The 111,486-nt window shown below is 63.3% G+C and carries 110 protein-coding genes, 2 tRNA genes and 4 pseudogenes (2 of these 116 only partly in view); 62 read left to right on the top strand and 54 right to left on the bottom strand.

The features are described 5' to 3' along the window. From G6N82_RS09705 to hisN, 5 genes are all read right to left on the bottom strand, one after another. Positions 1 to 274: the beginning of a helix-turn-helix domain-containing protein gene (locus tag G6N82_RS09705; RefSeq protein ID WP_165195976.1), read on the bottom strand. Its footprint begins 626 nt before the window's first position; 274 of the gene's 900 nt are visible here — the first part of the coding sequence; its start codon is at positions 272 to 274; the stop codon falls past the left edge of the window. Positions 275 to 370: 96 nt separating this feature from the next. After that, entirely contained in the window at positions 371 to 730 is a 360-nt protein-coding gene (gene rplT / locus G6N82_RS09700) for a 50S ribosomal protein L20 (RefSeq protein ID WP_165195974.1), read from the bottom strand. A gap of 26 nt (positions 731 to 756) precedes the next feature. Further along, positions 757 to 960, bottom strand: a complete 204-nt coding sequence (rpmI, locus tag G6N82_RS09695) for a 50S ribosomal protein L35 (protein WP_165195972.1) — start codon at positions 958 to 960, stop codon at positions 757 to 759. 160 nt (positions 961 to 1,120) lie between these two features. After that, a complete protein-coding gene (locus G6N82_RS09690) occupies positions 1,121 to 1,576 on the bottom strand; it encodes a hypothetical protein (RefSeq protein ID WP_206520160.1) in 456 nt (151 codons plus the stop codon). A gap of 188 nt (positions 1,577 to 1,764) precedes the next feature. Then, a complete protein-coding gene (gene hisN, locus G6N82_RS09685) occupies positions 1,765 to 2,535 on the bottom strand; it encodes a histidinol-phosphatase (RefSeq protein ID WP_165195967.1) in 771 nt (256 codons plus the stop codon). A 74-nt stretch (positions 2,536 to 2,609) separates the two neighbouring features. On the opposite strand from hisN, the gene G6N82_RS09680 reads away from it, so the two are divergent. Together G6N82_RS09680 and G6N82_RS09675 are read left to right on the top strand one after the other, a co-directional pair. Continuing rightward, entirely contained in the window at positions 2,610 to 3,587 is a 978-nt protein-coding gene (locus tag G6N82_RS09680) for a helix-turn-helix domain-containing protein (protein WP_241255063.1), read from the top strand. Positions 3,588 to 3,661: 74 nt separating this feature from the next. Continuing rightward, positions 3,662 to 4,624: a helix-turn-helix domain-containing protein gene (locus G6N82_RS09675; RefSeq protein ID WP_165195965.1), complete on the top strand. Its 963-nt coding sequence runs from the start codon at positions 3,662 to 3,664 to the stop codon at positions 4,622 to 4,624. Here the strand turns inward: G6N82_RS09675 and G6N82_RS09670 are convergent. Together G6N82_RS09670 and glpX are read right to left on the bottom strand one after the other, a co-directional pair. Beyond that, a complete protein-coding gene (locus G6N82_RS09670; protein ID WP_165195963.1) occupies positions 4,621 to 5,556 on the bottom strand; it encodes a ribose-phosphate pyrophosphokinase in 936 nt (311 codons plus the stop codon). The genes G6N82_RS09675 and G6N82_RS09670 overlap by 4 nt on opposite strands. A 95-nt stretch (positions 5,557 to 5,651) precedes the next feature. After that, complete coding sequence (gene glpX, locus G6N82_RS09665; protein ID WP_165195961.1) at positions 5,652 to 6,647, bottom strand: class II fructose-bisphosphatase; 996 nt, start codon at positions 6,645 to 6,647, stop codon at positions 5,652 to 5,654. A gap of 55 nt (positions 6,648 to 6,702) precedes the next feature. Between glpX and G6N82_RS09660 the strand changes: the two genes are divergently transcribed. Next, on the top strand, positions 6,703 to 7,305 hold the full coding sequence (locus tag G6N82_RS09660; protein WP_165195959.1) for a hypothetical protein: 603 nt from the start codon (positions 6,703 to 6,705) through the stop codon (positions 7,303 to 7,305). Here G6N82_RS09660 and G6N82_RS09655 read toward each other — a convergent pair. Together G6N82_RS09655 and G6N82_RS15310 are read right to left on the bottom strand one after the other, a co-directional pair. Beyond that, entirely contained in the window at positions 7,265 to 8,575 is a 1,311-nt protein-coding gene (locus G6N82_RS09655) for a homoserine dehydrogenase (RefSeq protein WP_165195957.1), read from the bottom strand. The two genes, G6N82_RS09660 and G6N82_RS09655, sit on opposite strands and share 41 nt — an antisense overlap. After that, positions 8,568 to 10,049, bottom strand: a complete 1,482-nt coding sequence (locus G6N82_RS15310; RefSeq protein WP_346773728.1) for a thioesterase family protein — start codon at positions 10,047 to 10,049, stop codon at positions 8,568 to 8,570. Before G6N82_RS15310 ends, G6N82_RS09655 begins: the two co-directional genes overlap by 8 nt. Positions 10,050 to 10,273: 224 nt before the next feature. On the opposite strand from G6N82_RS15310, the gene G6N82_RS09640 reads away from it, so the two are divergent. From G6N82_RS09640 to G6N82_RS09625, 4 genes are all read left to right on the top strand, one after another. Further along, positions 10,274 to 10,927, top strand: a complete 654-nt coding sequence (locus G6N82_RS09640) for an energy transducer TonB (RefSeq protein WP_165195953.1) — start codon at positions 10,274 to 10,276, stop codon at positions 10,925 to 10,927. 62 nt (positions 10,928 to 10,989) lie between these two features. Further along, positions 10,990 to 11,757: a MotA/TolQ/ExbB proton channel family protein gene (locus G6N82_RS09635; RefSeq protein WP_165195951.1), complete on the top strand. Its 768-nt coding sequence runs from the start codon at positions 10,990 to 10,992 to the stop codon at positions 11,755 to 11,757. Positions 11,758 to 11,837: 80 nt separating this feature from the next. Next, positions 11,838 to 12,368 carry a biopolymer transporter ExbD gene (locus tag G6N82_RS09630; RefSeq protein ID WP_206520158.1) on the top strand — a complete coding sequence of 177 codons (531 nt, stop codon included), beginning with the start codon at positions 11,838 to 11,840 and terminating at the stop codon, positions 12,366 to 12,368. Positions 12,369 to 12,400: 32 nt separating this feature from the next. Beyond that, a complete protein-coding gene (locus tag G6N82_RS09625) occupies positions 12,401 to 12,859 on the top strand; it encodes a biopolymer transporter ExbD (RefSeq protein ID WP_165195949.1) in 459 nt (152 codons plus the stop codon). A gap of 82 nt (positions 12,860 to 12,941) precedes the next feature. Here G6N82_RS09625 and G6N82_RS09620 read toward each other — a convergent pair whose 3' ends face one another. The 5 genes from G6N82_RS09620 to G6N82_RS09600 form a co-directional block, all read right to left on the bottom strand. After that, the gene (locus G6N82_RS09620) at positions 12,942 to 15,410 is read right to left on the bottom strand and encodes a ligase-associated DNA damage response DEXH box helicase (RefSeq protein ID WP_165195947.1); all 2,469 of its coding nucleotides are present in this window, start codon (positions 15,408 to 15,410) and stop codon (positions 12,942 to 12,944) included. Positions 15,411 to 15,469: 59 nt separating this feature from the next. Then, positions 15,470 to 16,294, bottom strand: coding sequence for a DUF2059 domain-containing protein (locus G6N82_RS09615; RefSeq protein ID WP_165195945.1), 825 nt, complete (start codon positions 16,292 to 16,294; stop codon positions 15,470 to 15,472). 24 nt (positions 16,295 to 16,318) lie between these two features. Then, positions 16,319 to 17,722 carry a phosphomannomutase/phosphoglucomutase gene (locus G6N82_RS09610; protein ID WP_165195943.1) on the bottom strand — a complete coding sequence of 468 codons (1,404 nt, stop codon included), beginning with the start codon at positions 17,720 to 17,722 and terminating at the stop codon, positions 16,319 to 16,321. Between the two features lie 62 nt (positions 17,723 to 17,784). Continuing rightward, positions 17,785 to 18,087, bottom strand: a complete 303-nt coding sequence (locus G6N82_RS09605) for a J domain-containing protein (RefSeq protein WP_346773727.1) — start codon at positions 18,085 to 18,087, stop codon at positions 17,785 to 17,787. A 4-nt stretch (positions 18,088 to 18,091) separates the two neighbouring features. Further along, entirely contained in the window at positions 18,092 to 18,901 is an 810-nt protein-coding gene (locus tag G6N82_RS09600) for a division plane positioning ATPase MipZ (RefSeq protein WP_165195941.1), read from the bottom strand. Between the two features lie 86 nt (positions 18,902 to 18,987). Here G6N82_RS09600 and panC point away from each other — a divergent pair, with 86 nt between their 5' ends. Together panC and G6N82_RS09590 are read left to right on the top strand one after the other, a co-directional pair. Next, the gene (panC, locus tag G6N82_RS09595; protein WP_165195939.1) at positions 18,988 to 19,842 is read left to right on the top strand and encodes a pantoate--beta-alanine ligase; all 855 of its coding nucleotides are present in this window, start codon (positions 18,988 to 18,990) and stop codon (positions 19,840 to 19,842) included. Between the two features lie 109 nt (positions 19,843 to 19,951). Next, positions 19,952 to 20,722, top strand: a complete 771-nt coding sequence (locus tag G6N82_RS09590; RefSeq protein ID WP_165195937.1) for a LuxR family transcriptional regulator — start codon at positions 19,952 to 19,954, stop codon at positions 20,720 to 20,722. 282 nt (positions 20,723 to 21,004) lie between these two features. Here G6N82_RS09590 and G6N82_RS09585 read toward each other — a convergent pair. Further along, positions 21,005 to 21,078, bottom strand: a tRNA-Gly gene (locus G6N82_RS09585). Positions 21,079 to 21,234: 156 nt separating this feature from the next. Here G6N82_RS09585 and cysD point away from each other — a divergent pair. From cysD to G6N82_RS09570, 3 genes are read left to right on the top strand one after another with little or no spacing between them, the layout of a single operon-like run. After that, on the top strand, positions 21,235 to 22,137 hold the full coding sequence (cysD, locus tag G6N82_RS09580; protein ID WP_165195935.1) for a sulfate adenylyltransferase subunit CysD: 903 nt from the start codon (positions 21,235 to 21,237) through the stop codon (positions 22,135 to 22,137). Next, on the top strand, positions 22,137 to 24,044 hold the full coding sequence (gene cysN / locus G6N82_RS09575) for a sulfate adenylyltransferase subunit CysN (RefSeq protein ID WP_165195933.1): 1,908 nt from the start codon (positions 22,137 to 22,139) through the stop codon (positions 24,042 to 24,044). The genes cysD and cysN overlap by 1 nt, the downstream gene beginning before the upstream one ends. Continuing rightward, entirely contained in the window at positions 24,041 to 24,796 is a 756-nt protein-coding gene (locus G6N82_RS09570) for a 3'(2'),5'-bisphosphate nucleotidase CysQ (protein ID WP_165195931.1), read from the top strand. Before cysN ends, G6N82_RS09570 begins: the two co-directional genes overlap by 4 nt. 12 nt (positions 24,797 to 24,808) lie before the next feature. Here the strand turns inward: G6N82_RS09570 and G6N82_RS09565 are convergent, their stop codons facing one another. The 6 genes from G6N82_RS09565 to pepN form a co-directional block, all read right to left on the bottom strand. After that, positions 24,809 to 25,345 (bottom strand): adenine phosphoribosyltransferase, encoded by a 537-nt coding sequence (locus G6N82_RS09565; protein WP_165195929.1) that lies wholly within the window; start codon positions 25,343 to 25,345, stop codon positions 24,809 to 24,811. Positions 25,346 to 25,420: 75 nt separating this feature from the next. Further along, the gene (locus G6N82_RS09560; protein ID WP_165195927.1) at positions 25,421 to 26,254 is read right to left on the bottom strand and encodes a cytochrome c1; all 834 of its coding nucleotides are present in this window, start codon (positions 26,252 to 26,254) and stop codon (positions 25,421 to 25,423) included. A gap of 34 nt (positions 26,255 to 26,288) precedes the next feature. Next, positions 26,289 to 27,599 carry a cytochrome b/b6 gene (locus G6N82_RS09555; protein ID WP_165195925.1) on the bottom strand — a complete coding sequence of 437 codons (1,311 nt, stop codon included), beginning with the start codon at positions 27,597 to 27,599 and terminating at the stop codon, positions 26,289 to 26,291. Positions 27,600 to 27,616: 17 nt separating this feature from the next. After that, positions 27,617 to 28,150, bottom strand: coding sequence for a ubiquinol-cytochrome c reductase iron-sulfur subunit (gene petA / locus G6N82_RS09550; protein WP_165198135.1), 534 nt, complete (start codon positions 28,148 to 28,150; stop codon positions 27,617 to 27,619). A gap of 275 nt (positions 28,151 to 28,425) precedes the next feature. Continuing rightward, the gene (gene pgeF / locus G6N82_RS09545; RefSeq protein WP_165195923.1) at positions 28,426 to 29,175 is read right to left on the bottom strand and encodes a peptidoglycan editing factor PgeF; all 750 of its coding nucleotides are present in this window, start codon (positions 29,173 to 29,175) and stop codon (positions 28,426 to 28,428) included. Continuing rightward, positions 29,168 to 31,798, bottom strand: a complete 2,631-nt coding sequence (gene pepN, locus G6N82_RS09540) for an aminopeptidase N (protein WP_165195921.1) — start codon at positions 31,796 to 31,798, stop codon at positions 29,168 to 29,170. Before pepN ends, pgeF begins: the two co-directional genes overlap by 8 nt. 255 nt (positions 31,799 to 32,053) lie before the next feature. On the opposite strand from pepN, the pseudogene G6N82_RS09535 reads away from it, so the two are divergent. Both G6N82_RS09535 and G6N82_RS09530 read left to right on the top strand, forming a co-directional pair. Beyond that, a pseudogene (locus tag G6N82_RS09535) lies at positions 32,054 to 33,073 on the top strand (M48 family metallopeptidase); the annotation flags it as partial. 123 nt (positions 33,074 to 33,196) lie between these two features. Continuing rightward, complete coding sequence (locus G6N82_RS09530; protein ID WP_165198133.1) at positions 33,197 to 33,991, top strand: SDR family oxidoreductase; 795 nt, start codon at positions 33,197 to 33,199, stop codon at positions 33,989 to 33,991. On the opposite strand, the gene G6N82_RS09525 is transcribed toward G6N82_RS09530, so the two are convergent. Together G6N82_RS09525 and G6N82_RS09520 are read right to left on the bottom strand one after the other, a co-directional pair. Then, the gene (locus G6N82_RS09525; protein WP_165195919.1) at positions 33,988 to 34,911 is read right to left on the bottom strand and encodes a DMT family transporter; all 924 of its coding nucleotides are present in this window, start codon (positions 34,909 to 34,911) and stop codon (positions 33,988 to 33,990) included. The genes G6N82_RS09530 and G6N82_RS09525 overlap by 4 nt on opposite strands. Then, positions 34,908 to 35,904 (bottom strand): annotated as a pseudogene (locus G6N82_RS09520) (beta-eliminating lyase-related protein). Before G6N82_RS09520 ends, G6N82_RS09525 begins: the two are co-directional and overlap by 4 nt. Before the next feature lie 143 nt (positions 35,905 to 36,047). Here G6N82_RS09520 and G6N82_RS09515 point away from each other — a divergent pair. Next, positions 36,048 to 36,839, top strand: a complete 792-nt coding sequence (locus G6N82_RS09515) for a hypothetical protein (protein WP_165195917.1) — start codon at positions 36,048 to 36,050, stop codon at positions 36,837 to 36,839. 43 nt (positions 36,840 to 36,882) lie between these two features. Here the strand turns inward: G6N82_RS09515 and G6N82_RS09510 are convergent, their stop codons facing one another. The 3 genes from G6N82_RS09510 to G6N82_RS09500 are packed head-to-tail and all read right to left on the bottom strand — an operon-like array spanning position 36,883 to position 40,176. Continuing rightward, the gene (locus tag G6N82_RS09510) at positions 36,883 to 38,406 is read right to left on the bottom strand and encodes a PH domain-containing protein (protein ID WP_165195915.1); all 1,524 of its coding nucleotides are present in this window, start codon (positions 38,404 to 38,406) and stop codon (positions 36,883 to 36,885) included. Continuing rightward, positions 38,403 to 38,960, bottom strand: coding sequence for a PH domain-containing protein (locus G6N82_RS09505; protein WP_165195913.1), 558 nt, complete (start codon positions 38,958 to 38,960; stop codon positions 38,403 to 38,405). Before G6N82_RS09505 ends, G6N82_RS09510 begins: the two co-directional genes overlap by 4 nt. 46 nt (positions 38,961 to 39,006) lie before the next feature. Beyond that, positions 39,007 to 40,176 carry an acyl-CoA dehydrogenase family protein gene (locus tag G6N82_RS09500; RefSeq protein WP_165195911.1) on the bottom strand — a complete coding sequence of 390 codons (1,170 nt, stop codon included), beginning with the start codon at positions 40,174 to 40,176 and terminating at the stop codon, positions 39,007 to 39,009. A gap of 144 nt (positions 40,177 to 40,320) precedes the next feature. Here G6N82_RS09500 and G6N82_RS09495 point away from each other — a divergent pair, with 144 nt between their 5' ends. Next, complete coding sequence (locus G6N82_RS09495; RefSeq protein ID WP_165195909.1) at positions 40,321 to 40,968, top strand: glutathione S-transferase family protein; 648 nt, start codon at positions 40,321 to 40,323, stop codon at positions 40,966 to 40,968. Then, positions 40,968 to 41,735, top strand: coding sequence for an SDR family oxidoreductase (locus G6N82_RS09490; protein ID WP_165195907.1), 768 nt, complete (start codon positions 40,968 to 40,970; stop codon positions 41,733 to 41,735). The genes G6N82_RS09495 and G6N82_RS09490 overlap by 1 nt, the downstream gene beginning before the upstream one ends. Here the strand turns inward: G6N82_RS09490 and G6N82_RS09485 are convergent. Further along, the gene (locus G6N82_RS09485; RefSeq protein ID WP_165195905.1) at positions 41,732 to 43,042 is read right to left on the bottom strand and encodes an MFS transporter; all 1,311 of its coding nucleotides are present in this window, start codon (positions 43,040 to 43,042) and stop codon (positions 41,732 to 41,734) included. The genes G6N82_RS09490 and G6N82_RS09485 overlap by 4 nt on opposite strands. Next, positions 43,014 to 43,775, bottom strand: coding sequence for an SDR family oxidoreductase (locus G6N82_RS09480; RefSeq protein WP_165195903.1), 762 nt, complete (start codon positions 43,773 to 43,775; stop codon positions 43,014 to 43,016). The genes G6N82_RS09485 and G6N82_RS09480 overlap by 29 nt, the downstream gene beginning before the upstream one ends. A 145-nt stretch (positions 43,776 to 43,920) precedes the next feature. Between G6N82_RS09480 and G6N82_RS09475 the strand changes: the two genes are divergently transcribed. The 4 genes from G6N82_RS09475 to G6N82_RS09460 all read left to right on the top strand — a co-directional run bounded on the left by G6N82_RS09475 (position 43,921) and on the right by G6N82_RS09460 (position 49,320). Further along, positions 43,921 to 45,234, top strand: coding sequence for an SRPBCC family protein (locus G6N82_RS09475; RefSeq protein ID WP_241255062.1), 1,314 nt, complete (start codon positions 43,921 to 43,923; stop codon positions 45,232 to 45,234). A 184-nt stretch (positions 45,235 to 45,418) separates the two neighbouring features. Beyond that, complete coding sequence (locus tag G6N82_RS09470; RefSeq protein WP_165195901.1) at positions 45,419 to 47,938, top strand: TonB-dependent receptor; 2,520 nt, start codon at positions 45,419 to 45,421, stop codon at positions 47,936 to 47,938. 151 nt (positions 47,939 to 48,089) lie between these two features. Then, a complete protein-coding gene (locus tag G6N82_RS09465; RefSeq protein WP_165195899.1) occupies positions 48,090 to 48,626 on the top strand; it encodes a Rieske (2Fe-2S) protein in 537 nt (178 codons plus the stop codon). Continuing rightward, positions 48,577 to 49,320: an SRPBCC family protein gene (locus tag G6N82_RS09460; RefSeq protein WP_165195897.1), complete on the top strand. Its 744-nt coding sequence runs from the start codon at positions 48,577 to 48,579 to the stop codon at positions 49,318 to 49,320. The genes G6N82_RS09465 and G6N82_RS09460 overlap by 50 nt, the downstream gene beginning before the upstream one ends. Before the next feature lie 62 nt (positions 49,321 to 49,382). On the opposite strand, the gene G6N82_RS09455 is transcribed toward G6N82_RS09460, so the two are convergent. Further along, the gene (locus G6N82_RS09455; RefSeq protein WP_165195895.1) at positions 49,383 to 50,330 is read right to left on the bottom strand and encodes an NmrA family NAD(P)-binding protein; all 948 of its coding nucleotides are present in this window, start codon (positions 50,328 to 50,330) and stop codon (positions 49,383 to 49,385) included. Between the two features lie 52 nt (positions 50,331 to 50,382). On the opposite strand from G6N82_RS09455, the gene G6N82_RS09450 reads away from it, so the two are divergent. Together G6N82_RS09450 and G6N82_RS09445 are read left to right on the top strand one after the other, a co-directional pair. Then, entirely contained in the window at positions 50,383 to 51,480 is a 1,098-nt protein-coding gene (locus G6N82_RS09450) for an NADP-dependent oxidoreductase (RefSeq protein ID WP_346773726.1), read from the top strand. Then, positions 51,477 to 52,016 carry a nuclear transport factor 2 family protein gene (locus G6N82_RS09445; RefSeq protein ID WP_165195891.1) on the top strand — a complete coding sequence of 180 codons (540 nt, stop codon included), beginning with the start codon at positions 51,477 to 51,479 and terminating at the stop codon, positions 52,014 to 52,016. The genes G6N82_RS09450 and G6N82_RS09445 overlap by 4 nt, the downstream gene beginning before the upstream one ends. Here G6N82_RS09445 and G6N82_RS09440 read toward each other — a convergent pair. Then, positions 52,013 to 52,432: a PaaI family thioesterase gene (locus G6N82_RS09440; RefSeq protein ID WP_165195889.1), complete on the bottom strand. Its 420-nt coding sequence runs from the start codon at positions 52,430 to 52,432 to the stop codon at positions 52,013 to 52,015. The two genes, G6N82_RS09445 and G6N82_RS09440, sit on opposite strands and share 4 nt — an antisense overlap. Positions 52,433 to 52,537: 105 nt before the next feature. On the opposite strand from G6N82_RS09440, the gene G6N82_RS09435 reads away from it, so the two are divergent. Genes G6N82_RS09435 through G6N82_RS09425 form a run of 3 tightly spaced genes read left to right on the top strand, consistent with a single transcriptional unit; the run spans position 52,538 to position 55,008 of the window. Continuing rightward, complete coding sequence (locus tag G6N82_RS09435; RefSeq protein ID WP_241255061.1) at positions 52,538 to 54,109, top strand: fatty acid--CoA ligase; 1,572 nt, start codon at positions 52,538 to 52,540, stop codon at positions 54,107 to 54,109. 1 nt (position 54,110) lies between these two features. Continuing rightward, on the top strand, positions 54,111 to 54,641 hold the full coding sequence (locus tag G6N82_RS09430) for a VOC family protein (protein WP_165195885.1): 531 nt from the start codon (positions 54,111 to 54,113) through the stop codon (positions 54,639 to 54,641). A gap of 10 nt (positions 54,642 to 54,651) precedes the next feature. Continuing rightward, positions 54,652 to 55,008 carry a nuclear transport factor 2 family protein gene (locus G6N82_RS09425; protein ID WP_165195883.1) on the top strand — a complete coding sequence of 119 codons (357 nt, stop codon included), beginning with the start codon at positions 54,652 to 54,654 and terminating at the stop codon, positions 55,006 to 55,008. On the opposite strand, the gene G6N82_RS09420 is transcribed toward G6N82_RS09425, so the two are convergent. Further along, positions 55,009 to 55,521 carry a nuclear transport factor 2 family protein gene (locus G6N82_RS09420; RefSeq protein WP_165195881.1) on the bottom strand — a complete coding sequence of 171 codons (513 nt, stop codon included), beginning with the start codon at positions 55,519 to 55,521 and terminating at the stop codon, positions 55,009 to 55,011. Between the two features lie 89 nt (positions 55,522 to 55,610). Between G6N82_RS09420 and G6N82_RS09415 the strand changes: the two genes are divergently transcribed. Then, on the top strand, positions 55,611 to 56,876 hold the full coding sequence (locus tag G6N82_RS09415) for a cytochrome P450 (RefSeq protein WP_165195879.1): 1,266 nt from the start codon (positions 55,611 to 55,613) through the stop codon (positions 56,874 to 56,876). On the opposite strand, the gene G6N82_RS09410 is transcribed toward G6N82_RS09415, so the two are convergent. Beyond that, positions 56,873 to 58,492 (bottom strand): FAD-dependent oxidoreductase, encoded by a 1,620-nt coding sequence (locus G6N82_RS09410; RefSeq protein WP_165198129.1) that lies wholly within the window; start codon positions 58,490 to 58,492, stop codon positions 56,873 to 56,875. The genes G6N82_RS09415 and G6N82_RS09410 overlap by 4 nt on opposite strands. Positions 58,493 to 58,597: 105 nt before the next feature. Here G6N82_RS09410 and G6N82_RS09405 point away from each other — a divergent pair, with 105 nt between their 5' ends. Then, positions 58,598 to 59,374 (top strand): SDR family NAD(P)-dependent oxidoreductase, encoded by a 777-nt coding sequence (locus tag G6N82_RS09405; protein WP_165195877.1) that lies wholly within the window; start codon positions 58,598 to 58,600, stop codon positions 59,372 to 59,374. 10 nt (positions 59,375 to 59,384) lie between these two features. On the opposite strand, the gene G6N82_RS09400 is transcribed toward G6N82_RS09405, so the two are convergent. Continuing rightward, a complete protein-coding gene (locus G6N82_RS09400; RefSeq protein ID WP_165195875.1) occupies positions 59,385 to 60,197 on the bottom strand; it encodes an SDR family oxidoreductase in 813 nt (270 codons plus the stop codon). Between the two features lie 132 nt (positions 60,198 to 60,329). Here G6N82_RS09400 and G6N82_RS09395 point away from each other — a divergent pair, with 132 nt between their 5' ends. From G6N82_RS09395 to G6N82_RS09385, 3 genes are read left to right on the top strand one after another with little or no spacing between them, the layout of a single operon-like run. Continuing rightward, positions 60,330 to 60,743, top strand: a complete 414-nt coding sequence (locus G6N82_RS09395) for a nuclear transport factor 2 family protein (RefSeq protein WP_165195873.1) — start codon at positions 60,330 to 60,332, stop codon at positions 60,741 to 60,743. Positions 60,744 to 60,745: 2 nt separating this feature from the next. Then, a complete protein-coding gene (locus G6N82_RS09390) occupies positions 60,746 to 61,087 on the top strand; it encodes a putative quinol monooxygenase (RefSeq protein WP_165195871.1) in 342 nt (113 codons plus the stop codon). Next, positions 61,084 to 61,593, top strand: coding sequence for a molybdenum cofactor guanylyltransferase (locus tag G6N82_RS09385; RefSeq protein WP_165198127.1), 510 nt, complete (start codon positions 61,084 to 61,086; stop codon positions 61,591 to 61,593). Before G6N82_RS09390 ends, G6N82_RS09385 begins: the two co-directional genes overlap by 4 nt. 121 nt (positions 61,594 to 61,714) lie before the next feature. On the opposite strand, the gene G6N82_RS09380 is transcribed toward G6N82_RS09385, so the two are convergent. Next, positions 61,715 to 62,716, bottom strand: coding sequence for an NADP-dependent oxidoreductase (locus G6N82_RS09380; protein WP_165195869.1), 1,002 nt, complete (start codon positions 62,714 to 62,716; stop codon positions 61,715 to 61,717). 140 nt (positions 62,717 to 62,856) lie between these two features. Between G6N82_RS09380 and G6N82_RS09375 the strand changes: the two genes are divergently transcribed. From G6N82_RS09375 to G6N82_RS09320, 12 genes and pseudogenes are all read left to right on the top strand, one after another. Next, positions 62,857 to 65,001, top strand: coding sequence for a molybdopterin-dependent oxidoreductase (locus G6N82_RS09375; protein ID WP_165195867.1), 2,145 nt, complete (start codon positions 62,857 to 62,859; stop codon positions 64,999 to 65,001). A 21-nt stretch (positions 65,002 to 65,022) separates the two neighbouring features. Continuing rightward, positions 65,023 to 66,033 carry an NADP-dependent oxidoreductase gene (locus G6N82_RS09370; RefSeq protein ID WP_165195865.1) on the top strand — a complete coding sequence of 337 codons (1,011 nt, stop codon included), beginning with the start codon at positions 65,023 to 65,025 and terminating at the stop codon, positions 66,031 to 66,033. Continuing rightward, positions 66,033 to 66,848, top strand: a complete 816-nt coding sequence (locus tag G6N82_RS09365) for a ThuA domain-containing protein (RefSeq protein WP_165195863.1) — start codon at positions 66,033 to 66,035, stop codon at positions 66,846 to 66,848. Before G6N82_RS09370 ends, G6N82_RS09365 begins: the two co-directional genes overlap by 1 nt. Continuing rightward, entirely contained in the window at positions 66,845 to 67,222 is a 378-nt protein-coding gene (locus tag G6N82_RS09360; protein ID WP_165195861.1) for a limonene-1,2-epoxide hydrolase family protein, read from the top strand. Before G6N82_RS09365 ends, G6N82_RS09360 begins: the two co-directional genes overlap by 4 nt. A 135-nt stretch (positions 67,223 to 67,357) precedes the next feature. Next, entirely contained in the window at positions 67,358 to 68,596 is a 1,239-nt protein-coding gene (locus G6N82_RS09355; protein WP_165195859.1) for a cytochrome P450, read from the top strand. 22 nt (positions 68,597 to 68,618) lie between these two features. Continuing rightward, positions 68,619 to 69,686, top strand: a complete 1,068-nt coding sequence (locus G6N82_RS09350; protein ID WP_165195857.1) for an acyl-CoA dehydrogenase family protein — start codon at positions 68,619 to 68,621, stop codon at positions 69,684 to 69,686. Next, positions 69,683 to 70,099, top strand: coding sequence for an OB-fold domain-containing protein (locus G6N82_RS09345; protein ID WP_165195855.1), 417 nt, complete (start codon positions 69,683 to 69,685; stop codon positions 70,097 to 70,099). The genes G6N82_RS09350 and G6N82_RS09345 overlap by 4 nt, the downstream gene beginning before the upstream one ends. Further along, positions 70,096 to 71,241 (top strand): thiolase family protein, encoded by a 1,146-nt coding sequence (locus G6N82_RS09340; protein ID WP_165195853.1) that lies wholly within the window; start codon positions 70,096 to 70,098, stop codon positions 71,239 to 71,241. Before G6N82_RS09345 ends, G6N82_RS09340 begins: the two co-directional genes overlap by 4 nt. Before the next feature lie 20 nt (positions 71,242 to 71,261). Next, on the top strand, positions 71,262 to 72,023 hold the full coding sequence (locus G6N82_RS09335; protein ID WP_165198125.1) for an SDR family oxidoreductase: 762 nt from the start codon (positions 71,262 to 71,264) through the stop codon (positions 72,021 to 72,023). A 2-nt stretch (positions 72,024 to 72,025) separates the two neighbouring features. Further along, positions 72,026 to 72,781 (top strand): ThuA domain-containing protein, encoded by a 756-nt coding sequence (locus tag G6N82_RS09330; protein WP_206520156.1) that lies wholly within the window; start codon positions 72,026 to 72,028, stop codon positions 72,779 to 72,781. Positions 72,782 to 72,786: 5 nt separating this feature from the next. Further along, positions 72,787 to 73,996: pseudogene (locus tag G6N82_RS09325) on the top strand (acyl-CoA dehydrogenase family protein). A 118-nt stretch (positions 73,997 to 74,114) separates the two neighbouring features. Beyond that, positions 74,115 to 75,026, top strand: coding sequence for an SDR family oxidoreductase (locus G6N82_RS09320; protein WP_165195851.1), 912 nt, complete (start codon positions 74,115 to 74,117; stop codon positions 75,024 to 75,026). On the opposite strand, the gene G6N82_RS09315 is transcribed toward G6N82_RS09320, so the two are convergent. Beyond that, complete coding sequence (locus G6N82_RS09315) at positions 75,023 to 76,636, bottom strand: AMP-binding protein (protein WP_165195849.1); 1,614 nt, start codon at positions 76,634 to 76,636, stop codon at positions 75,023 to 75,025. The genes G6N82_RS09320 and G6N82_RS09315 overlap by 4 nt on opposite strands. A gap of 141 nt (positions 76,637 to 76,777) precedes the next feature. On the opposite strand from G6N82_RS09315, the gene G6N82_RS09310 reads away from it, so the two are divergent. Further along, the gene (locus G6N82_RS09310) at positions 76,778 to 77,587 is read left to right on the top strand and encodes a LuxR C-terminal-related transcriptional regulator (RefSeq protein WP_165195847.1); all 810 of its coding nucleotides are present in this window, start codon (positions 76,778 to 76,780) and stop codon (positions 77,585 to 77,587) included. A gap of 231 nt (positions 77,588 to 77,818) precedes the next feature. Here the strand turns inward: G6N82_RS09310 and G6N82_RS09305 are convergent, their stop codons facing one another. Then, on the bottom strand, positions 77,819 to 78,349 hold the full coding sequence (locus tag G6N82_RS09305; RefSeq protein ID WP_165195845.1) for a VOC family protein: 531 nt from the start codon (positions 78,347 to 78,349) through the stop codon (positions 77,819 to 77,821). A gap of 105 nt (positions 78,350 to 78,454) precedes the next feature. Between G6N82_RS09305 and G6N82_RS09300 the strand changes: the two genes are divergently transcribed. After that, positions 78,455 to 79,879, top strand: coding sequence for an aromatic ring-hydroxylating dioxygenase subunit alpha (locus tag G6N82_RS09300; protein WP_165195842.1), 1,425 nt, complete (start codon positions 78,455 to 78,457; stop codon positions 79,877 to 79,879). Next, on the top strand, positions 79,876 to 80,634 hold the full coding sequence (locus G6N82_RS09295) for an SDR family NAD(P)-dependent oxidoreductase (protein WP_165195840.1): 759 nt from the start codon (positions 79,876 to 79,878) through the stop codon (positions 80,632 to 80,634). Before G6N82_RS09300 ends, G6N82_RS09295 begins: the two co-directional genes overlap by 4 nt. A 105-nt stretch (positions 80,635 to 80,739) precedes the next feature. Here G6N82_RS09295 and G6N82_RS09290 read toward each other — a convergent pair whose 3' ends face one another. The 7 genes from G6N82_RS09290 to G6N82_RS09260 form a co-directional block, all read right to left on the bottom strand. After that, a complete protein-coding gene (locus tag G6N82_RS09290) occupies positions 80,740 to 81,669 on the bottom strand; it encodes an NmrA family NAD(P)-binding protein (protein ID WP_165195838.1) in 930 nt (309 codons plus the stop codon). After that, a complete protein-coding gene (locus G6N82_RS09285) occupies positions 81,669 to 82,058 on the bottom strand; it encodes a nuclear transport factor 2 family protein (RefSeq protein ID WP_165195836.1) in 390 nt (129 codons plus the stop codon). The genes G6N82_RS09290 and G6N82_RS09285 overlap by 1 nt, the downstream gene beginning before the upstream one ends. A gap of 10 nt (positions 82,059 to 82,068) precedes the next feature. Next, complete coding sequence (locus G6N82_RS09280; protein WP_165195834.1) at positions 82,069 to 82,299, bottom strand: lipoyl domain-containing protein; 231 nt, start codon at positions 82,297 to 82,299, stop codon at positions 82,069 to 82,071. Continuing rightward, positions 82,299 to 83,285 (bottom strand): alpha-ketoacid dehydrogenase subunit beta, encoded by a 987-nt coding sequence (locus G6N82_RS09275; RefSeq protein WP_165195832.1) that lies wholly within the window; start codon positions 83,283 to 83,285, stop codon positions 82,299 to 82,301. The genes G6N82_RS09280 and G6N82_RS09275 overlap by 1 nt, the downstream gene beginning before the upstream one ends. Position 83,286: 1 nt before the next feature. Next, a complete protein-coding gene (locus tag G6N82_RS09270) occupies positions 83,287 to 84,255 on the bottom strand; it encodes a thiamine pyrophosphate-dependent dehydrogenase E1 component subunit alpha (RefSeq protein WP_165195830.1) in 969 nt (322 codons plus the stop codon). A 96-nt stretch (positions 84,256 to 84,351) separates the two neighbouring features. Continuing rightward, positions 84,352 to 85,116: an SDR family oxidoreductase gene (locus G6N82_RS09265; RefSeq protein ID WP_165195828.1), complete on the bottom strand. Its 765-nt coding sequence runs from the start codon at positions 85,114 to 85,116 to the stop codon at positions 84,352 to 84,354. A 223-nt stretch (positions 85,117 to 85,339) separates the two neighbouring features. Next, positions 85,340 to 85,414: transfer RNA gene (locus G6N82_RS09260), tRNA-Thr, on the bottom strand. Between the two features lie 88 nt (positions 85,415 to 85,502). Here G6N82_RS09260 and G6N82_RS09255 point away from each other — a divergent pair. From G6N82_RS09255 to G6N82_RS09215, 9 genes are read left to right on the top strand one after another with little or no spacing between them, the layout of a single operon-like run. Next, positions 85,503 to 85,649, top strand: a complete 147-nt coding sequence (locus G6N82_RS09255) for a hypothetical protein (RefSeq protein WP_165195826.1) — start codon at positions 85,503 to 85,505, stop codon at positions 85,647 to 85,649. Positions 85,650 to 85,682: 33 nt separating this feature from the next. Then, positions 85,683 to 86,369 carry a 2,3-diphosphoglycerate-dependent phosphoglycerate mutase gene (gene gpmA, locus G6N82_RS09250; protein ID WP_165195824.1) on the top strand — a complete coding sequence of 229 codons (687 nt, stop codon included), beginning with the start codon at positions 85,683 to 85,685 and terminating at the stop codon, positions 86,367 to 86,369. 22 nt (positions 86,370 to 86,391) lie between these two features. Next, positions 86,392 to 86,871, top strand: a complete 480-nt coding sequence (purE, locus tag G6N82_RS09245; protein WP_241255060.1) for a 5-(carboxyamino)imidazole ribonucleotide mutase — start codon at positions 86,392 to 86,394, stop codon at positions 86,869 to 86,871. Beyond that, a complete protein-coding gene (locus G6N82_RS09240) occupies positions 86,871 to 87,938 on the top strand; it encodes a 5-(carboxyamino)imidazole ribonucleotide synthase (protein WP_165195820.1) in 1,068 nt (355 codons plus the stop codon). The genes purE and G6N82_RS09240 overlap by 1 nt, the downstream gene beginning before the upstream one ends. A 2-nt stretch (positions 87,939 to 87,940) precedes the next feature. Next, on the top strand, positions 87,941 to 88,429 hold the full coding sequence (locus tag G6N82_RS09235; RefSeq protein WP_165195818.1) for a dihydrofolate reductase: 489 nt from the start codon (positions 87,941 to 87,943) through the stop codon (positions 88,427 to 88,429). After that, positions 88,426 to 89,364, top strand: a complete 939-nt coding sequence (locus G6N82_RS09230; protein WP_165195816.1) for a bifunctional riboflavin kinase/FAD synthetase — start codon at positions 88,426 to 88,428, stop codon at positions 89,362 to 89,364. The genes G6N82_RS09235 and G6N82_RS09230 overlap by 4 nt, the downstream gene beginning before the upstream one ends. Continuing rightward, entirely contained in the window at positions 89,361 to 92,348 is a 2,988-nt protein-coding gene (ileS, locus tag G6N82_RS09225; RefSeq protein ID WP_165195814.1) for an isoleucine--tRNA ligase, read from the top strand. Before G6N82_RS09230 ends, ileS begins: the two co-directional genes overlap by 4 nt. Beyond that, positions 92,341 to 92,844 carry a signal peptidase II gene (gene lspA, locus G6N82_RS09220; RefSeq protein WP_241255059.1) on the top strand — a complete coding sequence of 168 codons (504 nt, stop codon included), beginning with the start codon at positions 92,341 to 92,343 and terminating at the stop codon, positions 92,842 to 92,844. The genes ileS and lspA overlap by 8 nt, the downstream gene beginning before the upstream one ends. Before the next feature lie 33 nt (positions 92,845 to 92,877). After that, the gene (locus G6N82_RS09215) at positions 92,878 to 93,288 is read left to right on the top strand and encodes a DUF3035 domain-containing protein (protein WP_165195810.1); all 411 of its coding nucleotides are present in this window, start codon (positions 92,878 to 92,880) and stop codon (positions 93,286 to 93,288) included. Positions 93,289 to 93,402: 114 nt separating this feature from the next. On the opposite strand, the gene G6N82_RS09210 is transcribed toward G6N82_RS09215, so the two are convergent. Beyond that, positions 93,403 to 94,716: a hemolysin family protein gene (locus tag G6N82_RS09210; RefSeq protein ID WP_165198121.1), complete on the bottom strand. Its 1,314-nt coding sequence runs from the start codon at positions 94,714 to 94,716 to the stop codon at positions 93,403 to 93,405. Between the two features lie 165 nt (positions 94,717 to 94,881). Between G6N82_RS09210 and G6N82_RS09205 the strand changes: the two genes are divergently transcribed. Beyond that, a complete protein-coding gene (locus tag G6N82_RS09205; protein ID WP_165195808.1) occupies positions 94,882 to 95,577 on the top strand; it encodes an OmpA family protein in 696 nt (231 codons plus the stop codon). Positions 95,578 to 95,646: 69 nt separating this feature from the next. Here G6N82_RS09205 and G6N82_RS09200 read toward each other — a convergent pair whose 3' ends face one another. Further along, the gene (locus G6N82_RS09200; RefSeq protein WP_165195806.1) at positions 95,647 to 96,435 is read right to left on the bottom strand and encodes a 3'(2'),5'-bisphosphate nucleotidase CysQ; all 789 of its coding nucleotides are present in this window, start codon (positions 96,433 to 96,435) and stop codon (positions 95,647 to 95,649) included. Positions 96,436 to 96,569: 134 nt separating this feature from the next. Here G6N82_RS09200 and sucC point away from each other — a divergent pair, with 134 nt between their 5' ends. The 4 genes and pseudogenes from sucC (at position 96,570) to G6N82_RS09180 (ending at position 100,562) form a co-directional block, all read left to right on the top strand. After that, positions 96,570 to 97,769 (top strand): ADP-forming succinate--CoA ligase subunit beta, encoded by a 1,200-nt coding sequence (gene sucC, locus G6N82_RS09195; protein ID WP_165195804.1) that lies wholly within the window; start codon positions 96,570 to 96,572, stop codon positions 97,767 to 97,769. Between the two features lie 83 nt (positions 97,770 to 97,852). Beyond that, a complete protein-coding gene (locus tag G6N82_RS09190) occupies positions 97,853 to 98,605 on the top strand; it encodes an electron transfer flavoprotein subunit beta/FixA family protein (protein ID WP_165195802.1) in 753 nt (250 codons plus the stop codon). A 30-nt stretch (positions 98,606 to 98,635) separates the two neighbouring features. Continuing rightward, positions 98,636 to 99,566 (top strand): annotated as a pseudogene (locus G6N82_RS09185) (electron transfer flavoprotein subunit alpha/FixB family protein). 69 nt (positions 99,567 to 99,635) lie between these two features. Continuing rightward, positions 99,636 to 100,562, top strand: coding sequence for a hypothetical protein (locus tag G6N82_RS09180; protein WP_165195800.1), 927 nt, complete (start codon positions 99,636 to 99,638; stop codon positions 100,560 to 100,562). A gap of 19 nt (positions 100,563 to 100,581) precedes the next feature. On the opposite strand, the gene G6N82_RS09175 is transcribed toward G6N82_RS09180, so the two are convergent. The 6 genes from G6N82_RS09175 to G6N82_RS09150 all read right to left on the bottom strand — a co-directional run bounded on the left by G6N82_RS09175 (position 100,582) and on the right by G6N82_RS09150 (position 107,831). Then, positions 100,582 to 101,805 (bottom strand): DUF445 domain-containing protein, encoded by a 1,224-nt coding sequence (locus G6N82_RS09175; RefSeq protein WP_165198119.1) that lies wholly within the window; start codon positions 101,803 to 101,805, stop codon positions 100,582 to 100,584. Between the two features lie 99 nt (positions 101,806 to 101,904). Next, positions 101,905 to 105,375 (bottom strand): efflux RND transporter permease subunit, encoded by a 3,471-nt coding sequence (locus tag G6N82_RS09170; RefSeq protein ID WP_165195798.1) that lies wholly within the window; start codon positions 105,373 to 105,375, stop codon positions 101,905 to 101,907. 17 nt (positions 105,376 to 105,392) lie between these two features. Further along, on the bottom strand, positions 105,393 to 106,586 hold the full coding sequence (locus tag G6N82_RS09165; RefSeq protein ID WP_165195796.1) for an efflux RND transporter periplasmic adaptor subunit: 1,194 nt from the start codon (positions 106,584 to 106,586) through the stop codon (positions 105,393 to 105,395). A 229-nt stretch (positions 106,587 to 106,815) separates the two neighbouring features. After that, positions 106,816 to 107,082 (bottom strand): GlsB/YeaQ/YmgE family stress response membrane protein, encoded by a 267-nt coding sequence (locus G6N82_RS09160; protein WP_165195794.1) that lies wholly within the window; start codon positions 107,080 to 107,082, stop codon positions 106,816 to 106,818. 143 nt (positions 107,083 to 107,225) lie between these two features. After that, positions 107,226 to 107,525 carry a DUF1153 domain-containing protein gene (locus G6N82_RS09155; protein ID WP_165195792.1) on the bottom strand — a complete coding sequence of 100 codons (300 nt, stop codon included), beginning with the start codon at positions 107,523 to 107,525 and terminating at the stop codon, positions 107,226 to 107,228. Then, positions 107,526 to 107,831, bottom strand: a complete 306-nt coding sequence (locus tag G6N82_RS09150) for a hypothetical protein (RefSeq protein ID WP_165195790.1) — start codon at positions 107,829 to 107,831, stop codon at positions 107,526 to 107,528. It abuts the gene before it with no gap. A gap of 150 nt (positions 107,832 to 107,981) precedes the next feature. On the opposite strand from G6N82_RS09150, the gene mnmA reads away from it, so the two are divergent. Then, positions 107,982 to 109,136 carry a tRNA 2-thiouridine(34) synthase MnmA gene (gene mnmA / locus G6N82_RS09145; RefSeq protein ID WP_165195788.1) on the top strand — a complete coding sequence of 385 codons (1,155 nt, stop codon included), beginning with the start codon at positions 107,982 to 107,984 and terminating at the stop codon, positions 109,134 to 109,136. A 9-nt stretch (positions 109,137 to 109,145) separates the two neighbouring features. Here the strand turns inward: mnmA and G6N82_RS09140 are convergent, their stop codons facing one another. Next, positions 109,146 to 109,493, bottom strand: coding sequence for a hypothetical protein (locus G6N82_RS09140; protein ID WP_206520154.1), 348 nt, complete (start codon positions 109,491 to 109,493; stop codon positions 109,146 to 109,148). 34 nt (positions 109,494 to 109,527) lie between these two features. On the opposite strand from G6N82_RS09140, the gene G6N82_RS09135 reads away from it, so the two are divergent. Then, the gene (locus tag G6N82_RS09135; RefSeq protein ID WP_165195786.1) at positions 109,528 to 110,664 is read left to right on the top strand and encodes a serine hydrolase; all 1,137 of its coding nucleotides are present in this window, start codon (positions 109,528 to 109,530) and stop codon (positions 110,662 to 110,664) included. Here G6N82_RS09135 and G6N82_RS09130 read toward each other — a convergent pair. Beyond that, positions 110,657 to 111,424 (bottom strand): PhzF family phenazine biosynthesis protein, encoded by a 768-nt coding sequence (locus tag G6N82_RS09130; protein WP_206520153.1) that lies wholly within the window; start codon positions 111,422 to 111,424, stop codon positions 110,657 to 110,659. The two genes, G6N82_RS09135 and G6N82_RS09130, sit on opposite strands and share 8 nt — an antisense overlap. Further along, positions 111,421 to 111,486 carry the 3' portion of a cation diffusion facilitator family transporter gene (locus G6N82_RS09125; protein WP_165195782.1) on the bottom strand. The gene runs 852 nt beyond the window's last position, so the window shows 66 of its 918 coding nt (coding positions 853-918); its start codon lies beyond the right edge, outside the window — the gene reads right to left on this strand; its stop codon occupies positions 111,421 to 111,423. Before G6N82_RS09125 ends, G6N82_RS09130 begins: the two co-directional genes overlap by 4 nt.

Below are 111,486 nucleotides of genomic sequence, written 5' to 3'. Positions count from 1 at the left end.
GGGTTGGCAAGGAGCTGGGCCCGCTTGCGGCATAACGCGGTCCGCTGGTGCTGCTGCTGCCCAGCTGTGCCTGCGGCCTGGAACCTGCGAAAAAGCGTATCCCGGCCCATTCTGGCTGGAGGTGATCGCTGACCGTACCGCCATCTGCAACGGTCAGGTCCAGGTGATAGAAGGTGGTGAAGCAGCCGGCGAACTCTTCAGGCGGCGCAAAGAAACGGCTTCGGATTTCGAACCGTTGATCACCAGCTGCTGACACTTCCTCCGGCTCGGCCATGCGCGGCTATGTGCCGCAAGTGTCGCAAACATACAAATCAAAAGGCGCCGGAAGTTGCCTCCCGACGCCTCAGAAATTTGGCAGTCAGTGCTGCAATCAGGCGGGCAGAGCGCCCTTCGCCTGAGCAATCACCGCCTGGAAGGCTGCACCTTCGTTCATCGCGAGATCGGCCATCGCCTTGCGGTCGAGCTCGATCCCGGCCAGCTTCACCCCGTGCATGAACTGCGAGTAGGTGAGCCCTTCGGCGCGGACAGCCGCGTTGATGCGCTGGATCCAGAGCGCGCGGAAGTTGCGCTTCTTGATCTTGCGGTCGCGATAGGCGTACTGGCCGGCCTTCTCGACCGCCTGGCGCGCAACGCGAATAGTGTTCTTGCGACGACCGCGATAGCCCTTGGCCTGGTCCAGCAGCCGCTTGTGCTTGGCGCGAGTGGTCACGCCGCGTTTGATGCGAGGCATTTCAAATTCTCCTTAAACCAGCGCGCTCAGTCGAGCCCGTAGGGGGCCCATTTCTTCACCGTCTTGGTGTCGGCTTCCGACAGGACGGTGGTGCCGCGGTTGGTGCGGATATACTTCGCATTGTGGCTGATCAGGCGGTGGCGCTTGCCAGCGACCCCATGCTTGATCTTGCCGGTCGCGGTGATCTTGAAGCGTTTCTTCACACCGCTCTTGGTCTTCAGCTTGGGCATTTTCATCTCCTATTGCAGAGACACGTCCGAACCGGCCCTGGCAGCCCTTTCAGCCAGGCAGGCGGATAATCACGTGTCAGTGAAGGCGCGCGCATTAGCGATTCTCGCGCGAATTGCAAGCGAAACGGCCAGGACCCCCGAACGATCCGCCTGCGCTGTCTTAATATATCACCCGGCAGGCCTGCAACCGGAAGAAGAAATCGGTCTCGGCCTTCATCTTCCTTGTTGCGCAACGCGGTATCCGGTCCATGCCAGTGTTGGCAAGCCGCTCAAAAAACACCTCTCGCGGCTCGCTGGCGCAAGAATCGCCCACCGGCGCGCGAACATTGCCCTGCCTGTCCCGGAACTCGATCATGAAGGACCACCCACAGACATAGACTTCTTCCCGCGCAAACACATCGGGCAGCGCCTTGCCCTCCGCGACGATCTCCGCCCACTCCTGCTTGGGAATACGCACCCGGAAAGGAAGTCGCTCAGACGAACCGGACTTGGCGTATCGCTGGCGAAAAAGCTCGGCGCTCGCCGTCCCGTCCCGATTGGCGCGCACGGCGATTGCAAGACCCGCGCCCCGCTTTATGCGCATCATCGCCAGAATCAGATCGCCATCGGTTCCCATGTGCCGGTGCACTTCCTTGAGCGAAGGCAAGCCGAATGAACTGCGCCACCCATCGCGCTCCTCTTTGGTGCAATCCGGATTCGGGTCATAGTAACTACAGCTCTTGGTAGCCTCGCCCTCATCGTCAGCCATTGCCGGTCCTGAGCAAAGCCAGAAGAGCAGCGACAGCCCGATCATAGCGGCCAGTCTCACTGCATTGCCTCGAGCACATCCTCAAGCCGCGCGGGATCCCCGATCGCCAGCACTTCGCCTGTGCTTTCCGCATTGAGCGGCTCGCCGTTCCAGTCACACATCACGCCGCCCGCTCCTTCCACCACCGGCACAAGCGCGGCAAAGTCATGCAGTTTCAGGCCCGCCTCGCACACCACATCGACATGGCCGGATGCGACAAGCCCGTAATTGTAGCAATCGCCACCCCAGATGATCTTGCGATGGGCGACAGCGCCCGAGAGCTTCATGAAGGGTTCGATCTGCTCGCCTGAGAACAGGTGCGGGCTGGTGGTGGCGAGCACGGCATCGCTGAGTTCGCGGCACGGCGCCCCATGCACAGGCCGGTCGTTGAACAAGGTGCCCTGGCCGGTAACGCCCAGCCACCGTTCACCCAGGATCGGCTGGTCGATCACGCCCAGCACCGGCCAGCCTTCCTCCAGGAGGGCGATCAGCGTGCCGAAAATCGGCCGCCCGGCGATAAAGCTGGTGGTGCCATCGATCGGATCGAGCACCCATTGCCGGCCCGCACCCGGATTGCGGTTGCCATATTCCTCGCCGATAATTCCATCAGCAGGATATTCCCGCTCGATGATGGCGCGCATCGCTGCTTCAGCCGCGCGGTCGGCTTCGGTCACGAAACTGTGGTCGTCCTTGCGCTCGTGCGACCATGCCCCGCGATAAAGTGGCCGGATTGCATCACGCGCGGCTTCGGCCAGCCGCTGGGCGCACAAGATGTCGGATGAATCCATTACAATTGCTTCATTTCACGCTAGATAGTTAAGTGGTGGTCGCATCAAGCCTCTAAAAGGGGCGGGGAATCGCTGTGACCGAAACGGGGCACGAAGACAATCGGGTAGATACGAGCCTGGGGCTGCGCTCGCTATTGGGGCACACTGCCGCCGGTGAGCCGCTGTCGCTCAACCGGGCGCCGTGTGAAGAGCTGTCACCCTGGGTGGCGCGCGTATATGCCACGCAGGTCGAGGCCGAGCCGGACCACCTGATCGAATGCGGGCTGGTCGCCGACACTCCAATCCTGCGCGTGCTGTTTCGCGGCGAATGGGGGGCAGAAACGCGCGACGGCCATGGCCGTTACAGCAATGCAGCGCTGTTTTTCGGTCCGCATACGCGGCGGATGCCGGTTACCGTCAAGGGAAGCTTCGCCACTGTTGGTGTGGCGCTGAAGCCTGGGGCAGTGAGCGCGCTTAGGGGCCCGCCTGTGCCCGATACGCTTGATCGCATCATCCTTTACGATCACATCTACGGCAATGAGAACTGGGGTACGAGCGCACAATTGCTCGAATGGTTCGACCCTGCCGGTCCGCCTGAACGATGGCTGCGTGTTGCAGAAATCCTGCTTCAGCAATTGGTGGAGCGGGCCGGCGGTGCCAAGCCCGATCCGATCGTTGCCGCCTTCGACAGGGCTGCCTTCGCCGATCCGAACCTGAGCATTGGCGACTTCGCAGCGGAACACGGCATCGATCGGCGCAGGCTGGAACGATTGATCAAGAAGTCTTTCGGCCAGACCCCCAAGCAGGTGCTGCGGCGGGCCAGGGCGCTCGACATTGCCGCCAATCTGCGCGGCGTTGCGGACGACGAAGAAGCCGAGGAACTGGCGCTGCGATATTATGACCAGTCGCACATGATCCGCGAGTTTTCGGCCTTCTTCGGCATGACCCCCAAACAATTCTTGCGCAGGCCACAACCGCTGATGACGCTGGCACTGGAAGCCCGCCAGGCCCGGCGACTGGAAGTACTGGGCCGCCACGATCCATCCGCTTCATATCCCTGGCGACGCGCCTGACCCGGTGCGGTCACAGCATCGACTTGTGCCGCAGCTTGGGCTAGGTTGTTGCCATAACAAAAGGGGCGCAGATCATGGCAAGCGGGAACGACGCCGAAGCATGGCGTCGACAATCCGAACCGCAGTCGGGCGTGTCGCGCGATGGCATGCCGCTTTCGATCAACCGCGCACCGGCAGAAGACTTACGCCCATGGATTGCCCGCCTGGTCGCTGCCAAGATCGAGACCGGGCCGGGATCGCTGATCCGCTGCGGCATGTGCAACGATCTGGTTTACGAACGGATCGTTTTGCATGGCGACTGGACCACGTCGTCGCTTGACGGGACCGGGCATTATCGCGACGAGCCGCTGCTGTTTGGCCCCCATTCGCGCTACATGTCGCTGAGCTGCTCCGGGCCGGTAATCGCTATCGGTGTGGGGCTGCGGCCTGGTGCACTTCCACTTCTTTCCGGGCGTGCGGTCGAGCCGATCGTCAACCGGATCGAGCGCGGAGACCCGCTGGGTTTGATCAGGCGTAACCTGTTTGCCGAATATCCTCCAGAAGGCGAACCCGAACAATGGCTGGCGCAGTTGGAAGAGGCACTGCGCCGTACCATTGCCGAGCGCAACCCGGCGGTGCCGGACCCGATCAGCACGGCGTTCGAGCTGGCCAGCTTTGCCGATCCCAACCTTGCACTGCTGGATTTTTCAGAGGAGCAGGGCATCAGCCTGCGCAAGCTGGAGCGGGTGGTAAAGCGCGATTTCGGGCTTACTCCCAAACAGGTTCTGCGCCGTGCACGGGCGCTCGACATCGCCGCACAGCTGTGCGGCGTGGCCGACGAGGACGAGGCCGAACAGCTGATGCTGCGCTTCTTCGATCAATCCCACCTGATCCGCGAATTTGCAGCTTTCTTCGGCACCACGCCCAGCGCATTTCGCGCAGCCACTCACCCGCTGATGACCATCAATGTCGAAACCCGCCAGGCGCGGCGACTTGAGGAGCTCAACCGGCTGCAACCGGGCCAGCAACGCCCCTGGTTTGCCGGCGAGGGAATCTAGTCGAACAGCGAGCTGACCGAGCTTTCATCGGCAATGCGCCGGACCGCTTCGCCGATCAGGGGCGCGATCGTCAGCACCCGGATACGGCTCGAATTCTCCGTCGCTTCGGTCGGGCGGATGGTATCGGTAATCACGAGTTCCTTCAGCGCGGAACTGTCGACGCGCGCAACTGCCCCGCCCGACAAAACCCCGTGGGTGATATAGGCGGCGACGCTGGTCGCACCTTCATCGAGTAGCGCTTGCGCCGCGTTGCATAGGGTACCGCCCGAATCGACGATGTCATCGATCAGGATGCAGTGGCGCCCCTTCACCTCGCCGATGATGTTCATCACTTCGCTCTCGCCAGGGCGATCGCGACGCTTGTCGACAATCGCCAGCGGGGCATTGTCGAGCCGCTTGGCCAGCGCGCGGGCGCGGACCACGCCGCCAACGTCCGGGCTGACCACCATCAGGTCCTGGTCGCCATAGCGGGCCTGGATGTCCGCTGCCATGACCGGCGCGGCATAGAGATTGTCCGTCGGGATATCGAAGAAGCCCTGGATCTGTCCGGCGTGGAGATCGACCGCCAGGACCCTGTCAGCCCCCGCGCGGGTGATCAGATCCGCCACCAGCTTGGCCGAAATCGGCGTGCGCGGGCCGGGCTTGCGATCCTGCCGGGCATAGCCGAAATAGGGCACCACCGCGGTTATCCGCTTGGCCGAAGCGCGTTTGAGCGCATCGATGCAGATCAGCAGCTCCATCAGATTATCGTTCGCCGGAAAGCTCGTCGGCTGGATCAGGAACACGTCCTCACCGCGCACATTCTCATGAATCTCGACGAACACCTCCTCGTCGGCAAAGCGCCGTACGCTGGCATCGGTGAGCGGGATCTCGAGATAGGCAGCGACCGCACGCGCGAGCGGCAGGTTCGAATTGCCGGACATGATCTTCATCGGGTGCGAATCCTCCGGTGCGACTGGTGCAACCCGCCTAGCGGAGCGTCATGCAATTGCAACAGATGGGCGCCGGGTTTCCCCTTCGAAGTCGGTCAACGCGTCCGATGTTCGCCCCTGATCCAGCGGACCGTGCCGCTTGACGCACGCATCACCACGCTGTGGGTGGTCATCTTACCGCCGCGCAGCCGCTTCACGCCATCCAGCAGAGAGCCCGACGTCACGCCGGTCGCGGCAAAGATGCAGTCGCCCTTGGCCAGGTCCTCCAGCTTGTAGATGCGATCGAAGTCGGTGATGCCGAGCCGGCGGGCACGTGCCTTTTCATCCTCGTTGCGGAACACCAGCCGGCCGTTGAATTGCCCCCCGACGCAGCGCAGCGCCGCGGCTGCGAGCACACCTTCCGGGGCGCCGCCCTGGCCCATGTACATATCGATCGTGGTGTCTTCGTCGGTCACTGCGATCACGCCCGCGACGTCGCCATCGCCGATCAGGACGACGCCGCAGCCGATCCCGCGCAGTTCCGCAATAAGTTCGGCATGACGCGGACGGTCAAGCACGCACACTATGATGTCGGACGGCTTGACGCCCTTGGCGGCGGCCACCGCTTGAACATTCTCAGTCGGGCTCTTTGCAAGGTCGATGATATCGGGCGGATAGCCCGGCCCGACCGCGATCTTGTCCATATAGGTGTCGGGCGCGTTCAGGAGGTTGCCCTCTTCCGCCGCCGCCAAGACGGCCAGCGCGTTTGGACCGGCCTTGGCGGTGATGGTGGTGCCTTCGAGCGGGTCAAGCGCGATGTCGATCTTCGGTCCCTTGCCGGGCGCGCCGCCCACCTTCTCGCCGATATACAGCATCGGCGCTTCGTCGCGCTCGCCCTCGCCGATCACCACGGTTCCGTCCATATACAAGGTATCGAAGGCCCGGCGCATCGCCTCCACTGCCGCGGCGTCTGCCGCCTTCTCGTCACCGCGCCCGATCAGCTGCGAGGCGGCGACGGCGGCAGCCTCTGTCACGCGCACCATTTCAAGCACGAGCACACGATCAAGCGCGCTTTCACCGGCGGGTTTATTGGCCAGAATGTCGGTATTCATGTGCGATTCAGTCCCTCCGGTGTGTGTGGCTTGCGCCTAAGCAAAGGAATGGCGCTTGTCGAGCATCGCAGCATTATCGATCAACCGATGCATTGCGATGACAGCGCTGACGATCTTCTCGGCGCCGTTATCCGCGCAAGATGCGATCGGGCCCGTGGATGACCGCGCGGACAAGCCGGAAGTTATCGACCTGCTGGTGAAGGCACGCGAGCGCGAGGTTGACCAGCGCCGGATCGAACAATGCGAGCGCGAGCAGGAAGCGGCGACGATCTCGCGCGAGATCGTCGTGTGTCGCGAGATAGTAGACGACAGTGACCGCTTCACCACGGGAGATCGCGAACGGACGCAGCAACGCTATGCTGAGGAAACTATGTTCGCGGGTGATCTTCTGTCTCCCGACGTCGCTGGCCCCGGCATCTTCAAAGGCCCGGCGACGGTCGGCAGCCTGTGCATTCCCGGGCTGCAGAAATGCCCGCCACCGCCTGCGCTGATGATCGACCTCAGCGCCCTGCCCGAAGCACCTGCGGGCTCTGACGCAGACCGGATCGCGCGCGGCTTGCCGCCACTAGGGCGCGACACCGCGATCAAGCAGCCAGACCCGGCCGAAGCCGCCGAAATCAGTCCGGCAGGATCGGCAGCACCAGGGGTTGGGCCGTAAGGCTTTCCGAACCTTCGAGCAGCGCCAGTGCCTCGGCAATGCTGCGCTCCGGCCCTTCATGGGTGACCATCGCCACCAGAACATCGCCGCCATCGTCGGGCCGGGCCTTCTGGATCAGGCTTTCGATCGACACCCCGGCATCGCGCATCGCGGCGGTGATTTCCGCCAGCACGCCGGGGCGATCCGCCACCGTGAAACGCAGGTAGGTGCGCTCCATCCTGTGCCCTGGCTCGGCCGGCGGCATGGCGGCCAACTGGGCAACGGGAATCGAGAACGGCGCACCCACTTCGTCGCGCGCGATATCGATCAGGTCTGCAACCACTGCACTGGCAGTCGGGCCTTCGCCAGCTCCCGCGCCCTGGAACAGCAGCCGTCCGGAAAAGTTGCCTTCCGCCACCACCGCGTTGGTGGGGCCATCGACGCTGGCAAGCGGGTGCTGCTTGGGCACGAGGCACGGCCGCACACGCTGCAACAGCCGCGGCGTGCCGCCATCGTCGAGCTCGACATCGGTCATCGCGATCAGACGGATAACATACCCCAATGCATCGGCCTGGGCGATGTCGGCCGCCTTGACCTGCGCGATCCCCGTGGTGCGCACGGCAGCGAAATCGATCCGCGCGCCAAACCCGATCGCGGCAAGGATCGACAGCTTGTGTGCCGCGTCGATCGCTTCGATATCGAACGTCGGGTCCGCCTCGGCATAGCCCTTCGCTTGGGCTTCCCGCAGCACCTCGGCAAAGTCGGCCCCGGTGTCCTCCATGGTCGAGAGGATATAATTGCAGGTGCCGTTGAGGATCCCGTAGATCCGTTCGAGCGCATTGGCCGAAGTGCCTTCGCGCAGGCCCTTCACCACGGGAATGCCGCCGGCAACTGCTGCCTCGAATTTGAGCGCCACATCCTTCGCTTCGGCCAGCTCGGCCAGAGCCAGCCCATGATGCGCGATCATCGCCTTGTTGGCTGTGACGAGCGGCTTGCCCGCACCCAGCGCCGCTTTGGCCAGCGCCAGCGCCGGGCCATCCGATCCGCCGACCAGTTCAACCACTACATCGACATCGTCGCGCCGCGCCAGTTCCGACATGTCGTCTTCCCAGCCGTAAAGCGATAGATCGATGCCACGATGCCGATGCCGGTCGCGCGCGCTGACTGCCACGAGTTCCAGCGGTCTGCCCGCGCGCGCGGTCAGCAGGTTGCGGTTGGTTTCGAGCAGGCGGATCACGCCGGTGCCCACAGTGCCAAGACCAGCCAGGCCAATCCTCAGCGAATCAGCCATGCGCCTGCTCCTCGCGTTGTCCGAGTGCCTCTCTGGCAGAGGTTGGAATGGCCATCGAGCGACCGCTTGCGAGATCGACATGGACATGGACAAGTTCGATCACAGCGCGCCGGTCATCCTCGCTCCGGCCTGCGCCGTGAAATTCGATTCGCGTGTTGATCGATGAATTGCCGATCCTGGTGGTCCAGGCGCGACCCTCGACGATCTCGTCGGCGCGGATCGGCTTTTCAAAATCCACCACCGCCTTGACCACGTGGAATTCGAGCGCACCATCACCCGTGAAATGCAGGCCGGCTTCACGCCAGTACTCGGTGATAATGAGATCGGCATATTCAAGATAGCGCGAGTTGAAGACGACCGATTGCGGGTCGACTTCGGCATAGCGCACGCGGAATCGGTGGCGGAAAGGCTGTGTCATCGTCGACGCCTCTAGCGCGAGCCCGGGCGCGGAGGGAACCACTTTGTCTTGCTCCACTGCTAGATCGGCTTGCTGGCCCGCTTCAGAGCGTGCGCACGCAGGGGCCCAATTCGCCCAGCACCAGCGCATAGTCACGTGCGGCCTGCGCCTCGGCGGCGCTGTCCTGCGACAAGTTGGTTCCGCGTGGCAGACGCGCCGGAAGCGAGCAGGCAAGCCGATACCATTCGATCGATTCGGGCGCCGGCGGGCGTGCGGCCTGATCGATGATCTCGCCCCATGAGACCCCCACGTCGGTGGGCGACCGGGGCGCCGCAGCACTGTTATCGAAACGGGCGAGCCGGATTCAGTGTTCAGAAAAATCTGCGTCTCGGATTCGCCGGCAAGGTTGCCCGGCACAGACAGCGCATCGCTGATCCCGCTGATCTGCGGCGGCGCATCCGGTGCAGCCAGCGCGGCCAGAACCGGCCGCAAGCGCGCTTCCAATTCCGGTGTATAGACGAACTGGGCGGTTTCGCTGGTCAGCTGAAGTTCGCCCGGTCGCCCCGGCACACTGCGTGCGAACAGCAGGACTTCCGCATTCTTGAGCTTCGGCGCGCGTCCGCGCGAATCGAGAGGCACATCGACAAGATAGCGCAGCGTTTCGCCAACCCCGCTGGGCCCGGCTATCAACGCGACGGTGCGCGCCTCGATATAGAGCCGCGCGAATCCCGCAGCGACTCCCGCCGCACGCTCCGGCTCCAGCATTATCTGGCGGCGAATCTGTGCACGCACCACCAGCTCCGCACCATCGGCCAGGCCAGCGAGATCGGCATAGGTGAGTCGATCCGTCGGCGCCCCGGGCTGGGCCTGGGCGAGCGCTGGCGACGGCAGCATTGCGGCAGCGATCGCGAGACACAAAATTCTGAAATTCATGGCTTTATTCATTCTCTTGGATTTTCCTGAATGACGCCCAACAGCACCAGCACAGGATCGTGGCATGCCACCTGAGATCGAACCTGCATAGCAGACAATTGCCGCTGAATCGGCAATTAACCGATAAAGCGTTTGCCTGACCATGGCTTGCTCGTTAAAGCGCGGGAAGGCATGAGCGTCGTTGGGGACACGACACGCTACGGCCTGATTGTGGGTCTCTTTAGAGCATGCCTGCAATGCCTTCCGGGTGGTTTGCCGCCGCTCGGTCAGGGACGAAATGGAGTTTGGGGCTCCGCAAACAGAATCGTTTGCGGCGGCCTGCCGGTCGGGCTTTGTTCCGACGCAGCGAATGGAGAGAAAGCGACTGGATGGCTTACGCTGACCAACAAACAAGCGGCAACCGTATCGTCGCCATCATACTGGTGGGTCTGATTCACGTAGTTGTCGGCTATATCTTCATCAGCGGCCTGGCGATCGAAGCGGTCAAGAAGGTTGCCGAACGTGTTACCACGATCGACATCGAAGAACCGCCCCCGCCCGAGCCGGAAGATGAACCGCCGCCGCCCGAGCAACAGCAGCAACAGGCACCTCCCCCACCCGTGGCCCCGCCGCCGCCGATCAGCGTTGCGGTAAACCCGCCGCCGATCCAGACCCGGCCGACCATACCGCCGCCGGCACCACCGGCGCTGGTTGTTCCGCCGCCGGCACCGCCCGCGCCGCCGTCACAGGCACGCGGGGCGACCACCCGCGACGAGCGCCGCTGGGCAGCCCGGATCCAGGAAAATTACCCCTCGCGCGCACTGCGTGAGGAAATCCAGGGCACCGTGGGCGTGCGCGTCTCGGTCACCCCGGATGGCCGCGTTGGCACCTGCCAAGTCACCGCTTCCAGCGGATCGAGCATTCTGGACGAAGCCGCTTGCGCCGGCATGCAACGTTATGCGCGTTTCAACCCCGCGCTTGACGATGCCGGAAACCCGACTTCGGGCAGTTACAACACGCGTATCACTTACCGACTGAATTAGGCCGCCGGGCAGGCATTACGCCCAAGGCCCTTTGGGGACATCATTTAAGAGGACTACTCGCAATGACTATCGAACTTCTTGCTCCTGCAGCTGCCGACGTGGCACCGAACCAGTTCGGCTTCTGGGAAGCCATGGAACAGGGCGGCCCCGTCGCCTGGTTCATTCTCGCAATCATGATCATCATGAGCGCCGGCTCGTTCTACATCCTGATCACCAAATTGTTCGAGCAGAACAAGATCAACAAGCAGTACAACCGCGACGTGATCGGCAAGTTCTGGCAGTCGTCGTCGCTCAAGGAAGGCGCTGCCAAACTTGAGAAGAACAGCGCATGGCGCCAGGTGATCGATGACGCCCTCAAGGCCGAAGACGAGCATGGCAAGATGACTGACAAGCTCGAAGCACATGACTGGATGCACGGCTCGCTGCAGCGTTCGCAGGACGCGATCAATGCGAAGCTGGCTGGCGGCCTGCCGTTCCTCGCCACCGTCGGCGCGACCGCACCGTTCGTCGGCCTGCTCGGCACCGTGATCGGGATCTACCGCGCACTGATCAACATCGGCATCGCCGGTTCGGCCTCCATCGACAAGGTCGCCGGCCCGGTTGGTGAAGCTCTGATCATGACCGCGATCGGTCTGTTCGTGGCTGTGCCTGCGGTGTTCGCCTACAACTGGCTGCAGAGCCGCAACCGTCGCATCGCAGAGCGCCTCTCGGCTTTCTCGACCGACATCCTCGCGAACCTCAGCTCCGGCGGCGCCGTGCGGCCGGCGACGAAGGTTGCCGCCAAACCTGCCACCACCGCTGGCGGTGTGCAGACGGCTCCGAAGGCCTGATCGCCGATGATGCAAGGGGCGGCGTCAAACCCGCCCCTCATCAGCAACCCTTGGCGACAAATTACGGATAGGATGTAGCAATGGCGATTTCGATGGGAGGCGGGGGCGAGACCCCGATGTCGGACATCAACACCACGCCGCTTGTGGACGTGATGCTGGTGCTTCTGATCATCTTCCTCATCGCGGTTCCGGTGGCGATCCAGACGATCGAGAAGCTTGAAATTCCGGTGATGGAATCGGTGGAATCGAAGGATAAGGTGGAAAACCTGCTCCTGACGGTCAGCACCACCGATGCCGCTGGCCGCAGTGCTGGCGAACCCGGTTTCGAAGGGGCGTCGCGTAACGGCGAGTGCCGCGTCTATTTCAACAATATCACCCCGGTAACCTCGGAAGAACTCTACGATCAGGCGTTCCGCCGGCTCGAAGCGATCGTTGAGCGTGCAGGCGGGCCGGAAGCCCTGATGGAAGACCCGGACCAGATCCCGCAGGTCCACATTCGCGGTGACGTGAATGCACCGTGGCGCTGCGTGGCTGGCGCGATCTATAACGTTCAGTCGGCTGGCTACCCCACCGTGGGCTTCATTTCGAACCCGGTCGAGCCGGGCATCTGAAGCGCCTGAGAAAGACACAGGAGTATTAACCCATGGCAATGTCAGGCGGTAAAGACGATGGCTCGCCGATGATGGAAATGAACATGACGCCGTTGATCGACGTCCTGCTCGTTCTGCTGATCATGTTCATCATCACCATCCCGGTCGCCACGCACTCGGTCGACATCGACCTTCCGCAGCCGACCCCGAACGATAACCCGCCACCGATCGATCCGATCAAGAACAAGCTGGTGCTGACGCAGAATAACGAGATTCTGTGGAATGCCCAGCCGATCACGATGAGCGAGCTGGCAACCAACTTGCAGCAATCGCTGACGATCGATCCAGAACCGGAACTGCAGTTCGAACCGGAAGCACTCGCCAGCTACGAACTGTCGGCCAATGTACTGCGGATCATCAAGGCGTCGGGTGTGACCAAGTTCGGCTTCGTCGGTAACGAGAAGTATCGTACTTTCGGCTCCGTTGGCCCCGGGGCTGGCGGCCAGCAGTAAGCTGAAGTCACAAACAAACAGATCGAGGGGCGGAGCGATCCGCCCCTTTTTCTTCGCCCACTATTCGCCGACTATTCGCCGACTATTCGTCTCCGTTGGGGTCCACCCGCATTGCTTCGCCAGCCAGCGTCTCCGCCTCCAGCAGCAATTCCTCATCGATCGCGCCTTGCGGCACTGCCTCGCGCCCGATCATCGTCATCACGGGCACAGCCAGCGGGCTGACCCGCTCCAGCTCGACATGGACGAGCTCGCGCGCGGACCGTTCAAGCAGGTCGGCCAATCGCCCGACATCGGTCATGCGCGCGCGCGCATCGGCCCAGGCCGCTTCGAGCAGCACATGGTCAGGCTCGTATTTGCGCAGCACATCATAGATCAGATCGGTCGAGAAGGTGACCTGCTTGCCGGTCTTGCGTTTGCCCGGATGCTGCCGCTCGACCAACCCGCCGATCACCGCGACCTCGCGAAAGGCGCGTTTGAGCAGATAGCTTTCCTGCACCCACTCGACGAATTCGTGCTCCAGGATATCCGGCGAGAGCAGGGGTGCGGGATCGGTCACCGGTTTCAACCCCCACACGGCGAGCGAATAGTCATTGGCGACGAAACCGCCCGGCTGCAGCCCGCGGTCTTCCATCCGCCGTGTGATCAGCATGCCCAGGCTCTGGTTCGCATTCCAGCCTTCGAAGGTATAATACACGCTGTAATGCTTGCGTTGATGCGGGAAGCTTTCGACCAGCAACATGCCCGGCCCGGGCATCTGGCTGCGCCAGTCCTGCACTTCCAGCCATTCGCGCACATCATCGGGGAAGCGCGCCCAGCCCACGCGATCGACCAGCATCTCGCGTACCCGTGCCGAAAGATGCGTGGTCAGCGGCATGCGCGCGCCACCATAGCTCGGGATCGTTGCGCTCTTCTTCGCGGCGCGGACGACCACGTCCATGTCCTTCACCTGCTCGACCTCCAGGCTCATTCCGGCGAAGAAGAAAGTGTCGCCGGGTGAAAGCGTGGCGGCAAAACTTTCCTCGACCTTGCCGAGGCTGCGGCCGTTGCGGAACCGCACCGTCAGCATCTCGCTGTCGATAATGATCCCGGCGTTCATTCGGTGCCGCTGGGCGTGTTCGGGATGAGTAAGTCGCCACACGCCTTCACGGTCGCGCACGATCCGCTTGAACTTGTCATAGGCGCGCAAGGCGTAGCCGCCATTCTCGACAAAGCCGAGCACGCGCTGCCAATCTTCCGGCGTGACCCAGCTATAGGCCAGCGTCGAGCGCACTTCGGCGAGCAGCTCATCCTCCTGGAACGGGCCCGCACAGGCGCAAGCCATCACATGCTGTGCCAGCACGTCGAGCCCGCCTGGGCGGAAATCCTCACCATCGCGCTGGCCTTCATCCACCGCGTCCTTGGCCGCGGTCGCTTCGAGGAATTCGAAACGATTGCCCGGCACCAGGATGGCGCGACTGGGCATATCGAGCCGGTGATTGGCGCGGCCAATCCGCTGCAACAGTCGCGAAGAACCCTTGGGCGCGCCCATCTGCACCACGCAATCGATATCGCCCCAGTCGATCCCCAGATCCAGGCTGGCGGTGCACACCAGCGCACGCAAGTCGCCCCGCGCCATCGCCCCTTCGACCTTGCGCCGTGCTTCGGTCGAGAGGCTGCCATGATGGATGCCGATCGGCAGGTTTTCCTCGTTCACATCCCACAGCAGCTGGAAAATGAACTCCGCGAGGAACCGCGTGTTGGTGAACACCAACGTGGTGCGGTTTTTCCGGATCGTCTCGTACAGCTGCGGAATGGCCCAGCGCCCCGCATGCCCTCCCCAGGGCACACGTTCCTCGAAAGGCAGCAGGATCTCGACCTCGGGTGCGGCACCTTTCTCGCCCTCGACCAAGGCAACCGTGTCGATATCCCCCCACGGTGCCAGCCACCCCCGAAAGCCCTCCGGATCGGCTACCGTGGCTGACAGCGCCACCCGCTGCAGATCCGGCGCAATCGCTTGCAACCGGCTGAGCGACAGTGCGAGCAAGTCACCGCGTTTGCCGGTGGCAAAGGCATGGACTTCATCGATGACGACGCGTTTCAGCCCGCGGAACATCTCGAAACTGTCAGGATAGCTCAGCAGCAGCGACAGGCTCTCCGGAGTGGTCAGCAGCACATGCGGTGGCTTCACCCGCTGGCGTTTCTTGCGATCCGCCGGCGTATCGCCGCTGCGCGTCTCAACCCGGATCGGCAGGCCGATTTCCTCGATCGGAGTGAGAAGATTGCGCTGCACGTCATGTGCCAACGCCTTCAGCGGCGAGACATAAAGTGTGTGCAGGCCCTCAGGTGGCCTTGCCCCATCCAGTCGCGAGGGGCAGAAGTCTGCCAGCGTCGGAAGGAAGCCTGCCAGCGTCTTGCCCGCGCCGGTATCGGCCACCAGCAGTGCGTGCTTCCCCGCGCCTGACGCCGCGAGCATCTCCGCCTGGTGCCGCCGGACACGCCATCCCCGCCCGGCGAACCAGGCGGTGATCTCAGGCGGCACATCCGCAGTCGACTTGGCGGGCTCGCTGCTCATGACTGTCGCCACGAGTGAAACCTCAAGGCACCTGCGTCAATCGCAACAGTGTGCCGCGCTCACTCGTCAAGCGGCGTGTCGTCGGGGCCCGTTTCGGACATGAGGACTCGCCGAAAGGCGGCTTCGGCCATGGCTTCTGCGATCTGTTGCTGGTCAAAGCCGGTTATCGTTTCAATCCGCTTACGCTCAGCCATGCTGAGATCGCCGTAGCTGCGCGGCGCAGGCAGGTCAGCAGTCGCCGCCTTCATCTTTCGCTCGATTTCGCCGAACGAAGCCATCATCTGCGGCATGGCTTCGAGGCTTGCGCCAAGGATGCGCGGATCGCTCGACATGGTGAAGCTCTTGCGCGCAAAGGCGAGTCCGGACGGCGTCGAAAAGAAGGCATCGATATCGACCAGTTCAGCTTCGTCGAAATGGACTGCATAGGCCTGTATCATCGCCTTGCGCATGGTTGGCTCAAGCACTTCCATCATGGTCTGCATGATCTGCGGCAGCAGTGCGGCTTCGCGCTTGCGCCGTTCTTCCCCCGCCGGATCAAGGATTGTCGCCAGCACCGCCAGGTCCGCGTCCGAGACATCGAGATCGCCGCGCCCGACGCCAAGCTGGCGCGCGACATCCGAACCGGGATCGGACGCGACCGCTTCCATGATAGGATTCATGATCCGCTCGAACATCCCACCCATCGTTTCACCCAGGGTGCCGGGCGGGATCATCTTTTCGATCACCGAAGTCGCCAGCGGCAAACGTGCCTCCTGTTCGGCGGTTAGCGGTTCCGCCTGGAACATCCGCGCCAGCGCATTCGCATCTGACTGCGCGGCCGCCGGAACGGGTAGCGCCAATGCGGCCGGGGCAAGCGCAAGCAGCGCACTCTTCATCATCTTCATATCTTCGACCCTCCCAAATGACGCCTAATGGCCCACGCTTTCGCCGCGTTCGAGGCCGGACAGCAAGAGCTGCTCGTCGATCTGGGCGAGCAAGCGCTCCAGCCCCTCAGGCGTATCGCTTTCCGCGCGCGCCACCAGCACATCCTGCGTGTTCGAAGCGCGCAGCAGCCACCAACCGTCAGCGGTGGTAACGCGCACCCCGTCGGTGGTGTCGGCCACGGCATCGCTCGCCGCGATCCGCCCGGCAATCTCTTCGATCGCGGCAAACTTGCGGCTCTCATCGACCTGGAAGCGCAGCTCTGGCGTGTTGAGCATCGCGGGCATTTCGCCGCGCAGCTCTGTGACCGATTTGCCCAGTCTTGCGCTGGCGGCGATCAGCCGCACACCGGCAAAGAGCGCATCGTCGAAGCCGTAATAGCTGTCAGCAAAGAACACATGCCCGCTCATTTCGCCTGCCAGCGGCGAGGAAACTTCCTTCATTTTGGACTTGATCAGCGAGTGCCCGGTCTTCCACATCAGCGGCTTTCCGCCCTGCGCCGCAACATGGTCGAACAGCGCACGGCTGGCCTTCACATCGGCGATAATCGTCGCGCCGGGACGCGATTTGAGCAGATCCTCGGCATAGATCATCAGCAGCTGGTCGCCCCACACCACGCGGCCTTCGCCGTCAATCGCGCCGATCCGGTCACCATCGCCGTCGAAAGCCACTCCGAAATCGAGCTTCTTCTCCGCGACGAGCGCCTTCAGGTCCGCCAGATTGGCTTCGACCGTGGGATCAGGATGATGATTGGGAAAATTGCCGTCGACTTGTGTGAAAAGCAAATGATGCTCGCCGGGCAGGCGCGCCGCGAGCTTCTCCAGCGCAGGCCCGGCGGCGCCATTGCCTGCGTCCCAGCCAACCTTGAGGTCCGCGAGAGCGCCGGTGTCGATCCCTGCCAGTCCCTGCAGCAGGCGCTCGACATACTGGTCAAGGATATCGGCGCGCTCGACAATTCCGGCACCGTGCGCCCATGCCCCGCGCTGCGCGATTTCACCGAGCCGCTGGATGTCCGCACCGAAGAACGGGCGCCCCTGGAATACCATCTTGAAGCCGTTGTAATTGGCGGGATTATGGCTGCCGGTTATCTGAATGCCGCCATCCACGTCTTCAGCTGAGGCTTCTGCGTAATAGAGCATCGGGGTCGGCCCCATGCCGATCCGCACAACATCGCAGCCGCTGGCGGTAAGACCTTCGACCAGCGCGTGTTCGAGCATGGGCGAACTGATCCGGCCGTCATAACCGACAGCCACCTTGCGCCCGCCAGCTTCGCGCAGCAGCGTCGCAAAGCTGCGCCCGATTGCCCGCGCATCATCCGGCCCGAGCGTTTCGCCGATAATCCCGCGAATGTCATATTCGCGCAGGACGGTGGAATGGAACTGATGACTCATGTGAAGGGACCTGAATGGTGTGGCGTATGGCAGGATCCCTTAGCCGATGGCGCGACTTTATGTCACTGTTGTGGCGGAATTTCCGGTGGTAGCGCGGCCAGCAGCAGATCACGCGCCGCATTCGCTTCATGCACCTGCTCGTTGGTGCCGCCGCGATCGGGATGGACGATCGCAACCAGCCGCTTGTGCGCCTCGACGATCTGCTGGCGGGTGGCGCCGGCGCTCACCCCCAACAGCTGGCGCGCACGTTCCAGCGCGCGTTCGCGGGTAGAGCTCCCGCGCAGATATTCCCAGGGCCAGCGCCCGAACACCATCTTGCACGCAAGACATGCCAGCCCGACCAGCAGGAGCAGGCGCAACAGCATCGCGTCAGGCCAGTTCGAGCCGCGGCTGCGGCGGGATGAATTCGGGCAAGGCGAGCGACCTGACCAGTTCGCGCAGCTCCTGCCGCGCCACCAGATGGCTGGTGCCCAGCTCGCCCAGGTGGCCCTTGTCGAGCAGCGTCAGGCCGGACGGGAACAATTCGCGATAGATCACGCGTTCGCTAAGGCCCTGCGCCACGCGAAAGCCGACCCGCTTGGAAAGCTCGGTCAGCGCCTGTTCGATACGCAACATGTTGCGCGCTTCGACATGGCCGGTGCGGTTGCGCACCACCACCCAGTCCATCTGGCGGCGCTGCTGTTCGATCGTCGCGCGGCTGCGCTTGAGCCGGGCTTCCCAGATCAGTTCGGCATAAAAACTCAGCCGCTTGACCTTGAAGGTTTCGCCTTCAACCTGGCCGATCAGGTCGAAATCGACGAAGCTGTCATTCATCGGCGTGACCAGCGTGTCGGCCTCGGTCGCGGCATGGCGGGCCAGGGGATCGTCACGCCCGGGCGTGTCAAACACGATATAGTCGGCCCCAGTGCCGATTTCAGCCACCAAGGCCTCAAGCCCTTCGACATCGCCTTCATAGACACGGAACTCCGCCGTCGGCAGCGCAATCTGGCGGCGAGCCGCCGTGTCAGCACGATTTTCAAGGTAGCGCGCCATGGTGCGTTGGCGCGGGTCGAGGTCGATCGCCGCCACGCGTGCACCGCGATAGGCAAGCGCAATCGCAATATGCACCGCGGTGGTGGACTTGCCGGTGCCGCCTTTTTCATTGGCGAAGACAATCCGGTGCGGATGGCTGGCGGACATGGACGACTTGCCTTTCGATTCGCTTGTATCGCGCGCGCAATGGGCGCTAGGAGACTTGTGATTTCAATATCGGAGGGGTTGCCGAGGTGCAAACCGCCACGACGCTCGACATGTTGAGAAATGCCTTGGCCGACCTGCGTTCGGCGGGTGGCACAGTGGGGCTGGTGCCGACCATGGGCGCGCTCCACGAAGGGCATTTGACCTTGGTCCGAGAGGCGCGGGCGCAATGTGACCATGTGGTCGCGTCGATCTTCATCAATCCCACCCAATTCGGGCCGAATGAGGATCTCGACGCCTACCCGCGCCAGCTGGCCGAAGACTCGGCCATGCTAGAGGCGGAAGGCGTCGCGCTGCTGTGGGCACCCACAGTAGAGGCGATGTATCCGGCCGGCTTCGCCACTTCGATCACCGTCAGCGGCGTAAGCGAAGGCTTCTGCGGCGCGGCACGGCCTGGCCATTTCGATGGTGTCGCCACGGTCGTGTGCAAGCTGTTCAACCAGGTCATGCCCGACAAGGCCTTTTTCGGTGAGAAGGATTTCCAGCAATTGGCGGTGATCCGCGCCATGGCGCGCGATCTTGATCTGACCCGCCCGCATGTGCGCGATATCGTTGGCGTACCGACCGTGCGCGAAGCTGACGGGCTGGCGATGTCGAGCCGCAACCGCTACCTTTCGCCTGCGAACCGCGCCGCTGCCGCTGCGCTGCCGCGCGCGATGCAATCCGCAATTGCGCAGATCGAAGGCGGTTGTGACGTTGCGACTGCGCTCGCGGCGCTTGAAGCGGAGCTGCTCGAAGCCGGCTTTGCTTCGATCGACTACGCGGCACTGGCCGACGCGCAATCCTTGACACAGCTGGCCAGGCTGGAAGGTAAGCCATCACGACTTTTGGTGGCCGCCCGGATCGGCGGGACGCGGCTGATAGACAATATGGCGGTCGGTTAAGCCTGTTTTCCCAAGCGTGCCTAAGCCCTTTGGTTAAGCGGCTGTTTGGAAATTGGAAAGGATGCCGTCTAAAGCTTCCTTCAGGGGGACCGCGCTAAAGCGAGTCGATATGGCGCAAGATCGGATGGAATATTGGGATGCAATGGCGCTGATCGCGCATGCCCATACACTCGTCTCCTTTCGCCGTGCGATCCATGAGGCGTTGAAGGCAATCCGCTTCGGCGGCGTCTATTTCCTGGCGCCGGTTGTGGCGGACCGCCGGGTGGGCCGCGTGTTCTGGAATGTCGGTTTCCCCAGGGAGTGGGAAGCGGCCTATCGCGAAAAAGGGCGCTGGGAAGACCCGCTACCCAATCTCTCGCTCAATCGCGGCAATGCGTTCCGTTGGTCAGATGCCGCCAGGATAGCCACGCTCGACGAGCGGGGAGCAGACTATTTGGACAGGCTGCACCAAGCCGGGATGGGAGAAGGCGTCGCCGTGCATTGTACGGGCCCCTATGCCCGTTCAGGCTTTGTCGGGGTTGGCCTGCCGCAGGATCCGGCTTCGCTGGATGACGCGATGGTACGGCAGGTGCAGGTTGCCGCGCAATTGTGTTTCCACCGCTATTGCGAGCTGGTCGGAGCATTCAAGGAAGATGTGCCCGACTTGTCGCAACGCGAGCTCGACGTGATCCGCTGGATCGGCGAAGGCAAAAGCAACGCTGTCATCGCGGAAATCCTCGGCATCTCCAAGAACTCGGTCGACAGTTACGTCAAACGTATCTTCGCCAAGCTTGATGTGTCTGACCGCACCGCTGCCGCGGTGCGCGCCGTATCACTGGGTTTGATCGCGCCCGGCAAGCATTTCCGCGAGGCCGCGCATCGGCCCCGCTGGCTGACATGAGTCAGGCCTAGCGCTGACACCCAGTTGAGGGACAAGCCAAATGTGGCCGCCGCTGTTACGGCGAATCACGAAAGAGTTGGAGAGAGAGCCTTTCGGGTTTTATGCCGGGTGCAGCCATACAATTGGCGCATCCGGCATTTTCGTTTCCGGACGGCTGAAAGGCTGGAGCGGGTAGCGGGGAAGCACCGCTGAACGAGCGCAGCGAGGACGAAGCGAAGCTGAACGAGCGGAGCGAGGACAATCGAACCCGCACCAAAGGCTGTATTCTGAGAGCTGGAAGGCTGGAGCGGGTAGCGGGAATCGAACCCGCATAACTAGCTTGGAAGGCTAGGGCTTTACCACTAAGCTATACCCGCCCGCTCGATAGGACGCGGGCAATTGCCACGGTTGCAGGGGATTCGTCAACTGTCTGGAGACGCCGCATCTAATGCGCCTGCAAGCAATTCTATATTCTCCGTGGCGCAGCGAACCCCTAGGTCGCGGGTCCTGACAGACGACGCAAGCGATCATCAATGACCAACCTGACCCATCTCCAGCGGCTCGAAGCTGAAAGCATCCATATCATGCGCGAGGTTGTGGCCGAAGCAAGCAACCCCGTGATGCTTTATTCGGTGGGCAAGGACAGCTCGGTCATGCTGCACCTCGCGCGCAAGGCATTCTACCCTGCACCTCCACCCTTCCCGATGCTGCATGTAGCGAGCGGATGGGACTTCCAGGATTTGCTCGCGCATCGTGACAAGACCGTCGCGGCGTATGGCCTCAAACTGATCGTCGCGGAAAACGAAGAGGCCGAAGCGCAGGGGATCAACCCCTTCGACACCGGCAGCGCGCTTTATTCGCAGGCACAATTGACTGAACCGCTCAAGCGCGCGCTGAGCGAACACGGCTTCGATGCGGCCTTTGGCGGCGGGCGGCGCGACGAGGAAAAGGCGCGCGCGAAAGAACGTGTGTTCAGCTTTCGCAATGCCGCGCACCGGTGGGACCCGAAGAACCAGCGGCCCGAGCTGTGGAACCTCTACAACGCCAAGAAGAAGGACGGCGAAAGCATTCGCGTGTTCCCGCTCTCCAACTGGACCGAGCTCGACATCTGGCAATATATCCTGGCCGAGAAGATCGACATCGTACCACTCTATTACGCGGCGCGGCGACCGACCGTAGTGCGCGACGGCACGCTGCTGGTGGTCGATGACGAACGCTTCCGATCCGAACAGGGCGAAGTCGCGGTCGAACGCACCGTCCGCTTCCGCACGCTCGGCTGCTACCCGCTGACCGGCGCGGTCGAAAGCGAGGCGACCGAGTTGACCGATATCATCCAGGAAATGCTGCTCGCCACCGGTTCGGAGCGACAGGGCCGCGCGATCGACAAGGGCGAAAGCGCCTCGATGGAAGCGAAGAAGCAGGAGGGGTATTTCTGATGACGGAGATTTATCGCCCCGACACGCTGATCGCGGATGACATCGCCGCCTATCTCGATGCGCAGCAGCACAAGGAAATGCTGCGCTTCATCACCTGCGGCAGCGTCGATGACGGCAAGAGCACGCTGATCGGGCGCCTGCTGTACGATTCCAAGATGATCTTCGAAGACCAGCTGGCTGCGCTGGAAAGCGACAGCAAGCGCCATGGCACCCAGGGCGAGGAGATCGATTTCGCGCTGCTGGTCGATGGCCTCGCGGCGGAGCGCGAACAGGGCATCACGATCGACGTCGCCTATCGCTTCTTCGCGACCGAGAAACGCAAATTCATCGTCGCCGACACCCCGGGGCACGAGCAATACACGCGCAACATGGTGACCGGCGCTTCGACCGCCGACCTCGCGGTGATCCTGGTCGATGCACGCAAGGGCGTGCTGGAGCAGACGCGGCGGCACAGCTTCCTGGTGCACCTGCTGGGCATCCGGCAGCTAGTGCTGGCGGTCAACAAGATGGACCTGGTCGGCTACGACCAGGCTGTGTTCGACAAGATCGTGGCCGATTACGCCGCTTTCGCTGAAGAGATCGGTGTCGAGGAGTTCACCGCGATACCCATCTCGGGCTTCAAGGGCGACAATATCACGCAGGCCCCTTCGGCCAACACAAGCTGGTATTCTGGCCCCAGCCTGATCGGCCATCTCGAGACAGTCGAGCTGGCCAATGCCCGCGCGCAGGAGCGCGCTTTCCGGATGCCGGTGCAGTGGGTCAATCGCCCCAACTTGGACTTCCGCGGTTTCACCGGATTGATTGCCGGCGGCACGGTGAAGCCGGGCGATCCGGTGCGGATCGTGCCATCGGGCAAGACCAGTACGATTAAGAGCATTGTCACCTTCGATGGCGAGCTTGACGAAGCGGTGGCCGGGCAATCGGTCACGCTGACGCTGGCAGACGAGGTCGATTGCAGCCGCGGCGACGTGATCGCAGCGGCGGGCGATCCGCCCGAGGCTTCGGACCAGTTCGAAGCCACTATCGTGTGGATGGACGAAGAAGCGATGAAGCCAGGCCGCGGTTACTGGCTGAAGCTGGGCACGCAAACCGTCACCGCCAATGTCCAGCCCCCCAAATACGAGATCTGCGTCAACACCTTCGAACACCTTGCAGCCAAGACGCTCGATCTCAACGCGATTGGCGTCGCCGAGCTGCGCACTGACCGGGCGATTGCCTTTGAACCCTATGCCAGGAGCCGCCAGCTCGGTGGCTTCATCCTGATCGACAAATTCACCAATGCCACTGTCGCGGCGGGCATGATCCATTTCAGCCTGCGCCGCGCGCAGAACGTGCACTGGCAACCGACTGAGATTACACGCGAGGATCATGCGGCGCTGAAGAACCAGAAGCCGCGCGTGCTGTGGTTCACCGGGCTGTCGGGCTCTGGCAAGTCGACCATCGCCAATGAGGTGGAGAAGCGGCTGAACCTCATGAACCGCCACACTTTCCTGCTCGATGGCGACAATATCCGCCATGGCCTCAACCGCGACCTCGGCTTTACCGAGGCCGACCGGATCGAGAATATCCGCCGGATCGGTGAAGTCGCCAAGCTGATGGCGGATGCCGGGCTGATCGTGCTGACCGCGTTTATCAGCCCGTTCCGCGCCGAACGGCAGATGGTCCGTCAGATGCTGCCCGAAGGCGAGTTCATCGAGATTTTTGTCGATACACCGCTGAGCGTCGCCGAAGCGCGCGACGTAAAGGGCCTCTACAAGAAGGCACGCGCGGGCGAGCTCAAGAACTTTACCGGGATCGACAGCCCGTATGAAGAGCCGGAGACCGCGGAGATCCGGGTCAACACGGTCGACATGACGCCGGCGGAAGCTGCCGAATACATTATCGAACAGATCCTGCCGCTCAAATGACGGTGCCCGATCTTTCTGCAGACGCACGGCTTGCCGCGCAGCTCGCCGTGGAAGCCGGGCGCATCCTGCTCGATGTGCGCGCTTCGGGGCAGTTCGAAGGCAAGGCGCTGGGCAAGGAGGGGGATCGCCGGGCCAACGCATTCCTGTGCGAAGCGCTGCGCCATGAGCGCCCCGAAGACGGGCTGCTGTCCGAAGAGGAAAAGGACAATCCGGCACGGCTGGCGCGCGAACGGGTATGGATCGTCGATCCGGTCGACGGCACCCGCGAATATGGCGAAGCGCGCAGCGACTGGGCGGTGCATGTCGGGCTGGCGATCAAGGGGGTCGCGACGCTGGGTGCTGTGGCCTTGCCGGGACTCGATGGCGGGGTGGTGCTGCGTTCCGACCAGCCGCTGCCGCTGGCAGATGCGGCTGCTGTCCCGCGGCTCGTCGTCAGCCGCACTCGGCCTGCGAAGGAAGCGGTGGCCGTAGCAGACGCGATCGGCGGCGAGCTGGTGGACATGGGCAGCGCGGGCGCCAAGGCCATGGCGGTGGTGCGCGGCGAAGCGGAAATCTATCTCCATTCAGGCGGACAGTATGAGTGGGACAATTGCGCCCCGGTCGCCGTGGCGCAGGCGCACGGCCTGCATTGCAGCCGGATCGACGGATCCCCGCTGACCTACAACAATGCCGACACCTACCTGCCCGATTTGCTGATCTGCCGCCCCGAATGGGCCGAGAGAGTTCTGGAGGAAGTGCGCAAGCTGGGCTGACCCGGCCAGCGCCTAATCGCCTTCGAATTCCATCAGCGCGCTCACCTCGATACTGGCGTCGCGCAGCCGGGCCGCCCCGCCAAGATCCGGCAAGTCGATCACGAACAGCGCGTCATCCACCGTTGCCCCCGCCTGGCGCAGCAATTGCGCAGCAGCAAGCGCGGTGCCGCCGGTCGCAATCAGATCGTCGACGATCACCACGGTCTGACCGTGCGCGATCGCACTCGGATCGATCTCGAGCCGGTCGGTGCCGTATTCGAGCGCATAATCGATGCCGAGCACATCGACCGGCAGCTTGCCCGGCTTGCGCACGGGGACGAAGCCCAGTTCTAGCTCGACTGCCACCGCTGCGCCAAAGATGAAACCGCGCGCCTCCATGCCCGCAATCGCTTCCGCGCCCAGCGCCTTGGCCCGCTCGGCCAGCAGCCGGACGGTGGCGGCCAGGCCCAGTGGATGGCTGATCAGCGTGGTGATGTCGCGGAACTGGATCCCCGGCTGCGGAAAATCCGGCACGGTGCGGATCAAGCCCTTCAATTCGTCAGGCGTCATGCATTCCCCCAAATCGAAAACGCCCCACCATCGCGAAGATGGCGGGGCGCTTCAAGCATCGCTTGTGTGCGATGATCAGTCTTTCTTGCGCGGCTTCACCGAAGCCCAGATCTGCTTCTTAGACAGATAGGCCAGGATGGTAGCGAACAGCAGGAAGCCGAGCACTGGCCAGCCGGTCTGCTTGCGCTTTACCAGCGAAGGCTCGGCGGTCCAGGTGAGGAAAGCCGACACGTCTTCCGACATCTGGCTTACCGTCGCTTGAGTGCCATCGGCATAGGTGACCTGGCCGTCAGAAATCAGCGGAGCCGGCATCGAAAGGTTCACATTGGGGAAGTAGGGATTGAAGTAGAGCCCGGCGGGCACTTCGAAATCCGGGTTCGCGGCCAGCAGCTCGGGATCGGGCTCCTGGTAACCGGTCAGCAGCGAATAGACGTAGTTCGATCCGTCCTTGCGCGCCTTGGTGATCAGCGAAAGATCCGGCGGATGGCCCGCGCCGAAATAGGGCACTGCCGGGAAGTTGTCGGTCGGCAGGCCTGGGCGGGTTTCCACCTCGGCGGTCGCCTTGCTGTAGACCGGGATGTTGAAGGTGGCAGCTTCCGCCTTCACCTCGGCTTCGTTGTAGCCCAGCTCTGCCAAATTGCGGAACGCGACATACTGGATCGAGTGGCAAGCCGCGCACACTTCCTTGTACACCTGGTAGCCGCGCTGCAGCTGCTGCACGTCCCACTTGCCGAAGGGGCCATCAAAGCTGAAGCCGCCCTCAGGGCCATGCGCCTTCTGCTTGAAGGCATAGTAGGCAGGCTTTTCAGCCGGGACCGTGAAATAGTTGATCGCCCCGGGGATGAACGACCACAGGGTGACGACGGCGAAGAAGAACAGGCCGACTGCGATTGCACCGATACGGATCATGGTTCGTGTCTCTCTTTATCCAGTCGTCCGGGACTTACTCGGCCGGCTGCGCCGCCGGAGCGCCCGCGCCATCCTTTGCCAACACCGCTTCGGTAATCGAATAGGGCAGCGGCTCGGTCTTCTCGATCGAGCTGATGATGGGCAGGATCACCAGGAAGTGGAGGAAGTAATATGCGGTCGCGATCTGGCTGAGCATCACATAAGGCTCTTCAGCCGGGGCGCCGCCGCAAATGAACAGAACGATCATCGCGGGGATCAGGCCGAACCAGAAGAACTTGCGGAAGGTCGGGCGATAGTGGCCCGAGCGCACCGGGCTCTTGTCGAGCCAGGGCAGGATGAACCACAGCAGGATCGATCCGAACATCGCGATCACGCCCAGCAGCTTCGCCTCGATCAGCACCACACCGGTGAACGGAATGGTGAGGTCACCGGTGAAAGCGCGCAGGATCGCGTAGAACGGCCAGAAATACCATTCAGGCACGATGTGCGCCGGGGTCGAAAGCGGGTTCGCTTCGATATAGTTATCCGGGTGGCCCAGCGCGTTGGGCAGGAAGAACACCATCGTCGCGAAGAACAGCAGGATCACGCCCAGCCCGAACCCGTCCTTGGCGGTGTAATAGGGGTGGAACGGCACAGTGTCGCTTTCGCTCTTCACTTCCACACCGGTGGGGTTCGACGAACCCGGGATGTGCAGCGCCCAGATGTGCAGGATCACCACGCCGGCGATCACGAAGGGCAGCAGGAAGTGCAGGCTGAAGAAGCGGTTCAGCGCGGCATTGTCAGGCGCAAAGCCGCCCAGGATCCACACCTGGATGCTTTCACCCACCAGCGGGATAGCGCCGAACAGGCCGGTGATCACCTGCGCGCCCCAGAAGCTCATCTGGCCCCACGGCAGCACATAACCCATGAAGGCGGTCGCCATCATCAGCAGGAAGATCACGACGCCGAGCAGCCAGATCATCTCGCGCGGGGCCTTGTATGAAGAGTAGAAGAAGCCGCGGAAGATATGCAGGTAGACGACGATGAAGAAGAAGCTGGCGCCGTTGGCATGCGCATAGCGCATCATCCAGCCCCAGTTGACGTTGCGCATGATGTGCTCGACCGTCTGGAACGCAACCAGCTGGTTGGCGGCATAATGCATCGCCAGCACTACGCCGGTAACGATCTGGAGCACCAGGAAGAAGCCGGCGAGCACGCCGAAATTCCACATGTAGTTGAGGTTGCGCGGCACCGGATATCCGGCACCCACGGCATTGTAGACCAGGCGGGGGAGCGGCAGCCGCTCATCCAGCCACTTGGTAAAGCCGTTCTGCGGTTCGTACTGGCGTGCCCAGGCAAAGCTCATCGCAAATCTCTCAGCTGTCAGCCGACGCGGATAACGCTGTCGGAGGTGAATTCGTAATCGGGAACGACAAGGTTCTTCGGCGCAGGTCCCTTGCGGATGCGCGCGGCCGTATCATAGTGCGAACCGTGGCAGGGGCAGAAATAGCCGCCGAATTCGCCCTTGTCCTCACCTTCTGCGGCGCCCAGCGGTACGCAGCCCAGGTGGGTACAGACGCCCATGGTGACCAGCATGTCCTCATGGCCTTCCTTGGTCCGGTCAGCGAGTGTCTCCGGATCGCGCAGGCCACCCACGTCAACGGCGTTCGCTTCCTGAATCTCGGCCGGTGTCAAACGGCGCACGAACAGCGGCTGCTTGCGGAATTCTGCCTTGATCGCCTGCCCCGGCTCGATCGCGGAAACATCGACCTCGGTCGTGCTTGCGGCAAGAACGTCTTTCGACGGTGCCATCTGGCTGACCAGCGGCAACAGCGTAACCACGCCGCCCACGCCAGCCGCGCTCACCGCAGCGATGTGAATAAAGTCGCGCCGCCGGACCCCGTCTTCGCCCGCCATTGCGGCGGCATCGGGTGTCACGGTGCCAGTCGTATCAGCCATCAGCCTTTACCCTGCTAATCTTGTCCGGCCGCGAATGCCCCCGGACGCTGTCGGAACATTACCTCTCGATCGAACTCTCGCTGGGGCGATTCGTTTCCCGAAAGGCGTCTGACGCTTCCACCCGGCAAGCGGGCTGCGCCTATTTGGCGGCGCTGATAGACGCAAAGTCAGGCCCTGCCAACCGTGTTTTGGGCACCAATCGTTCGGTTTCATGCAAGCCTGTGGACGGATGATCAGCGGAGCGCGATCAGGCTGAGTTGCCGTCCGTAATTGGGCGCACCCTGATGCGTTGCGCGGCGATAGGAATAGAAGCGGCTTTCCAGCGCATAAGTATCGAGCGCCAGGTCCTCGACCTGGCCGATCCCCGCATGTTGCAAGCGCGCTGCGACATAGGCGGGCAGATCGAATTGCCAGTGACCGGCGCGGCCCGGTGCGAAATGGCGCGCATCCTTGGGCGCAAATTGCGAACGGAACCCTTCATCCACTTCATAGCTAGCCTGGGCTATGGTGGGCCCGATCGCGGCGACAATCCGCGCCCGCCGGGCGCCCAGTGCTTCCATCGCGGCGACGGTATTCTCGAGCACGCCGCCATGCGCCCCGCGCCAGCCGGCATGGGCGGCGCCGATCACGCCTGCCTCGGCATCGGCAAACAGCACCGGCGCGCAATCGGCCGTGACGACGCCCAGCACCAGCCCTGGCGTGGCGCTTACAAGCGCGTCCGCCGTGGGCCGACCCGTCGCGGTGTCATCCCATGCTGCCGTGACGTGCAAGACATCGGGCGAATGGACCTGGTGCGGCATGACCAGCGCCCCACCGGGCAGGATCGCTTCAGCCGCCGCCGCGCGGGCCGCATGGAGTGCGGCTTCTTCGCCCTCGCCGCCATAGCCGAACTGGTGCGCTGCGCCGGAATGGCCGAAGAAGCCATGCGGCACGCCCTCCAGCGTATCGGCCAGGGTAATGTCGAAGGCGGAGGCGTCAGCCATCGAGGCTGCGGCTGACCTGCTCGAACGTATCGCGTGACAGCTTTGCCTTGCTCAGCCGTTCAAGCTCGCCCTTCATCAGCGCCGCGCGCACGGGCTCGATCCTGCGCCAGCGGCCCAGTGCCGGCACGAACCGTGCGGCGGTCTGCGGGTTGATCGGGTCAAGCTCGAGGATCAGGTCGGCCAGCAGGCGATAGCCCTCGCCGCTTGCCGCATGGAATGCCGGCGGGTTGCCTGCCAGCGCCATATAGAGCGAACGCACGCGGTTGGGGTTCTTGAGCGTGAAGTCAGGATGGGCGGCAAGCGCCTTGATATGCTCCAGCACTTGCGGGTGCAGCGACAGCGCCTGCAGCGTAAACCACTTGTCGATCACCAGCGCATTGCCCTGATAACGGTCATAGAACGCGGCCAGCCTTTCCTCGCGCGCCGGATGCTCCAGCCCGGCGAGCACCATCAGCGCGCCCTGCCGGTCGGTCATGTTGTCCGCCGCATCATATTGCGCACCGGCAAGCTCGGCTGCCTGCGCGGGGTCGCTTGCTGCCAGATAGGCCAGCGCCTGGGTCTTGACCTTGCGCGCGCCGCGGGCACCGTCGCCATTGTAAGGCACCTGCGCCGCACGGGAATACAAAGCGTGCAGCTCGCCCGCCAGCTCGCGGCCCAGCAGGGCCTTGAGGCCTTCGCGCTCGCGGTGGATCGCCGCCGGGTCGGCCTGGTCGAGCTGCTCCATCAGGTAAGTCTGGCTGGGCAGCATCATCAGTTCGCCGCGCATCGCATCGTCGAGGGCCACGTCGGTCACGACCGCGCCCAGCGCGCTGACGATCGCCGCTTCGCCAGTCGCCCGGTCGGCATCACCCAGGGTGCCGCCCGCTGCGGCAACCAGGTGGCCCACCATCAATTCCTGCATCGCTTCATAGCGCGCAAAAGAATCGTCATCATGCGCGGCCAGCAGCTTGAGGTCTTCGAGCGACGCCGCCCGCTCGATCATCACCGGCGCCGTAAAGCCGCGGTTGACCGAGAGCACCGGCGCAGCGTCAAATCCGTCGAAGGTGAAGCTCTGCTCCGCCTGATCGAGCACGATCAGTTCTTCACCGCGATGCTGGCCAGTGGCGCGATCGAGCAGCGCGATCCTGAGCGGGATCACCATCGGCTGCTTGTCCGGCTGGCCGGGGGTGGGCGGAACCATTTGCGTGAGCGTCAGCGTGACCGTGTGGCCTTCATGCGCCATTGCCACCTTCACGCGCGGCGTGCCGGCCTGGCGGTACCACAGGCGGAACTGGCTTAGGTCGAGCCCGGCGCCTTCCTCGATAGCGCAGACGAAATCCTCGCAGGTCGCCGCTTCGCCATCATGCCGCTCGAAATAGATATCGGTGCCCTTGCGGAATCGCTCCGGCCCGCAAATCGAGCGCATCATGCGGATGACTTCGGCGCCCTTGTTGTAGACCGTGGCGGTGTAGAAGTTCGAGATCTCGCGATAGCTGTCCGGCCGGATCGGATGCGCCAGCGGCCCCGAATCCTCGGGGAATTGCGCCGCACGCAGGATCCGCACATCCTCGATCCGCTTGACCGCTTCACCCTGCATGTCCTGGCTGAACAGCTGGTCGCGCAGCACGGTGAAGCCTTCCTTCAGGGACAGCTGGAACCAGTCGCGGCAGGTTACACGGTTGCCCGACCAGTTGTGGAAGTATTCGTGTGCGATCACCCCTTCGACCGCGTCGAAATCGGCATCGGTCGCGGTGTCGGGGTCAGCCAGCACGTATTTGGTGTTGAAGACGTTGAGCCCCTTGTTCTCCATCGCCCCCATGTTGAAATCGCTGACCGCGACGATGTTGTAGAGATCGAGATCGTATTCGCGGCCGAACACCTCCTCGTCCCACTTCATCGACTTCTTGAGCGATTCCACGGCGTGGTCGGTGCGCGCCAGGTCTTCCTCGCGCACCCAAACGTTCAGCTCCACCTCGCGCCCGCTCATGGTGGTGAAGGTGGCGGAATTGGCGACAAGGTCCCCTGCCACCAGCGCAAAGAGATAGCTCGGCTTGGGCCAGGGGTCATGCCATTCGGCCCAATGCGTTCCATCCGGATTGTCGCCTTGGGCCAGTTTGTTGCCGTTACACAGCAGGATCGGGAACTGCTCTTTCAACCCGCTCATCCGCACCCGATAGGTGCTGAGCACGTCAGGCCGGTCGGGGAAATAGGTGATGCGGCGGAACCCCTCGGCCTCGCACTGGGTGCAGAGCATGCCATTCGAGGCATAAAGCCCTTCGAGCTGGGTATTGGCCGAAGGATCGATTTCGGTCGCGATCTCGATCTCATGCGCGTCGCCGGAAAGCGGCAGGATCAGGTCGCCTTCATCTTGGGACCAGTCATTGCGCACCTCGCCATCGACCTTGACGGAAAGGATCTGCTGCCCGTCGCCGTCCAGCCGGATCGCGGTCGCAGGATCGGCCTTGGCATTGCGCGCGACGGTAAGTTTGGAGACCACCCGCGTCGCCTCCAACGCAAGGTCGAACTGCAGCTCGATCTGAGGCACCAGCCAGGGAAAAGGCTTGTAATCCTCGCGCCGGATCACCGGCGGCTCGTGCGGGGTAACGGCGGCGTCCGCCATCTCTGTGTTGCGTTGGATATCCATGCCAGCCGATGTAGGCGCAAATCGCCGCGCGTCCAGCCTGCACGCTCGCCGATCCGCAAATGCCTTTGGCAGACTGCTACATCAGCGCCGATTGACTTTGGCGGCAACGAGCGACAGCTTCGCCTCAAAACGGGCGCAAGGGAGCGGAAATGGCTTTGATTGATATGCTGGCGGTCGCCGGCACCGGGTTCGACGTCGAAGCAGCGACACGCGCTTATCTCGACACACTGCAAGGGCCGGCCCGTGCGCAGTCCGATGCCTATTTCGAAGGGGGGCTACTGGCTGCCATTGTGGGGCACGCTGATCGGCGTTCTGGCCGATGGCCTGCTGTTGAAATTCCGCCTGTCCGCCAAATTCAGGGAAATCGGCGAGCGCGTGTTCAAGCGCGCCTTCGGCATCACCTGGCTCACCGCGCTGTTCTACAGCCTGGTCGGCTGGGTCATCACCCTGCCCTGGACGATCTACACCGGCTTCTTCCGCGAAAAGAGTTACGGCTTGCTGGACCAGGCTTTCGGGGCATGGGCGGGCGAACAGGCTATCGAGCTTGCCATTTCGCTCGCGATAATGCCGTTGCTCATCGCGGCGATCTATGCCCTGATCCGGCGGGCGCCGCGAAGCTGGTGGCTGTGGGGCAGCGGCGTCATCGGGGTGTTCCTGATGATCGGCATCGTGCTGATGCCGCTGTTCATCTCGCCGCTGTTCAACACCTATACCGAGATGGAGCAAGGCCCGCTGCGCGACAAGATCGAAGCGGTTGCGGCCAAATACGATATTCCGGCCGAGCACATTTACGTGTTCGACCAGTCGAAACAGCACAAGCGCATCTCTGCCAATGTCTCCGGCCTTGGCCCGACTATCCGCATTTCGCTCAACGACAATCTGCTCGAACGCACCAGCGAGCCCGAGATACTGGCGGTGATGGGCCACGAAATGGGGCACTACAAGCTGAACCACGTGTGGTGGCTGGTGGGCATCATGATGGCGCTGCTCGGGCTGGGACTGTTCCTGACCAGCCGCATCGCACCCGGCCTGATCGCAAAATACGGCGAACGATGGGGCGTGCGCGACATTGCCGACCCAGCCTCCATGCCGGTGCTGGGCATTTGCCTGGCAGTCTATATGCTGGTCATGAGCCCGGCCTTCGACACGCTGATCCGGATCAATGAAAGCCAGGCCGATGCGTTCGGGCTTGAAGCTGCGCGCGAACCCGATGGTTTTGCCAAGGTGGCGATGCGCCTGAGCGAATATCGCAAGATCGAACCCGGTCCGATCGAGGAATTCCTGTTCTTCGACCATCCCAGCGGCGCAACCCGCGTGCGCATGGCGATGGAGTGGAAGGCCAAGAACGTCGAAGACCCGCAGATTGTGGTGCCCGAGCCGGGCTATCTCGACGCGGGAATGACCCGGCTGCTAATCTTCGGCCTGGGGTACACGGCCAGCCGCATCGCGGCCGCACTCAAATCGCGCGGGTGGCAGGTCGACGCGACCGGCAGCGCGGGCAATCTCGATTTTGCCGATGAACAGGCGGTACGTGCGGCGCTTGGCGCAGCTAGCCATGTGCTTTCTTCGGTCCCGCCGGATCGCACGAGCGGCAGCGATCCGGTGCTGGACCGCTATGGCAACGCCTTGGCAGGCCACTGGCTCGGCTACCTTTCCTCGACCGGGGTCTATGGCGACCAGCAGGGAGCCTGGGTCGATGAGAGCACGCCCACGGTAGCCGAAACAGGAGCGGGCCGGCGCAATGCCCGGGCCGAAGCCGATGCGGCATGGTTCAAACTGGGTGCGCGGGTGTTCCGCCTGCCCGGTATCTACGGGCCGGGTCGCAGCGCGCTCGACCGGGTGCGCGAAGGCCGCGCGAACCGGATCGACATCCCGGGCCAGGTCTTCAGCCGCGTGCATGTGGACGATATCGTGGCGGGCGTTGTCGCGGCGATCGAAGGTGATGCGCCCGCAGGCGCTTACAATCTAGGCGATGACTTGCCGGCCAGCGGCAATGCGGTCACCGAAGAAGCCTGCCGATTGCTGGGTATGGAACCGCCACCAATGCAGACGCTTGAGGAAGCGAACCTCAGCGCAATGGCGCGCGGATTTTATGCAGAGAACCGCCGCGTCGCAAACGGCAAGGCGAGGCGGATATTGGGCTGGGAGCTGAAATATCCCACCTATGTCGAAGGACTGGCAAGCCTGCTTTAGCTCTCGCGCGCGACCTGCCGCGCACGCAGCGCCACGACCAGCCCGATCATCGACAGGACTGCACCGCAGACCGACAGTGCAGTCCAGCGATACCCTTCGAACATGGTCGAAATCGCCATGGCGATCACCACCACCAGCACGCCGTTATAGGCCGCCCGCCCCGCCCCCAGCTTGCGCACGAGATCGTAATAGAGCGGGAAGGTCACCACCGAACCGGCGATCGCCAGCCAGGCCGTGCCAAGCCAATAGGCCTGCGACGTAGGCACCACCGGCGGCCCTTCGAAGAACCATGCCAACCCGCCATCGATCAGTGTGCCGTAGAGCATCGACCATGCCAGCAGCGTTACCAGCGGCACGGACTTGCCGGTTGGTCCGGCCTGGATCACATTGGCGATCGAAGCAGCGACCATCGCGATCAGCGCCAGCCCCGTACCCAGCGCGACATTCCCACCCAGTGGCGCCACGCGCGCTTCGTTGAGCAGCAGCAAGCCGATCCCGCCGAGCGCAATCGCGCTGCCAAGCATGAAGCGCCGGGTAATCGGCTCGCCCAGCAGCATCCGCCCGAGGATGGCATTGGGCACCAGCATCATGCCGATCAACAGCGCGACGATGCCCGACGTCAGGTGGAATTCGGACATGTAGACGAACACGTAATTGCCGCAGAACTGGAACAGTCCCATCGCCAGGGCGAGGAGATGTGCCGGACGCGGCATCGCCAGTGGATAGCGTAGCACCAGCGCCAGCGCGAACATCGCGGGGGTCGCCATGGCGAAGCGCCAGGTGACCGACCACAAGGCCGGCGCCGCGGCAATCTGGGTAGTGATGACGAACCAGGTCGACCCCCAGATCAACGCGACCAGCAGGAACGGGATCGCAATGTTGGGCCGCAGCAGCGCGTGCGGCGCGGGAGCATCGCTCATAAGGCGGCGATCGCCTTTGCCATTGCCATCGCGTGCTCTTGCGGGGTGTTCCACGCCGTCACGAAGCGCGCGGCCTCTTCGCCCCAGTCGTAAAACTCGAACCCCTGTGCGCGCAGGGCATAGCGCTCTTCCTCGGCCAGCCGCACGAACAGCTCGTTGGCTTCGACCGGATGCATCAGCCGCTCCCCCGCACGCCGCGGCAATCTCTGCCGCTGCGGCATTGGCGGCGCGGGCATTTTCCAGCCACAGATCGCCTTCAAGCATGGCGAGGATCTGAGCCGCCTGGTATCGGCCCTTGCATTGCAGGTGCCCGGCGCGCTTGCGACGGTATTTGACGAGATCCGCCTTCGCTAGGTCGAACAGCACCAGCGCCTCCGCACTCATCCCGCCATTCTTGATGCAGCCAAAAGCCAGCGTATCGCAGGGGCCGACTGCGTCTGCCGCCGATCCGCCGAGGAAGGCCACGGCATTGGCGAAGCGCGCGCCGTCCATGTGCAAGCCCAGCTTGCGCTGGCGCGCGAACGCACCCAGCGCAGCCAGCTCTTCGGGGCGGTAGCTGCGGCCATATTCGCTCGCCTGGGTGATCGAGATCGCATGCGGTTGCACCTGATGCACATCGGGCCGGATCGGATCGATCACCGCCGCGATGTCTTGCGGGGTCAGCTTCGCGCCCTTCCCCTGTGCCAGCATCAGCTTGGCGCCGTGCAGGTAGAAACCCGGCGCGCCGCCTTCGTCGACTTCGATATGCGCTTCCTCATGGCACACGACGCCGCCATGCGGCTGCACCATGGTCGCCAGTGCCAGGCAATTGGCTGCCGTGCCGGTTGCGATCCAGATCGCCGCACATTCGCGCCCGAACAGCGCAGAAAAACGCGCGTCGAGCTCCGCACTGAGCCGGTCGCCATCATAGGGCAGATCGGGCTGGTCAGCCGCTCGCATCGCCTCCCACAGCGCAGGGTGCACCGTTGCGGCATTGTCAGACAGGAAGGGCATGCGCAGGCTCATTGCGCGACAGCCTGTAAAGCGCGTTGCGGCCAGATCAAGTGCGGCATGGAAACTGGCGGGGCAGGATTCGACTTTGCCGTTGCTTTGATGTTACTTCTCGAATTCTTGGGTTTCTGAGAGAGGGGCAAAAGATGATTTCCAAAAAAGCGATTGCTTTTGCAGCCGGTGCAGCTTTGGGGGCGACACCGCTTGCGGCTAAGGGTGCCGGCGACCTCAGCGATCTCGTGGGCGCGCGGGCCGGACAAGCGGAAAACGCCGTGCAAAGCCGCGGCTTTACCTACATCACGGGCCACGAAGGCAAGCACAGCACCATGCACACCTATTGGTGGAATTCGCGTGACAAGGCCTGCGTGCACATCAAGACCAGCGACGGCCGATATGAATCGATCACCGACGCAACCAATGCCGATTGCCATCAGTCCGGCGGCGGCGGAGATGCCGCAGCTGCAGTGGGCGTCGTTGCCGGAGCGGTACTGTTGGGCGCGCTGTTGGGCGGCAACCACAAGAAGGGCCATCATGACGACGGCAATCACTACAGCAACGTCAATGACGAAGCGCACTACGAGCGTGGCTACCAGGACGGGCTGCACAACGTAGCCTATCATAACTACGATCGTTCTGACGCCTATTCGAGCGGCTATTCCAACGGCGTGGAGCAGCGCGAGATCAATACGAGGCACCATTCCGGGCGCGGCGGCTATGCGCAGATCGCGCAATACAATGACTTGGTCGGCCGTTCCGGCGAGAAAGCGCGCGAGATTTTGGGCGAGCGCGGCTTTACCCGCGTCGACCGCTTCGGCGATGACAACACGCGCTATTCGATCATGTGGCGCGCCCAGTCGCGCCAGTGCTTGCAGATGATCGTTGCCGACGGGCGAGTTTACGACATTCGCGACATCGGCCAGCATCCCAACTGCCGCTGATCGAGCGAATGGCCGGGGCTGGAAGGGCTATACATGCCCCCTTTCAGCCCTGGATTTGCGAATAATCCCGCGCCGCAATGCTGCCGAGGATGGCGCTGCGCAATTCGCGCGCCTGATCGGCCGGAATGCCCGCCATCGAAAAGCTGCCCCCGGCCAGCCCGAGGTGAAGCGTGGCATAGCCGCGCCGCTGGGCAATCGGGCCTTGCGAAATTTCCACCGAATGGAGCTTCACCCGCGAGGCGATTTGCGTGCGCGGCGAAAGCAGCCCGCGCCGGTTGAAGATATGCGTTGCTGACAGCGCGTGGCGATGAAACTGCCAGGAATAGAGGTTCGCCCCGGCAAAGAACGCGGCCAGCCCCAGCGGCACCAGCACGAATGGCAATGGCGCAAAGATCGCCACCGGGATTGCCAGCAGCGCGAAGAAGCCGCCTTCAATCAGCGCGGAATCGAACCGGTATTTGCGACTTAGGCGGTGCCAGTCGAGGCTGTCCGAGGGCGGCTCGAATTTTGCCGCACGGATGATCGGATCAATCTCGTCCAGCTGCGCGAAGGGCGCGACAACATGGCTCGACGAACCGGCATCCTGCGCCAGGCTGACGAACTTGAGCCCGTGCCAGCCAAAGCGGTAACGGACGAGGCCGGTGCCGATCTCCACCGCCTGAACGCGGTGGACCGGCATGACCACATCGGTCCGGGTGAACAGGCCGCGGCGGCGGCGGAAACCGCGGGCGGTCTTTTCCAGCACAAAGCCCCAGTCACGCAGGAAGGTGCGGGTCAGCCCCGTGATCGAACCCACCGCGAGTAGGGCAATGAACCCGGCCACCGCGCTGAGCACCTGCGCCATCGGCCCCAGCGCCGCCAGCTTGCCTTGCTGGCTCTCTGCCAGGTTGAGCCACAGCTTGGGGTCCCACAGCTCGATCCCCATGAAGGTTTCAGCATATTGGAACAGGCCGCCGATCACCGCGAACACCGCCAGCGAGAATTCGAACAGCCCGAATTTGACCAGCCGCGGTGTGTCCATCGCAAACAGCACATCGCCCGTTTCATCGTCGGCGGCTGCCCCAGCCTCTGTCGCACTTCCCGCTGCCGCGGCTTCGGCGTCATCGCGCTGTTCGCGAATCAGGCGGCGCAGGGCTTCGCCCTCGGCTTCGGTAAGATAAGCCAGCGTCAGGTCATCGGCGCCGCCGGCACCGGTCTCGAACTTGACTTCCACCAGCCCGAACAGGCGCGGCAGGAATTTCTGCTCGAGGCTCACGTCCTGGATCCGCTCGTAGGGCACCGAGCGGGCCGCACGGCTGACAATGCCGCTTTCGACGCGGATGTCTTCGGCGCCGGTGGTGTAGGTGCGGCGCAGCCAGTGAAGATAGGCCATGCCAAGGCTCACCAACGGGATGATCGCCACCACCACCAGCACGCCGCCAAGCTTTTCCAGATCTTCGCGGAAGGCAAAGCCGGCAATCAGCAGCGGGAACACCGTCTGGCGCAGGCTGGCAATTGCGTTGACCAGCAAGCCGATCGGCGCGGTGCGGCGCGGCTCGGCGGTGCGCGACAGGGCAGGCTCGCTCACAGCGCCTCGCGCTTGATATGGCTGCGGATTTCCTCACGCATGTCGCGCGCCAGCGTTTCGCCGAGTCCGGGCAGATTGACCGAGGCATTGTGCGTGCCCGCTGTATGTAGCGTCAGCGTCGCGATTCCGAAGAAGCGCTCGATCGGGCCCTGGTTGACGTCGATATGCTGGACCCGGCCGAACGGCACCACCGTATCGTGGCGGAACAGCAGCCCACGCACGACCCGCAGCCGGTCCGTGCTCATGGCATAGCCGCGCGCCGCGAACCGCCGCATCGGCAGCCGCAGGATCACCAGCAGCGCGATCAACGCGACCGGGCCGATGATCACCGCTTTGGGCAGCACTTCCGCGCTTTCCAGCACCAGCGCGCCGATAATGAACGGGATCGACGTCAGCGTCGCTTCCACCCGCAAGGCCGAACGGTAATTGGGGTGAAGCGGGGTCAGCTCCTGCTCGTCGCCATGGCCATCGACGACCGGGGTGGTCGCAGGCGCGGCGGCGGGCGTTGCAGGATGGGGAGCGGCGGGCGGCGAAGCCGGAGTGTGTTCGTCCATACCGTCTTACATGGGCAATACGGTGTTTTTCGTCAATCGTTTAGGGTCAGCGCCGCTGGTCGAACCGCCGCCCGATCATCGCCGCCGCGATATTGGTCTTCTGCACATCGGTGGTGCCGCCCGCGATCCCCCAGGCAAAACCGTCGCGCAGCCGCTGCTCCATGCCATAATCCTTGTGATAGCCGTAGCCGCCCATCACCTGGATCCCCATCGAAGCGACTTCGCGCACGATTTCGTTGGCGTAGCATTTGGCGAGCGAGCTTTCGTACACGGTTGGCAGGCCATCCGGCAGGTGTGCGGCATTGGCGGCAGCGCGGTGGATCAGCAGGCGCGCCGCATCCACCTTCATCGCCATTTCCGCCAGCTTGATCTGCACCGCCTGGAATTCGGCGATCGGCTTGCCGAAAGCCTGGCGTTCCTGGACGTAGGCGGTTGCCTGTTCCAGCGCGGCCGCCGCCACCCCCAGGCTCTGCGTGGCATTGCCGCAGCGCTCAAGCCCGAAAGCGCTCATCAGCCTGCCGAAACCGCCCGCGCTGACGATCACGTTTTCCTTGGATACCCGCACGTCCTCGATCGCGAAATCGGCGGTGGCGATGCCGCGAAAGCCCATCAGCTGTTCGCGCTTCCCGAACTGCATGCCCGGCGCATCGCGCTCCAGCAGAATCGCGCCGATGCCCTTGGCGCCCGGCTCGTCATTGTAGCGGCAATAGGTGACGTAATAGTCCGAATGGCCGCCGCCGCTGGTCCAGCGCTTGTAACCGTTGACGACGTAGTGATCGCCATCAGCCACGGCGCGGGTCTTGAGGTCGGTCAGCGCGGTGCCCGCGTCAGGTTCCGACATGGAAACCGCGACCACCTTCTCGCCCTTGATGACCTCGGGCAAAATGCGCGCTTTCATCTCCTCCGAACCGAACCGCTCGATCGTGCGGACCGGGCCGACCAGCGCTTCGAACACCGGGAAAGCGACAGCGTTCGAAATTTGCGCGAATTCCTCCAGCACCAGCAGCGCCTCGAGGTGACCCAGACCCAGCCCGCCGTACTCGACCGGCAGGTTGACGCCCAGGAAGCCCATCTCGCCATATTTGCGGATCATCTCGTGCGGGACGCAGTAGTCTTTTTCCTCCATGTCGCGCGCCAGTTCGGGCAATTCGGCGCGGGCGAATTTGCGCGCGGCATCCTGCAATTCGCGCTGTTCGTCGGTCAGGCGGAAATCCATCGGGGCAAAATCCTGTGGTTGATGTCGAACGCCGTCCCTAGCGCATCTTGAGGGCACTTTGCCTAGCGCATTTGTGAGGGTTGCAGCTGGCTCCGCCTGGCATAGGTTCGCGCCCAACCGCAAATCCCGCTCAGGAGACCCCGCATGACCAAGCTCCATTCCAGCCTAGGCCCCAATCCGCGCCTGGTGCGCATGTTCATGGTCGAAAAAGGCCTGAAAGAAGGGAGCGATTTCGAGCGCGTCCATTATGACATCATCGCCGGCGAAAACCGGCAAAGCGCCAGCCTGACCGGCAAGAACGAGCTGCAGACGCTGCCGGTGCTGGAACTCGACGATGGCACCTGCCTGACCGAAAGCTGGCCGATCTGCGAATTCATCGAGGAGATGCATCCGGAGCCGAACCTGTTCGGAGAGACACCAAAGGAACGCGCCGAAGTGCGCAAATGGGCGCGGCTGTTCGACCAGGAAGTGGTGGTGCCCATGACCATGGGCTTTCGCGCCACCAGCGGGCGCCCGATGTTCGAACCGCGCATGCCGGTGGTCAGCGCCGAAGCCGGCGCCGAACTGACCGCCATGTCCGATGCCAAATGGCGCTGGTTCGATCAGAAGCTGGGCAGCAGCAATCACCTGGCGCTGGGCCGCTTCACCTTCGCCGACCTGCTGATGTTTGCCTTTGCCAATTTCGGCTTCACGATCGGCTGGAAGCTGCCCGAGGGGACGGACAACCTCGCGCGCTTTGTCGCAACGCATAACCAGCGCGAATGTGCGGGCATCTGGCAACAGGCCGAATAATGCCGGACCTGTCCGGAAAGGCAGCGATCGTCACCGGCTGCGCCAGCGGGATCGGCGCGGCGACGGTGCGGCGATTGGTCGCCGATGGTGCGCAAGTGCTGGGGACCGATCTCAACGCTGAAGCCGGACAAGCGCTGTGCGACGAAGTCGGCGCGCAATTCTTGCAGCAGGATGTGGCTGACGAAGCGCGCTGGGAGGAAGTGGTGTCCGCAGCGGTCGAGACGTTTGGTCGGCTCGATATCCTGGTCAACAATGCCGGCACCGTTTCATCGCGATCGATCGGCGAAGTCGACATGGCGGCCTGGAGCCGTGTGATCGCCGTGAACCTGACCGGCACCATGCTGGGCTGCCGCGCGGCGATCGACGCGATGGTTGCGAATACTGGAGGTGCATCTGGCGCTATAATCAACATATCTTCGACTACAGCGATTACCCCGCTGCCCACCGATGTCGGCTATTCGGCGAGCAAGGCCGGCGTGCGCGCGCTCAGCAAGTCGGTCGCCACCTGGTACGCGCAGCAGGGCCATGCAATCCGCTGCAACACAGTGATCCCCGGCGCGACCGACACCGGAATTCTCGATGCGGCAGAACAGGTTACGCCGGGCCTCAAAGCCGCCGTCGCGGCCACTTCACCGATGAACCGGCTGGCCGATCCAGCCGAAACCGCCGCGGCGATCGCCTTTCTCGCCAGCGACGAATGCCCTTTCATGACCGGCGCGGACATGCTGATCGACGGCGGAGCGCTGAGCATCCATCCCGGCTTTTAGCTGTTGGCGATCTTCTCCAGATAGCCTGTCAGCCGCATCTGCCGTGCGGTCCAGGCGAAGATCGCCAGCGCCGCGATCCCCGCCGCCAAGCTGACATAAAGCACTGCATCGCCCAGCGCGGCATTGCCGCGGGTCGGCTCCAGCGTGTCGCTGAGCCAGCCGATCACGCCCAGGCCGAATGCCTGCCCAATGAGGTTGTTGAAGAACAAAGCGAAGGCCACCGCCATGCCGCGCTGCGAGGGTTCGACCGCCGACTGGATCCCCGACATGATCGGCGCCTGGCTGGCTACGTAGACACCATATGCGAGTGCGAAGAGGCCGAGGAACAGCGCAAAACTGCCCGCTTCGAAGGCAATCCACAGCGGCAGGATCGCACCCAGGCTGACAATACCCGGCAGCCACGCGCGCCAGCGCTCGTCATGCCGGGCCAGCCAGTCGGTCACGAAGCCGCCCATGATCGGCCCGGGGATGCCGCCAATCAGGAATGCAAGGCCCAAGTAAAGCGCGACATCGCCCACCGAAACGCCGAACAGGCGGATCATCGCCGGGGCCAGCCAGAAGGCCATGGCATAGCCGATCATGATCTGGACCGCCCAGCCGAAGGCCAGGCCAAGGAAAACCTTGTTGGCGAGCAGCGATCGCAGCGTTTCGCCCAGCGGCGCCTGCTCGATCCGCGCGCCTTTTGGGGCATAGCGCCCGCGCGGCGGCTCGCGCACGGTCAGGTAGAGAAATCCGCCGATCACGAAGCCGGGCAGCGCCATCAGGATAAAGGCCCAGCGCCAGCCGAATGCCTCGGCCAGCAATCCCCCGGCCATCAGCCCCGTCACCGTGCCCAAGGTCGAGCCCAGCGTCAGGAAGCCCATCGCCCGGGCCAGTTCGCGGCGCGGGAAGAAATCGGCCAGCATCGATTGCGAGGCGGGGCCGGAGCAGCCCTCGCCTACGCCAACCCCGGTGCGCGCGAAGAACAGCGACCAGAAGCCCACCGCCATGCCGCACAGAGCGGTCATCGCACTCCAGAAACTGATCGCGCCCGCCACGATATTCTTGCGCACCGAACGGTCGGCCAGCCGGGCGGCGGGAAAGCCAGCGACGATATAAGTGGCGGTAAAGGCCAGCCCGCCCAGCAGGCCCAGCTGGGTGTCGCTGAATTCGAACTCGGCCTTGATCTGTTCGAGCAGGATCGAAAAGACGAGCCGATCGGCCACGCTGAACAGCAGCGTGAAGATCAGCAGCGTCAGGACATACCAGCGATAGCGGCCGGGTGCCTCCTCCGCGCGTTCAGCGTTCGGGGCGGGCGAAGAGGCCATTGTCGATCGGAATTTCCACCCCTGTCAGGAAGCGCGAGGCATCTTCGGCGAGGAACAGCACGGCATTGGCAACATCCCTGGGTGCACCGAGCGATTCCTTTGGCAGCACGCCATCGGGGATCTCCATCAAGGCCTCCCCCGCACGGCCCGAAATGTCGCGCACCATCGGCGTTTCGATTCCGCCCGGCATCAGCACGTTGCAGCGAATGCCGTTGCCTTCGTCCTGGCAGAACATCGCAATCGACTTGGTCATCGATCGGATCGCGCCCTTGGCCGCAGTATAGGCCGGGATCGTGCCATATCCCATCAGCGACGCGGTGGAGGCCATGTTGATGATCGAACCGCCGCCCGATTTCGCCATCAGCGGAATGGCGTATTTGCAGCCCAGGAAAGTGCCTTCGACATGGATCGCCATGTGAAGGCGGAAGTGATCGAGCGAGCATTCGAGGATGTTCTCGAAGATGACATTGCCGGCATTGTTGACGAGGATATCGAGCCGCCCGTGGCGCTGCTCGACGGCGGCTATCACGTCCTGCCACTGGTCCTCCTGGGTCACATCGAGCGCATAGGCATCGCCATGCACCGCATGCGCAACTTCATGCGCCAGCTCGACCTCGCGGTCGGTCACGATCACATGCGCTCCTTCGCGCGCCAGCAGCTCGCAATCGGCCTTGCCCAGCCCCATCGCGCCGCCTGTAACCAGGGCGACCTTCCCTTCGACCCGTCCCGCCATCCTGCTCTCCCCATTGGCTGTTTTCTGGCTGCAGACTATCGGCGCAACGCGCGGGCACCACTGTCGAAAGCGCTGATACTTGCTCCAATTTGGCAGTCGCGCGCCATGGCCATCGCGCTAGTCTGGGCGGCAAGGGAGAGCGGCGATGATGGATCAGGCCGAGGTCGAGCGCTTGAAGGCGCTGATGGAATGGGAGGGGCGACGGACGGCCCCGCCTGAAGGTTTCCCCAAGCTGCCCGACATGCCCGCAGGCCGTTACACGTCGCCCGAGTATTTCGCGCTCGAACAGCAGCACATTTTCCGCAAGAGCTGGCTGTTCGCCGGCCACATCGACGAGATCCCTGAACCCGGCTGCTACATGCGCTGGCACAATGCCGGCGATCCGATCGTGATCGTGCACGGGATGGATGGCGTCGTACGCGCCTTCTACAACACCTGCCGCCATCGCGGCGCACCGGTAGTGACCGAGGATCGCGGCAAGTCTTCGCGCCTGATGTGCGGCTATCACAACTGGACCTACAAAACCGACGGTACGCTGGTGGGCGTACCCGAACGGCAGGATTTCCCGGAGGATTTCGACCTGAGCTGCCGCGGGCTGATCCCGGTGCGCTGCGAAATGCTGGGCAATGTCATCTTCGTCAATTTTGACGGGGATGCGATGCCGCTGAAGGAATGGATGGGTCCGGTCTGGAGCGAGTGGCAGGAATTCGCCTTCGACCGAATTCGCCTTGCCGCCAGGCACAGCTTCGAGCTCAACTGCAACTGGAAGGTGGCGATGGAGGCGAACATGGAAGTCTACCATGTGCCTTTCATCCACCCGAATACAGTGGCACCGCTGGTCGACAGCAAGCGCAATCTCAACACGATCTATCCCAATGGCCACGCGCGGATGGTGGCGCCCGCCCCGCCACAGACCGATCGGGCGCATGTCCGTGCGATCGACAGCCCGCCCGAATGGCAACAGATCGACAGCGTGGGCGAGCTGGGGCGCACCTGCACGCAAAGCTATACGCTGTTCCCCAACTGGGTTTCGCCGCTCTCGAACTATTTCGTGCCGCCGCTGGTGTTCTGGCCGACCTCGCTCACCACCACGCGGCTCGAGCTTGTCACCATGGCGCTCGATTGGGGTGACGGGCCGGCACCCGATCTGTGGACGGTGCCCGACGCCAGCCAGCCGAACGGGCGCCAGATGAGCCCGATCATCCTGGAAGACACGCAGTTCGGCGAAGCGATTCAGCAGTCGATGCAGAGCGCCGCGTTCAAGAGCGTGCCGCTGAGCTACCAGGAAGCGCGGATCTACAGCTTTCACCAGTCCTGTGACCGCATGATCGGGATCGACAACGTCCCGCCGGGATTGCGGGTCGAGCAGGTGCTGGGACAGGAATGGACCTGGCCCAACGATCCGCGCGTCGGGCAGATGGAGCGCGAATTGGCCGGCGGGCAGGAAGCTGCCGAATAACGCTACGGGATCAGGGCCTGTGGCGCGAATGCCTCACTGCCCGCAAGTGCCTATTCCTTTTGCCAAGTGTCTCGCCGCAGGGCGCACCATACAACTTCAATTGTACCCGAAGGCAGCGAAACCTTCGGGATTGGGGACGAATGGCACCGGCATTTAATTCCGGGCCTTTAGGGAGAGAGCGACCATGATCAAGCTTCATACTCGGAATCCGTCTTCCGCGCGCGCGGCACTGCTCGGCGGCGCGGCACTGTTTGCGATTGCAGGACTGCCTTCCGCGGCGCTGGCGCAAAGCAGCGATGCGGCAGCGGATGAAGAAGAGAATGCGATGCCGGTGATCCTGGTCCAGGCCCGCAAGCAGACGGAAACGCTGCAAGACGTCCCGGTCACGATCACCAGCGTTGGCGCCGATACGCTCGACAAATACAGCGTCGATGAAGTCTCGGACGTCGTCAGCCGCGTCCCGACCCTCAACATCCAGGTCGGCGGTTCGGGTTCGGGCGGCCAGATTTCGCTGCGCGGGGTTGGCTCGTCGAACATCTCCGCCTCGTTCGATTCCGCGGTCGCCTTCGACTATGATGGCGTGCAGGTTTCGACCATGCGCCTTGTCCAGGCGGCCTTTTTCGACACCGCCCAGATCGACGTGCTGAAGGGGCCACAATCGCTGTTCTTTGGCAAGAGCGCCTCAGCCGGTGTGTTCTCGATCCGCTCGCAGGATCCCACCAGCACTTGGGAAATCGGCGGCAAGGCGTCCTATGAGCTGGAAGAAGATGGCTGGCTGGTCGGCGGGTACATCTCGGGCCCGATTTCGGACACGTTGGGCATCCGCCTATCGGGGCAATTCAACGATATCAGCAAGTTCGTGGAGCTTCAGGACGGCACTCCGGCGGTCAACCAGGATCGCGGGCTCAAGAACCTCGTGGGCCGCATGACCCTGGCATGGGAGCCGGTCCCTGGCTTCGATGCCAACCTCAAGGTGCAATACGTCAAGAACGAGAATGACGGGGCGATTAGCCACTCGGATATCTATTGCGGCGCGAACGGTATCGCCGATCCAGTGGTGCTGCTCCAAGGTGCCCTGACTATTCCGGCGGGCTACGACTGTAATTTCAAGGACCAGAGGTACTTCCTGCCGGATACCGCACCTGCACTTGCGGTATCTGTTCCTCTGGCTACCGGCCCTACCAAGGCCGAAGGATACAATGGCGTTCCCTTTGGCGAGACCGAACTTTTGTTCGCACGGCTCAAGCTCGATTTCGAGCTGAATGACAATCTCACCTTTACGTCGGTGACCGGCTTCGTCGATCTCGATGCCACCGACGTCGACAACTACAGCTATGGCGGGGTCATCGGCACTGTACCATTCGGCGTGGGTACCAGCGATCCCCGCAATACGCTCAAGCAGTATTCGCAGGAATTGCGCTTCACGTCCGACTATGACGGTGCGATCAACTTCATGTTTGGCGGCTTCTATGAATGGCGCAAGTTCGTGTTCGACACCGCGCAGAACGGCGTGAACATTTCGCTGGTGTCACCCGATATCACGCTGCCTTTGCTCAGTGGTGGAGTTGCTCCGGGTACGGGTTACACGTTCGACTGGGACAAGAACCACACTACCAAGACCCAGGCCTATTCAGCCTTCGGCAGCGTGATCATCGACCTGACCGAGCAACTCGAGCTGTCAGGCGGCATCCGCTACACCAAGGAAACGAAGACGCAGACGATCAGTGTTCCCTATGTGCACAATCTGCTGGCCTACATTCCTGATCCGGGCGGTGCGACGGTCACTTTCCCCGGCGGCATAGTATCGCCGCTGTTCGTGCCCAGCCCCGCCTTCCTCCAGAGCGGGTTCTATTCGGGGCCGATCGACTTCAAGGACAGCAACTGGTCGCCCGAAGCCACCATCAAGTATGAAATCAATCCCGATTTCAACGTGTTCGCTTCGTTCAAGACCGGCTTCAAGTCAGGCGGGATCGACAACTCCGCCCTGCCATCGAACAGCCTGAGCCAGGCCGCGGCAAGCGGCGACTTTGGTTCGCTGATCTACAAGTCCGAAACCGCGATCGGCGGCGAAGTGGGCTTCAAGTCGCAGCTTAATGACCGCACACTTACGCTCAACGGTACCGCCTTCTATTACGTGTTCGACGACTTGCAGGTACAGGTGTTCGACGCTATCGCGGTTCAGTTCGAGACGTCCAACGCGGGCCAGGTGACCACCAAGGGCTTCGATCTTGGGTGGGGCTGGCGCACACCGGTCGACGGGCTCAACCTGTCAGGCAACATCGCCTGGCTCGATGCCAAGTTCAGCGACACCTACATCACCTTCCTTGGCGAAGACTTGGACGGTCGCGACGCACCGCGCGCACCGAACTGGTCGGGCAATATCGCCTTCGACTGGGGCGTGCCGATGGGTGATGCGCTGGAACTGACCCTGAGCGGCAACGCAGTCTACAGCGGCAGCTATTTCACCACGTCGACGTCGGTCAATGACTATGTCCAGCCGGACTACTTTGCCTTCGATGCTGCAGTCTCGGTGGGTGATCCGGATGGCAAGTGGAAGCTCTCGCTGATCGGCAACAATTTGACCGACAAGCTCTGGGTCGGCTCCGCCGGCGGGCGCCCGTTCCTGCCCGCAGGTGGCGACGACGTGATCCTGAGCACCAACCGCGGACGCCAGGTCTTCGTGGAGGCCAGCTTCAAGTTCTGACGATTGCTCTCACCGGGGGGTGACAGCGAGCGGGCGGGCCATCACGGTCCGCCCGTTTTCTTTGGCCCCCTATCCAAAAACGCGCATTGCTACGTGCGGCCCAAGCCAACATGATGCAGGCGACTGCCCAATCGCATGGAGGGAACCGGCAATGTCGCGCGAGCAATTGATCGCAATGACCCGCAACCTGGTGGCGCATGGCGCCGCCGACACGATGGAGTATGCCGACGAGGTCGTGCGGGTTCCGGCATCGGCCTATACCGACGAGGCGCTGTTCGAGCGCGAGAAGCAGCAGATCTTCCGCCGCCTGCCGCTGATGGTTGCGCCGAGTTGCGAAATCCCTGAGCCGGGCGACTACAAGGCGATGGATATCTGCGGCGTGCCGCTGCTGTTGACCCGCAAGAAGGACGGCACGGTTGGCGCCTTCCTCAACATGTGCAAGCATCGCGGCAATCCGCTAGCCGAAGGTACCGGCAATGCCACAAGGCTGATGTGCGGCTACCATGGCTGGACTTACAAGAATGATGGCCAGCTGGTGGGTGTCGCCAGCCCGCAGGATTTCGGGGCGATCGACAAGGCCGAGCTCTGCCTCACGCGCTTCCCGGCTTACGAAAGTGCCGGGCTGATCTGGGCCACACTTGATCCGGGAGTCGAAGCTCGACATTGCAGACTATCTGTGCGGCTATGACGAGCTGCTCAAGGCGTTCGAGTTCGACGGCTGGACACTGTTCAGCCAGCGTACGCTGGCCGGGCCGAACTGGAAGACGGCCTATGACGGCTATCTCGATTTCTATCACCTGCCGGTGCTGCATGCGAACACCTTCGGGGCGGACTTCTACAACCGCGCCAACTACTTCGCCTTCGGCCCGCACCAGCGGCTTTCGACCCCGTCGAAATTCGCGATCAAGGTGTCGGGCGAGGATGACCAGCAGCTTGACCTGACGACCCTGCCCGACGACGAGATCCCGCAGGAAGTATTGGTCCAGGGCGTGTGGACGATCTTCCCGCACATCTCGATTGCCAGCTTCTATGGCGGCGGGCAGCGCGGGGCGATGATCAGCCAGCTGTTCCCGGGCAAGACGGTGGGCGAAAGCTACACCACGCAATTCTATGTGATGGAGAACAAGCCCGAGACCGACGCCGATGTGAAATCGGCGCATGAGCAGTTCGATTTCCTCGAGATCGTTGTGCGCGATGAAGACTACAAGACCGGCAAGCGCCAGCACGAAGCGCTGCAGTCAGGCCTGCTGAAGGAGGTGCTGTTCGGGCGCAACGAGCGCGGTGGTCAGGTCTTCCACCAATGGGTGGAGCGCCTCACGAACGCGAGCGACGAGGAGCTGCTGGAGATCTTCGCGGCGGAACAGCGCGAAGCGGCGGAGTGAATTTCCTTCCCGCCCCAAACCCCTCCCGCATGCGGGAGGGGCGCTAGGCCGAGCAGGCTGATCTAACCGAACGCTGGCCGGAAGTTCGACTCGCCCCAATCCTGTTTCGGCGCCCATTCGGCCATTTCCTCAAGCTTGCCTTCCAGTTCGGGGAATCGCTCATAGACATGGTCCATGTCGACGGCGAAGGGCTTGGTCGGCGCGGTGTTGTTGTATTCGTAGAACGCCGCGATACCTGCAGCGAAGGGCTCGCGCATTTCCTCGGGCATATCGTCGCCCGCCGCGCGCACCAGGTAGTCGCCGAATTCCTGCGGGGTGCAGGGATCGTATTTGATCGGCTTGCCCAGCGTGTCGCTCAGCACCTGTGCCACTTCCTTGCCACGCATCCGCTTCGGCCCGCCGATATTGAGCCAGGCGCCTTCCATGTCGGGCCGTTCGAGGCTGGCGAGCATGAACTTGGCGACGTCATCGAGGCTGATCCAGTTGGCCTCAAGTTCAGGATTGTGCGGATAGACATAGCGCCCTTCGTTCACAATAAAGGGCCGCGCCCAATTGGTCAGCAGATTGTCCATGAACAGGACCGATCCGAACACTGTGCCTGGCGCGCCCGAGCGCCACAGCGCGTTGATCCCGGCGGTGTTGCCGGCATAGGTGTGGGCATCACCCGGCTTGTCAGGGATCCAGCTGGAGGTGTTCCAGACAACGCGCTTCACGCCCAGCTCCGCCGCCGCCTTGCCGACATCGCCGACCAGCACCGCGCGATCCGCGCGTGCCTGGAGCGGGTGCGTGTAGAAAATGTAGTCCGATCCCTCAAGCGCGGCGCGATAGGATGACGGATCGTAGAGGTCCATCGGGCGGACCTCGACCCGTTCGACCCCGTCGATCTTGGCCCCCGCGAAGGGCTCGGGCTGGCGCGAAATCGCGCGCACGTCATACCCTGCCGCTAAGGCTTGCCGAACCTGCGCCATCCCTTGCCGCCCCGACGCGCCGATAACCGTGATGAGTGCCATGGTGAGTCTCTCCCAATCTGTTTGTCGGGAGCCTAGGAAGTGCGGCGCGCCCATGCACCGCGCCAAAGTGATAGCCGCCAAGGGCCTAGCGAAAAGGCGCGTTGCCGCGGCGTCCGCGGCCGCTGACAAGCATGCCATGCAGAACCGTTTCTGGCGCATAGATGCGCGCCCCCAAGGCAATGATTTCAGCAGCGCACTGACGCTGGTAGAGGGCGTGGTCCCCGAACCGACCGATGGCCATATCGTCATTCGCAATGCCATGCTGTCGATGGATGCCGGCACGCGGATGTGGCTGACCGACCGGACCGACGGATACCAACCGCCGCTCGAAACCGGCACGCCGATGACGGGGCTGGTGATCGGGCGGGTCGTCGCCTCGCGCCACGCCGATTTCCCTGAGGGCACGCTGGTGCGCGCGTTCGGCCACTGGGCGGATTACAGCCATGTCGATCCGGTAATGACGGGTGCGGTAAAGCTCGACCCCGCAGTCGAGGACCTGCGCGCCTGGTTCGGTACGCTGGGCATGAACGGCTGGACCGCGCTGTGGGGCGTCGAGCAGACCGGGGCTGCGAAACAGGGCGAGACGGTGCTGGTTTCCGCCGCCGCCGGGGCAACCGGCATCCTTGCGGTGCAAATCGCCAAGCTGCTGGGTTGCAAGGCCTGGGGCATAGCTGGTGGCGAAGACAAATGCCGCTTCCTGACCGAGGAGATCGGGATCGACGGCGCCGTCGACTACAAATCGGGCGATGTCGGCGCGCAACTCGACGCGATCGGCGGGCCAGATACCGGAATCGACGTCTATTTCGACAATGTCGGCGGGCCGCTGCTTGATTCTGTGCTGACCCGCATGAACCATTACGGGCGGATCGCGGTATGCGGCCTCGTGTCCGATTACAGCTCTGGCACGCGCACCAGCCCGAAGGAGTTTGACCAGGTGCTGATGCGGCGCCTGAGGATCGAAGGCTTCTTCTCGCCCGACTTCATGGACCAGGGCGCGCGGCTGACGGCGCAGCTGAAGCAATGGGTGGATGCCGGGCAGCTGGCCATGCCCTATGATGTCACCCACGGCCTCGAGAACACGCTATCGGCCTATGCGAAATTGTTCACCGGGGCGAATGTGGGCAAGGTGATCGTGGAGCTAGACCAATGAACATGCGCCTGGAAGACCGCGAAGCGATCCGCGACGTCATCGCTGCCTATGCCCATGCGATCGACCGGCGGCGCTGGGACATGATGCCGCAGCTGTTCCATGCGGATGCCACTTTCAGCTTCGGCCCGATCGAAGGCGGTTGGCAGGGCTTCGTCGAACAGGCCAAGGCGATCATCGATCCCTGCTTGATCACGCAGCACCAGCTTGGCCAGGTCCAGTTCGGCTTTGACGGCGAGGATATCTGCCACACCGAAACATACATGACCGCGATGCATACGATCCCGCCGGGCTATCCCGCAATCGAGGTGTTCCCGGACAAAGGTACAGTCTATTCGGCAGTGATCGCCGGGCGCTATGTCGACCGGTTCGAGCGACGTTCGGGCGAATGGCGCATCGCCCACCGCAGCGGCATTTACGACTGGCGCGAGTTCCGCGAGCTCGAAGGCGTCGATCTGTCGCAACTGCCGGAAGGGGCGAGCGGCTTCCACGACGATCGCGATCCCTCGAGCCCTGTGACCAGTCGCTGGCGCGGCTAGTCGCGCCGCTTCACCGCAAACACCCCGCTCATCGTCGCGACCGGCTCGCCATCGCGCAGGATCTGCCCGCTGCAATAGGCGGTCCGTCCGCCCATGCGGTCAATCGACACGCGGCATTCGAGCCAGTCCCCCAGCTTGACCGGCCCAAGGAAATTGGTGGTGAGCGAAATGGTTGCGACGGCAGGATGCGCCCGCTCGGCATCGTAGACCGCATGGCTCAGCGCGACATCGGCCAGCGTCGTCAGCACGCCGCCATGCACCGCATCGCGATAATTGATGTGATGCGTCATGATGCGCAGGCCGACCGTTCTTGGCCCGACTGGTTCTGCGCGCAGGTAGTAAGGCCCGCCATGGTCGAGAAAGCCGGGCGAGAATCCGGCGGGTTCAAAGCCTGGCGGGGCGTCAATGGCACTCATGACCATCACTCTAGCCGAAGCCGGCCCCTGTGCCGCTATGAATTGTGCCAATGGCTTGGCCCGTGTCGCCGCCTATTGCTGCTCGGCATGGGAGAAAATGCGATCTTGGCGGCAGAATCATTCTGCGACATCGTGCGCGAACATGCGCGCGCGCAGGGCGGCATCACCGCCTTCACCTTCGGCGAAGAAGAGATCAGCTTCGCCGAGCTTGAAGCCGGCAGCAATCGCTGCGCCCGGGCGCTGACCTCGCTGGGCGTGAAGAAAGGTGACCGCGTCGCCTATCTCGGCAAGAACCACCCGCTCTATTTCGAAGTGCTGCTGGGCGCGGCCAAGATTGGCGCAGTGATGACTCCAGTGAACTGGCGCCTTGCCCCGCCCGAAGTCGCTTACATCATCGACAATTGCCAGGCCGAAGTCGTGTTCGTGGGCGAAGGTTTCGCCGACATAGTCCAGCAAGTCCGGGGTGAAACTCCGCGCGTGAAACATGTGATCGGCATCGATGCTCCCGATTGCAGCGGGCCTGACTATCGCAGCTGGCGGAGCGACTTTCCCGATGACCCGGTCGAGATCGCGGTCGGCCTCGATGACGACGCGCTGCAGCTCTACACCTCGGGCACCACCGGGCGCCCCAAGGGCGCGGTAATGACGCATGGCTCGATCCTGTCGAGCCGCGACCCTAAGCTGGCGGCGCAGATGCGCAAATGGCAGGAACCGATCGAAGGCGATGTCACCCTGTTGGCCATGCCTTGCTTCCACATCAGCGGCACCGGCACCGGGATCGGCACCATGGTCGCCGGCACCAATTCGATCGTGCTGCCCGAATATGATCCGACACAGGCACTGGACCTGATCGCGAATTACAACATCTCGAAGATCTTCCTCGTCCCCGCCGCGATCCAGATCCTGCTCAACCACCCGCGCGTGCACGAGACTGATTTCAGCCTCCTGAAATACATCACCTATGGCGCCTCGCCGATTCCGTTGGAGCTGATGAAGCGCGCGATGGAGGTGCTCGGCTGCGGCTTTGTGCAGATGTACGGAATGACCGAGACTAGCGGCACGATCGTCGCGCTCGATCCCGAAGACCACGTACCTGAAGGAAGCCCGCGCATGCGCTCGGTCGGCACGCCGCTGCCCGGTGTCGAGGTCAAGATCATCGATGAAGCGGGCAAGGAGGTGCCGACCGGCACCGTGGGCGAAATCGCCACGCGCTCGTCGAAGAACATGCGCGGTTACTGGAACAATCCCGAGGCCACGGCGGCAACGATCGATGCCGAAGGCTGGCTGCGCACCGGCGACGCCGGTTACCTCGACGAGGACGGCTATCTCTACATCCATGACCGGGTGAAGGACATGATCATCTCCGGCGGAGAGAACGTCTATCCTGCAGAGGTCGAGAACGCGATCTACGCCCACCCCAAGGTGGCCGATGTCGCGGTGATCGGCGTGCCGGACGAGAAATGGGGCGAGGCGGTCAAGGCCTGCGTGGTCGTGAAAGAGGGCGAGAGCTTGAGCGAAGCCGAAGTGATCGCCCACGCACGCCAGCATATTGCCGGCTACAAATGCCCCAAATCGGTCGACTTCATCGCCGCGCTGCCGCGCAACCCCAGCGGCAAGATCCTGCGGCGCGAGCTGCGCGCGCCCTATTGGGAAGGCAAGGATCGCGCGGTGAATTGAGATGGTGGTGGGCGGGCTTCCGGTGCGGCAGATCGCCTGGTTCGTACCCGACATCACCGCCGCTGCCCGGGCCCATCACGCCGTCTTTGGTTCGGGCCCCTATTTCGTTTTCGAACATGTGCCGCTGGCCTGGAGCGAGCATCGGGGCGTGCGGGTCACGCATGACCATTCCTCCGCCTATGGCCAATGGGGCGATGTCATGGTCGAATTCGTGACACAGCACGGCGATGACCCTAGCGCGTTTCGCGACATGTATCCCCACGGCAGCGCCCGGCATGGGCTGCATCACATGGCGCTGTGGGTTAACGATCTCGAGGCGGCAATCGCCCAATTCGCAGCGCGGGACATGCCGCTGGCGCAATTGTCCGAAACCCAAACCGGCACGCGCTATGCCTTCGTCGATGCCCGCGCCTCGCTCGGCCACATGCTCGAACTTTACGAACCGACCGACCAGTTGACCGGCTTCTACGCCATGGTGCGCGATGCCGCGCAAGGGTGGGACGGCCGCGATCCGATCCGCAAGCTCAATTAGGAGACGAAACATGCCAGGAGAGGCACAACGCGTGATCGAGCAGTTCTGGCGTATCCAGGACGAGGGCGACTACACCCGGCTCGCGCCGCTGTTCGCCGAGGATGCCGTGGTGGAAGACCCGGTGTGGGGCACACATGTGGGGCGCGAAGCGATCCTCGGTTTCATGACCACCATGGTCAAGGTAATGGGCGCGCGGCAGATCCATTTCACGGTCGACGAGATCTGCGGTGACGATCATGCCTGCTGGTCGCGCTGGACCATGCATTCGCCGGAAGGGTCGCGCGGCGGCTGCGGCATTTACAAGGTCGCGAATGGCCAGCTGACCTATTACCGCGACTATATGGACCCGGCAGGCGAGGAAGGCTGACTACATTGGCCGGTACAGCGGATGCCCGCTTGTGGCGATCTGCACAGTTGGCAGCGGGAAATCCGGGTTGGGCGTGAAATCCGGCTGGTTTGGCAACGGATGCTGCCAGTCTAACAGATAAGTGCGCGCCGAAATGCGCCACTCGTTGCCGCGCTTTTCCCATTCGTCGAGATAACGACCGCCATAGAGATTGCCCGCCAGCGCCCCATCCTCCTGCCGGCTGGCACCGGCAAAGATGCCGTAGCATTCGCTGCTCGCGGCTGTGGCTGAGCGGGATTTCACGATCAGCCCGCCGAGCATATGCCAGCGCCGGTCCGAATTCCGCTCGGTCTGCATCACAACCGGCAGGAATTCCGCTGCCTTGCCCTTGAAAAAGCCGTAATCGATGTCGGCATCGGGCCAATAGCAGCTCGCCTGTCCCTCGTCGTCGAGCCAGTCGAGCGTGCGGGCATAGCGCGCCACGACGTCTTCGATCTGCCTGCGATCGAGCAGTTCCTGCAGTGCTGTTTCCATTGGCGCTCTCCCCATTTCCGCGAGTTGCCGCTGTCGCACTATCCGCGCAGCCTGCGCCAAATCCCATCCGCATTTTCGGGAGGACGCGCATGGCGAGCAAAGTAGCGGTCAACCTCTTCGACGTGGAAACGCAGCAGTGCCCCTATGACGCCTATCGCCAGCTGCGCGACGAGGCGCCGGTCTACAATATTCCCGGCACAGACATGTACGTCGTGACCAGATACGATACCGTGCGCGAAGTCCTGCTGGACCCGCAGCGCTTCCCCAGTTCCGCCCCACAAGGCCGCTTTCGCGCTTCAGCGGCCGACATGGAGCGCGGCGCGATGGTGGCCAAGCGCTTCGAGGAAAGGGGCTGGCTCCCTGCGGCCACCCTCAACGGACGCGACGACCCCAATCACAAGCAGATGCGCGCGATGTTCAACGAAGCTTTCAAGCCCAGCCGTATCAAGGAGATCGACGGCAAGGTCGAGCATCTGGCCTATGAACTGATCGACGGCTTTATCGATCACGGCAAAAGCGAATGGGTGAGCCAGTTCTGCGTGCCGCTGCCGCTCTACATCATCGGCGAACAGATGGGCGCGAAAAAGGAGGACATCTGGCGGATCAAGAGCTGGACCGAGGCCTTTTTCCACCGCATCTCGTTCATGCTACCCGAAGACCGCCACATGGAAATGGTCGATAAGGAGATCGAGGCGCAGCACTATTTCCAGCCGATATTCGAGCGCCTGCGCCAGCAGCCCGATGACAGCCTGATCAGCGTGCTGGTGAACACAGTGATCGAGGAATGGGGCCGCCCGCTGACCGACAACGAGCTCCATGCCGAGATGATGGCGGACACCTTCGTTGGCGGCAGCGAGACCACCACCAATGCGCTGGCAGCGGGCATGAAGCTGCTTATCGAGAACAAGGATGTGTGGCACCAGCTCAAGTCCGATCCCGAGAAGTACATGCGCACTTTCGTTGAGGAAGTCGTGCGGCTGGAAAGCCCGGTGCAGAGCCTGATGCGCTTCGTGGCGGACGATACCGAACTGGAAGGCGTGACGATCCCCGGCGGCGCGATGATCAACGTGCGCTTCGCGGCTGCCAATCGCGACGAGCGGGCCTTCGAATGCCCGGAGAAGCTCGATCTCGAGCGACCCAAGGCGGGCAGCCATATGGGCTTCGGCTCAGGAACGCATCATTGCCTTGGCGCACCGCTCGCCCGGCGCGAACTGACCTGGGGCTTCACCGCTGTGGTCGACCGGTTCGAGGATATGTGGTTCGCAGCGGGCAAGAACGATTTCGCCTATCACCCGCATTTCCTGCTGCGCAGCCTCAAGCAGCTGCATATCGAGTTCGAGCCGAAGCGGCGCTAGGCGTTGGCCCGCGCGGCGCTTCGCCCAGCGATATAGCCGAATGTGAGCGCCGGGCCGAGCGTGCCGCCCGCACCCGCATAGATCCCGCCAGTGGGACATGCGATCACATTGCCCGCGCCATAGAGCCCCGCAATCGGTGCACCGTCATGGCCGAGGATACGCGCGGCCCCATCGGTGCGCGGGCCGCCATTGGTGCCCAAGAGCCCTATGCGGATTTCAACCGCATAGAAGGGCGCGCGGGCAATCGGGCCGAGCGTGACTGCGGTGCCCTCACGCGATCGGTCGCCATAGAAATGGTCATAGGCAGAGGTGCCGCGCTGGAAATCGGGATCATACCCGTCGTGCGCAAAACCGTTGAACCGCGCGACCGTAGCTTCGAGCGCTGCGCCTTCGATCCCGAGCTTGGCGGCCAGTTCCGGCAGGCTCTCGGCGCGCGTCACCCATTCCGGCACCGGCTGGCCGGGCAGGCGCGGCCCGATCGGGTAGCGCTCGACATAGTCCTCATCGAACACCAGCCAGGCGGGCAGGTTGAGATAGTCGTAGCTTTGCGGGTCGAAAGCGTGGAAAGCCCCAGCCAACGCCGAATAGTTCGCCGCTTCGTTGCAGAAACGTTGCCCCTTGCGGTTGACCAGGATCGAGTGCGGCACGGTCCGCTCGATCAGCACCGGCATGGCGCGCTGCTCGCCGCCAGGCCAGGGCATATCGGGAGTCACCAGCGTCGGCGCCCACCATGCCTGCGTCATATTGCCGAGCTTCGCCCCGCTCTGCATGGCCAGCGCCAGGCCATCGCCCTGCGCGGTGGGCGGGCTGGCTGGCGCATCCATCGGGCCGCGCAGGAAAGCCTGCCGCTTTTCCGCGTCCCATTCGAAGCCGCCGGTAGCGATGACGACGCCTTGCGCTGCGCGCAATTCGAATTTCTCGCCATCGCGGGCCCCTCTGATGCCAGTGATGCGCCCACCCTCGCGGATCAGTTCGCGTGTCTCCACGCCCAGCATCGGCTCGATCCCGCGTGTCAGGCAGGCCTTGAGCAGCCGCCCGACCATTGCCTGACCAAACCCGCGTTCATTGTTGGCAATGCGGCGCTGCATTTCTTCCGGTTCGACCACGCCGGTCCCGCCGCCCAGCGGCGTTTCGCGCAGCATCATCGGCTTCATTTCTTCGATCGCTGTGATCCGCGCAGCCCATTCGCCCAATTCGCCCAGCGCGAACAAATCATGGTCGAGTGCGCGGCCGCCTTCGGGTTTGGCGCCGGGACGATCGAGATAGTAATCGGGGTAGCCCTCAAGCAGCGACACGCTGAGCGCGCCAATGTTTTCGAGAAACTCCAGCGCTTCCGGCCCGCGATCGACAAAGGCCTCGATCGTATCATCGACCAGGTCGCCGTGGTCGAGCGCCTTGAAATAGGCCAGCGCTTCCTCGCGGCTGTCGCGCATCCCCGCAGCGCGCTGGCGCGGGTTGTCCGCTACCCAGATCACCCCGCCCGAAACCGCAGCGGTGCCGCCGATCCGGTCGAACCGTTCCACCAGCGCGACCTTCGCGCCTGCCTCATGCGCCGCCAGCGCCGCTGTCATTCCGGCTGCCCCGCATCCCAGCACGATCACATCGACCTGTTCCATTCCCGCAGTCATGGCGCGGCAGCGAAATGCGGCAACCCTTCATTTTGGCGAGGTGCAGACAAGACGCAGCCTCGCTAACGGTCACTCAAAGCTTGGGAGAGGCCAATGAAACTCGAAGGAAAAGTCGCAGCGATCACCGGCGGTACAGCAGGCTTAGGGCGCGGGATCGCGGAGGCATATCTGGCGGAAGGCGCCAAAGTCGCCTTGTTCGCCCGCAACCCGGACAAGGGCGCCAAGGTGCTGGAAGAGCTAGGGGCAGGCGACCGCGCGATCTTCGTCCCCGGCGACGTGATGGACCAGGGCGATGTCGAAGGCTTCATCGACCAGGTCGTTGACCACTTCGGTGCTATCGACATCCTCGTCAACAATGCCGGGGGCGCGGGCGATTTGCAGCCACTCGTCAACCTCAGCGACCAGGCCTTCGACGAAGCGATGAAATGGAATGTCTATTCGACTTTCTGGGCTTCGCGCCGCGCGCTCAAAACCATGATTGCCAACAAGTCCGGCCGGATCATCAACATGTCCTCGATGGAAGGGAAACACGGCAAGCCGGTGTTCACCGCCTATACCGCCGCCAAGCATGCGGTGATCGGCATGACCAAGTCACTGGCACGCGAAGTGGGCGAGCTGGGCATCACCGCCAATTGCATCTGCCCCGGCCTGGTCGTGACCGACATCATCAAGAACAACGGCCCCGCCACTGCCAAGGCGATGGGGATGGAGTTCGAGGAAATGATCGCGATGTTCGCCAGCGAAGCCGCGATCAAGCGCCCCAACACGGTCGAGGAAATCGCCGCAGTCGCGCTGCTGCTCGCCAGCAAGGAAGGCGGCGGGATCACCGGCGCTGCGATCAGTGTCGACGGGGGAACGGCGCAATATTAGCGCCGAATAGCTAACCTTCCTGCATTTTCGCCATCGCAGCACCCACAGCGGCTTCGATATCGACCGCTTGCGGGTTGCCGCGCAGCGTCAGCCCGCCATTCGGCTGGATGTTCTGACCTGTCACGAAGGCGCGGTCGCTGCACAGCCAGACGCAGGCTTCCGCCACGTCCTGGCTCGTGTTCAAGCGGCCCAGGGGATATTTCGGCAGGAACGCATCGACCAGCCCTGGCACCTTGAAGCTGTCCGATGTCATCGGGCTTTCAGTAAACGCGGGCGAAACCGTGTTCGCCTTGATGCCGTATTGCCCGAAATCGTTCGCCACGCAGCGAACGAGCGCCTCCGAACCGGTCTTGGTACCGATATAGGCGGCATGATTGTTGATCAGCGCCTTGGTGGTGGCTGAAGACAGCGAGATCAGCGAGCCTCCTTGCGGATCCTGCTGCTTCATCGTCTCGACAAAGGCTTGCAGGAAGTGGTGCACGCCCTTGAACTGCAGGTCGACGATCTGGTCGAGCTGGTCTTCCGTGGTCTCCAGCAGGTTCGCGAGTAGCCCCCACCCGCTGCAATTCACTGCCGCATCTACCCGGCCCATCTTTTCGGTGGCCGTCTTCGCCAGTGCCTGCACTTCGGCGCGATTGGTTATGTCGCACAGCGCATAATGCCCGCCAAGTTCCTCCGCGATCTCCTTCAGCGGGCCTTCCTTGCGCCCTGCCACCAGCACTTCGGCGCCCTCTGCCGCAAACAGCCGCGCGGTCACCTGGCCCATATTGTCCTTGCCCGCGGCACCCAGGATGACGGCTTTCTTACCTTCCAGCAGGCCCATCTCTCGCACTCCCTCTTGTCTGGTCTCGCCCCGTGTCTAGGCGCTTGCCGGAATTTGCGCCCTTCCCAAAAGTGTCCATTGAAGCGTGCGCCCATGCGGCTGATAGCCGCAGCATCAGACAAGGAGAGCGCCATGTTCAGAGGACCCGCCGAAGATCGCCAGATGATTGCCGAACTCAACGGCACCTATGCCGATGGCGTGGTGCGCAAGGATGCGGGCACCTGGGGCACCGTATGGGCCGATAACGCGACCTGGGACTTCTTTGGCAATCTGTTCGAAGGCAAGCAGGCGATTGTCGGCTTCTGGTCACAGGCGATGAGCGGGATCGAAGCGGTCAGCTTCCACTGCGTGCCCTGCATGATCGAAGTCACCGGCGATACCGCGACCAGCCGCGTCCAGACGCAGGAAATCCTGCATATGAAGGATGGGGCAACCCGTGTCGTCGGCGGGCTTTACGAAGACCAGTTGGCGAAGATCGACGGCACCTGGGTGTTTACCCATCGCAAGTTCGGCATTGTCGCAGAATACAAGCCACAGGGAGAATAGGATTGGCCAAGATTGTTATTGCCGCGCAGATCGATCTCGATCCGGCGCAGCGCGAAGAGGCATTGAAAAGCGCCAAGCCGCATATCGATGCGGCGCTCGCCCAGGATGGCTGCATTGCCTATGACTGGAGCGCGGACGGCAACAATCCGGCACGCGTGAACGTGTTCGAGGAATGGGAAAGCGAGGAAGCGCTGGCGCATCATTTCGCCAATGCCGCCTATGCCGGAATGCGCGATCACATTGGAAAGTTCGGCCTGACGGGGGCAGCGAGCAAGAAGTACCGCGTCGACCGCGAAGGCCCGGTCTATAACGATCAGGGCCAGGCCACCGAGGCGTTTGACTGAAAATCCTCGGGGCCATTCTCGCCGGCGGACAGTCGCGCCGTTTCGGCAGTGACAAGGCGCATGCGCGCTACAACGGTTTTCGCCTGCTCGACCTTGTCTATGACCGGCTAAGCATCCAGTGCGACGAGCTGGTCGTATGCGGTCGGGAGGAAGAAGGTTTCACCTGCCTGCCAGACCGTCCGTCGACCGGACTAGGGCCGTTGGGTGGATTGAACGCGGCGCTGCATCATGCCGCCGAGCGTGGATTTACCCACGTCCTCAGCACCGGCTGCGATGTGCCCAACCTGCCGCCCGACCTCGCTGAAGCTCTTGCGGGTGAGGGCCCGGCGATCGTGCAAAGCCAGCCGGTGATCGGGCTTTGGCCTGCTGAACTCGCACCACGGCTGGAGGCCCTTATCGCGGGCGGCGGGCGCGCGCTTTACGGCTTTGCCGAAAGCGTCGGAGCGCGGCAAATTGGCTTTGATCCACCGCTGATGAATGTGAACCGGCCCGAGGATTTGGCTTAGCCTTTCCTTGAAAACGGTCGCAACAGCGACCGCAAGGGCGACCGCCCGCCCGCAGGGGCACCGCAGCGCAGCGAAGGGGCTGCCCCGAGGACGCATCCGCGGACGCGGATGCGCAAAACAATCACAATTTCAGCATCTGCTTGCCGCGGTTCTTGCCCACGAATAGCCGCTTCAGCGTATCGGGTGCGTTCTGAAAGCCGTGCTGGATATCTTCCTGGTACCGCAGGCGGCCGTCCTGGACGAAGCCCTCGAGCCGCTTGCGGATCTGCGGGAATTCGCTGGCCCAGTCGAGCACGATAAATCCCGCCATGCTGGCGCGGCGGAACACCAGGTTGAAATAGTTTTGCGGACCGGCAGGCAGATTGCCGGTCTCGTAGCGGCTGATCCCGCCGCAGATCACCACCCGTGCGCCCGTCGCGATATTGGCCAGCATGTCATTGAGGATCGAGCCGCCGACATTGTCGAAGATCACGTCCACCCCGCGCGGGCAAAGCTCCTTGATCTGCGCCTTTACATCGCCTGCCTTGTAATCGATCGCGGCGTCATAACCCGCTTCCTCGACCAGCCAGCGGCACTTCTCCGGCCCGCCCGCGATGCCGACCGCGCGGCACCCGGCGATCTTGGCCAGCTGCCCGACGACCGAACCGGTCGCGCCCGCCGCGCCCGACACCAGCACGGTGTCGCCGGCCACGGGCTTGCCCACCTTGAACAGCCCGCAATAGGCGGTGACGCCGGTGGTGCCGAGGACGGAGAGGACGGCGGTGGGAGACAGCTCGGTCTCGACCTTCGTCAGATCCTTGCCGTCGCTGACGAAATGCTCGGTCCAGCCGGTGGTGCCGAATACCCAGTCACCCTTCTGGAAACGCCCGCCGTTGCTTTCGATCACTTCGGCAATGCCACTGCCCCGCATCACATCGCCGATCGCCATCGGCGCGACATAGTCCGCGATATTCTCCATCCAGCCCTTTTGCGCCGGATCGAACCCGAGGTAGCGGGTGGCCAGCAGCATCTCGCCCGGGCCGGGATCGGCCAGCTCGACCTCGGCCAGGCGGAAGTCGCTGTCTTCGATCCCGCGGCCACGCGGATGACCGTTGAGGAGCCATTGGCGGGTGGTCGTCGGCATGATGTCTCTCTCCGGGCTGCTTGCGTCTCGCGAGCCTAATGCGGCGCACAGCCCCTCCTCGCTACGCGCAAAAGTGTCAGTCGAGCGCAGGGAGCTCTGCGACTAGTCTACGGACAATTCATTTGAGAGGAACGACAGCCATGGGCATCCACACGCACAAGACTTTCTGCCGTTTCTGCCACGCCAATTGCGCGATGCTGGTCGATATCGAAGACGGGAAGGTGAAGGCCGTGCGCGGCGATCCGGACGATCCCGAATATGGCGGCTATACCTGCAAGAAAGGCCGCGAACTGCCGGATTCGCACAATTCGGAAGACCGCCTGCACTATTCGCTGGTGCGCGATGCGGAGGGCAATTTCCGCGAAACGCCGATGATGGAAGCGCTGGCGCATGTCTCGGCCGAATTGCGCCGCATCATCGACACATACGGGCCTGACAGCGTGGCCGTTTTCATGGGGTCGGGCGGGTACCAGAATTCTTCCGCCTGGGCTGCCAGCCACAGCTTTGCCCAGGCGGTGGGGTCGAAGCATTTCTTCACATCGGTCACGCTCGACCAGCCGGCCAAGGTGTTCACCACCGCACGATATGGCAAATGGATGGGCGGCGCGAACAACTTCTCCGAAGCCGATGTCGCCTTCTTCATTGGCAACAACCCGATCGTATCGCATTATTCGCCGGTCGGCGGGGTGCCGCCGTTCAGCCCGTCGAAGCGTATTCGCGACCGCAAGAAGGAAGGGCTGAAGCTGATCGTGGCCGACCCGCGCCTGGCCGAAGTCGGCCAGCTGGCGGATATATACCTGCCGGTGAAGCCGGGCGAGGATCCGGCACTGCTCGCCGGAATGCTCAACGTTATCATTTCCGAAGAGCTATATGATCGCAATTTCGTGGCCGCCCATGTCGACGGGTTCGAAGAGCTGGCCGAAGCGGTAAAAGCCTTCTCGCCCGATGTCGCGGCCGAACGCGCAGGGGTGGAGAAGGACGAACTGGTGCGCGCCGCGCGCATGTTCGCGGGCGGATCGAAGGGTTGCGCGGTCACCGGCACCGGCCCGGAAATGGCCGGCAATGGCACGCTGACCGAATATCTCGTCACCTGCCTCAACACGATCTGCGCGCGCTTCAAGCAGGAGGGCGAGAAATGCGGCGTGCCCGGGGTCTACACCATCCAGATGGGCGAGAAGCGCGCCCAGGTCGCACCGCCCATGCCGATGTTCGGCGCCCCTGGCATGGCCAAGAGCCGCTTCCGCGGGCTGGGCCAGCTGTTCATGGAAATGCCGTGCAATGTGATGGCCGATGAAATCCTGACCCCTGGCGAAGGCCAGATCCGCGCGCTGATCTCGGTCGGCGGCAATCCGGAAGTCGGCTTTCCCAACCAGCTGAAGATGCGCCGCGCGCTCGACGATCTCGAACTCTTCGTCCAGGTCGACCCATGGATGAGCGCCAGCGCCAAGCGCGCCGATGTCGTGCTCGCGCCCAAGCAATGCCTCGAGCGCGAAGACATCACCAACCTTTCCGAATGGTGGCACGAGAAGGCCTATGCCCGCTACACCGAGGCGCTGGCCGAAGCGCCCGGCGACGTGATCGACGAATATGAAATGTTCTGGCACCTCGCCAAGAACCTTGGCCTGCAGATGAAGCTGGCGGGGGGGGCGGTGCCGATGGATGGCGACAGCCCGCCACCAAAGCAGCAATTCCTTGACCTGATGACGGCAGGCTGCCTTGTCCCGCCCAGCAAGGTGCGCGAGGATGCGCGCAAAGCGGGCGGCGCGGCAGTGATCTATGACGATCTCCACCCGGTTATCGAGCCCGCCGATCCCGACAAGGCCTATCGTTTCCAGCTGGCAGCTGGCGACATGCCCAAACAGCTGGAGAAATATGGCGCGGACGCAGCGCGCGCAGCCGGGTTCGATTTCCGCCTGATCTCGCGCCGGTCGAAGGCGCGGTTCAATTCGATCGGACAGCCGCTGAAGAACCTCGGCAAGAAGATCACGACCAACCCCGCCTATATCCACCCCGATGACATGGCGGCGCATGGCATCAAGGATGGCGATGTGATCGAGATCACCTCTGCCCATGCGTCGATCCATGGCGTGGCCAAGGGCAGTGACCGGGTGCGGCGCGGGCTCATTTCGATGGCACATGCCTTTGGCGACAGCGAAGCGGGCAAGCACAATGTGCGCGAAGTGGGTGGATCGACCAACCGACTAACCAGCGACGAGGTCGATTACGATCCGATCACCGGGCAGGCGTTGCAAAGCGCCATTCCGGTGAAGATCGCCGCCGCCTGAAGCGCAGCAAGGGAACAGATGATGCCGCAGAACAGGCGCTACCTCCTACGCCGCCGCCCCGATGGCGCACCCGTGCGCGAGGATTTCGAGCTGGTAACGGAACCAACGCCGGAGCTTGCCGAAGGGCAGTTCCTGATCCGCAACCATTACGCCTCGCTCGATCCGGCAATGCGCGGCTGGATGGATGCAGAGGGCAATTACATGCCGCCGATCCCGCTTGGCGATCCGGTGCGCGCCAGCACCATCGGCGTGGTCGAGGAAAGCCGCGCCGCAGGCTTCGAAAAAGGCCAATGGGTCATGGGCCTCCACGCGCTGGAGGATTACTCGCTCAGCCAGGCCGGCGGATTCACCCAGCCGATCGACCCTGCGCTGGTGCCGAGCGTAACCAATTACCTCTCGATCTTCGGCGCAGTCGGCATGACCGCCTATTTCGGCTTCCTCGAAGTGTGCGAGCCGAAGGCAGGCGAGACCGTGCTGGTTACCGGCGCGGCGGGCGCGGTCGGCTCGCTCGTGGGACAGCTGGCGAAGATCAAGGGCTGCCGTGCTGTCGGCATCGCCGGCGGGCCGGAGAAATGCGCCAAGCTGATCGACAAATACGGCTTCGACGCGGCGATCGATTACAAGGGCAAGGACGAGGCAGCCCTGACCAAGGCGATTGCCGAAGCGGCGCCGAATGGCGTCGATGTGATCTTCGAGAATGTCGGCGGGATCATCCTCGATGCCGGCCTGATGAACCTCAACCTTTTTGCCCGGGTCGGGCTGTGCGGCCTGATCAGCGAATACAACACCGAGCCGCGCGGGATCCGCAATCTGTGGCAGCTGATCGTCAAGCGCGCGCAGATCCGCGGGCTACTGGTGGCCGACTATGTCGAACGCTTTGGCGAGGGGGCAGCGCAGATGGGCCAGTGGGCGGCCGAGGGCAGGCTGACCATCGAGGAGCATATCGATGAAGGGCTGGAGAACACCTTCGACAGCTTCATGCGCCTGTTCGCAGGGACGAACCAGGGCAAGATGATCCTGAAGATTGCCTGATGACCAAAGACACTCGAAGGAGCTTGCTCGTCCTGTCCGGCGGGCACCCTTACGAGGAAGAGCCCTTCGCTGCGCTGATCCAGTTTTTGGGGCGAGAGCTAGGCGGATTGGCCAAAGTGACTTGGGACGTCGAGCACCTTATCCATCCGGATGCGGAAGAAGCGGTTGCAGGGGGCGCGGCGGAGGAAGCCGATGCCCTGCTATTCTACGACATGGGCGGCTACACTTTCGGTGATGGCACGGTGACCTCGCGCCCGCCGTCCGAGGGTTTCAAGGCCGCGGTCCGGCGTCGCTTCGCTAGCGGCAAAGGCGCTGTCGCCATACACCACGCGCTGGCCGGCTGGGCGGAATGGCCCGAGTGGGCGGAGATGCTGGGCGGGCGCTTCTTTTACCAGCCGGGGCAATGGCAGGGCCGGGCCGTGCCGGATTCGGGCTATCGCCACGATGTCAGCTACGAAGCGCGCGTGGTGGCGAGCCATCCCGTTACTGAAGGTCTGCCCGAGAGTTTCCCGGTTACCGACGAACTGTATCTCTGCCAGATCGACGAAAGCGCGGTCCATCCGCTGATCCGTGCCCGGCACGATTTTACCCGCGACAATTTCTACTCGGCAGCCAGCGCCGTCGCGGGCGCCATGTTCAGCCGCGAAGGCTGGGAGCATGCCGAAGGCAGTAACCTTGTCGCCTGGTGGCGGCAGGTCGACAAAGCGCCATTGGTCTACTGCCAGTTCGGCGACGGGCCTGAGACCTACAGCAACCCCCATGTGCAGCGCGTGCTGGTGAATGCGCTGCGCTTCACTTCAGGAGATACGCCATGACCCCGATCGAAACCGTCACCACCTTTGTCGGTCACTGGAACAGCGGGGACATGGAAGCGATGTATGCCATGTGCGCGCCGACGGTGGTGTGGCACAATATCCCGATGGAGCCGATCAAGGGCGTCGCGGCGATGCGCGAGGCGGTGGCCGGGTTCATGGGGCCGGTCGCGGCATGCGACTGGCAAATCCACGCGATCGCTGCGGATGACGGTGTCGTGCTCACGGAAAGGACCGATGCGTTCCACCTCAAGGACGGCCGCATCGCCGCGCTGCCGGTGATGGGCACGTTCGAGATCGATTCCGACGGCAAGATTGCCCAATGGCGCGACTATTTCGACATGGGCCAGTTTCAGCGCGAATTCGGCGGCGGCTGACGGCGCAAGGCTGGCCTTTTCGATAGGCTGGCCGTGCCCTTTCGGGTCGCTCCCTAACACTTTCACGCAGTGCGCGCAGCGTGCCCGCGGCGCTAGTCTGCGAGGTGTAATGAGAGCACTGTCGGAGCCGCATCGATGAACAAGCCTGCAGGCAATCTGTTTGCGCCGGAAATACTGGTCGATCCGTTCGACTACTATCGCCAGGTGCATGAAGCCGGGATCAAGCTGGAGTTCGTGGCCGCCGCCAATGCGTGGGTCGTCTATTCCTATGACCTGGTCTCGGAAGTCACTTCCAAGCCCGAAATCTATTCCAATGATTTCGCCGCGCTGATGGGCGCCACCGATGACGAGATCGAGGCGATCCTGGCGGAAGGCTGGGACAATCCGCCTACTCTGCTGACGGCTGACCATCCGATCCACACGCGCAACCGCAAGCTGGTGAACCTCGCTTTCTCCGCCCCGCGCGTGAACGCGATCGAAGCCGATATGCGCAAGAAGGCAATCGAGCTGATCGAGAAGATGGCCGACAAGGGCGAAGGCGATTTCGTCGAGGATTTCGCGATCCCCCTTCCCGTCGCCATGATCGCCCAGCAGATCGGGCTCGACAACGATCCCAAGCAGGTCAAGGACTGGTCCGATGCGGCAGTCGATCGTTTCAGCCAGCTGATCGACCGCGAGCGGCAACTCGAATGCGTCCGCAGCTTCGTCGATTACCAGAAGTATATGAAAGGCCTGATCGATGATCGCCGCGCCAATGGCGGTGACGACTTGCTGACCGATCTCGTCGAAGCCCGCGTCGAAGGCGAAACTCCGCTGACCGACGAGGAAATCATGTCGATCATGCAGCAATTCATGGTCGCCGGGAACGAGACCACGACATCGACCATCGCCGGGGGTTTGCTGCAGCTGATCCGCAACCCGGACCAGATGGCGAAGGCCAAGGCAGCGGCGGGCGGGCGCGACCCCAAGCTGATCCAGAACATGGTCGAAGAGATGCTGCGCTATGAATCGCCGAGCGCCGGCATCTGGCGGGTGGTGAAGCAGGATGTTGAGCTCGGCGGCGAGAAGATCGCTGCGGGATCGATGCTGCAGGTGCGCTATGCCGCGGCCAACCGCGATCCGGCGAAGTTCGAGAATCCGGACGCCTTCCTGATCGATCGCCAGAATGCGCGCGCGCACCTCGCCTTTGGCAAAGGGCCGCATATGTGCGTAGGCAACATGCTGAGCCGCAAGGAAATGTTCGTCGCCTTCGATGAATTGCTTGAGCGGCTCGACAATTTCCAGCTGGCCGATGAGGACGGGATCCGCATCCTGCCCAACATCATGCTGCGCGGCGTTACGCGGCTGCCGATCACTTACACGAGGGCCGGTTGAGGGGCCGGTTGAGGGGAGCGCGATGAACTTCGACCTATCCGAAGAGCAGGAGCTGTTCCGCTCTACCGTCGAGCGGTTCACTGCGCCGCTCGATGTCGAGGCGCGGCGCAAATTGCGCCTGCACGAAGGCGGGTATGACCTTGCGCGATGGCAGCAACTGGCGGAACTCGGCCTGATCGCGCTCGCTGCCAGCGAAGAGGCGGGCGGCATGGGCGGATCTCCGCTCGACCTGGCGCTGGTCGCGGAAGCGATCGGGCGAGGCAATGCCCCCGATCCCTGGCTCGAAAACGGCGTGCTGCCCGCGCGGCTGCTGGCAGCCGGCGGCGCGGCAGAGGCGCTGGAGGCAGTCCTGTCGGGTACGAGCTTTACGTCTTTCGCCTGGGCGGAGCGTAGCCAGCGTTACAGCCTCGAAGCGAAGCAGACCCGCGTTGAGGGCGGCGCCATCACCGGCGAGAAGACCTTTGTGCTGGGCGCAGCGCTGGCTGACGCATTCATAGTGTCCGCACGCGATGGCGATGCGACCACGCTCTACCTGGTGCCGCGCAACGCCGAGGGGCTGGAAGTGCGCGCCTATCGCCTGGCCGATGGCAGCATGGCGGGCGAGCTGCGCCTGATCCGGGTCAAGGGCGAAAAGCTCGACATTTCAGGCGATTCACTGACACAAATCGTCGCCGAAGCGCGCCTGCTCGCAGCGGCGGAGCTGGTCGGGCTGGGCCAGCGGCTGCTGGATGACACGCTGCGTTATGTGAAGGAACGCGAGCAGTTCGGCGTGCCGATCGGCAGCTTCCAGGCGCTGCAGCACCGGCTGGTCGATTGCTATGCGCGGATCGAACAGGCCCGCTCCATGCTTTATCGCGCCGCGCTGGGAGATATAGCGGATGTAGACTCTTGGCAGCGCAATGTAGCCGGTGCGAAGGCCTATATAACCGAGAACGTCGATCATGTAGCGCGCGAAGCGGTGCAACTACATGGCGGCATGGGGATTACCGACGAACTGGCCATCGGCCATGCGATGAAGCGCGTGCTGCTGCTGTCGAAACTGTTTGGCGATGTCGACACCAACCTCGTCGAATATGCGGTGGCGGCATGACTGCCTTGGCGCCAGTCGACCCCGATCTGTGGAGCAATGAGGACAAGCCGCACCTGATGGGCGGCCGCCTGCCCTCGGGGGAGATCGTGTTCCCGATGCCACAGGGCGACGCCGCCAGGGATGTCGAACCCTACAAGCTGTCGCGCCATGGCAAGTTGTGGAGTTGGACCAGCCAGGACTTCCTGCCCAAGGAACCCTATGAAGGCTGGGGCAGCGGCGAAGGCGAAGGTCCGCCCGATTTCAAACCGTTCCTGCTCGGCTATATCGAGCTGCCCGGCGAAGTGATCGTCGAAAGCCGGATCGTCGATGCCAAGTTGGAAGACCTCAAGCTGGGCATGCCGATGGAGTTCTGCATCGTGCCCTTCAGCGACACCCAATGCACCTTTGCCTTCCGTCCGGAGAATGCGGCATGAGCGAAGACGTTTATATCATCGGCGCAGGTATCCATCCCTTCGGGCGCACAGACGGCCGTTCAGGCCGCGAACAGGGTATCTATGCCGTGCGCGAAGCCATGGCGGATGCGGGCCTTGAATGGGCCGACATCGAATGCGCGTATGGCGGATCGGCGGCGGCGGGCAATGCCGACATCATGGTCAACGAGCTGGGCCTGACCAGCCTGCCCTTCACCAATGTCGCCAATGGCTGCGCCACCGGCGGCAGCGCGCTGGTTTCCGCGCAAATGGCAGTCGCCAGCGGATTCTACGACCTTGCGCTGGCGGTCGGCTTCGACAAGCATCCGCGCGGCGCGTTCAACGCCAAGCCCAGGGACTTTGGCCTGCCCGAATGGTACGGCCAGACCGGCATGATGCTGACTACGCAGTTCTTCGCGCTCAAGATCCAGCGCTATATGCAGCTGCACGGCATCAGCCGGACCACGCTCGGCCGGGTGGCGGAAAAGGCCTTCAGGAACGGCACGATCACCCCGCACGCCTGGCGGCGCAGCCCGATCGATCTCGAAACGATCATGAATGCGCCGATGATCAACGATCCGCTTACCAAATACATGTTCTGCTCGCCCAGCGAAGGCGGCGTGGCGCTGATCCTCGCCAGCGAGAAGAAGATGCGCGAACTCGGCGCGGACGGGGTCAAGATCGCCAAGGTGGCGGTAAAGACCCGCCCGCCTGACAGTTTCGAAGTATTCCAGGCCGGCGTCAGCATCAGGGAGGGCGGCAAGCCCACCGTGCTCGCCAGCAAGGCCGCGTTCGAAGGCGCGGGGATCGGCCCCGAAGACATCGACGTAGCGCAGCTGCAGGATACCGAAAGCGGCGCCGAGATCATGCACATGGCCGAAAACGGCTTCTGCAAGGACGGCGAGCAGGAAGAGTGGCTGGCCAATGGCTGGTCGGAGATTGGCGGCAAGCTGCCGATTAACACCGATGGCGGTTGTCTCGCCTGCGGAGAGCCGATCGGCGCCTCGGGTCTCAGGCAAGTCTATGAAAATGTGCAGCAATTGCGCGGTCGCGCAGGCGAGCGCCAGGTCGAAGGGGCGAAGACTGGCTATAGCCATGTCTACGGCGCACCGGGGCTGAGCGCGGTCGCGATCCTGCAGCGGTAAGGGGAAGAACGATGGGGCGCATGTCAGGCAAGGTCGCGCTGGTCACCGGCGGTGCCGAAGGGATCGGGGCGACAGTCGGCCGGATGATCGTGGACGAAGGCGGCAGCGTGATGCTGTGCGACGTCCAGATCGACAAGGCGAAGGCGCTGGCCGAAGAACTGGGCGAAAATGCCGAAGCCTTCGAACTCGATGTCCGCAATCGCGACCAATGGCACGAAGCGGTGAAGGCCACGGTCGCGCGCTTCGGCAAGCTGACGGTGCTGTGCAATATCGCCGGCATTTCCGAACCCGGTAATGTGGTCGATGGCACGCTCGATACCTGGGAACGCACCATCGATATCAACCTCAACGGCCCCTACTACGGGATGCGCGCCGCGATCCCGGCGATGGAAGCGAGCGGAGAGCCCTGCGCCATCGTCAATATCGGCTCGATGATTGCGATCCGGGCGGCGGCTTTTGTTGCGGCCTATAGCGCGTCCAAGGCAGGCCTGCTCGGCCTGACCCGTTCGGTCGCGCTCGATTGCGCCGAACGCGGCGTGCCGATCCGCGCCAACATGGTCCATCCCGGCGCGATCCGCACCCCGATGTACAATCGCTACAAATATTCGGGCGCCGACACGCCGGAGAATATCGAGACCAATTTTGCCGCGACCCACCCGATGAACCGGATCGGCGAGCCTGAGGAAGTGGCGCGCGCCGTCGTCTGGCTCGCCAGCGACGAGGCCAGCTTCACCACCGGCTGCGACATCACTGTCGACGGCGGCGGCAGCATCAGGAGCTAATCATGGGCGCACAACCGGCACAACGCATCGACGCCCATTTCGTGGCTGCGGGCAAGTATCACGACATCGACTATCCGCGGCTGGAACTGCTCAAGCTGCTGGCCGAACATCCGCATATCCGCACTACCGTCGCCTGCGACTATTCGGGGCTGGAGCGGCTCGACCAGTGCCGTTTCCTGGTCACCTATACCTGTGACCTGATGCCCACGGTGGAGCAGGCCAAGCAATTGCGCAGCTGGCTGGAAGCGGGCGGCAAGTGGCTGGCGCTGCACGGCACCAATTCGATCCTGGTCTTCACTGAAAGCGGGCTGGTCGATGCGCCCGATGACCGGCCCGACGTGATGGACATGCTCGGTACCCAGTTCAAGGCGCACCCGCCGATCGGTCCGTTCCATGTCGAAGTGGTCAATCACGACCATGAATTCACGCGCGGGATCGAGAATTTCGACGTGGTCGACGAATTGTACCTGTCGCACACCACCGCCCCGATCGACACGCTGATGCAAACCACTTTCGAAGGCGAAGCGACCGGCTTCGTTGCCGGGCAATGGGACAAGACCACCGTGCCGATCCTCTACACGCGCGATATCGGCAAGGGGCGGATCGTCTACAACACGCTGGGCCATTGCCGCGGGCATTACGACCTGCCCGGCATGGTCGATTTCTACCCGCACAAGGAAATGTGCGCCTGGAATTACGACGTCTATTACGACCTGCTGCGCCGGGGCATTGCCTGGGCCCTTCGGGAAGGAGATTGAGCCCGATGGATATGGATTTCTCAGCCGAAGACCTCGCCTTTCGCGAAGAAGTGCGCGCCTTCCTGAAGGACAACCTGCCTGACCGGCTGCGCGACGGCGCGCGGCGCACGCCCGGCGTGTTCGTAGAGCCCGATATCGGGATGGAATGGCACCGCATCCTCAATGACAAGGGCTGGGTGGCCTATCACTGGCCGAAGGAGGACGGCGGCACCGGCTGGACGCCGACGCAGAAGTTCATTTTCGAAAAGGAATGCGCGCTGGCGGGCGCGCCGGCGATCTCCATCCTGGGCCTGCGGCTGGTCGGCCCGGTGATCTGTGAATTCGGCACGCCGGAGCAGAAGGCGCGCTTCCTGCCGCGCATCCTGTCGGGCGAGGATTACTGGTGCCAGGGCTATTCCGAACCGGGTTCGGGCTCAGACCTTGCCTCGCTCAAGACGTCAGCGCGGCTTGAGGGCGACCAGTATGTCGTCAACGGATCGAAGATCTGGACCACGCACGCGCATCATGCCGACTGGATCTTCGCGCTGGTGCGCACTGACGCCACGGTCAAGAAACAGCAGGGGGATCACCTTCCTGCTGATCCCGATGGACCAGCCGGGGGTGGAAGTGACCCCGATCTATTCGATGTCAGGCGACCACGAAGTAAACCAGGTGTTCTTTACCGATGCGGTCACTTCGGTCGACAATCGCATCGGCGAGGAAGGCCAGGGCTGGACCATCGCCAAGTTCCTGCTGGAAAACGAGCGCGGCGGATCATGCTATGCCCCGCGCCTGCTGCAGAGCATCGACCGCTTGCGCGAGCTGGCCGAAACCCAGCCGTCGGGCGTGAACGGCGCGGTGGCGCATGACCCGCGTTTCCGCGACCGGCTGGCCCGTGCGCGGCTGGATGCCGAAGCGCTGGAAGTAACCGAGCTGCGCATCCTCGCCGATCTGGCCAAGGGGCGCGCGCCCGGTCCGCAGACCTCGCTGGTGAAGCTGCTTGGTTCCAACATCGGGCAGCAGGTCGACACGCTGCGGCTGGAACTGCTGGGCTATGATGCGCTGCAACTGCCGCTCGACCGGCCGCTTTACGGCAATGAAGCGCCCGAGCCGGTCGGCAGCGAGCTGGCGCAAACCGCGATGGGCAAATATCTCAACAATCGCGCTGCCACGATCTTTGGCGGATCGGACGAAGTGCAGAAGAACATCATCGCCAAGACAGTGCTGGGCCTTTGAGCTGGCGCTACTACGTCATTGCGAGGAGTGAAGCGACGAAGCAATCCAGCAGCCGACGGGACTGGATTGCCGCGCCGCCTGCGGCGGCTCGCAATGACGAATTGAGAGGACAACAATAATGGACGTATCGCAGCTGATGTTCCGCCCAGGCCTGATGGACGGCGAACGGATCCTGGTGACCGGCGGCGGCACGGGTCTGGGCCGCGAAATGACCGAGGCGTTCCTCAAGCTTGGCGCGACCGTCTACATCTGCGGGCGCCGCCAAGGGAAGCTGGATGAGACGGCGCAGGAGCTGATGGACCTGCATGCCAGTTCTTCGGGCGGCAAAGTGGTGGGCATCGCCTGCGACATCCGCGATGCCGAGGCGATCAATGCAATGATCGACCAGATCTGGGCCGACGGCCCGCTTACCGGCCTGGTCAACAATGCGGCGGGCAATTTCATCAGCCGCACCGAGGATCTTTCCGTCAACGGCTTCAACGCCATCGCCGATATCGTTTTCCGCGGCACTTTCTATGTCACGCACAATATCGGCAAGCGCATCATTGCCGAGAAGGGCCGGCTCAACGTCATTTCGATCCTCACCACCTGGGTGTGGAACGGATCGGCCTTCGTGGTGCCCTCCGCCATGTCGAAGAGCGCGATCAACACCATGACGCAGAGCCTGGCGGTCGAATGGGGCCGCTACAACATGCGCTTCAACGCGATAGCGCCGGGACTATTCCCGACCAAGGGGATGAGCGCGCGGCTGTCACCCGGCGGGCGCGGCGGCAATTCGAACAACGAGATCAACCCGATGGGGCGCCATGGCGAAATGCATGAACTCGCCAACCTCGCGGTGTTCCTGATGGGTCCGGGCGCGGAATATGTGAACGGCCAGACCATCGCGATCGACGGTGCGGGCTACCAGGCGACCGGCGGCACTTTCTGGAGCACGCTGCAGGGGCTGGGCGATGCCGAATGGGAGCAGCTGCGCGCGATGATCAAGGGCACCAACGCGGCGGACAAGTCGGAAAGAACGACCGGTTAGGTCTGTCCAGCATCCGCAATCGCCTGCGCCGCCTTGTAATCGGGCTTGCCGTTGTTGAGCCGCAGCGACTGCTCCGTGAAGAAATAGGCGCGCGGGATCTTGTAAGCCGCGAGGTTTGACCGGGCATGGGTGTCTAGAACAGCTTCGTCCGCCTCATCTTCAGGCTGCACCACCGCCACGACCTTCCGCCCGAAGCGCGGATCGGGCAGGCTCACCACGCGCACGTCCTTGACCGAAGGATGCGCCTGCAGCACCGCCTCGACTTCCTCCGGGAAGACCTTCTCGCCCCCGGTGTTGATGCACATGTTGTCGCGCCCGATGAATTCGAGCGTGCCGTCCGCCGCCCAGCGCGCGCGGTCCCCCGTCATCAGGTAACGCTGGCCGTCGATCTCGGGGAAGGTCTGCGCGTTCTTCTCGTCCTCTCCCAGATAGCCGAGCGGCAGCGCCCCCGATCGCGCGACGATGCCCACGCCTTCGCTGCCCTTGGGAATTTCCCTGAAATTCTCGTCAAACAGCTTGGTCTCGCGGCCGGGCAGCGCCTGAAACCGCCCGCCCCCGCTCGAGCCCGCCGCCGTCGTCACCACGATCGCGGTGCCGGAGCTTTCGGAAGAGCCCAGCGCATCGATCACTGTGAGCGCCGGGTTGTGTGCGATCAGGCGCTGCTTGTTGCTTTCGGAAAAAACCGCCCCGGACGAGGTGACCATGCGCAGGCTGGCAATCGCTTCAGCGGCATCGCTGCGGGCGTCGAGCGCATCGGCCAGCGGCAGCGCAAAGGCATCGCCGACAATGAACAGATTGCGCGCGCCAAGCCTCCTGACCTCGTCGAGTGCCAGATCGGCGCCGAACCGCTCTGCCGGCAAAGTTGCCAGGGTGCCGCCCTTCAGCAAATGGATCACCGCCGTGAACTGGCCTGCGCCATGCATCAGCGGGCTGAGCAGCAGCAGCGGGGAAGACGACGCGGGATGATCCGGCCCGATCCGCGCGGCTTCGGCAGCCTGCTCCGCCAGCGAAGGCGCCACGAAAGGCGGCACGCCCGGCCCGCGCTGCCACACCGAAATCCCGAACGCCTGCCACGCCGCATCGAATGGCCACATCACCGCCTTGGGCAATCCGGTGGTGCCGCCAGTGGCAGTGAAGAACAGCGCCCGCGGATCGTCATGAACGGCGGACCCGGCCGGCAAGTCGCTGGCCTGTAGCCGCGCCCAATCATCCGAGCCGACATCGATGGTCAGCGTGCCGTCAGGCATGGCCGCACCGGCGCTTTGCGCAAAGTCGCTCTCCACGAAAACCGCCTTGAGGCCAAAGCGCGTGAAAATGTCCGCCAGCTCGCGATCCTTGTAGTGATAGTTCACATTGACCGGGGTCACGCCCGCCTTGATGCAGCCGAAATATGCCAGCATGTAATCGGGCGTATTGCGCAGCATCTGCCCCGCGACATCGCCCGGCTTCAGGCCCTGCGCGGCAAGCCCCGCGGCAATCCGGTCAGTCAGCGAATCGAGCTCGCTCCAGCTTAGGATCCGCTCGCCATGCACCAGCGCCGGCCGATCCGGCTCAATCGCCTGCGCCAGCGCCTTCAATGCTTTGCCGAAGTTGTCCCCGCGCCAATCCATGACTCGCATCCCACCTCACTCTCTGTTACCTTTTTCCCTAACGAATGGCACCGCAAAGAGTGTCTGATCAAAAATGGGAGGCAACGCGCTGGCCCTGAGGGGTCTAGGGCTGTTGCCCCGGCGAGGAATGGAGAGAGGCTGATGGCATCAAATGTAGTCGAATTGCGCACGCCCCACGGGCGGGAACATCTCGACCAATTGCTCGAAGCGGTGACGATCCGCTGCATCGGAGACATCCACGACGCCGCTGTGGCGCTGGCGCGGGTAGCCGAGGAACGCGGCCTGCAGGTTGCGCTGTGCGACGACATTTCTTCCAAGGAGCCGATGGTCGATGCCGATGGCACGATCCTGAACGCCGATATTTTCCGCTGGCTGGACGATGGTGCGCGCTGGTGGGAGGACCACCGGCTGGCGCTGCATTCGCCGCTGCCGCGTGCCTGCCGCTATGAAAGCGAGCCGTTCTGGGTCAACCGCCACGGCTTCAACACCCGCTGGCGCAATTCCTACCTCGAGGAAATCGACCTGACCGATTTCGAGAAGCGGTCGCTGTGCAAGGCCGCGATCGTGGTGCCGGTCTACCTGCCATTCGGGCAGATTTCGGCCAACAGCTTCGTCAGCCTCGATCGCGACAAGGAAGACCTGTCGGAAGAATTCGCGCTGCACGGATCGCTGTTGGCGCATGTGACGCGGCGCTTTGTCGCGAGCTATGTCCAGGCGATGCGCACCAAGCGGCGGATCCCGTCGGACTGCGTGCTGTCGAAACGCGAGGTCGAGTGCCTGCGCTGGGCGGCGATCGGCAAGACCGACAAGGAAATCAGCATGATCCTTGATCGCAGCCATGCGACGATCCGCTATCACATCCATCGCGCGGGCGAGAAACTGGACAGCGTCAACCGCGCGCAGACGATCTTCAAGGCCGGGCAACTGGGATATCTCGGCGCTTCTGATTAGTTTCGAGGGCGCCTCCGCGCCCTCGTCCTCGGCGCTGCTTCAATCCCTGCGGGATTGAGCGCCTGCGGCTCGCGCCGTGCGCTCGCGGTCGCTGCGCGACCGTTCCCAGTCCCTTTCAGGCTGTTTGCGCCAGTTCGGGCCGAAGGCCCGTAAGGCCGAACGGCCGCCCGCAGCGACGCGACCTTCAGGTCGCATGAGCGAGGATTTCGCGCGCCGGATGGCGTGCGGAACTCAAAAACGCCGAACCGGCTCTCTGCCGTCCCAGTCGACGCTGGCGGCCTTGATGATCGCGAACAGGTCTGGCCCGTCCGTGGCCTGCTGCAGGATCTCGACCAGATGCCCAGTGCCCTTTCCGGGATCGACATAGATCACTTCGCTGGTGCCGAACTTGCCTTCGATCACCACTTCGGCGCCCTGCTGCGCGCAGATGCGCCGCGCCTCGGCAATGTCGTCCACCAGCACGCAGACATGATGCAGGCCCTCGGTTGCGGCATATTCGCCCGAATAGATCGATGGCGCATCGTTCTCAGGCCGGATCAGTTCGATCTGGATATCGCCCCAATAGGCGAGTGCCAGCGTGAACACTGCATCGGTCGGCTCGCCCTTGTACTTCATTCCGTCGAGATGGATGTTCTCGATCAGGAAGAACGGGCCGACGCCCATGGTCTCGGTCCAGTGCCGGATCGCCGCGTCGAAATCGTCGGGTACGAAAGCGAGCTGCATCACTTCGCCAATGGCTGAGATCGTGTCGTTGCGGGCCATGGCTTTGCTCTCCTCTTCAATCCGCTAGGATGATCGCCGGAGAGGTTGTGCGATAAACCCACAATCGGACACTGCGCAAATTGCGAGGGAGAGGCGAACAGCGCCATGAACGAGATCAAGGACATTGCGAAAGAAGCTCGCTGCCCAGGCATGAGCTACACCGACATGCTCGAAGGGGACACCCGCACCCCGCCCGATTACCTGTTCGAGGAAACCGTGGCGGAAATGGGCGATGACCCGATTTCGGTCGAACCTTATATCAGCGAGGAGTTCGCCCGGCTTGAGCGGGAGCGGCTGTGGCCGAATGTCTGGCTGTTTGCCGCGCGCGAAGACGAGCTGCCGGAACCCGGCGACACCGTGCTGTTCGAAATCAATAACAAGAGTTTCCTGATCACGCGGCAGAAGGACGGCAGCGTGAAGGCGCTCTACAATGTCTGCCTCCACCGCGGGCGCAAGCTGCGTACCACCAGCGGCAACACCACCCAGTTCCGCTGCCCGTTCCATGGCTTCACCTGGAAGACCGACGGGTCCTTGAAGGAAATTCCCTGCGAATGGGACTTCAAGCATCTGGAAGGCAAGGATATGAGCCTGCCCGAAGCGCGGGTCGAGCTGTGGCAGGGCTTCGTGATGATCACGGAGAACCACGACCTGCCCGATTTCAAGACCTGGCTGGGCCCGGCGGCGTCGCATTACGAGAAATACGATTTCGAAAACCGCTACACCGGCATGTGGGTGTCGCGCAAAATCCCGGCCAACTGGAAAGCCACGGCGGAGGCTTTCATGGAGGCGTGGCATTCGATCACCACGCACCCGCAATTGCTTCCGTTCCTGGGCGATGCCAACACCCGCTATGACCATATCGGCGATCACTTCAACCGCGCGATCACGCCGTCGGGCGTCCTTTCGCCGCATCTCGCGGGCAAGGACCAGCACTACATCCTCGAGAAAATGAACCAGTTTTCGGGCGGTTCGGACGCGGAGACCAATCGCCGCTTCGCCGCCAGTGACGAAGGCGCGGATTTCGACGAAAACGATCCGCTGATGGCGCGCAAGGTGCTGGCCGATGCCGGGCGCAAGGGCTTTGCCCAGCAATATGGCTATGACTATTCGGATGCGTCGGACGCCGAAATCCTCGACAATTTCACTTACAACATCTTCCCCAATTTCAGCCCGTGGATCGGTTACCTGCCGACGCTGGTCTATCGCTGGTTGCCCGGCGAAACGCCCGATTCCTGCACGATGGAGATCCGCCTGCTGTTCCCGACGCCCAAGGGCGAGAAGCGCCCGCGCAGCGTCGAGAAAACCGTGATCCCCGAAGACCAGCCGTTCGCCTGGGCGAAAGACAAAATGGGCGAAGCGCTGGCCGGCGTGTTCGATCAGGACATGGCCAATCTGCCGCATGTCCAGACCGGGATGAAGGCGATGAAGGACGGGCTGATGGAACTGGGCCATTACCAGGACAGCCGTGTGCGCCATTTCCAGACGACGCTGATGAAATATATCAACGGCGAATTGCCAGCCAGGCAGTGAGCGGATTTTCGTTCGACCTCACCGGGCGCACTGCGCTCGTCACCGGCGCGTCATCCGGGCTTGGGGCACGTTTCGGGCGATTGCTGGCAGGATCTGGCGCGAATGTCGCGCTGGGGGCACGGCGCGCGGACCGCCTGCAATCGCTGGCCGAGGAGATCGGCGAACGCGCCTGCCCGGTCCAGATGGATGTCGCGCGCGAAGCCGACATCATCGCGGGCTATGACCTGGCCGAGGCCGCCTTTGGCACAACGATAGACACGGTCGTTGCCAATGCCGGGATCGACGGCGCAGGCATGATCGACCAGATGCCCGAGGACGAGATCGAACACACACTCAACGTCAACCTCAAGGGCGCGATCCTGACCGCGCGCGAGGGCGCCAGACGCATGATGGCGGCGGGAATAACCAAGGGGCGGATCGTGATGATCGCTTCGATCACCGCGTTCGAGCCTTCGCCCGGCCTCGTCGCCTATTCCGCCAGCAAGGCGGGTGTGGTGCAGGCGGCGCGCAGCATGGCGCGCGAATGGGCGCGGCGCGGCATCTCCATCAATACGATCTCGCCCGGCTATATCCGCACCGCCATCAACGATGAATGGTTCGAGACCGAGCCGGGCAAGAAGCAGATCGCGCGCTTCCCGCGAAAACGCCTGATGGGCGAGGAAGGGCTTGATGCCGTGCTGCTGATGCTGTGTTCCGATGCGGCGGAGTTCATCACCGGCACGGACTTTGTGCTGGATGACGGGCAGACGCTTTAGTCTTCCGCACGCCATCCGGCGCGCGATATCCTCGCTCATGCGATCATAGATCGCGTCGCTGCGGGCGGGCGGTCGCCCTTGCGGTCGCTACGCGACCGTTCAGTGCTAAAAGAGACCTTCAAGGCCTGCGTTCCAGTCTTTCGACTTGGCCCAGTCGAGGTGGCTTGTGTGCTTCATCCCCAGCAAGTCCCGCGCGTCCTGCGGATCGACCAGCAGCGGCGAGACCGGCTGGGTATTATAGAAGGCATAGAACTTGGCCATGCCGTCATAGATGCTGAGCGGCTGGACCTCGCGCGAGCCGGTGACGAGCTCGCTCATCCGCGCGGCGAACTCCTCCGGCGCAAGGCTCTGGAAGCGCACCGGGCGGCCGATCGCTTGTGACAGGTTTGCCGCCACCTGATCGCCCGTCAGCGCTTCCGGCCCGCCCAAAGGAACGTGCATGCCATCGGCGGCATCGGTCTGCAGCGCGCGGCGCATCGCCTGCGCCACATCCTCCAGGCACACCCAGTTGATCAGCAGGTCCGGCTTGGCGGGATAAGCGAAGATTCCGTCGCGCATGATCGCGGGACGGGTCCAGATGCGGTACTGGTTGTCCATGAACACGGTCGGCTCGATGAACACGCATGGGATACCGGTTTCCTCAAGCGCGCGCTCGATATCGCGTCGCCCGTCATGCGCGCTCAGTTCAAGGTCGTGGTCTGCGACGTAGCATGCCGTGTTGAACACGATCTTCTTCAGCCCGGCGCGCTTCGCCCCTTCGGCAATGCACTTGCCGAAATGCCCGGCCTTGGCGCGGTCGAATTCGAACGGCAGGTGGAAGGCGGCGGCATCCTGGCCGGCAAAGGCGGCGGCCATGGCATCCACATCTGTGATATCGGCGTGCACCGTCGGCAAATCAGGCCAGGGCGTGTCCTTCATCGCATCGGGGCGGCGCACACCGGCGGTAACTTCGAAGCCCGCACCGAGCAGCTCGGCGACCAGCGGCTGCCCCTGATCGGCAGGCGCACCGAGCACGCAGACTTTCTTGATCGCCATCAGCTCTTCGCTCTGCGCGAAACCTCTTCCGCGTCGAAATAGTGGATCTTGAGGCTCTTCATCAGCCCGTCTTCAAACTCGCCCATTTCGCACACGGTCTGGCTGAAGGTTTCGCCGCCGCCTTTGGGCGTCATGGTCAGCGTCAGCACCGTCACAGCGTGGGTATCGCCGCCGGTTATGTCATGAATGTCGACCTTGGCTTCGGCCCAGGTGCCATACATTGCCGCCGCACAGCGCTGCAGCCCGTCCTTGCCGCGCCATTCGCCCGCAAACGGCAGGCAACCGGCCTCGTAGAGCACGAAATCGGGGTGCAGCAGCGATTCGACCTTCTCCCAGTCGCGCGCTCCTGCGGCGACATAGACGGCAGCCTGGATCTCCCTTGGCGTCATGGCACGAGCCTCACTCGATTGTGCCGATGAGGTCGCCGACCTTGTACCTGACGCCCTCTTCGCCGGTCGGGCGGATAATGCCGGAAGCCTGCGCCTCGATCTCCACCGTCGTCTTGTCGGTCTCGGCGGTGTAGATGATGTCACCCTTGTTGACCTGCTCGCCGTCGCCGAACATCCATTCGGCCAGCGTCACTTCGGTCGCGCTCATGCCCAGCTTGGGGATGCGGATTTCCTCAGCCATCAGGGTTTTCCTACGCTCGCCTTGATCTGTTCGACGATTTCCGCCTTGGTCGGGATCCAGGCCTGTTCGAGATGCGACGCGAAGGGCACGGCCGAGAATGTCCCGCCGATCCGGCGCACCGGACCCTTGAGATCATCCCAGCACTTTTCCTGGATATTGGCAGCGATTTCCGCGCCGGTGCCGAACGGCCGCACGGCTTCGTGCAGCGTCAGTGCGCGGCCGGTCTTGCGGACCGAAGCGAGCACGGTTGCCTCGTCATATGGCGCGATGGTGCGCAGGTCGACGACTTCAACCGAGATGCCTTCCTTCTCAAGCTCGCCCGCCACGTCGAGCGCATCGAGCACGGTGCGGCCATAGGTGATGATCGAAAGGTCGCTGCCTTCACGCGCGATCGCCGCCTTGCCCAGCGGGACGCGGTAGCCCGGGCCGGGATCTTCCGACTGGAGGCCGTAGCACAGGATATTCTCGATGAAGATCACCGGGTCGTTGGCGTCGATGCTGGCGCGCATCAGCCCGCGCGCATCGGCCGGATTGCTGGGCGTGACAACATGCAGGCCCGCGACATGGGCAAACCATGCCTCCAGCATGTCCGAATGCTGCCCGCCAAAGCCTACACCGACACCGGTGGTGGTGCGGATCACGATCGGGCACGGCGTCTGCCCGCCCGACATGAAGCGCAGCTTGGCGGCGTGGTTGACGATCTGGTCCATGCACACGCCGACGAAGTTCATCAGCATGATCTCGGCGATCGGGCGCTGGCCCGCGAGCGCCGCACCCACCGCCGCGCCGATGATCGCAGTTTCGGAAATCGGCGTCGCGCGGATGCGGTGCTCGCCATATTTCTCGGTCAGGCCGGAAGTGACCTTGAACACCCCGCCGCCCTGCTTGGCCGACACGTCCTCACCCAGGCAGAACACGCCCGGGTCTTCGGCCATCGCCTCGTCGATCGCGAGGTTCAGCGCCTGTGTCATGGTGATTTTACCCATGTCAGTTCACCTCCTCGAGCACGTCACGATAGATTTCAGCGGTATCCGGCAGCGGCGCATCGAGCGCGTGCTGGACCGCGGCATCGATTTCCGCATCGATATCGGCGACGATCCTGTCGAGCTCTTCCTCGGTGAACTGGTGCTCCAGCATCACCTTGCGCAGCTTGGGCAAGGGATCCTCGCGCTTCATCTCCTCGATATGTTCGGGCGGCATGTAGGAGAAGTCGGAGCCGAAGAAGTGGCCCATCATGCGATAGCACATCGCCTCGACCAGCGTCGGCCCTTCGCCGCGGCGCGCGCGGTCAACCGCCTCCTTCACCGCCGGGTAGATCTCATGCACATTGTTCCCGTCAACCGTTACACCCTTCATCCCGTAACCCGCCGCGCGCGATGCGATGTTCTTGCTATGGGTGTGATCGGCATAGGCGGTGTGTTCGCCATAGCGGTTGTTCTGGCACAGGAAGACCACCGGCAGCTTGTAGAGCTCGGCCATATTCATTGCCTCGTGAAAGCCGCCGATATTGGCCGCGCCATCCCCAAAGCTGACCAGCGTGACCCGCCCGTCGCCATTGTTCTGGCTCGCCATGGCAAGACCATTGGCAATCGGCAGGCCCGATCCGACCACCCCGGTCGTCACCATGATCCCCGTTTCAGGATCGGTGATGTGCATCGTGCCGCCCTTGCCCTTGCAGGTGCCGGTCGCCTTGCCCAGGCATTCGCCCCACCATTTCTCGATCGGAATGCCCTTGGCGGTCTGCTCGCCCTGTCCGCGATAGGTGCAGACGACGTAATCGTCTTTCTCCAGCGCGGCCATGGCGGCGGCAGAAACCAGCTCCTGCCCGCGCACGCAGTAATACATCACCGCAACCTTGCCCTGCATCAGCAACTGGCGGAATTTCTCGTCGGTGCGGTTCACCTTCATCGTGCGGGTGTAGATATCGAGCAGTTTCTCGCGGTCGATTTCAGCCATTTGATCTTACCTCTGCTTGTCCCGTTCGTGTCGAGCGAAGTCGAGACACCTTACCAACGCCTCTCGACTGCGCTCGAGGCGAACGGCAATTCGTGACTAGAATTGAACACGCTGGGTAAAGCCGCCGTCGATGACGACGTTTGACCCGGTCATGTAGGGCACCGCCGGGCTGGCAACGAAGACGATCGCTTTCGCCACTTCCTCGTCATTGCCGAACCGGCCCATCGGCATCTTGGCCAGCACGCCTTCGTAAAGCTGCGGCATCATGTCCTTGATCATTTCCCAATTGCCGCCGGGATAATAGATCGCGCCGGGCGAAACCGTGTTCACGCGAATGCCCTTTGGCGCCATCGCCTGGCTGAGCTGCGAGGCATAGGTGATCAGCGCCGCCTTGAGCGCGTTGAACGGATTAGGCGCGATGAAGGTTTCGAGCGCTGCGGTCGATGACATCATGACGATCGAGCCGCTATTGGACTTTTCGAGGTGCGGGGTCAGCGCCTCGACACCCAAAGCCGCGCCCATGATATCCATGTCGAGGCAGGCCTGCCAGTCGCCGGTGCCGCCGGTGCCCGATGCGCTGGCGGTGTGGATGAAGATGTCGCACCCGCCCAGCTCGCCTGCGGCCTTTTCCAGCCACGCCTTGTAGGCATCGCCGCCCGAAGCCATGTCGAACACTTCGGCAAAGACCTTGCCCGGTCCGGCCGCGTCGATCGCTTCCTTCGCCGCCGCGATCTTGTCTTCCTTGCGGCTGAAGAAAGCGACGTCTGCGCCTTCAGCCGCAAACAGCTTGAGCGAGGCAAGGCCGAGGCCATGGGCCCCGCCGTTCATGATGACTTTCTTGCCCTTAAGTCCGAGATCCATAGCCGCCTCTCCATCGCAAATGTGTGATGGCAAGGGGATACGGCGCGAAAACGCGGCGCGCACTCGTCAAAAGTGTGGGGAGGAAGAACAGAAGTTAACCGTCTCCAACGGTTGCGGAGCAACCGCAAGGCCAAGCGGCCGCCCCGCAGGTGCCCGACTGAAAGCAGTGAAGGAGGTTCAGCGCCGAGGACGTTCACGCGAAGGTGTGAACGAAAAGCGAGAATGGTGCTGCTGGGGAGGATTGAACTCCCGACCTCACCCTTACCAAGGGTGCGCTCTACCACTGAGCTACAGCAGCGCCGGAATGACGCGCGCCTATTGTCGCGCGCGCGCCGAATGTCAAGCGAGGCTTGAAGTGTGTGGCACATAGCGCCAATGCGTTTCGCATGGGTGAAGAGACGCACAAGAATATGTCGCGCGAAGAGCGTCTGGCGGCAAAACTGCGCGAAAACCTGCGCCGCCGGAAGGCGCAAGCGCGCGAAATGACCGAATCGGAGCCTGAAAGGCTTCCCAATGCGCGCGACGACAGCTAACGAGGCGCGCTCCTAGGATTAATCGGAGCAATCATGCCCAAGCTCATCCTCGTCCGCCACGGCCAGAGCCAGTGGAACCTCGAAAACCGTTTCACCGGCTGGTGGGACGTCGACCTGACCGAGCGCGGCGTGGAAGAGGCGATGGCCGCCGGCGCGCTGATGAAGGACAAGGGCGTGCTGCCCACCCGCGCCTTCACTTCGGTCCAGACCCGCGCGATCCGCACGCTCCACCTGGCGCTGCATCAGGCCGGGCGCCTGTGGATCCCGGAAACCAAGGACTGGCGCCTTAACGAACGGCACTATGGCGGGCTGACCGGGCTCGACAAGCAGGAAACCCGCGACAAGCATGGCGACGAGCAGGTCCATATCTGGCGCCGCAGCTTCGACGTGCCGCCGCCGGTGTTGGAACCGGGCAGCAAGTATGACCTTTCATCCGACCCGCGCTATGCCGGGATCGACATCCCGCGCACCGAAAGCCTGAAACTGACGATCGAGCGCGTGCTGCCCTATTGGCAAAGCGACATCCTGCCGGTGCTCAGCCGCGGGGAAACGGTGATCATCTCCGCCCATGGCAATTCGCTGCGCGCGCTGGTGAAGCACCTCTCCGATATCTCGGATGAGGACATCACCGAGCTGGAGATTCCCACCGGCCAGCCGATCATCTATGACTTCGACAATGCGATGGTGCCGGGCGAACGGTACTATCTGAAAGACAGTTGAGGTCACCATGGGGGCCAAAGGGATGGGACGTGTCGCTATCGTGATGGGCAGCCAGTCGGACTGGCCGACCATGCAGCGCGCCGCCGAGGTGCTCGACGAGCTGGAAGTCGAATACGAAGCGCGGATCGTTTCCGCGCATCGCACGCCGGACCGGATGAGCGCCTTTGCCAAAGGCGCCGAGGGCGAAGGCTTCGACGTGATCATCGCAGGCGCAGGCGGCGCCGCGCATCTGCCGGGCATGATCGCCGCGATGACGCATCTACCGGTGCTGGGCGTGCCGGTGCAGTCCAAGGCGCTCAAAGGCATGGATAGCCTGCTTTCGATCGTGCAGATGCCCGCCGGTGTCCCGGTCGGCACGCTGGCGATCGGCGAAGCGGGCGCGACCAATGCGGGCCTGCTGGCGGCGGCGATCCTGGCGCTGAGCGATGAGGAATTGTCCGACCGGCTGCAGGACTGGCGCGCCGCGCGCACTGCCGCGGTGGCGGAGCATCCGGACGGCTGATGCTTCCACTCGGCTCCACCATCGGCATTCTCGGCGGCGGCCAGCTTGGCCGGATGATGGCCATGGCCGCAGCGCAGCTGGGCTATCGCGTGATCGGCTATGCCCCGCCCGGCGACAATGTGATGGACGAGGTCTGCGCCGATTTCTTCGCCAATGGCTGGGGTGACAAGGCGGCGCTGGCCGCCTTTGCCGCCAAATGCGACGTTGTGACCTGGGAATTCGAGAACGTGCCGCTGTCGGCGGTCGCGGCGATCCCCGAAAGCCGGTTGTGCCCGCATCCGCGCGCGCTCGAGACCGCGCAGGACCGGCTGAAGGAAAAGCGCTTCGTCGAAGGGCTGGGCGGGAAGCCCGCCCCCTATATGTCGGTCGATTCCGACCGTGACCTGGCGATGGCGATGGAGCGGATCGGCGCGCCCGGCATCCTCAAGACCGCGCGCGACGGCTATGACGGCAAGGGCCAGTGGCGGATCGGCTCGCTGCGCGATGCCGACAGCGTGCGCTTCCCCGGCAAGCCCTGCGTCTATGAAGGCATGGTCGATTTCCTCGCCGAATTCTCCGTGATCCTGGTTCGTGCGGCGGACGGCGAAGTGCGGTTCTGGGATTCGACCGCCAATGTCCATCGCGGCGGCATGCTGGCCACCTCCACCCTACCCGCCGGCGACGTGATCGAGGCGCAGGTTCCCGCAGCGCGCGAGATCGCCCGCCAGACCGCCGAAGCGCTCAATTATGTCGGCGTGCTGACGCTGGAGTTTTTCGCCACGGCGGATGGCCCGGTGTTCAACGAAATGGCGCCGCGGGTGCACAATTCGGGGCACTGGACGATCGAAGGCGCTGCCACCAGCCAGTTCGAGAACCACATTCGCGCGGTTTGCACCCTGCCGCTGGGCTCGACCGAGACCCGCTTCGAGACGATCGAGCTGCGCAACATCGTCGGCCCGGAAGCGCTCGACGCCTATGCCATCCTGGCCGAAGACGGCGAGGCGCATCTGCACCTCTATGGCAAGAAGGAAGCGCGCGAAGGGCGCAAGATGGGCCATGTTACGAGAGTTGGCAAAGCCCGCGCCTGACCATGCATGACGGCCTGTTCCTGATCTATGCGCGCGCGGCCAATGGCACGATCGGCCGGGACGGCAAGCTGCCATGGCACCTGCCCGCCGATCTCAGGCGGTTCAAGGCGCTGACGATCGGCAAACCGATGATCATGGGGCGCAAGACCTTCGAGAGCTTCCCCGCGCCGCTCCCCGGGCGGCGCCATATCGTGCTGACCCGTGCGCGCAAGTGGCAGGCCGAGGGCGCGGAAGTGGCGCATTCTCGCGCCGAAGCGCTTGAACTGGCGGGCGAAGGCGAAGTGGCGGTGATCGGCGGCGCGGAAATCTATGCGCTGTTCGAACCGCTCGCGCAGCGGATCGAGCTGACCGAAGTCCATGGCGAATACGACGGCGACACGCATATGCCCGCGCTCGACAGCGCGACATGGCGTGAAGTTACGCGCGAGTATCACGCCGCCGAGGGCGGCCGCCCGGCCTATTCCTTCGTGACGCTGGAGCGTGCCGCATGAGGTGGCTCGATCACCGCGAACCCATGCCCGCGGCATTGCGCGGCGCAGTGATCGCGCTCGGCAATTTCGACGGTTTTCACAAGGGCCATCAGGCTGTGGCGGGCGAGGCGATCCGCTGGGCGCACAAGGAAGGGCGCCCGTCGATCATCGCCACCTTCGATCCGCATCCGGTGCGCTTCTTCCGCCCCGATGTACCGCCGTTCCGCCTGACCACGCTGGAACAGCGGCAGGAGCTTTACCTGGCCGCCGGGGCTACCGCGATGCTGGTGTTCCATTTCGACAAGGAGCTGGCGAGCACCAGCGCGGAAGATTTTATCGCCGAAATCCTCGTCAAGCGCTTCGGCGCGCATGGTGTCGTGACCGGCGGCGATTTCACCTTCGGCCAGGGCGCGAAGGGCAATGTCGAACTGCTGCGCACCCTTGGCGGCGAATTGGGCCTGGCCAGCCGCGTGGTCGACGCGGTCGAGGATGCGACTGGCGTCGTTTCTTCCAGCCGCATCCGCGAAGCGCTGCGCGAAGGCGACCCCGAAACCGCAACCAGCCTGCTGACCCGCCCCTTCGCCATCCGCGGCATCGTCGAGCATGGCGACAAGCGCGGGCGCGACCTCGGCTATCCCACCGCCAACCTGTCGATCGACAAATATCTGCGCCCCCGATACGGCATTTATGCGGTGACCGGGCGCATCCTTGCCACCGGCCAAGTGCTGAACGGCGCGGCCAGCATCGGCGTGCGCCCGCAATTCACCCCGCCCAAGGAACTGCTCGAACCGCATTTCTTCGACTTCTCCGGCGATCTCTACGGGCAAGAGATCGAAGTCGCCTTCCACCACTTCCTGCGGCCCGAAGCGAAGTTCGACAGCCTCGATGCGCTGGTCGTGCAGATGGACAAGGATTGCGAGGAAGCGCGAAGGCTTCTAAGCGCCCGCGCAAGATGACAGAAAAGCGCGACTACAGAGACACGGTCTTCCTGCCGAAGACCGATTTCCCCATGAAAGCCGGCCTTCCCCAGAAGGAACCGGTGATCCAGGCGCGCTGGCAGGAGGAAGGCCTCTACACGCAGCTGCGCGAGGCGCGTGCGGGCCGCGAGAAGTTCATCCTGCATGATGGCCCGCCTTACGCCAATGGCGACATGCATATCGGCCACGCGCTGAACCACATCCTGAAAGACATGGTCTGCCGCACGCAGAACCTGGCGGGCAAGGATGCGCCGTATGTGCCCGGCTGGGATTGCCACGGCCTGCCGATCGAATGGAAGGTCGAAGAGCTTTACCGCAAGCAGAAGAAGGAGAAGCCCGTCCTGTCCGGCAAGGGCCGTGACGAGGCCGCGGTCAAGGCCTTCCGCGACGAATGCCGCGCCTATGCGCAGCATTGGGTCGATACCCAGCGCGAACAGCTGAAGCGGCTCGGCATCATGGGCGATTGGGACCACCCCTACCTCACCATGCAGAAAGAGAGCGAGGCGGTGATCGTCGCCGAGCTGCTCAAGCTGGCCGAGGCGGGGAACCTCTATCGCGGATCGAAGCCGGTGATGTGGAGCCCGGTGGAACAGACCGCGCTGGCCGAGGCCGAGGTTGAATATGAGGACATCACCTCGACCCAGATCGACGTGGCGTTCGAGATCACGGAAAGCCCGATCCCGGAGCTGGTCGGCGCCCACGCGGTGATCTGGACGACGACGCCGTGGACGATCCCGGTAAACCAGGCTTTGGCTTATGGGCCAGAGGTTGAGTATCAGCGTATTTCAGTGAGCCTCGATATTGATGTCGACTTGCCGGACGGTTCGGACGAACTTGCCCGGTGGATGCGCAACTGCGACTTTCTGCGGAACAATTCATTCCTCGTTGCTACTGAACTGGTCGAGGTTTTTGCAGAGCGTGTGAGGCGTGCGGTGCAAGACAGCGTGGGTCCGACAGCAGGGATCGCATTGGATGATCTCTACATCAGCTGGGCTGGCAAAGGCTCCGAACTCGCCGGAACCGTCGTGCGCCATCCGATGCACCATCTCGGCGGGTTCTACGCCGCGCCGCGTCCGCTGCTGCCGGGCGATTTCGTCACCACCGACAGCGGCACCGGGCTCGTCCATATGTCGCCCGATCATGGCGAGGACGATTTTGCGCTGTGCAAGGCGCATGGCATCGATCCGGTCTTCGCGGTCGACGATGGCGGGCTCTACCGTGACGACTGGGCATGGCTGGGCGGGCATGACGAGCGCCGCCGCAGCGTGATCAACGCCAATTTCAACGCGCCCGACGGCCCGATCTGTTTGGACCTGCGCGAGGCCGGCGCGCTGCTCGCCGCCAGCGCGGATTACCAGCACTCCTATCCGCATAGCTGGCGCTCCAAGGCCAAAGTGATCTTCCGCTGCACCCCGCAATGGTTCGTGCCGATGGACAAGCACCTGGCGCACCTTCCCGCGCTCTCGAAGGCAGAGCAACGCTGGGAAGGGGAAGGCGGCGATGTCACCATCGACGAGGAAGCGACCGCCGGTTCGCCCACCCTGCGCGAAATCGCGCTGGAGGCGATCCGCAACACCCGCTTCGTGCCTGAAAAAGGCCGCAACCGCATCGGCAGCATGGTCGAAGGGCGGCCTGACTGGGTGCTCAGCCGCCAGCGCGCCTGGGGTGTGCCGATCACGCTGTTCGTGCGACCCGATGGCTCGTATTTGCAGGACCCCGAAGTCAATGCCCGCATCGTCGCCGCGGTGCACGAAGAGGGGATGGACGCCTGGAACAGCGCCAACAAGGCCGCGTTCCTGGGGCCGAACCACAAGCCTGACGATTACGAGATGGTCACCGACATTCTCGACGTGTGGTTCGATTCGGGCTGCACCCATGCTTTCGTGCTGGAAAGCGGGCGCTGGCCGGACCTCAAATGGCCCGCCGATCTCTACCTCGAAGGCAGCGACCAGCATCGCGGCTGGTTCCAGTCCTCGCTGCTGGAAAGCTGCGTAACGCGCGGCCGCGCGCCCTACGACCAGGTGCTGACCCACGGCTTCACCATGGATGCCAAGGGCAAGAAGATGTCGAAGAGCCTCGGCAACACGATCGACCCACTCAAGGTGATGGAGCAATATGGTGCGGACATCATCCGGCTGTGGGCGCTCTCGGTCGATTTCACCGAAGACCACCGGATCGGCGACGAGATCCTCAAAGGCGTGGGCGACCAGTACCGCAAGCTGCGCAACACCTTCCGCTACCTGCTCGGCGCGCTCGACGGCTTTGTCGGCGACATGGGCGATGTCGGCGAAATTCCGGAGCTGGAGCGCTATGTGCTGGCGCTGCTGGCGGATCTCGACGGCAAGCTGCGCCAGGCAGTCGATGATTACGATTTCAACGCCTACACCCGCTTGCTGGTCGATTTCTGCAACGAGGATTTGTCAGCCTTCTTCTTCGATATCCGCAAGGACAGCCTCTATTGCGACGGGCCGGATTCGAACACGCGCAATGCCTATCGCACCGTGCTCGACATCCTGTTCCACGCGCTGGTGCGCTATGCCGCGCCGGTGCTGGTCTACACCGCCGAAGAAGTGTGGCAGAGCCGCTATCCCGATGGCGGCAGCGTGCACCTGCTCGAATGGCCGCGCGTTCCCGGCGTCGAGGCGGACGGCGCGCGGTGGGGCAAGCTACGTGCGCTGCGAGAGCGGGTGAACGAAGCGATCGAACCGCTGCGGCGCGACAAGGTGATCCGCTCAAGCCTGGAGGCCGAAGTCACCGTGCCAGCCGATGCGGTGCCGGATGGCTTCAGCGACGAGGACCTCGCCGAATTGTTCATCACTGCGACAGTCACGCGCGGGCAAGGCGCCGATGTGACCGTGACCAAGAGCAACCACCACAAATGCGGCCGCTGCTGGCGCCTGCTGCCCGAAGTGGCAGAGGATGGCGATTTGTGCGGCCGGTGCGAGGAGGTGGTCGGTGCGTGATCTCTTTACCCGCAACCGGCTGATCGGCCTTGCGATTGCCGCGGTGATCTTTGCCAGCGACCAGTTCGTCAAATGGCTGGTGATCGGCCCGCTGCAATTGCGCGAGCGCTATGTGATCGACCTGCTGCCCTTCTTCGACCTGCGCTATACCGAGAACCGCGGCGTGTCGCTGGGGCTGTTCGAAGCGACCAGCGCCGAAATGCGCTGGGTGCTGGTGGGCGTGACAGCGCTGATCGCGATCGTCGTCGCGGTGTGGATGATGCGCGAGCGGCTGCTTGGTGACATCATCGGCTTGGGGATGATCCTGGGCGGCGCGCTCGGCAATATCGTCGATCGCACCAAATTCGGCTATGTCATCGACTATGCCGATTTCCACATCGGGGATTTCCGCCCCTTCCTGATTTTCAATGTCGCCGATGCCGCTATCACCATCGGCGTGGTGATTATCCTTGCCCGTTCCTTTTTCGTCAGCGAAAAGGCCGAGGCGACAGTTTGAGCGGCCGCCGCAGCGGCCCATGGAGAAAATGCGATGCCTAGCCTGAAGACCCCGATCCTGCTGATCGCCACCAGCGCCCTGCTGGCCGGATGCGGCAGCGGCGGCTTTCTCAACCGCGAGCGCCCCGATGAATTCGCGGTGCAGCGCCAGGCCCCGCTGGTGGTCCCGCCCGATTTCAACCTGGTGCCGCCCGCACCTGGTGCCCCGCGTCCGAGCGAAGGAACCGCCTCGGAACAGGCGCTTGAGGCGCTGTTCGGCGGCCCGGCCCAGCGCAGCGCGATCGAAACCAGCGCGCTTGACCGTGCCGGCGCAGCCGCGCCCGGTATCCGCTCCTCAGTGGGCGATCCGCAAACCAACACTGTCGCCAAGGGCAGCGTAACGCGCGACATCATCGCCGCGCCCGAAGGCGACGGCGCCTCAGCGCAGGCGGTTATACCTTCCTGATTTGAGGGCACCCATCCGGGCGGCCCTCCTCGCTGCCATTTCTCCTTACAGTCGAGCTGCTGCGGCCGCGCAGTCGCGCTTGCGAAGCCTGAAGACTTCGTTGCCAGCTTTAACTCACGAGCGCTGCGACGACTCCATTTCCCGTGACACCAGAAGCTTGTCGATGCGGCGGCCGTCCATATCGACGACTTCGAAGCGCCAGCCCTGATCGTGGAAATGCTCGCCTTCCTCGGGCAGCTGCTTGAGCACGGACAGGACATAGCCCGCCACCGTGCCGAATTCGCGGTCATCGGCATATTCGATGCCCAGCCGGTCAGCCAGGGCATCGGCTGACAGCGCGCCCGAGACCAGCAGCGAGCCATCCTCGCGCTCGGTAATCAGCGGGCCTTCGCCCTGATCCTGATCGCTTACGAACTCGCCGACAATCGCAGTCAGCAGGTCGACCGGGGTGACGATCCCGTCGAGATGGCCGTATTCGTCATGCACCATCGCCATGGCGATTTCGGACTGCTGGAGCACCCGCAGTGCATCCATCGCGTCAAGCTGGTCAGGCACCACCTCGGCCTTCTTCATCAGTCGGCGCAGGTTCACCTTGCGCCCGGCCACCATGGTCGCCAGCACTTCGCGCACCTTGACGACGCCCAGCACGGCATCGGGCGATCCGTCCACCACGGGCAGCAGCGAATGCGGACTGTCTTCGATCGTCTGGCGGATCTCTGCCTCGTCAGCGCCAACATCGATCCAGTCGACTTCGGTGCGCGGCGTCATCATCTCGCGCACCGGCCGTTCGGCCAGCCGCACCACCCCGGCCAGGATCTGGTGCTGGTCCGCCTCGATCACGCCCGAACGGGTGGCGTCGGCGAAGATCATGTGCAGCTCTTCCGCGGTGACCGAGGATTGCCCGCCGGGGCGCACACCCATGAGGCGAATCAGCAGGCCCGAGGAGGTGTCGAGCACCCACACCAGCGGCGCGGCGACGCGCGCCAGGAATGCCATCGGCCGGGCCATGACGAGCGCGATCGGCACAGCGTGGCGCAGCGCCAGCTGTTTGGGCACCAGTTCGCCCACCACCAGGCTGAAATAGGTCGTCAGCGCGATCACCAGCGCAAAGCCTGCATCTTCGGCCCATTCCGGCGGCACGCCCAACTGCGCCAGCCTTTCCCCTGCCGGGGCGCCCAGGCTTGCGCCCGAATAGGCGCCGGCAATGATGCCGATCAGCGTGATACCGATCTGGACGGTTGACAGGAACTTGCCCGGATCGGCCGCCAGCTGCAGCGCCACGCGCGCACTGGGCGATCCCTTGTCGCGCTTGCCACGCAGGCTCGCGGTCTTGGCCGAGACGATCGCCAGCTCGGACATGGCGAATACGCCGTTGAGCACGATCAAACCGGCAATGATGATTGCGTCTGGCCAGGGAAAGGGTGTCACGATCATTCCCCGCTAGCACAAAAGCGGCGCCTTGCCAGCTTCATTGCGCAGCAAGGCGTAAGCGCCTAACAATACGGGGATAGCGGTCAACGCTTCGGGGGCGAGGCGCGATCGCGGGGGCGAGGCGCAACGTTCCGTTGTGCCCTTGAGAAGGAGAAAAGTGCGATGAAAACATCCCGAATAGTCCTGTCCAGCCTCGCGGCGGCCTCGTTGGTCGGCACCAGTGCCTGTGTGACCGATCCCAATACCGGAGAGAAGAAGGTTTCGCGCACCGCCATCGGCGGCGTCGGTGGCGCAGTTCTCGGCGGCCTGCTGGGCGGCGCAATCGGCGGCAAGACCGGCCGCATCGTCGGCGCGGTCGCGGGCGGCGCTGCGGGTGGCTATGTCGGCTACCGGATGGACCAGCAGATCAAGGAGCTCAAGGAAGAGACCGAGGGTTCAGGCGTCGATGTGACCGAAGTCGACAACGGCCAGGCGATCCTGGTCAATTTGCCTGACGGGGTGACCTTCGATGTTGGTAGCGCCACGCTGAAGCCCGCATTCCGCGACACGCTGAACGGCGTGGCAGACAGCCTGATCAAATATCCCAACAGCATTATCGACGTGTACGGCCACACCGATTCGACCGGCTCGGATGCTTTCAACCAGGCACTGTCGGAACGGCGCGCGCAGACCGTTGCCAACTACCTGCAATCGCGCGGCGTTTCGCAGGCGCGGATTCGCTGGCAAGGCTTCGGCGAAACCATGCCGATTGCCGACAACGGGACCGAAGAAGGCCGTTCGCGCAACCGCCGGGTCGAAATCAAGATCATCCCCTTCACCGAAGAGGAAGTTCGCGCGGCGCAGGCCCAGCAGCGCTAAGAGCGGCTTGAAGCACAACCATGCAAGGGCTGGCCCATGGGTCAGCCCTTTCTTGTTGGGCCAGGCAGGCTATCTGGTGCGGGGCGCAAGTTCTGCCGCCCGCTCCGCTAGCCGCGCAACCGCTTCGCCGTGAATCTCGGGGGCGCATACGAGCAAGCCGAATGCACGCGGGTCATGCTTGTTATAGCGCAGCTGCGCGCCGAAGGCGTCGGTCACTTCGGCCCCGGCTTCGCGCGCGATTAGCGTGGCAGCGGCGATGTCCCACTCGTAGCCCCAGCGCAGCGTTGCCACCAGATCGGCTTCATCGGCCGCAACCATCGCGATCCTGAGCGCGATCGAGTTGGGCTTGTCGACCAGCGTCAGATCGCTGTCTTCGCGCGGCAGGTGGTCGGCGGGCACGCGCGCACCGCTGAATTGCGCTCTGCGTGAGGCATTCAGCGGTTCGCCGTTGCGCCAGGCCCCCTTGCCCGCTTCGGCCAGCCAATGCTCGCCCCGCGCGGGAGCATCCAGCATGCCGATCAGCGGCCGCCCGCCGCTCACCAGCGCCACCGAGACGCACCAGCCGCTGCGCCCGCGCACGAAATCTCGCGTGCCGTCGATCGGATCGACCAGCCACACCAGGTCGCGCGGCAGCCGCGAATGGCAATCGGCGGTCTCTTCGGAAAGCCATCCTGCTGCCGGCAAGAGCAAGCCCAGCTCCCGCTTCAGAAAGGCATCGACCGCAAGATCCGCTTCGGACACCGGCGTACCCGGCTCCTTGTCCCAGCTGTCAAGCGCATGGCCCGCGCCCGGCCACAGGTCATGCGCCATGCGCCCGGCTTCGCGGACGATCGCCTCAAAGCGCTGCCGGTCGATCACAGATGCTCCATGCCCCTCTTTTTGCCAGTCCCGCCACTGCACGCCGAAAGTCTACTTTTCAAGGCGTGCAATCCATGCTTAGGCGCGCAGCGAACTATTCCCCACGAGCTGCAGACAGAGGACACGTCCTTCCCATGAATATTCACGAATACCAGGCCAAGGAACTGCTCGCGAAATATGGCATCGGCATCCCTGCCGGCCACGCCGCACTGACCGTGGACGAAGCGGTCGAAGGCGCCAAGAAGCTGCCCGGGCCGCTCTATGTCGTGAAGGCGCAGATCCACGCCGGCGGGCGCGGCAAAGGCAAGTTCAAGGAACTTCCGGCCGATGCCAAGGGCGGCGTGCGGCTCGCCAAGAGCATTGAGGAAGTCGAAGCCAATGCGAAGGAAATGCTCGGCAACACGCTGGTGACGATCCAGACCGGCGAAGCGGGCAAGCAGGTCAACCGCCTCTACGTCACCGACGGTGTCGACATCGCCAAGGAATACTACCTCTCGATGCTGGTCGATCGGGCTTCGGGCCGGGTCGCCATGATCGTTTCGACCGAAGGCGGGATGGACATCGAGGAAGTCGCGCATTCGACGCCGGAAAAGATCACCACCATCACGATCGATCCGGCGCAGGGCTTCATGCCGCATCATGGCCGCGCCGCAGCATTCGCGCTGAAGCTGACCGGCGATCTCAACAAGCAGGCGCAGAAGCTGACCAAGCAGCTCTACACCGCGTTCATGGATCTCGACTGCGAAATGCTGGAGATCAACCCGCTGGTCGAAACGGCTGACGGCAACTTGCTGGTGCTCGACACCAAGATGAGCTTCGACGGCAATGCGTTGTTCCGCCACAAGGACGTGGAAGCACTGCGCGATGTGACCGAGGAAGACCCGGCTGAAGTCGAGGCGAGCGAATACGATCTCGCCTACATCAAGCTCGACGGCAATATCGGCTGCATGGTCAATGGTGCGGGCCTGGCCATGGCGACGATGGACATCATCAAGCTCAACGGCGCATTCCCGGCCAACTTCCTCGACGTGGGCGGCGGCGCCACCCGCGAGAAAGTGACCGCGGCGTTCAAGATCATCCTGAAGGACCCGGCGGTCGAGGGGATCCTGGTCAACATCTTCGGCGGGATCATGAAGTGCGACGTGATCGCTGACGGCATTGTCGCCGCGGCGAAGGACGTGAACCTGTCGGTCCCGCTCGTCGTCCGCCTCGAAGGCACCAATGTCGAGGAAGGCAAGGCGATCCTCAACAATTCGGGCTTGCCGATCGTCAGCGCGGACAATCTGGGCGATGCCGCGAAGAAGATCGTCGCCGAGGTGAAGCAGGCGGCCTGAGCACTGAAAGCAACCGCCCCTCCCTTGACGTTTACGTAAACGCAAGCTAGGGCGCAAGTCAGATTCGTAGAGGGAGAACCCCGATGAAAATCCTCGTGCCCGTCAAGCGGGTGATCGACTACAACGTCAAGCCGCGCGTCAAGGCGGACGGTTCGGGCGTTGATCTTGCCAACGTCAAGATGAGCATGAACCCGTTTGACGAGATCGCGGTGGAAGAGGCGATCCGCATCAAGGAAGCGGGCAAGGCGACCGAGATCGTCGCGGTGTCGATCGGCCCGGCGAAAGCGCAGGAAACGCTGCGCACCGCGCTGGCGATGGGCGCAGACCGCGCGATCCTGGTCGAAGTGGAAGACGGCGTCGATGTCGAGCCGCTGGCGGTCGCCAAGATCCTCAAGGCGATTGCCGACGAGGAACAGCCGGGCATCGTGATGCTGGGCAAGCAGTCGATTTCGGATGACAGCAACCAGACCGGGCAGATGCTCGCTGCGCTGATGGGCCGTCCGCAGGGCACTTTCGCCAACACCGTCGAAGTCGAGGGCGACAGCGTGACGGTGAAGCGCGAAGTCGATGGCGGGCTGGAGACGGTAAAGCTGTCGCTGCCGGCGATCGTCACCACCGATCTGCGCCTGAACGAGCCGCGCTATGCCTCGCTGCCGAACATCATGAAGGCCAAGCAGAAGCCGCTCGCGAACAAGACGCCGGGCGATTACGGCGTCGACATCACGCCGCGCCTCACCACCACCAATGTGTCCGAGCCGCCAGTGCGCCAGGCCGGCATCAAGGTGGCCGACGTCGACGAACTCGTCGCCAAGATCAAGGCGCTCGGGATCGCATAAGCGGCCGGGCCAGGGACAAGGATTTCAGACATGAAAACTCTCGTTTGGGTCGAACACGACAACAGCGTGATGAAGGATGCAACGCTGGCCGCAGTTACCGCTGCAGGCAAGCTTGGCGAAGTGCACCTGCTGGTGGCCGGCAGCGGCTGTGGCGGTGTGGCCGAACAGGCCGCCAAGGTCGCGGGCGTGGGCAAGGTCCATGTCGCTGACGATGCCGCCTATGCCAATGCGCTGGCGGAAAACGTTGCGCCGCTGGTGGCCAGCCTGATGGACAGCCATGACGCGTTCGTCTGCCCCGCCACCACCACCGGCAAGAACATCGCGCCGCGCGTCGCCGCGCTGCTCGACGTGATGCAGATCAGCGACATCCTGTCGGTCGAAGGGCCCAAGACCTTCACCCGCCCGATCTATGCCGGCAATGCCATCGCCACAGTCGAGATCGAGCGACGCCAAGCTGGTGATTACCGTGCGCGGCACCGCCTTCGAGAAGGCCGCAACCGAAGGCGGCAGCGGCACGATCGAGGCCGTCAGCGGGCCGGGCGATGCCGGCCTCTCCAGCTTCGTCGGTGCGGAAATCGCCAAGAGCGAGCGCCCCGAACTGACCAGCGCCAAGGTGATCGTCTCTGGCGGCCGCGCGCTGAAAGACAGCGAGACCTTCGAAGCGACCATCACGCCGCTCGCTGACAAGCTCGGCGCCGGGATCGGTGCATCGCGCGCCGCGGTTGACGCAGGCTATGTGCCCAACGACTACCAGGTCGGCCAGACCGGCAAGATCGTGGCGCCTGAAGTCTATATCGCGGTCGGCATCTCCGGCGCGATCCAGCACCTCGCGGGCATGAAGGATTCGAAGACCATCATCGCCATCAACAAGGACGAAGATGCGCCGATCTTCCAGGTGGCGGACATCGGACTCGTCGCCGACCTGTTCAAGGCCGTGCCGGAACTGACCGGGAAGCTCTAAAGCTACAGGATTTCTGAAGCTTGATCACAACCTCCGGCGGGCTATCGTGCCTGTCGGAGGTTTTGTTTTATGGGTCGCCTTATCCCGCTTGTCGTTGCCCTTGCCGCTTGCGCGATAAATTCGCCAGCATCCGCCGAAACTGGTACTGACAATGCGGTCATTCTGAAACCCAGTAGCCCCTGGCATGTCGACTATGCCGATCAGAAATGCACTCTTGCCCGCGAGTTCGACGTGGGTAATGCGAAACACATCCTTCTGTTTAGCCAGGTCGGACCTACTCCCCGCTTCGGACTGATTGCGGCAGGCTCAAGCTTCAAGGGATTCACACCTAGCCGAGGTATCCAGCACCGTTTTGGCAACATTGTGGAAAAGGACAGAGCCCCGCTACTTGGCGACTATTCAGGCTTCGGACCAGCACTTGTATATTCAGCTACAACTCTGGAAGCTGCAAAGGATGCAATCGCCAAAAGCGCAAGCCAAGCAAGAAGCATGGAGGCGAACAGAACTGATACGCTACCCCTGAGGTTTCCCTCTATCGACATTGATCTAGCGCTACAGGTCGATGGCGTAACTTTTTCGCAAGGAAAGCAAGTGGTTCTATTTCAGACGGGAAATCTGGCTAAGCCGTTCGAAGCGCTAAACAAATGCATCGAGGACCTTGCCGCGTCGAAGGGGATCGACATTGACAAGCACCGAGAATTTTCGCGCGAAGTCCGCTGGACCAACATCTTCGAAATCGCTCAGAGATTGCAGCGCAGCTATGTTAGAGGCCCGTCCCGCGGCAGAGAGAGCGGCATCTTTGGCGTTTTCGTCATTGTCGATGAGGCGGGCGGGCTCGCAGAATGTCATATTGAAGGGCTGACTGTAGCGGAGTCCTTAACGTCACCTGCCTGCAAGGAGATGAAGCGTGCGAAATTCGAACCTGCCCTCGACATCAACGGCGTCCCAATGAAATCATTCCTAACAACGACCATGTCGTATAGGGCCTCGCCCTAGCAAGTCACAGCCTTCGCCCTCACATCAACCCCGTGATCGCGTGCAGCGTCATTCCCACCAGCCCGCCCACGATCGTGCCGTTGATGCGGATGAACTGCAGGTCGCGGCCTACCGCGCTTTCAATCCGCCCGGTAATCGTCACCGCGTCCCAGCGCTTGACCGTTTCTGACACCAGCTGGACGATCTGCCCGCCATAGCGGGTGGCCACGCCCACCATGGTGCGGCGCGCGAGCCGGTTGATCTGCATCTGCAGCCGCACGTCCTGCTGCAGGGCGCGGCCCATCTCCACCAGGATCTTGCGCATCTCGCCGCCCAGCGCGTTTTCGGGATCGCGCGCCCGGCGGATCAGCGAGCGGCGAATCCGCTCCCACACGCCCATCCACCATTCCGCCACCGCCGGATTCTCGATCAGGTCGCGCTTCATGCTCTCGACGCGTTCACGCGTAGCCGGATCGTGCTGCAGATCATGCGCGAGCTTTTCAAGGCCTTCCTCGATCTTGCTGCGGATCGGATGTTCGGGATCGACCAGCACTTCGGCCAGCAATTTGTAGAGCCCGTCCAGCACCGAGCTGGAGATGCGTTCGTCGAGGCCGGTCCAGCGCATCACCGCATTGGCGCGGGATTCGATGATGTCGCGCACCGTGGCTTCATTGTCTTCCAGCGTAAGCCCGGCCCAGCGGATGAAACCATCCATCAGCGGCATATGGCGCCCGTCCGCGATCGCGCCTTCGAGCATGCGCCCGGCGAGCGGCGAGACATCGATCTTGGCGAACTGGTTGCCCAATCCGGTGCGCACCTGGTTGCCGAGCCGGTCCGGATCAAGCGATTCGAGCACTTCGGCGAGCAGTTCGGACACGCCGCCGGTAAGGCGCGAGGCGCCGTCGCTGTCGCTGGGCGTGCGCGGCGGATCGGTCAGGAATTCGCCCACCGCGCGCGCCACGTTCATGCCCGCCATGCGCCGCGCGACAACGGCGGGAGTGAGGAAATTCTCGCGCAAGAACTGCGCCATGGTGTCGGCAATGCGGTCCTTGTTTTCGGGAATGATCGCGGTGTGCGGGATCGGCAGGCCCAGCGGGTGGCGGAACAGCGCGGTCACCGCGAACCAGTCTGCCAGCCCGCCCACCATCGCCGCTTCGGCAAAGGCGTTGACATAGCCCCATGCAGGATGAGTGCCGAGCAAGCCGTGGGTGGTGAAGAAAAGCACCGCCATCGCCGCGAGCAGGCCAGTGGCGGTCCAGCGCATGCGGCGGGCACGGTCAGCGGTCAGCGGCTCGCCGCCAAATCGGTAAGGTACGCTTGCCCCGTTCGCCATGATCAGCGACCTAGCACAAAGCTCGCGAAATTACTCAGCCGGAGTTGCCTCGGGCTTGGCGCCGCGTCCGCTGTGCTCGTCACCCGGCTTGTAGGTCAGCAACCGGTTGCGCAGCCACGGCCCGATCCGCTTTTCCGCGCCGTCAGCCAGGCTGAACCCGGCCGGCACGATCAGCAGCGTGAGCAAGGTCGAGAGGATCAGGCCGCCGATCACCACCACGCCCATCGGCTGGCGCCATGCGCCATCGCCCGAGATCGAAACGGCGGTCGGCACCATCCCCGCGGTCATCGCCACGGTCGTCATCACGATCGGCTGCGCGCGCTTGTGGCCCGCCTCCATGATGGAATCAAACTTGCGCCGCCCGGTTTCCATTTCCTCGATCGCGAAATCGATCAGCAGGATCGAGTTTTTCGAGACGATGCCGAGCAGCAGCAGCACGCCCATCAGCACCGGCATAGAATTGGGCTGGCCCACCAGCCAGACCAGGAACACGCCGCCAAGCGGGGCCAGCGCGAGCGAGGTCATATTGACCAGCGGGCTCATCAACCGCTTGTAGAGCAGCACCAGCACAGCGAACACCAGCAGGATGCCGGACACCAGCGCCGCGCTGAAGTTCTCCTGCAGTTCCTTCTGCAATTCGTCCGCGCCCACCGCATCGCGAATCACGCCTTGCGGCAAATTGGTGAGCGTCGGCAGTTGGTCGATTGCCGTCATGGCATTGCCGCGCAGCACGTTTGGCGCAAGATCGGCGCCGATAAACACGCGCCGGTTCTGGTTATAGCGCTGGATCGTGGTCGGGCCTGCGCCAAAGCTGATATCGGCCACCTGGCCGAGCGGGATCGAGCCGCCGGTCGCAATCGGCACCGGCAGGTTGGCGATGGTCGACAGGTCCTGCCGCGACTCGGCAGGCATCTTCACCTTGATCGGGATCTGCCGGTCAGACAGCGAGAACTTGGCCGTGTTCTGTTCGATTTCGCCCATGGTGGCGATGCGGATCGCCTGGCTCAGTGCCGCCGTGGTCACACCCAGCTCTGCGGCGAGATCGGGGCGCGGCCGGATGATCAGTTCCGGCCGGCTGATGTCAGCGGAAATGCGCGGGGCAACGATCATGTCGAGGCCCTTCATCTCCTCGACCACCTTGTTCGCCGTCTGGTTCAGCAGCACCGGATCGGATCCGGCCAGCATCACGGTGAGGTCGCGCCCGCTGCCTCCGCCGCCAGGGCCCTGCTGCGAACGGAAACGCACCCGCGCATCGGGATATTGCGCCAGCTGCGGGCCCAGATCGCGTTCGAACTGGAACGACTTCTTCTCGCGTTCGTCGGCCAGCGTCATGAAGATCGTGGCGCTGCCTTCGCGCACGACTTGCAGTGCACGCGCCACTTCGGGCTGTGCCTCGAGAATTTCGGCAACTTCATTGGCCACGCGCTGCGTCGTCGCGAGCGTGGTGCCCGGCACCATCTCGATTTCGACCTGGCTGTTGTCATTGTCGATCTCGGGATCGAACTGGAACGGCAGGCTGGTGAACAGCAAGATCGTGAGCAGGAACGCGAAATAGCCAATGCCCAGCATCCACACGCGGTGGTCGTAGAAGCGCGCTTCGAGCCATTGCCAGCTTGCGGCAATGCCCGAGCCGAGCAGCCCGGTGACAAACCGCAACCCGCGCAGCAGCGCCAGAACAAGTCCGAACCCCAGCGCGGTGACCAGCGCAAGCTCCACAACCAGGAGGATACGCACCAGCGCGAAGCCCACGCCTTGCGTGTTGTCGATCCCGATCCCCTTGATCACCGTGGCCGGTATGGCGAGCTCGGAGAGCGCGTTCCACGATGCGAAGACAGCAGCCCCTGGCAGTGCAATGGCCAGCAAAACAACCAGGATGAAAGAAATCACATAAAGCGCGCGATGGCGCGGGCCGGGCAGGCCTTCGCGCCGCGCATGGAGTTTGCCGCGGTCGAGCGAAAAGGCGAGGACCTTCATATAGCGGTCCATCCACTTGCCTTCGCCATGCGTGGCGTGGCCCTTTGCCTTCAGGAAATAGGCCGCCATCATCGGCGTGATCATGCGCGCCACAGCAAGGCTCATCAGCACTGCAGCGACCACAGTCAGACCGAAATTCTTGAAGAACTGCCCGGTCACGCCCGGCATCAGGCCAACCGGCAGGAACACGGCAACGATACAGAAGCTGGTCGAAACCACCGCCAGCCCGATCTCGTCGGCAGCGTCGATCGAGGCCTGATAGGCCGATTTGCCCATCCGCATGTGGCGGACGATATTCTCGATCTCCACGATCGCGTCATCGACCAGCACGCCTGCAACAAGGCCCAGCGCCAGCAGCGACAGGAAATTGAGGTTGAACCCCAGAAGGTCCATGAACCAGAAGGTGGGGATCGCCGACAGCGGAATGGCAATCGCCGAGATCATTGTGGCGCGCCAGTCACGCAGGAAGAAGAACACCACCACAACCGCCAGGATCGCGCCCTCCACCATCGCGCGGATCGAACTCTGGTACTGATCCTCGGTGTACCTGACGGTGTTGAACAGCGGCATGAATTTGACGTTGGGGTTTTCCGCCTCGATCTGTTCGAGCACTTCCTTCGCTTCGGTGAAGACCGCGACGTCGGATGCACCCTTGGCGCGGCTGAGCCGGAAGTTGACCACTTCGCTGCCGTTGAGGATCGCCTTTGACGTTTGCTCGCTATAGCCGTCGCGAACCAGCGCGACATCGGCCAGCCGGATGGTGCGCCCGCCGCCCAGCTGGATCTGGCGCTGCGACAGCTCGAACGCGGTTTCATTGTTGCCCAGCACGCGTACCGACTGGCGCGTGCCGCCAACTTCGGCCATGCCGCCACCGGCGTCGAGATTCGACTGGCGCAGCACCGCATTGATCTGGCCCGCGGTGACTCCAAGCGACTGCATCTTGACCGGATCGAGCAGCACTTCGATCTCGCGGTCGACCCCGCCGAAACGGTCGACTTCGGCCATGCCTTCGATCGCCAGCATGCGCTTGGCGATGGTGTCGTCGATGAACCAGCTGAGCTGTTCGATCGTCATGTCATTGGCCTGGACCGCAAAGATGCCCAGGAAGCCGCCGCCGGCGATATCGACCCGGCTTACGCGCGGCTCAAGGATCCCGTCGGGCAAGCTGCCCCTGACCGTATCGACCGCGTTCTTGACATCGGCCACCGCGACATTGGGATCGATGCCGATTTCGAACTCGACGAAGGTATTCGACGAACCTTCGCGCGCGGTCGAACTGATATTTCGAACGCCATTGAGCGAGCGAATGGCGGATTCAACCTGCTGCGTGATCTGGTTTTCGATTTCGGTCGGCGCCGCGCCCGGCTGCGAAATGGTGACATTGACTGCCGGAAAATCGACGTCCGGATTGTTGACCACATCCATCCGCAGAAAGCTGAACAGGCCTGCGAACAGCAGAGCCGTGAACATGACAAGCGGGATCACCGGGTTGCGGATCGACCAAGCGGACAGATTACGAAAATTCACTGCTGGCTCCCTGCGCCCTATTCTTCGCCGTCCCGCACCGGATTGACCGTTTCGCCCGGAGCGAGGAACCCGCCTGCCCGCAGCACGATCCGCTCGGTGCCATCCAAGCCGGATTCGATCGTTATGCCACTGGATGTGATCGGGCCGGTCTTGACGCCGCGGCGCTGCGCCTTGTTGTCCTTGTCGACAATATAAACATAGCTGCCCTCATCATCGCTCAGCACTGCGCTTTCCGGCAGGATCGGCGCATTGATCTGGCCGGTCTTGATCGTTGCTCCGGCGAAGCCGCCCGGGCGCAGTTCCGGTGCATAGGCCAATGCAATCCGGGCGGTGCCCTGCCGGTCCTGCGCGTCGATGGTTGGCTCGATCTGCCAGACCTGCCCTGTAAAGCGCTTGTCGCTGCCGACCGGGACCACTTCGGCCTGGACGCCCACGGTCAGCCTTGCCAGCTGTTCTTCGCCCAGCCGCGCGAGCATCTCGATCGCGCCGTCCTTGGCGACGACGAACAGCGGCGGCGATCCGGCGCCGACGGTCTGGCCAGGTTCGACATTGCGTTCCAGCAACAGGCCGTCCGCCGGGGCCACGATATTGAGCCGGGCGTTACGGGCCAGCAGTTCATTGTACTGCGCTTGTGCCACGGCAACGCGGGCACGTGCCGCATCGCGGGTCGCGGTCAGGCGATCGACATCCGCCTTCGAAATGAACCCGCGCTCAACCAGTTGCAGCGCACGGTCGAGATTCGCCTGCGCCAGGCTCGCATCGGCTTTTGCGACATCGATCTGAGCGGCAGCGCTGCGCGCCTGCTGCGACTGGACCGAACGGTCGATCGACGCGAGCACCTGGCCTGCGCGGACCCATTGGCCCTGCTCGACCAGCACAGCCACCACCCGGCCGCCTTCGCCAACGACGCCGATCGGCATCGCCCGCCGCGCAGCGAGCGAACCGGACGCGGTGATCATGCCTTCAACCGAGGCCTGGCCCGGCGTGATTACGGTTACGGACGGCGCCTGCGAACGATCATCGCCGCCGGCCACGGTCCCCGCTTCGCCATTGGTGAGGAAGTAATAGGCAGCGCCGATTATCGCCACGAACAGGAGGCCCGCCAACAACAGCCACTTAAGCCGGGTTGAGCCCAGCGCTCCGCCAGAGAGGTCAAAGCGTGTATCAAACGATTCCGAGGCTTCGGACCGGATCGTGGATTCGTAATTCATCGCGTTCCCTTTACGCGGGGTGTGTTATACCCATAACTCACTAGCTGCAAGATGTCTTTAGGCGGGCACATTTGGGGCAGCAACGCACCACTCGACCAGCGACATACTGCTACGACGAGGGGCATAGGCCCGTGTTCCCGCTAAACCAAATAAAAAACGGAGCGGCCATTGCCGCTCCGTCACAATATTTCCAAGTATTTACCGGGGCAAACGCCCCCGCCATAAGTACTTAGCGGACGCGTCCGCGCTGGATCAGGTTGACGATGCCCAGCAGGATAACCGCGCCGATCACCGCCACAACCAGACCGGTCAGCGAGAATTCCTGCACGCTTCCGGTAATGCCGAGCAGTGGCCCTGCAACCATATTGCCGATCACCGAACCGACGCAACCCACCACAATGTTCCAGAAAATGCCCATCGAGGCATCGCGGTTCATCACCAGGCTGGCCAGCCATCCGGCCACGCCGCCCACGATCAATGCGATAATCCAACCCATATTCGCCTCCTCCTCTTGCTCGAATAGGGCCTTATGGCCCCCTGTGGGCTACTGGCGCAAGGGCGCATGGCATTTGAATTCAAACGAAAACGGCGCGGAAGGCCGAAACCTCCCGCGCCGTGCGCGTGAACGTATGCACGAAATCAGTATTTGAGCTGGCGTTCGTAGAGATCGCGATAGTGCTGGATGCGCGTTACGCGCAGGCCCTGCATGCCCGAACGGTCGACCGCGCGCTGCCACGAGGCGAACTCTTCGAGCGTGAGGTTGTAGCGATCGAGCACTTCGTCGATCGTCAGCAAGCCGCCGTTGACCGCAGCCACGACTTCGGCCTTGCGCCGCACCACCCACCGCTTGGTTTCCGGCGGAGGCAGGTCAGCAATCGTCAGCGGCTCGCCGAGCGGGCCGATCACTTGTGCTGGTCGAATATCCTGGTTTTCAATCATCTAAATCTCTCGGTCGCCTGTTGCCGCTTCACCTTGACTGCCCGGTTCCATGCCATCGCAAGCTTTGCCTGCCCCTAAAGCATCAGGGTTAACGCTCCGTTTGCCTTGACCGCTGCCGGAGAAATAACCGGCTGCTGCATCGCCGAAACTGGCCGTAAGCAGGCATGTGTCTTCGCGCAGAACCTGGCGCAAATCGCGCGCAGCGTTGATCCGGGCGGTCAGCTCGTGCCAGCCGAACGCCCGCAGCGCCTTGCCCTGCGATCCCGCCTGTTGTTCGGGAATGGTGAGTCGCGTGTCGAACATCATTCGCACTTGATAGACCGCAGCTCGTCAAGATCAGGTAAAGCCGCGGTTTACGCTGTATTTAGGTTTCCTAACGCGCTTTAGGGAGCGAGGACGCACCCCGATGCTGGCGCTGGATTGCTTGCGCATAGACGTGTATGGGCGCGCTCGATCATGACCATCGCGACCAGCCTTGCGGCCGGGCTCTCGCCCGAAGCCCTGTTCGACTTGCCCAAGCCGGCCAGCGAATGCCGCATTGTCGTGGCGATGAGCGGCGGGGTCGATTCCTCGGTCGTGGCAGCCCTCGCCGCTGCCAGCGGCGCCGAAGTGATCGGCATTACCTTGCAGCTTTACGACTATGGCGCGGCCACCGGGCGCAAGGGCGCCTGCTGTGCCGGCGACGACATCCGCGATGCCCGCGCAGTGGCGGACCGGCTGGGGATCGCACATTACGTTTTCGACCATGAAAGCGCCTTCCGCGAAGATGTGGTGGAGCAGTTCGCCGACGAATATCTCGCAGGGCGCACGCCGGTGCCCTGCATCCGCTGCAATATGGGACCGAAGTTCACCGACCTGTTCCAGATGGCGCGCGAACTGGGCGCGGATTGCCTTGCCACCGGGCATTACGTGCGCCGTGTAATGGGGCCGGCCGGGCCGGAGCTTCACCGCGCGCTCGATCCGGCACGCGACCAGTCCTATTTCCTCTATGGCACGACCGAGAGCCAGCTCGACTATCTGCGCTTCCCGCTGGGCGGTCTGCCGAAAACCCAGGTGCGCGAACTGGCCGAGGCGGCGGGCCTGCGCAACGCGGCCAAGCCCGACAGCCAGGATATCTGCTTCGTGCCCGATGGGGACTATGCGAAGATCGTCACCAAGCTGCGCCCGGAAGGCGTGCAGCCGGGCAAGATCGTGCACGCATCGAGCGGCGAAGTGCTGGGCGAGCACAAGGGCATCATCCATTACACCGTTGGTCAGCGCCGCGGGCTCGAGATCGGCGGGCAGCCTGAACCGCTCTATGTCACCTCGCTCGATGCCGACAGTGCCGAAGTGCGGGTGGGGCCTAAGCGCATGCTGGCGGTTGCCGCCGCCACGCTGATCGAGACCAACCGGATCGGCCCGCTACCCGATGCTCAGCTGACCGCCAAGGTGCGTAGCCTGGCCAAGCCGGTGCCGGTAACCCTGGAAGGCGGGCTGGGCGATGGCGCCAGCGTAACGATTCGCTTTGCCGAGCCGGAATACGGCGTCGCTCCGGGACAGGCGGCGGTGCTCTATGCCGACGATCGTGTCGTCGGCGGCGGCTGGATCGCGGACACCGAAAGCGCGGCTTGAGCGCGGCGGTTAGTCTTCCCACTTCTCCAGCACGCAGCCATAGCCTTCGCGATAGAACGCCGTATCGTCGGCAATCAGCGGGAAGCGGGCTGTCACCGATTTGGCCTCGGCATCCTCAACCAGCGTGACCAGCTCCATCCCTTCGAGCTTGTCTTTCTCGCAATCCTCAAGGCTGCGCCCGGCGACAAAGCGGCATGAACAGGCGACGCGCGCGGAATAGGCCGCGGCGGTCTGGGCATAGGCCTGCGCCGGCGTGTAATAGTACCAGCCGAGCACCACCAGCACGACGGCAAGCGCCAGCAGGATCCAGTTTCCGCGACTGCTCGCGATGGTGGAGCGGGCTTTCGACTTTGCCATTGCCAATCCTGTTTCGGTGCGCGAGGGATGCGCCATGAAGGTCATTCGGTCGCTGCTTCCTATCGCCAGTCTTACCTTGCTTCCAGCCCTCTCTGCTTGTGGCGAGGCGCCAGAGGAACGCGCGCCGCTGAGCGAGGAGGCGCTGGCCGCCGTCACCGCCGATGCGGGCGCCCCTACGGAAGAACTGGCGCGCGAAACCGACGATTTGTTCTTGCTGGACGGGCTCGGCGAAACCCGCGCGCTGGTGGTGATGCAGGGCGGCAAGATCGCTGCGGAACGGTATGCGCCCGGTTACGGCCCGGACACCCGCTTCGTCAGCTGGTCGATGGCCAAGACCGTCAGCGCGATCATGATCGGCATGCTGGTGGCCGACGGGCGGCTGCGGCTTGACGAGAGCGCGCCAGTCGAAATGTGGCAGCGGCCCGGCGATCCGCGCGGCGAGATAACCTTGCGCCAGCTGCTGCAGATGCGCAGCGGGCTGCGCCACACCGAAGCGGGCGATCCGCCGTACGAATCGAGCGAAGTGCGCATGCTGTTCCTTGACGGGCGGGACGACATGGCGCGCTGGGCCAAGGAGCAACCGCTCGAGGCCGAGCCGGGCAGCCAGTTTGAATATTCGTCGAACACCAGCGTAATCCTGGCCGATATTGCCGCACGGGTGCTGACGGAAAGTGAAGAGCCGGAGGCGCGGCGGCGCGCGGTTGCCGATTTCCTTGAGGCGCGCCTGTTCGGCCCGCTGGGCATGGATAGCATGGTGCCGGAATTCGACGCCTCAGGCACGCTGATCGGCGGCTCGCTGATCCATGGTACGGCGCGCGACTGGGCAAAGCTGGGCGAATTCCTGCGCCGAAAGGGCACCGCGCCCGGCGGCGAACAATTGGTACCAAGCCGCTGGGTCGAAGCCATGGTGACATCCAGCCCGCGCAGCCCGCACTATGGCTTCCAGACCTGGCTCAACCGCCCGTTCGACGATCCCGAAGCGGAGCATCCGCTGTTCCCCGACCGCGCGCCGCACAGCATGTTCGCGCTGATCGGGCATATGGGCCAGTATGTCATCGTCTCGCCACAGCAGCGGCTGACTGTGGTGAGGCTAGGCCATTCCAACCGCGAACAGCGGATCGCGATGCTGCAGCAGCTGGCTGATGTGATGGAGCTTTACCCGGTCAGGTGACTAAGCGGCATTCGCCGCCGAGCCAGACAAGATCGCGCTCAAGCCGGCATTCAAACCGTCCTCCAGCCGCACTGGCCTGATTGGCTGTCAGGCGTTCGCGCCCCAGCCTTGCGTACCAATAGGGAGCAAGCGCAGCGTGCGCCGATCCCGTCGCCGCATCTTCACGCCCGCTCGAAAAAACCCGACTGGTGAAATCTGCCTCGCTACCGCCCGGCGCGGTTACCGAAAGCTGCAGATTGCCGAGCTGCGCGAGCTTTGCCTGATCGGGCTTTAGCCCCGCAACCTGCGCCGGATCGTCGAACACCGCCAGCGCATAGCCGGCCGCATTCCAGCGTATCCCGGAGGGCACAGCCCCTAGCGCATCGATAAGTTCGGGCCACTCGCGCGGCGCGGTGGGTATCGCGGGCAGCGCCAGCTCGTAACGGGCCCCGTCGTCCAGTCGCCGGATTGCGAGCTCACGCCCGTCCGCCGAGAGAAGCCGCACAGCCGCTGCGCGCAACTGCCGCAGCAACACATATCCGGCCGCCAAAGCGCCATGTCCGCACAGGGCAATCTCGCGGTCAGGCGCGAACCAGCGCACGCGATGCGTCCCATTGACCGGGCGTTCGCATACAAAAGCAGTTGCTGGCTCAGCCAGTTGGGCAGCGCGCGCCTGCATCGCAGCCATTTCCGGCAAGTCCGGACACAGGATTACCGCCGCCCGGTTGCCGCGCGCATTTTGGCCCGCGAACGCATCGACCAGCAGCGGCGCGCGCATCATGGCGCGCGGTCGGGCAAGAGCTCTTCGGCAGCCACCCCCTGCTCGTTGACCAGCCCATTGGG

It is taken from the genome of Altererythrobacter sp. BO-6, from assembly GCF_011047315.1.
Lineage (GTDB): Bacteria > Pseudomonadota > Alphaproteobacteria > Sphingomonadales > Sphingomonadaceae > Erythrobacter.
Note: the sequence above shows the minus strand (reverse complement) of the source record. Positions and strands in the feature narration are given on the sequence as shown.

Excerpts from the sequence above, each read along its gene's own strand:
- G6N82_RS09560 (WP_165195927.1), bottom strand. The coding sequence starts at position 26,254 with ATGATCCGTATCGGTGCAATCGCAGTCGGCCTGTTCTTCTTCGCCGTC.
- G6N82_RS09255 (WP_165195826.1), top strand. The coding sequence starts at position 85,503 with ATGGGTGAAGAGACGCACAAGAATATGTCGCGCGAAGAGCGTCTGGCG.
- G6N82_RS09335 (WP_165198125.1), top strand. The coding sequence starts at position 71,262 with ATGTCAGGCAAGGTCGCGCTGGTCACCGGCGGTGCCGAAGGGATCGGG.
- ileS (WP_165195814.1), top strand. The coding sequence starts at position 89,361 with ATGACAGAAAAGCGCGACTACAGAGACACGGTCTTCCTGCCGAAGACC.
- petA (WP_165198135.1), bottom strand. The coding sequence starts at position 28,150 with ATGGCGGGCGAAGACGGGGTCCGGCGGCGCGACTTTATTCACATCGCT.
- G6N82_RS09230 (WP_165195816.1), top strand. The coding sequence starts at position 88,426 with ATGAGGTGGCTCGATCACCGCGAACCCATGCCCGCGGCATTGCGCGGC.
- G6N82_RS09380 (WP_165195869.1), bottom strand. The coding sequence starts at position 62,716 with ATGCCGACGACCACCCGCCAATGGCTCCTCAACGGTCATCCGCGTGGC.
- G6N82_RS09565 (WP_165195929.1), bottom strand. The coding sequence starts at position 25,345 with ATGACGCCTGACGAATTGAAGGGCTTGATCCGCACCGTGCCGGATTTT.
- G6N82_RS09310 (WP_165195847.1), top strand. The coding sequence starts at position 76,778 with ATGGCATCAAATGTAGTCGAATTGCGCACGCCCCACGGGCGGGAACAT.
- G6N82_RS09525 (WP_165195919.1), bottom strand. The coding sequence starts at position 34,911 with ATGAGCGATGCTCCCGCGCCGCACGCGCTGCTGCGGCCCAACATTGCG.
- G6N82_RS09630 (WP_206520158.1), top strand. The coding sequence starts at position 11,838 with ATGGCGATTTCGATGGGAGGCGGGGGCGAGACCCCGATGTCGGACATC.
- G6N82_RS09355 (WP_165195859.1), top strand. The coding sequence starts at position 67,358 with ATGAACAAGCCTGCAGGCAATCTGTTTGCGCCGGAAATACTGGTCGAT.
- hisN (WP_165195967.1), bottom strand. The coding sequence starts at position 2,535 with ATGGATTCATCCGACATCTTGTGCGCCCAGCGGCTGGCCGAAGCCGCG.
- G6N82_RS09570 (WP_165195931.1), top strand. The coding sequence starts at position 24,041 with ATGACGGTGCCCGATCTTTCTGCAGACGCACGGCTTGCCGCGCAGCTC.
- G6N82_RS09375 (WP_165195867.1), top strand. The coding sequence starts at position 62,857 with ATGGGCATCCACACGCACAAGACTTTCTGCCGTTTCTGCCACGCCAAT.
- gpmA (WP_165195824.1), top strand. The coding sequence starts at position 85,683 with ATGCCCAAGCTCATCCTCGTCCGCCACGGCCAGAGCCAGTGGAACCTC.
- G6N82_RS09240 (WP_165195820.1), top strand. The coding sequence starts at position 86,871 with ATGCTTCCACTCGGCTCCACCATCGGCATTCTCGGCGGCGGCCAGCTT.
- G6N82_RS09155 (WP_165195792.1), bottom strand. The coding sequence starts at position 107,525 with ATGATTGAAAACCAGGATATTCGACCAGCACAAGTGATCGGCCCGCTC.
- G6N82_RS09625 (WP_165195949.1), top strand. The coding sequence starts at position 12,401 with ATGGCAATGTCAGGCGGTAAAGACGATGGCTCGCCGATGATGGAAATG.
- G6N82_RS09140 (WP_206520154.1), bottom strand. The coding sequence starts at position 109,493 with ATGGCAAAGTCGAAAGCCCGCTCCACCATCGCGAGCAGTCGCGGAAAC.
- G6N82_RS09485 (WP_165195905.1), bottom strand. The coding sequence starts at position 43,042 with ATGGCCTCTTCGCCCGCCCCGAACGCTGAACGCGCGGAGGAGGCACCC.
- G6N82_RS09480 (WP_165195903.1), bottom strand. The coding sequence starts at position 43,775 with ATGGCGGGACGGGTCGAAGGGAAGGTCGCCCTGGTTACAGGCGGCGCG.
- G6N82_RS09495 (WP_165195909.1), top strand. The coding sequence starts at position 40,321 with ATGACCAAGCTCCATTCCAGCCTAGGCCCCAATCCGCGCCTGGTGCGC.
- G6N82_RS09330 (WP_206520156.1), top strand. The coding sequence starts at position 72,026 with ATGGGCGCACAACCGGCACAACGCATCGACGCCCATTTCGTGGCTGCG.
- G6N82_RS09555 (WP_165195925.1), bottom strand. The coding sequence starts at position 27,599 with ATGAGCTTTGCCTGGGCACGCCAGTACGAACCGCAGAACGGCTTTACC.
- G6N82_RS09340 (WP_165195853.1), top strand. The coding sequence starts at position 70,096 with ATGAGCGAAGACGTTTATATCATCGGCGCAGGTATCCATCCCTTCGGG.
- G6N82_RS09450 (WP_346773726.1), top strand. The coding sequence starts at position 50,383 with ATGCACCGCGCCAAAGTGATAGCCGCCAAGGGCCTAGCGAAAAGGCGC.
- G6N82_RS09165 (WP_165195796.1), bottom strand. The coding sequence starts at position 106,586 with ATGAATTACGAATCCACGATCCGGTCCGAAGCCTCGGAATCGTTTGAT.
- G6N82_RS09270 (WP_165195830.1), bottom strand. The coding sequence starts at position 84,255 with ATGGCTGAAATCGACCGCGAGAAACTGCTCGATATCTACACCCGCACG.
- purE (WP_241255060.1), top strand. The coding sequence starts at position 86,392 with ATGGGACGTGTCGCTATCGTGATGGGCAGCCAGTCGGACTGGCCGACC.
- G6N82_RS09365 (WP_165195863.1), top strand. The coding sequence starts at position 66,033 with ATGACCAAAGACACTCGAAGGAGCTTGCTCGTCCTGTCCGGCGGGCAC.
- G6N82_RS09300 (WP_165195842.1), top strand. The coding sequence starts at position 78,455 with ATGAACGAGATCAAGGACATTGCGAAAGAAGCTCGCTGCCCAGGCATG.
- G6N82_RS09150 (WP_165195790.1), bottom strand. The coding sequence starts at position 107,831 with ATGATGTTCGACACGCGACTCACCATTCCCGAACAACAGGCGGGATCG.
- G6N82_RS09635 (WP_165195951.1), top strand. The coding sequence starts at position 10,990 with ATGACTATCGAACTTCTTGCTCCTGCAGCTGCCGACGTGGCACCGAAC.
- G6N82_RS09205 (WP_165195808.1), top strand. The coding sequence starts at position 94,882 with ATGAAAACATCCCGAATAGTCCTGTCCAGCCTCGCGGCGGCCTCGTTG.
- G6N82_RS09605 (WP_346773727.1), bottom strand. The coding sequence starts at position 18,087 with ATGCTGTTGCGCCTGCTCCTGCTGGTCGGGCTGGCATGTCTTGCGTGC.
- G6N82_RS09425 (WP_165195883.1), top strand. The coding sequence starts at position 54,652 with ATGCCAGGAGAGGCACAACGCGTGATCGAGCAGTTCTGGCGTATCCAG.
- G6N82_RS09655 (WP_165195957.1), bottom strand. The coding sequence starts at position 8,575 with ATGGCTGATTCGCTGAGGATTGGCCTGGCTGGTCTTGGCACTGTGGGC.
- G6N82_RS09445 (WP_165195891.1), top strand. The coding sequence starts at position 51,477 with ATGAACATGCGCCTGGAAGACCGCGAAGCGATCCGCGACGTCATCGCT.
- G6N82_RS09305 (WP_165195845.1), bottom strand. The coding sequence starts at position 78,349 with ATGGCCCGCAACGACACGATCTCAGCCATTGGCGAAGTGATGCAGCTC.
- G6N82_RS09620 (WP_165195947.1), bottom strand. The coding sequence starts at position 15,410 with ATGAGCAGCGAGCCCGCCAAGTCGACTGCGGATGTGCCGCCTGAGATC.
- G6N82_RS09615 (WP_165195945.1), bottom strand. The coding sequence starts at position 16,294 with ATGAAGATGATGAAGAGTGCGCTGCTTGCGCTTGCCCCGGCCGCATTG.
- G6N82_RS09490 (WP_165195907.1), top strand. The coding sequence starts at position 40,968 with ATGCCGGACCTGTCCGGAAAGGCAGCGATCGTCACCGGCTGCGCCAGC.
- G6N82_RS09130 (WP_206520153.1), bottom strand. The coding sequence starts at position 111,424 with ATGATGCGCGCGCCGCTGCTGGTCGATGCGTTCGCGGGCCAAAATGCG.
- G6N82_RS09590 (WP_165195937.1), top strand. The coding sequence starts at position 19,952 with ATGGCGCAAGATCGGATGGAATATTGGGATGCAATGGCGCTGATCGCG.
- G6N82_RS09430 (WP_165195885.1), top strand. The coding sequence starts at position 54,111 with ATGGTGGTGGGCGGGCTTCCGGTGCGGCAGATCGCCTGGTTCGTACCC.
- rplT (WP_165195974.1), bottom strand. The coding sequence starts at position 730 with ATGCCTCGCATCAAACGCGGCGTGACCACTCGCGCCAAGCACAAGCGG.
- G6N82_RS09160 (WP_165195794.1), bottom strand. The coding sequence starts at position 107,082 with ATGGGTTGGATTATCGCATTGATCGTGGGCGGCGTGGCCGGATGGCTG.
- G6N82_RS09420 (WP_165195881.1), bottom strand. The coding sequence starts at position 55,521 with ATGGAAACAGCACTGCAGGAACTGCTCGATCGCAGGCAGATCGAAGAC.
- G6N82_RS09315 (WP_165195849.1), bottom strand. The coding sequence starts at position 76,636 with ATGGATTGGCGCGGGGACAACTTCGGCAAAGCATTGAAGGCGCTGGCG.
- G6N82_RS09465 (WP_165195899.1), top strand. The coding sequence starts at position 48,090 with ATGTCGCGCGAGCAATTGATCGCAATGACCCGCAACCTGGTGGCGCAT.
- G6N82_RS09530 (WP_165198133.1), top strand. The coding sequence starts at position 33,197 with ATGACCCGGCTGCTAATCTTCGGCCTGGGGTACACGGCCAGCCGCATC.
- G6N82_RS09180 (WP_165195800.1), top strand. The coding sequence starts at position 99,636 with ATGGGTCGCCTTATCCCGCTTGTCGTTGCCCTTGCCGCTTGCGCGATA.
- pgeF (WP_165195923.1), bottom strand. The coding sequence starts at position 29,175 with ATGGCTGACGCCTCCGCCTTCGACATTACCCTGGCCGATACGCTGGAG.
- G6N82_RS09345 (WP_165195855.1), top strand. The coding sequence starts at position 69,683 with ATGACTGCCTTGGCGCCAGTCGACCCCGATCTGTGGAGCAATGAGGAC.
- G6N82_RS09455 (WP_165195895.1), bottom strand. The coding sequence starts at position 50,330 with ATGGCACTCATCACGGTTATCGGCGCGTCGGGGCGGCAAGGGATGGCG.
- G6N82_RS09670 (WP_165195963.1), bottom strand. The coding sequence starts at position 5,556 with ATGAAGATCATGTCCGGCAATTCGAACCTGCCGCTCGCGCGTGCGGTC.
- G6N82_RS09280 (WP_165195834.1), bottom strand. The coding sequence starts at position 82,299 with ATGGCTGAGGAAATCCGCATCCCCAAGCTGGGCATGAGCGCGACCGAA.
- mnmA (WP_165195788.1), top strand. The coding sequence starts at position 107,982 with ATGACCATCGCGACCAGCCTTGCGGCCGGGCTCTCGCCCGAAGCCCTG.
- G6N82_RS09515 (WP_165195917.1), top strand. The coding sequence starts at position 36,048 with ATGATTTCCAAAAAAGCGATTGCTTTTGCAGCCGGTGCAGCTTTGGGG.
- G6N82_RS09290 (WP_165195838.1), bottom strand. The coding sequence starts at position 81,669 with ATGGCGATCAAGAAAGTCTGCGTGCTCGGTGCGCCTGCCGATCAGGGG.
- cysD (WP_165195935.1), top strand. The coding sequence starts at position 21,235 with ATGACCAACCTGACCCATCTCCAGCGGCTCGAAGCTGAAAGCATCCAT.
- G6N82_RS09640 (WP_165195953.1), top strand. The coding sequence starts at position 10,274 with ATGGCTTACGCTGACCAACAAACAAGCGGCAACCGTATCGTCGCCATC.
- glpX (WP_165195961.1), bottom strand. The coding sequence starts at position 6,647 with ATGAATACCGACATTCTGGCCAATAAACCCGCCGGTGAAAGCGCGCTT.
- G6N82_RS09350 (WP_165195857.1), top strand. The coding sequence starts at position 68,619 with ATGAACTTCGACCTATCCGAAGAGCAGGAGCTGTTCCGCTCTACCGTC.
- sucC (WP_165195804.1), top strand. The coding sequence starts at position 96,570 with ATGAATATTCACGAATACCAGGCCAAGGAACTGCTCGCGAAATATGGC.
- G6N82_RS09470 (WP_165195901.1), top strand. The coding sequence starts at position 45,419 with ATGATCAAGCTTCATACTCGGAATCCGTCTTCCGCGCGCGCGGCACTG.
- rpmI (WP_165195972.1), bottom strand. The coding sequence starts at position 960 with ATGCCCAAGCTGAAGACCAAGAGCGGTGTGAAGAAACGCTTCAAGATC.
- G6N82_RS09370 (WP_165195865.1), top strand. The coding sequence starts at position 65,023 with ATGCCGCAGAACAGGCGCTACCTCCTACGCCGCCGCCCCGATGGCGCA.
- G6N82_RS09505 (WP_165195913.1), bottom strand. The coding sequence starts at position 38,960 with ATGGACGAACACACTCCGGCTTCGCCGCCCGCCGCTCCCCATCCTGCA.
- G6N82_RS09215 (WP_165195810.1), top strand. The coding sequence starts at position 92,878 with ATGCCTAGCCTGAAGACCCCGATCCTGCTGATCGCCACCAGCGCCCTG.
- G6N82_RS09610 (WP_165195943.1), bottom strand. The coding sequence starts at position 17,722 with ATGAGTCATCAGTTCCATTCCACCGTCCTGCGCGAATATGACATTCGC.
- G6N82_RS09320 (WP_165195851.1), top strand. The coding sequence starts at position 74,115 with ATGGACGTATCGCAGCTGATGTTCCGCCCAGGCCTGATGGACGGCGAA.
- cysN (WP_165195933.1), top strand. The coding sequence starts at position 22,137 with ATGACGGAGATTTATCGCCCCGACACGCTGATCGCGGATGACATCGCC.
- G6N82_RS09410 (WP_165198129.1), bottom strand. The coding sequence starts at position 58,492 with ATGGAACAGGTCGATGTGATCGTGCTGGGATGCGGGGCAGCCGGAATG.
- G6N82_RS09475 (WP_241255062.1), top strand. The coding sequence starts at position 43,921 with ATGATGGATCAGGCCGAGGTCGAGCGCTTGAAGGCGCTGATGGAATGG.
- G6N82_RS09175 (WP_165198119.1), bottom strand. The coding sequence starts at position 101,805 with ATGCGCTGGACCGCCACTGGCCTGCTCGCGGCGATGGCGGTGCTTTTC.
- G6N82_RS09360 (WP_165195861.1), top strand. The coding sequence starts at position 66,845 with ATGACCCCGATCGAAACCGTCACCACCTTTGTCGGTCACTGGAACAGC.
- G6N82_RS09190 (WP_165195802.1), top strand. The coding sequence starts at position 97,853 with ATGAAAATCCTCGTGCCCGTCAAGCGGGTGATCGACTACAACGTCAAG.
- G6N82_RS09135 (WP_165195786.1), top strand. The coding sequence starts at position 109,528 with ATGAAGGTCATTCGGTCGCTGCTTCCTATCGCCAGTCTTACCTTGCTT.
- G6N82_RS09265 (WP_165195828.1), bottom strand. The coding sequence starts at position 85,116 with ATGGATCTCGGACTTAAGGGCAAGAAAGTCATCATGAACGGCGGGGCC.
- G6N82_RS09235 (WP_165195818.1), top strand. The coding sequence starts at position 87,941 with ATGCATGACGGCCTGTTCCTGATCTATGCGCGCGCGGCCAATGGCACG.
- G6N82_RS09500 (WP_165195911.1), bottom strand. The coding sequence starts at position 40,176 with ATGGATTTCCGCCTGACCGACGAACAGCGCGAATTGCAGGATGCCGCG.
- G6N82_RS09275 (WP_165195832.1), bottom strand. The coding sequence starts at position 83,285 with ATGGGTAAAATCACCATGACACAGGCGCTGAACCTCGCGATCGACGAG.
- G6N82_RS09400 (WP_165195875.1), bottom strand. The coding sequence starts at position 60,197 with ATGGGCCTGCTGGAAGGTAAGAAAGCCGTCATCCTGGGTGCCGCGGGC.
- G6N82_RS09415 (WP_165195879.1), top strand. The coding sequence starts at position 55,611 with ATGGCGAGCAAAGTAGCGGTCAACCTCTTCGACGTGGAAACGCAGCAG.
- pepN (WP_165195921.1), bottom strand. The coding sequence starts at position 31,798 with ATGGATATCCAACGCAACACAGAGATGGCGGACGCCGCCGTTACCCCG.
- G6N82_RS15310 (WP_346773728.1), bottom strand. The coding sequence starts at position 10,049 with ATGGTCAGGCAAACGCTTTATCGGTTAATTGCCGATTCAGCGGCAATT.
- G6N82_RS09285 (WP_165195836.1), bottom strand. The coding sequence starts at position 82,058 with ATGACGCCAAGGGAGATCCAGGCTGCCGTCTATGTCGCCGCAGGAGCG.
- G6N82_RS09675 (WP_165195965.1), top strand. The coding sequence starts at position 3,662 with ATGGCAAGCGGGAACGACGCCGAAGCATGGCGTCGACAATCCGAACCG.
- G6N82_RS09440 (WP_165195889.1), bottom strand. The coding sequence starts at position 52,432 with ATGAGTGCCATTGACGCCCCGCCAGGCTTTGAACCCGCCGGATTCTCG.
- G6N82_RS09405 (WP_165195877.1), top strand. The coding sequence starts at position 58,598 with ATGAAACTCGAAGGAAAAGTCGCAGCGATCACCGGCGGTACAGCAGGC.
- G6N82_RS09395 (WP_165195873.1), top strand. The coding sequence starts at position 60,330 with ATGTTCAGAGGACCCGCCGAAGATCGCCAGATGATTGCCGAACTCAAC.
- G6N82_RS09690 (WP_206520160.1), bottom strand. The coding sequence starts at position 1,576 with ATGGGAACCGATGGCGATCTGATTCTGGCGATGATGCGCATAAAGCGG.
- G6N82_RS09600 (WP_165195941.1), bottom strand. The coding sequence starts at position 18,901 with ATGTCCGCCAGCCATCCGCACCGGATTGTCTTCGCCAATGAAAAAGGC.